The sequence below is a fragment of the Stappia sp. BW2 genome, from assembly GCF_008107695.1.
In the GTDB taxonomy this organism is placed as follows: Bacteria; Pseudomonadota; Alphaproteobacteria; order Rhizobiales; family Stappiaceae; genus Roseibium.
Genome location: NZ_VIRG01000066.1, coordinates 1 through 114252, shown reverse-complemented (window position 1 = coordinate 114252; position 114252 = coordinate 1). Strand labels below are relative to the sequence as shown.

Here is a 114252-nt window from a genome sequence, read left to right as displayed (position 1 = left end):
GTAGCGTTGCCTGGTCCTATGCAGGCATCGAGGAAACCGCTGGCCTGCTGTCTGCAGCCAATCCGGCCATTTCCGGCAACCGTGTCATTGTGCCGTTCTCCTCCGGTGAGATCATGGCCATCGACATCAAGTCGGGCGAACCGGCCTGGATCGACGGCGTGTCGCGCGGCTTCAGGACGCTTGCATTGTCCGGTCTTGCGGATGTGTCGGCGAGCCCGGTTGTCGCCGGCAACACGGTTTACGCCACCGGCGTTGCCGGTCGTACGGTTGCGGTGGATGCCCGCACGGGCCAGCGCCGCTGGGAACAGAATCTCGGCAGCGTGCATACGCCGGTTGTCTCCGGCAGCACGTTGTTCATGGTTGATCTTGACGACCGCATGGTCGCCCTCAATCTGAAAAACGGGGAAACCCTCTGGGCAACGGCCTTGCCGCGCCCGGAAAAGAAGAAGAAGCGCCGCAACTGGGCTGGCCCGATCCTGGCGAACGGGGCACTGGTTGCCTTTTCCAGCGACGGCCAGATCGCAATCGTGGATGCCGCTTCCGGTAAAACCATGTTGACGCAGCGGACCAATACGGATGTCTATGTGACACCGATCGTCGCCGGGGGCAGGATTATCGTGCTGACTGGCAATGACGGCGTCGCTGCCTTCAACTAGCATTTGAGGCTGGGCCAGAAGAGGCCCGCCTATCAGGAGAAATTGCTGTGGGCGCTACTGTCGCCATTATCGGACGGCCGAATGTCGGCAAGTCCACCCTGTTCAATCGCCTTGTGGGCAAGCGCCTGGCGCTGGTTGACGACACACCTGGTGTGACGCGTGACCGGCGGCCGGGCGATGCCCGTTTGGGCGACTTGCGCTTCACGATCATCGACACCGCCGGTCTCGAAGATGCGGACAAGGAGTCCCTTGAAGGCCGCATGCGCCGGCAGACAGAGGAAGCGGTGGAAACCGCCGATGCCGTTCTGTTCGTGATCGATGCCCGTGCCGGCGTCACGCCGCTCGATGCCCATTTCGCCGAAGTTGCGCGCAAGACCACCCGTCCGGTGATCCTGCTGGCCAACAAGGCCGAAGGCCGGGCCGGGCAGAGCGGGCTTTACGAATCCTATTCGCTTGGCCTGGGCGATCCGATTGCAATCTCCGCCGAACATGGCGAAGGACTTGCCGATCTCTATGACGCGCTGAAACCTCATGTCGACCGGGTAACGGAAGAAGAAGACGCCAAGCGCGAAGAGGCGATCACCAATGTCGATGTCGACGAAGACGGTGAGTTCGTCGAGGAAGAAGATCCGGTCGGGACCGCTGAACGGCCCCTGCGTGTTGCCATCGTTGGCCGTCCAAATGCGGGCAAGTCCACGCTGATCAACCGCATGCTGGGCGAAGACCGTATGCTCACGGGACCGGAAGCGGGCATCACGCGCGATTCCATTTCCGTAGACTGGGTCTGGCGGGATCGGCATATCAAGCTTTTCGATACGGCCGGGATCCGCAGAAAGGCGCGTGTGCAGGAAAAGCTGGAGAAGCTTTCCGTTGCTGATGCCCTGCGCGCGATCAAGTTCGCCGAAGTGGTCGTCGTCACACTGGACGCCACCATGTCCTTTGAGAAACAGGACTTGCAGATCATCGATCTGGTTGCACGCGAAGGCCGTGCGCTGGTGATCGCGATCAACAAATGGGATCTGATCGAAGACCGGGAAGAAGCCTGGAAAAAGATCAAGGACGCCAACGAGCGGTATTTCAACCAGATCCGCGGTGTTCAGATCGCCACGTTGTCCGGCCAGCAGGGGCAGGGGATTGATCGCCTCATTGAAAGCGTCTTTACCGCCTACGAAGCCTGGAATTCGCGTGTCTCGACCTCGAAGCTGAACCGGTGGCTGGACAAGGTCACGGCGAACCATCCGCCTCCCGCCGTTGCCGGGCGCCGGGTGCGCCTGCGCTACATGACCCAGCCCAAGACGCGGCCACCGCATTTTGTCGTGTTTTGTTCGCGTCCGGAGCAATTGCCGGAAAGCTACACCCGTTATCTGGTCAATGCACTGCGCCAGACCTTCAATATTAACGGGACCCCCATTCGCCTGTCCTACCGCAAAGGCGAGAACCCTTACGCTCCGAAGCGAAAACGGGGCTGAGTGGGGAAGGTGCGGCCGGCTTTTGCCGGCTGCCAGCCAGAATATCTCTTTCCTGGCGGAAACGCTGCTTGCCGCCGCTATCGACACTTAAAGGGAGTTTGAACCATGTCCATCGACCGGCTGGAATTCGCCGTCGCGCTTGCCGAAAAGGCTGGTGAGCTCGGTCTCGATTATTTCCGCAAGCTGGACACGCTCACGGTTACGCAGAAGGGCCATCAGGACCTTGTGTCGGAAGCCGACCGCAACGTGGAAACGCTCATCCGGCAGGAGCTTGCAAAAAGCTATCCGGACGACGGCATTCTGGGCGAAGAGCATGGCATGGAAGAGGGCTCCTCAGGCTATACCTGGGTCACCGACCCGATCGATGGCACGGCAAACTTCGTTGCCGGTATTCCGCAGTGGTGCGTCATCATCTCCTGCGTTCATCAGGGACAGGTGATTGTCGGTGTGATCCACGATCCGGTGTCCAGGGAAACCTTTAAGGCAGCCGCCGGTCACGGTGCGTTCCTCAATGGCAAACCGATCCGGGCGTCCGACAGCGAAAGCCTCTCGCATGGTTCGGTCGGCGTTGGCTTCAACGGCCGAACCGCTGTCACCGACGCGGTCAACGTTGTCGGTGCCCTGGTCTCCAAGGGTGGAGTGTTCTTCCGCAATGCCTCGGGTGGTCTGATGCTCGCCTATGCGGCCTCCGGACGTCTCATCGGCTATGTGGAGTCCCACATGAACGCCTGGGATTGCCTTGCAGGCATGCTGATCACCAAGGAAGCCGGCGGTGAAGTTCTGGAACAGGACGTACACCAGTCCCTCTATCACGGCGCGCGTGTCGTTGTTGGGGCTCCGGGCGTCTTTGCCGATCTGAAGGAAATCGCCGAAAGTTCCTTTGCCCCCTTCGAAGCTGCCTAAACAGCCTCAGACATGCTGGTCGACAAGAACCGGGTTTCCGTCCGGGTCGACCAGCATGAAGCTGGCCCGGCCACTGCCTGCCTCGTTGGCCTCGGATACGAAAGTGTATCCCTTCGCTTTCAGCGCTTTTTGTATGTCCCGCACATCCTGAAAATCTTCAAGCGTCCTGGCATCCTGGTCCCAGCCGGGATTGAAGGTGAGGATGTTCTTGTCGAACATGCCCTGAAACAGCCCGATAATGGTGTCTCCGTTCTTCAGGACGGTCCAGTTGTCCGCGTCTGAAACGCCGACATCCACGAAGCCGAGGCCTTCGTAAAACGCCTTTGATTTTTCAAGATCCTTGACGGCCAGACTGACCGAGAACGCACCGAGTTTCATTTTCCTGGCTCCTATGCGCCGACATCTGCTGCGCGCCCTGCATGCTGTCAGAGGCCAAGAAAAGAGACAAGCTCCGCCCGGGTGTCGTCGGTGAAATGAAATCCTTTCCAGCCGAGCGCTTTCGCCGTGCGCACGTTTGTCGCGCTGTCGTCAATCAACAGGATCTCCGACGGGGCAACCATGAGAGCGTTGCTGACATGGGCAAAGAAAGAAGGTTCCGGCTTGGCTGACTTGATGCGGCCGGAGGAGAAAACCTGGCTGACGAGTGCCCCGAAGCCGGCCTGGTGTTCAATGTAGTTTGCCCGCCGTTCTTCATTGTTGGTCGCAATGACCTGAACCAAGCCTTGCGCCGTCAGGCGTCGAAGCAAGCCGCATGTGAACGGGTCCTTCAGGTCATCCTTGGCGAACCAGTAGTCAAGTACGGCACCTGCATCCAAGGCATGATAACCGGACCGGTCAAGCCAGTCCTGCAGGTGGCATTTTATGTCCTGTTTGCCGGAGATGACGTCAGCGAAGGAAGCATCGAAGACTCCGCGCTCGAATGCATCTAGTGCGATACCGAGATCGTCTTCCAGCTTATCTGCCCAGACAAAGCGCCCGCCGACAATGTTGCGGTTGAGAACACCGTCGAAATCCCAGGCGATAACGCTGATATCGGAGCGCATGGCGAGTTTCCCTTCCGATCATCGATCCGGAAGGGCGTAGAGACAAACCAGAGGGATTGCAACCGGTACCGGAAGCCTGCGGGGTGGCAGGCCTCAGTCGGTGGGAGCCCATTCTCCGCTGACGCGGTCGTAAAGGCTGCCGGTTTCCAGAACGTCGGGCATCAAGAGAGGCAGAAGATCCGCCGCGACTTCCTCGGGCGTGGCGAGGTTGGTGGCGAGCTCTCCCGGCATTGCCTTGGCCCGCAGGCCTGTCCGGGTCGGGCCGGGGTCGGCAATGTTGATCTTCATCTTCGTCTGCAGGCTTTCCTTCGCCCAGGTCCTCGCCATGGCTTCAACGGAAGCCTTGCTGATGGACTGAAGACCCCAGAAAGGTGTGCAGGTGCTTGCGTGGACGGAAGACAGGAACAGCGCACGGCCAGCGTCAGACTGGCGCAGAAGCGGGTCCAGAGACCGGATCAGCCGCCAGTTGGCGACGACATTCACCGCCGTCACTTTCTCGAAGTCCTTGGGGCTGATATGGCCGATGGGCGACAGCACCCCCAGCATGCCCGCATTGGCGACAAAGATATCGAGCTTCTTCCAACGCTCGTAGATCGCGGCACCGAGCCGGTCGAGCGCGTCGAAATCGGTCAGGTCCAGCGGAACGAGTGTGGTTTCCCCGCCCGCAGAGCGAATCTCGTCATCAAGCTCTTCCAGACCGCCGACGGTCCGGGCAAGCGCAATAACATGCGCTCCACGTTCGCCGAGCTGCTTTGCAATCTGATAGCCAATTCCGCGGGAGGCGCCGGTCACGAGTGCGAGCCGGCCTTCAAAGTCTTTGATCATGCGTGATCTCTTAGATCAATTTGCCTTCCGGCGGTACCGCCGGAAGGCATTAATTCATGAGGTCCAAAGGGTTTTGAGTGCTTTAGCCGACCTCGACCAGACGCGGTGCGCTGACGAAGTCCTGATCTTCGGAAAGATCGGTCAGCGGCGTCGGATAATCGCCGGTGAAGCAATGGTCCGTGAACTGCGGATTGGCAGCGTCACGGCCTTCGTATCCCATGGCCTTGTAGATGCCGTCCACGGACAGGAACGCCAGGCTATCGGCTCCGATATAGGCGCGCATTTCCTCAAGGCCGTATTTCGCGGCCAGAAGCTTCTCGCGGACCGGCGTATCGATACCGTAATAGTCGGAGTACTTGATCGGCGGGCTGGCGAGGCGGAAGTGAACTTCCTTGGCACCTGCATCGCGGATCATCTGCACGATTTTGACTGACGTGGTGCCGCGCACCAGGCTGTCATCCACCAGCACCACACGCTTGCCCTCGATCTGGGCCCGGTTGGCGGAGTGTTTCATCTTCACGCCGAGCGCCCGGATCTGCTGGGTCGGTTCGATGAACGTGCGGCCGACATAATGGTTGCGGATGATACCGAGTTCGAACGGCACACCGCTTTCCTGGCTGAAGCCGATAGCGGCCGGGACGCCGCTGTCTGGAACCGGAACGATCACGTCCGCTTCGACATTGGATTCGCGCGCAAGCTGGCGGCCCATTTCACGGCGAACATCATAGACGCTGCGACCGCCGACGACGCTGTCGGGACGGGAGAAGTAGATATATTCGAAGATGCAGGGCCGGGCAGGACGCTTGCCGAACGGGAAGAAGGATTCAATGCCTGTCGTGGTGCAGACTATGACTTCGCCGTTTTCCACTTCGCGGATGAACTTCGCACCGATGATGTCGAGCGCGCAGGTCTCGGACGCCAGGATCGGCGCGCCGTTCAGGTCGCCCAGAACCAGCGGGCGAATGCCGAGCGGGTCGCGTGCACCGATCAGTTTCTTCGAGGTCAGCGCAACCAGCGAGTAGGCGCCTTCCATCTGGGTGATCGCATCGATGAAACGATCGACGATCTTGCCCTTGCGCGAGCGGGCAACGAGCTGCAGGACCACTTCGGAATCGGAGGTCGACTGACAGATCGCGCCATCACGGATCAACTGGCGGCGGAGCGTGAGAGCATTGGTGAAGTTGCCGTTGTGGCACACGGCGATACCGCCACCGTCCAGCTCGGCGAACAGCGGCTGCACGTTTCTCAGGATGGTCTCGCCGGTCGTTGAGTACCGAACGTGGCCAACGGCGGCCATGCCGCTCAGTCGTTCGATCGTATCGGCATCTGAGAAATGATCGCCCACGAGGCCAAGATGACGTTCCGCGCGGAACTGCTCGTTGTCGACGGTCACGATCCCCGCTGCTTCCTGTCCGCGATGCTGGAGCGCATGAAGCCCGAGCGCGGTTAGCGTGCTGGCATCCTCATGACCCAGAATGCCAAAAACTCCGCATTCTTCGCGCAAGGTATCTGCGTTGATGTCGAATGGTTCCTGCACGTCGGTTCCGCCAGCCATGGCGAACACTCCTTCGTTCTGGCCGGTGGGAGGACCGGCCTGGTCTTGCGGTCAACGGTCTGTCACCGTCACGACGATGGACGAATTATCGACCGCTTTGCAAATGGTACATCGTCCCGCACATATCAGGGCGCGGGATGCCTCATTCAACGTCACACCGTCAGTCGGTGCACGATACTGCCCAGTCTCGGTTATTATCCCGGGATTGTAACCAAGTTCTGTTAGTTGCTGTCCGTCGTCAGTTGTTCAAGTCCCTGACGTTCTGAATCGCTGTACGCCGGCTCCTCTGCCGGGGTTGCTCCCCCTCCGGCCTGATTGTTCTGCCGGATCTTGTCCAGGATCGCCTTCTCCGGGTCTTCCGGCAGTATGGCCACCAACCGTTCGCCGATGGACAGCAGGATCGGACGCGACTTGGCGGTCTTGACCCAATTCGGCTGCTGATCCGGCTGGACGAACCAGTTGAAGAACATCATCGCCACGACGACCAGCAGCAATCCACGCACCGCTCCGAAAACGAACCCGAGGGTCCGGTCGAGCGCGCCGATCCGGCTGTCGAGCACGAAATCGGAAATCCGCATGGTGATATAGCTGACAACAAGCAGCGTGACCAGAAAGACCGCCGCGGCAGATACGCCCATGGCAACCAGATCGTGGTCAATATACTGCTTGGTGTAAGGAAGAACCCGCTCATAGAGCAGGAATGCCGCAGCTGCCGCTGCCACCCAGGAAACGATGGAAAGAACTTCTCTGACAAATCCGCGGATCATCGCAAGGACCGCCGAAATGAACATGATGACCAAGAGCAGTCCGTCCAGCAGCGTTATCGGCATGTTCCTGAAAAATCCTCTGTATGGCGCTCTTTCGAGAGCTTAAACCTTTCGCCCAAACCCGTCACCATCTTGTGTCAGGTCTGCCCCTTAGCACTAGCCTCCGCCGAAAGTTTGGCAACAAAGTCCCCAAGTTCCGGCACTCCTGTCGTCCTGAACGAAGACACGGTGCCATCCTTTAGATTGCCTTCCGGGCAATAGGCCTGGTCGAAGCCGAGTTTCTCTGCTTCTTTCAGCCTGGAAGGGGCCTGGGCGACCGGCCGGATGGCCCCTGACAGGCTGACTTCGCCGAAATAGACGCAATTGGCCGGAAGGGCAAGTCCGCTAAGTGAGGAGATTAAGGCTGCAGCAACGGCAAGATCGGCTCCGGGCTCGTTGATCTTGAGCCCACCGGCGACATTCAGATAGACATCGTGTTGCGAAAAACGGACGCCGCAGCGTGCTTCGAGCACCGCCAGGATCATGGAAAGGCGGGCACTGTCCCAGCCGATCACGGCCCTGCGGGGTGTTCCGAGCGAAGACTGCGCCACCAGCGCCTGGATCTCGATCAGAAGCGGGCGGGAACCTTCCAGCCCGGCAAAGACCGCCGCCCCGGGAGCGGTGGTATTTCTGTCTCCCAGGAACAGGGCGGAAGGATTTGGCACTTCCTGGAGGCCCTTGCCGGTCATCTCGAAGACGCCGATTTCATCGGTTGCGCCGAAGCGGTTCTTGACTGAACGCAGGATACGGTACTGATGCGCGCCATCGCCCTCGAAATAGAGCACCGCGTCGACCATATGTTCGACCACACGAGGACCGGCAATCTGGCCGTCCTTGGTCACATGCCCGACAAGAACAAGGGTGGTGCCATTCTTCTTGGCATAACGCACCATGGCCTGGGCCGATGCCCGCACCTGCGTAACGGTGCCGGGAGGGGATTCCACTTGATCTGTCCACAGGGTCTGGACTGAATCGAGGATCAGGAGGGCGGGTGCCGTGTCGGATTCCAGCGTCGCCAGAATGTCCTCTACGCTGGTTTCCGCCGCCAGCGAGACCGGGGCCTGGGCAAGTCCCAGCCGTTCGGCGCGAAGCCGCACCTGGCCAATGGCTTCTTCGCCGGAGATATAAACGGTCTTGTGCCCGAGGTTGGCCAGTTGGGCCGCCGCCTGAATAAGCAGCGTGGATTTGCCGATACCCGGGTCACCACCGACGAGCAATGCGGACCCGCGAACGAAACCGCCACCGGTCACCCGGTCGAGTTCCGGCACCTTGGTCTCAATGCGTGGGGCTTCCTTCGCTTCGCCGGACAGGCCCACAAGCGGTATGACGCGGCCCTTGGAGCGCGAAGCCCGGCCTGGGCCGCCCCCGACGCCGCCACCGGTCTGCTCCTCAACGATGGTGTTCCATTCACCACAGCTTTCGCAGCGGCCAACCCATTTGGCGGTCACGGCGCCGCAGGACTGGCAGACGAAGGAAGTGGAGCGCCGTGCCATAAAAAATTCGCCTTTCGCTCTCGGCTCAGCTCAGGGGCGCGTAGATGCGCTCAAACCGTCGGCCGAGGCTTGTCAGATATTCGTAATCGATGGTTTCGGCATAAGCGGCAAGATCGGAAGCTGCAACACCCGGCCCCAGCATTTCCACAAACGCTCCGCGCTGAAGCAGATGGTCCGGCACGTCCGTAACGTCAAGGGTGATCATGTCCATGGAGATCCGGCCAAGAATCGGCGCCTTGTACCCGCCGATCAACCCGAAGCCACCTGGCCGGTCATCCGTGGAGCCCGCCCGCCGGATCATGCCATCTGCGTATCCGGCCGCGACGACGGCGTTGCGCAAGGGACGTGTCGCGGTTTGCTTGGCGCCATAGCCAATGGTGTCGCCCTGCGGTACGTCGCGTACCATCATGATCCGGGCCTCCACCTTGGCCACCGGCTTCATGGGGTTGGGCTCTGTTTCAATGGCCAGTCCGCCGTAAAGCCCAATCCCGGGACGAACAACCTCAAAGTGGTACTCCGGTCCGAGCAGCACCCCGGCGGAATTTGCCAGTGAGCGTGGAATCTGGGGGAAGGGAGCGGTGGTTTCCGTGAACAGCTTGAGCTGGCGCCGGTTCATCTCGTGCTCAGGGTTCGAGCCACAGGCAAGATGGCTCATCACCAGCGACGGCTGGAACGGTCCCAGCACGGCCTTGTCTCCCAGAGCCTGGATAAACTCATCCGGCGACAGGCCAAGCCGGTGGATGCCTGTGTTGACATGCACTGCGGCGGGAAAACTCTTGCCCGCTGCCTTGCAGATCTCCGACCATTCCACAAGTTCTTCAAGGCTGCCGAGGACGGGGCGGATATCGTGCTTCAGGAAATGCTCAGCCGTGCCTGGTAACAGCCCATCCAGCACATAGATGACAGCGCCGGGAAGGCTCGCGCGCAGCGTGAGGGCTTCGGTCGGCACCGCGACGAAGAATGTTCTGCATCCCGCCTCATAAAGCGCGGCACCGGTTTTCCCCTGACCTGTTCCATAGGCATCAGCTTTCAGAACGGCGGCGCAGTCAGTGCTGTCGCCCACCTTGTCCTTCAGCAAAGACCAGTTCGAAACGATTGCATCAAGGTCGATCGTCAGGCGGCCGCCATAAAGGGCGGGCGGAAAGGTTTGGTCACAAGTCGCAGGCACGGTCCGGATATCTCTCCAGTCAGAATCAATGTCTGAAATTCGAGCGGGAGCTTACCGCATTGCGAGATAATTGCACCAACGGGCAAACCGTTGAATGCGTGACCAAATGAAGCGCTGTTCAGTGTTTTTCGCAATTGTGCCGGTGTGCCAGCCGGACGCTGGGCTCAATCCATATACAGAAATTCGATGCCCGCTTCGCCGGACCGGACCCAGCGTACTTCGCCATAGAAGCGCAGCTTGCGGCTTTCGATTTCAATGGTGATGCGTTGATGCGGCTCCAGCCCCTTGGTGTTGGTGGCAATGCGGCAACCGCCAACGCTGATGTCTTCCACCACACAGGGGCGATGAAACGCATCCTGCTTCAGGAGACCAGGCCACTTGCATCTTTTCCGAGGAAAGATGCGAGCTTCCTCTAGGAGCTTTTGTGCCAACGAAATCAAGATGCGGTCACCTGAAAGGCATTTTGAGCGAAATTCTTTCTACCTAAAGTAAGTGAGGAGTTTTAACAGTGGCTTAATAAAAAGCAAACGCGCCGGGTTGCGAACGTCCGCAAGCGGAAGATGTCGCTGGTGCTCTGGCCACCTGCCAAGGCGTGGGTCGCCTTGCGCAGACGGCCCTGTAGCGGACGCTTGCCGCCAAACTATTCGTAGCGCTCGGGCAGGTGGTCTTCTTCCGCGAGATCGGAAAAGCGGGTGTACTGGCCTTCGAAGTGAAGGTTGGCAGTGCCGGTCGGGCCGTGACGCTGCTTGGCGATGATGACTTCCGCCTTACCTTTAAGCCGCTCCATGTCCCGTTGCCAGTTTTCATGCTCTACCGATCCGAACTCCGGTTCGGTTTTGGACAGATAATATTCTTCGCGGAACACGAACAGGATCACGTCGGCGTCCTGCTCGATGGAGCCCGATTCACGCAGGTCCGACATCATCGGCCGTTTGTCGTCGCGCGATTCCACCTGACGGGAAAGCTGTGACAGGGCGATGATCGGAACATGCAGTTCCTTGGCGAGTGCTTTCAGGCCCGTGGTGATTTCGGTGATTTCCTGAACACGGTTGCCGGAGTTCTTGTTCGAGCCAGACAGGAGCTGGATATAGTCGACCACGAGCAGGTCGAGACCGCGCTGACGTTTGAGGCGGCGCGCCTTGGCCACCAGCGAGGCGATGGAAATACCACCGGTCTGGTCCACATGCAGCGGGACGGCCTGCATGGTCTGCGCGCAGGCGGCCAGTTTCTCGAATTCGGCCTCTGTAATATCGCCGCGCCGGATTTTGGACGACGAGATTTCCGCCTGTTCGGAAATGATACGGGTGGCTAGCTGCTCGGCGGACATTTCCAGCGAGAAAAAGCCGACGACGCCGCCGTTGACCGTCTTGATCGAGCCGTCGGGCTGTTCCTCGGCCTTGTAAGACTGGGCAATGTTGTAGGCAATGTTGGTCGCCAGCGAGGTCTTGCCCATGGCGGGACGACCAGCAAGCACGATCAGATCCGAATGCTGCAGACCACCCATCAGCCGGTCGAGCTCCCGAAGTCCTGTGGAAATGCCGGACAGCGCGCCTTCACGGTTGTAGGCGGCATGCGCCATTTCGATGGTTTCGGTCAGCGCGTCGCCGAAAGCGACAAACCCGCCTTCGCTGCGACCGGTCTCAGCCAGCTCAAACAGGCGCCGTTCGGCATCGTCGATCTGCTGGGTCGGCGGCACGTCGATCGGGGCATCGAATGCGATGTTGACCATGTCCTCGCCGATGCGGATCAGGTTGCGCCGGATGGCCAGGTCATAAATGGTCCGGCCATAATCTTCGGCGTTGATGATCGATGCGGCATCGCCTGCCAGGCGCAGAAGAAACTGGGTCGCGGACAGGTCCGCAATCTTCGCGTTGGCCGGATAGAAGGTCTTGAGTGTGATGGGCGACGCGGTTTTACCGGCGCGGATCAGATGGCTGATCTTCTCGTAGATGTCCTGGTGGGCCGGAACGAAAAAATGATGCGGTTCCAGAAAATCGGAGACTCGGTAGAACGTCTCGTTGTTGACGAGAATCGCCCCCAGAAGCTGACGCTCCGCCTCGGCATTGTGTGGTGCCAAGCGCTGGATGTCTTCTTCCGTTTCGACCTTCTGCAGCGTGCCCTTCATATCGTCCCCCGTTGACCCAGTTGCATTGGGAATACTCTTTGACGGGGGAGGGCTCAAGGAACAAAAAAAGGTGTTTTCGATTCTCTCCGGCTTGGGCAAATCAGCGGGGAAAGAATCGAATCCAGCTTGACTCTGAACTCGATTGCAGACTCAAGGCACTAGGTCTTAGTTGTTGAATTTTATGATATTTTTACAGGGGTTAATAAGCGGTTAATGAATTTTCGAGAAGTTTCAAGGCCTTGGGCTAGAATCTGAAAAGCCAGCATGAGGCGCTGTTCGCGGTCTTCAAATAAAGTTGCCGGCAAACAAAAAAACGGCGCCGAAATCGGCGCCGTTTTTCAAGGTCAACAGGGGAAGGAAAGCGCTTAGGCTTCTTCTTCCACCTCTTCTTCAGAAGCTTCTGCACCTTCTTCGGCGTCTTCTGCTTCTTCATCTTCTTCGAATTCGAAGACGTCCAGTTCCGGCGTGGAGAGATCCTCACCAGCTGCCTGACGGGCGGCTTCGTCTTCAGAACGGGCGACGTTCACGCTGACGGTGACTTCGACTTCCGGGTGCAGCTGAATCAGAACGCTGTGCAGGCCGATCGTCTTGATCGGGTTGCGCAGTTCAACCTGGCTGCGGGAAACGGAGAAGCCTGCCTTGGTGAGGCCTTCAGCGATATCGCGTGTGGAAACGGAACCGTAAAGCTGACCGGTTTCGCCAGCGGAACGGATCATCACCAGGGATTCGCCGTCGAGCTTGGAGGCAACGCCTTCAGCTTCGTTCTTGCGCTCAAGGTTACGAGCTTCGAGCTGAACGCGCTCGCGTTCGAAACGCTCGAGGTTGGACTTGTTGGCGCGCAGCGCCTTGCCCTGCGGCAGAAGGAAGTTACGAGCATAACCGTCGCGAACGCGAACGGTGTCGCCCATCTGGCCGAGCTTGGCAATGCGCTCAAGAAGGATAATTTGCATGTCATTTCTCCTACTGTCCCACCCGGTGCGGGTGGTTAGAGGCCGTTTGCCCGCGGCCCCAATTCGGGTCTTCCGGGCTGACCCGGAAGAGACGTCTCAAGCTACTTGAGAAACGCTTAGCTGATCACGAACGGCAGCAGGCCGAGCAGGCGGGCGCGCTTGATCGCACGGGCCAGTTCACGCTGCTTTTTCGCGGAAACCGCGGTGATGCGGCTCGGGACAATCTTGCCACGCTCGGAAATGTAGCGCTGCAGCAGACGGATGTCCTTGTAATCGATCTTCGGTGCGTTGGAACCGGAGAACGGGCAGGTCTTCCGACGGCGGAAGAACGGACGGCGGCTCGGGAGCTGTGCAATATCAACCATCAATCTTACTCCCCTTCTGCGCGGCGCGGAGCGCGCTCGCCACGGTCACCACCGCGTCCACCGCGGTCGCCACCACCAAAGCGGCCACCACGATCGCCACCACGGCGGTCGTCACGGTCACGCTTCTGCATCATTGCAGACGGTTCTTCGTCCAGTTCATCGACCTTGAAGGTCATGAAACGCAGAACGTCTTCGCTCAGGCCCATCTGACGCTCCATCTCGGCAACCGCGGCGTGCGGAGCGTTGATGTTCATGAGGGTGTAGTGAGCCTTGCGGTTCTTCTTGATACGGTATGCGAGGGAACGCAGACCCCAGTTTTCCACCTTGCCGATAGTACCACCAGCGCCTTCGATCAGGCCCTTGTACTGTTCGACGAGTTGCTCGACCTGCTGGGCCGAAACGTCCTGGCGAGCCAGGAATACGTGCTCGTAAAGAGGCATGGAAATAGCCTTTCTTCGTGTTGACAACGCGGGGTCGGCGCAGAGCCTCCTCGTAGCCCCGGAAAGGCACGAGAATTCTAACGAGAGCGGGAACACGGGAAGTCGGATCCGATCAAAGATCCTGGCATCATGCCCTTCCGTTCAGCCCCCGGCCAAACCCCGGATGAAGCGCGCTCTATAACGTGTTTTATGGAAAATGCAAGCAGCATCCGGCAGAACGTACCGAAAAGCGAACAGCAGCACGAGGGCTTTCAATTTGGAAGATCGCCCGGCTGTCTATATATAGCATGTTTGTGAAGCGGGTAATGGGAGGATCGGCTTCGCAAGCACACCAAGGCCCAACGGGTTGCCGGGCATTTCCAGGATAATGAGGACAGAGGAAAACCGGCAAAACCGCCTGAAAACGGGAAATGATAGGCCTTCGGGCCTTGACAGCTCGGGCAAGACCGTATCATAGCCTCGCGCCAAGTTTGATTTCAGCCTGCATGGGCTGTCTTCCCCGCTTTCTATTAAGCCGTCGACCTGTCGCTATAAAAAGAACAAGGTCCGCTCACGAGTCACGGAGGCGTTTCCAGATGACCATTGCATTCACATTTCCCGGCCAGGGCAGTCAGGGCGTTGGAATGGGCAAAGCCCTTGCGGACGCTTTTCCCGAAGCGAAGGCTGTGTTCGATGAAGTCGATGAGGCGCTTGGTCAGAAGCTGTCCGATGTCATGTGGACCGGCCCGGAAGAAACGCTGACGCTGACTGCGAATGCACAGCCGGCTTTGATGGCCGTCAGTCTTGCGGCCATGCGCGTTCTGGAGGCCCGTGGTCTCGATCTCGCCGGTAGTGTTTCCTTTGTTGCGGGGCATTCGCTGGGTGAATATTCGGCGCTGGCCGCCGCCGGTAGTCTGGACATTGCCACTGCAGCGAAGCTGCTGCGGGTGCGCGGCGAGGCCATGCAGAATGCAGTGCCGGTCGGGCAGGGGGCAATGGCAGCACTCCTTGGTCTGGATTTCGATGTTGCGGTCGAAGTGGCGGAAGCTGCCGCGCAGGGAGAAGTCTGCCAGGCTGCAAACGACAACGCACCGGGACAAGTCGTTGTTTCCGGTCATCTGGCCGCCGTCGAGCGCGCTGTCGAGATCGCCAAGGCCAAGGGCGCGCGCCGTGCGGTGATGCTGCCGGTCAGCGCACCGTTCCATTGCGCCTTGATGGGCCCGGCTGCCGAGAAAATGGCCGAGGCACTGGCGAATGCGGAAATCCGGTCTCCGGCGGTTCCGCTGGTCGCGAACGTGCTGGCACGTCCGATCACCGACGCGAACGAAATTCGCGACCGCCTTGTCCAGCAGGTGACAGGGACTGTGCGCTGGCGTGAAAGCATCACCTGGCTTGCCGAAAACGGCGTCGATACCTTTGTCGAGATCGGGACCGGCAAGGTTCTGACCGGCATGGTCAAGCGTATTGCCAGGGAAGCAACCGGCATGGCGGTCAACTCTCCGGAAGATATCGACGCTCTTCTGGAAAAGATCTCCGGATAAGAGGTATATCGGCGGGGACGTCGATCTGGTCCTCGTGGGCCTAACAGAAACAATGGAAGGATTCCAAATGTTCAGCTTGGAAGGGAAAAACGCGCTTGTCACCGGTGCAACCGGCGGGATCGGCGAAGCAATCGCCCGATCACTCCACGCACAGGGCGCGACCGTCTCCTTGTCCGGCACACGGGCTGAAAAGCTGGAAGCGCTTGCTGCCGATCTGGGGGAACGCGCCTTTGTAACCCCGGCAAATCTGTCTGACCGCGCGGCGGTCGATGCCCTGTTGCCGGCAGCCGAAGAGAAAATGGGCTCCGTCGACATTCTCGTGAACAACGCCGGGATCACGCGCGACAACATTTTTATGCGCATGAAAGACGAAGAGTGGGATCAGGTTCTGGAAGTGAACCTGTCGTCCGGCTTCCGTCTGTGCCGTGCCGCGATCAAGGGCATGATGAAGCGCCGTTCCGGCCGCATCGTCGGTATCACGTCCGTGGTCGGCGTGACGGGAAATCCGGGGCAGGTGAACTACGCGGCAGCCAAGGCCGGCATGATCGGCATGTACAAGTCGCTGGCGCGGGAAGTGGCCAGCCGGAACATCACGGTCAATACGATTGCCCCCGGTTTCATCGAAACGGCAATGACCGATGCGCTGAACGACAAGCAAAAAGAATCGATTTTGACGAGCGTGCCTGCAGGGCGTTTGGGCACTTCCGCCGAGATTGCTGCTGCCGCCGTCTATCTGGCCAGTGAAGAAGCCGCTTACGTGACCGGGCAAACCCTGCACGTCAATGGCGGCATGGCTATGATTTAAAAGGAATTTTTGCCGAGCAGGCAAAAAGAATCCGGGTCGCTGTGAAGCGGTCTGGATCGGCTGGTAAAGGTCAACAAAGTGTGTTACCAACCCGCCGATTGTTTCGAATTGCATATTTGGGTCAAATGAACCGTCCTGAATATGCGGTGACGTCTTATATACCGCGAGTTCACGCCACCGCTTGTTTGCAAACCGGATGGGGGCAGTTTCGCGAGTGACGAATAGATGAAAACTAAGGAAGTGAAAGATGAGCGATATCGCGGATCGGGTAAAGAAAATCGTCGTTGAGCACCTCGGCGTTGATGCGGACAAAGTTGTTGAAGGCGCGAGCTTCATCGACGACCTGGGCGCAGACAGCCTTGACACCGTCGAGCTGGTCATGGCCTTCGAAGAAGAATTCGGCGTTGAAATTCCGGATACCGCAGCAGAAACCATCCTGACCGTTGGCGACGCTGTCAAATTCCTGGAAGCCAACAAGTAAGGGCAACGCCCTTCTTGTGAATGTTTGAAGATCGGGCCGGCGGGGACTAGCCCCGCCAGGCCCTTCCAACGTAAGTGCGGGTGTATGAGGCGAGTTGTCGTAACTGGGTTGGGCATGGTGACGCCGCTTGGCTGTGGTGTCGATGTCACTTGGAAAAAGATCCTCGAAGGAAAGAGCGGGGCCAACAAGGTCACGAATTTCAAAGTTGACGATCTGGCCTGCCAGATCGCATGTCAGATCCCGCGTGACTCCTCCGAAGAAGGCGCGTTCAATCCGGATGACTGGATGGACGTCAAGGAACAGCGCAAGGTCGACGATTTCATCGTCTACGCGATGGCCGCTGCCGATCAGGCAATGGCAGATTCCGGCTACAAGGCCGAGACTTACGAACAACAGGCCCGCTCGGGCGTCCTGATCGGCTCCGGTATTGGTGGTCTTCAGGGCATTGAGCAGGGGGCTCATCTGCTGGCTGAAAAAGGCCCGCGTCGCATTTCTCCGTTTTTCATTCCTGGCCGCCTGATCAATCTTGCCGGCGGGTATGTCTCTATCCGCCACAGCCTGAAGGGCCCGAACCACGCGGTTGTGACTGCGTGTTCCACCGGTGCGCACGCCATTGGCGACGCTTCCCGGCTGATTGCCTTTGGTGATGCGGATGTCATGGTTGCCGGCGGAACGGAATCCCCGCTTTGCCGTCTTGCGCTTGCGGGCTTTGCAGCCTGCCGCGCTTTGTCCACGGGTTTCAACGACAGCCCGGAAAAAGGATCTCGTCCATACGACGTCGCACGCGACGGTTTTGTGATGGGTGAGGGCGCCGGTGTTGTCGTGCTCGAAGAATACGAACACGCGGTCCGCCGTGGGGCGAAAATCTACGGTGAGATCATCGGATACGGTCTGTCCGGCGACGCCTATCACATTACCGCTCCGTCCTCCGACGGTGATGGCGCCTACCGTTGCATGGCAGCTGCGTTGAAGCGCGCTGACGTTACGCCGGCCGACATCGATTATGTGAATGCGCACGGAACATCGACGCCCCTTGGTGACGAAATCGAGCTCGGCGCTGTAACCCGTCTTGCCGGGGAGCATGCTGCGGGCCTGACGATGTCGTCGACCAAGTCTTCCATCGGTCACCTTCTGGGGGCTGCGGGCGCGGTTGAGGCCATTTTCTCCGTCCTGGCCATTCGTGACAGCATGGCTCCACCTACGATCAATCTCGATAACCCGTCGGTCGAGACGGTCATCGACTTGGTGCCGCACAAGCCGAAGAAGCTGGAAATCAATGTCGCCCTTTCGAACTCGTTCGGCTTCGGTGGCACAAATGCCTCGCTTGTCTTCCGCAAAGTTGCCGCATAACCCATTCAAATTATTCAGGCCGGTCCGATTCTCGCGGACCGCCCTGAAACTTTGATTGTGACAACTGGTCCGTTTGAGCCTAGGTCAGGGATTCGGGGGCTCAATCTTGGAGGTGCGACCCAATATGCGCATTAAGCCCAAAAGCCCGCGTGAAGCTTTGCAGCCCGAACCGGCGCCTGCGCCTCCGCAACGCTCTCGGCACGTACGCAACCCCTTTGTCATTCTGATCAACATGGTCATCACCTTGACCGTGTTCGGCCTTGCCGCATTCGGGGGCGCGCTTTATTTCGGTCAACAGACGTTCGAGGCAAAGGGCCCGCTGCAGAAGGAGGCCACTGTCGTGATTTCCTCGGGCGCAGGTCTTTCCGGCATCACCGACAGGCTTTCAGGGCAGGGGGTCATCAATGACAGCCTCCTGGACGAGTGGATCTTCAATCTGGGCATCCGCTTCTACAAGAACGCCACCAAACTGAAAGCCGGGGAATACGCCTTTAAGCCAGGTGTTTCCATGCAAGAGGTCATGACCGATCTGGTGGAAGGCAATGCGGTCACCCATTCGGTAACGATCCCGGAAGGCTGGACAACTGCCCAGATCATCGATCGTGTGCGCGAGCATCCCGTGCTTGTTGGCGAGATCACCGAAGTGCCGGCTGAAGGGGCCTTGCTTCCCGAAACCTATACGTTCGCGCGTGGCGCCTCCCGCCAGGATGTTCTGAACCAGATGAAGGCAGCACAGTCCAAGCTGCTGGCCGAAGTCTGGGATCGCCGCACCGAAGGACTACCGGTGAAAACGCCGGAAGAGCTGGTCATCCTGGCCTCCATTGTGGAAAAGGAAACGGCCCTTGCAGATGAGCGCCCACGTGTGGCCGGTGTCTTCGTCAATCGCCTCAACAAGAACATGCGCCTGCAATCGGACCCGACGATCCTCTACGGTCTTTATGGCGGGGAGGCATGGCTCAAGGATCGCTCGGCGATCAAGCAATCCGAGTTGAAGTCGGAAAACAAGTACAACACCTATCAGATCGACGGCCTGCCACCGGGACCAATCGGTAACCCCGGTCGGGCGGCCATGGAAGCGGTTGCCAATCCGTCGCGCACCAAGGATCTCTACTTCGTGGCGGACGGAACTGGCGGACACGTCTTTTCCGAGACATACGAACAGCATCAGGCAAACGTCCGCAAGTGGCGTAAGGTGGAACGAGAACGCCGTGAGGCGGAGCAGAATCAGGAAACGCAGCCGGCCACATCCAATTGACCGGAGGCCCGCCAATGCGGTGGGCAGGAAGGCGGCACTTTCGCAAAGGGGCATACATGGCACTTGCCAGCATGACGGGCTTTGCACGGGCTTTGGGTGAATCCGGAGCCGTGCGCTGGACCTGGGAACTGAGGTCTGTCAACGGCAAGTCGCTTGACCTTCGCATCCGGATCCCGACAGGGCTGGAGGCGCTTGAGCCGAAGATACGCGAGCGCTGCGGCAAGCTGTTGCGGCGCGGCAATGTCTCCATCGGTCTCTCCATGCAGCGGGACCAGTCCGAGCAGCAGCTTCAGGTCAATGAAAAAGCGCTGGAAGCCGTTCTGGCGACTATCGATCTTCTCAAAAATCGCGTGCCGGATCTTGCTCCGCCGACGCTTGACGCCATTCTCGCGCAGAAAGGCGTCTTCGAGCTTCAGGAACCCGAAGACGACGAAGACGTTCAGGCAGCGCTTCATAACACCTTGCTGACGACACTGGATGCGGCGCTGATCGACCTCGTCGACATGCGCCACAGCGAAGGGCAGGCCATCGGCAAGGTGGTGCGAGATCAGATCGACAGGATCGCGGAACTGACCCAGGCCGCCGAAGAGCTCCCGGCGCGCAAACCGGAGGCCATCAAGGCGCGGCTGAAGCGACAGCTTTCCGAGCTGATGGATGCCGCGGACGGACAACTGGATGCGCAGCGCCTGCATCAGGAAGCGGTTTTTCTGGCAACCAAGGCAGACATCCGTGAAGAGCTGGACCGGCTGCATGCTCATGTGGCGGCCGTGCGTGAGCTGATGGACACCGGCGGGGCAATTGGCCGGCGCCTGGACTTTCTGGCTCAGGAATTTAACCGTGAAGCCAATACTTTGTGTTCAAAGTCCAACGATGTGGATCTGACCGCCATTGGACTGGACTTGAAGTCCGTTATCGATCAAATGCGTGAGCAGATACAAAATCTGGAGTGAGCCACATGACCGACGCACCTGCCGGGACCTCATCGGGAACCATTGTCAGTGCGGAACAGGCCGAGCAACAGCGCCGAGGCCTGATGCTGGTGCTGTCGTCGCCGTCCGGGGCTGGAAAATCGACCATCGCGCGTCTCTTGCTTCAGAATGAAGACAATCTTGCCCTTTCCATTTCCGTGACGACGCGTCAGCGCCGGTCCAGCGAAGTCGATGGCGTTCACTATCGCTTTATCGATGCCGGCCGGTTCGAACAGATGCGTGAGCATGACGAACTGCTGGAGTGGGCCGAGGTCCATGGCAACTACTACGCCACGCCGCGTGGACCGGTTGAAAACGCCATCGAGAACGGCAAGGACATTCTGTTCGATATCGATATCCAGGGCACCTTCCAGCTCTATGAGAAGATGCGTGACGACGTAGTCTCCATTTTCATCCTGCCGCCGTCCATTGCGGAAATGAAGTCGCGTTTGAAGCGGCGTGCCGAAGATGAGGACAGTGTTATCCTCAAGCGCATGAAGACCGCCGTCGGAGAAATGCGGCACTGGTCAAAATACGACTATGTTGTCGTCAACGATGATCTGGAGCGCGCCTATGAGAATGTGCGCGCAATCCTGAGGGCAGAGAGACTGAAACAGTTTCGCTCGCCCAAGATTGGGCCGCTCATCCAGGGAATGGTCGACGATCTCGAAACGGAACTGGCTGAAAAGTCCTGACCGCTTGATACCTTCGTGAAGGGCAAGTTCGAGAATTAGGTGCGGGACGGAGACAGAGCCGGGGCCATTAGCCCGGGTGCGTCTCGATTTCGAAAGCGACCGAGTTGCCCAAAGCCTCCGCCGGTCATCTCTTTTCGTTCAGGTCACGACTTTCAGAAACACCGGTCGTTTGGACAGACTTTCGTGAGTGGTCGTTTAGGCTCTGCCATGTTTGGTCGTGGGGCTTGTTCGGACCAAACCCGCCTGGATTTGCCAATCTCTTCGAGTGTGATCCCTGTGGTTTGAATGCTCGAAGGGGAAACGCAAAGCAAACCGCAAGAGCCTTCAATCAGCGCTTTGTCAAACTGCCTGAGCAGCCCGGAACGTGTTTGCTAGGTCCACAAAGCCTGCAATGTCGATCTCTTCTGCGCGTGCTGTCGGTTTCAAGCCGGCTTTTGTAACAAGCTCTTCAGCGTCCACAGAAAGTGACTTCAGGCTTGCCCGCAGCATCTTGCGCCTTTGGCCGAATGCGGCAGCGGTGATCTTTTCGAGGGCTTTCAGGTCACAGGGCAGCGGCGAGGCGTTTGGTTCCAGATGCACCACTGCCGACGTCACCTTGGGGGGCGGTGTGAAGGCCTTGGGGCTGATATCGAACAGGATGCCTCCCTTGCAACGCCATCCTGCCAGCACGGCAAGCCTGCCATAAGCCTTGGACCCTGGTGGTGCACTGATCCGTTCGCCAACTTCCTTCTGGAACATCAGTGTCAGAGACGACCAGAACGGTGGCCAATCGGGTGTCGTGATCCAGTTGACGAGTAACTGGGTGCCGACGTTGTAAGGCAAGTTGGCCGCGATACGGACTTTGTCACCACCTGTCAGCGCCACGGGGTCGATTTCAAGCGCGTCACCCTCAATGACGTCCAATCGGCCCGGGTAATGCGCAGAGATCTCCGCGAGTGCCGGCAGGCAGCGGCTGTCCTTTTCGATCGCAATCACGCTTTTTGCTCCGGCCGCCAGCAAGGCGCGGGTCAGGCCGCCTGGGCCAGGTCCGACTTCCAGCACGGTGCAATCTTCCAGGCTGCCGGCGGACCGTGCAATGCGCGAAGTGAGATTGAGATCAAGCAGGAAGTTCTGTCCGAGCGATTTCTTGGCATTTAGGCCATGCTCGGCGATGACATCGCGCAACGGAGGCAGATCGTCTATCTGTGCCATTTTATCCGGCGCCGCCCTAGAAACGTTCGGGATTGGCAAGCACATCTGCCATTCGCAACGAAGCCGCGAAACTGTCAATCCGGGCTGTTCCGCTTCCCGCAAGATCATAGGCCGTGCCGTGATCAGGGGAGGTACGGACGAAAGGCAGGCCAAGGGTCACATTGACGCTATCGTCGAAGCCGATGGTCTTCGCCGGTATCAGCACCTGGTCATGATACATTCCAAGCACACAATCATACTGCTGCCGGGCAGGCGGGTGAAACAAGGTGTCAGCGGAATGCGGGCCGCTGGCTTCGATGCCGAGTTCCTTCAGGCGTGCAATGGCAGGCTCGATGACGTCGCGGTCTTCGGTTCCAATCGAGCCGTTCTCGCCAGCGTGAGGGTTCAGACCGCAGATCGCAAGCCGGGGAGAGGCATAACCAAATCGAGTTCTGAGATCGTTCGCGGTGGTTGCCGCGGTTTCAACGATCAGGTTTGTCGTGATCGCGGTGGGAACATCGCGAAGTGGGATATGGATGGTGACAGGAACGACCATCAGCTCCGGTCCGGCAATCATCATCACGGGTTTTGCCGGTTCTCCGGGCCAGTGCTTTTTGGCCAGAGCACCCAGATACTCCGTATGGCCTGGAAAAGCGAAGCCGGTTCGGTAGAGCGCTGCCTTGTTGATTGGATTGGTGACAACCGCACAGGCAAGGCCCGACTTGATGTCTTCGACACATCCTTCAATCGCGGCTACGACAGAAGCTGCCGTTTCCGGCGCTTCCACACCTGGCTGGTCAGAGAGAGCCGGCCCTGTCTGCACGACGGGAAGCGCTTTTGCGAAAGCTGTGGCAGCTTCGTCCTGAGCCACCATCTTGAGCCGTGCATTCAGACCTATTCTTTTGGCTCGGTCCTGCAGTAGGGATGCATCGCCGCGAATGTAGAACGGCGGCAATCCAAGTGCCTTGCGATTGGCCCAGGCGATCAGAGCCAGATCAGGACCAATCCCGGTAGGTTCTCCCATGCTGACAGCAATCGGCTTTTGGTTGGAGCGCATGCCGGATCAGCGATAGATGATGGTGGCGCGGCGACGAACTTCCATGAGATAGCGCCGGGACTGGCTTTCACCTTCCTTTTGCCGCAGCTCGTTTTCAAGTTCCGTGCGCACGGCAATGTCCGAAGCGATTTCACGCTTTCCGCAAACGGCGATCATCTCGTAGCCGACCGGCGTGGCGGTTGGTTTGGTCAACTTGCCGGGCGTCATCTTTTCGATTTCAGCCCGCATGTTTTCCGGCAGCTCCGTTTCCAGCCTGCGTCCAATCGGCTGGACGACCACTTCACTGTACTTTCCGAGAATGGCACCGGAATCATCGCATCCGTTGAAGGCTGCCCGGATCTTGTTGCTTTCGTTCTTGCGCTTCGACTTGAAACCGCCGGAGGAGTTCTTCGGCACGACGACGATGACCCTCTTCAGGTCATATTCGACGGATTTTTGACGGTCTTCTTCATCGGTCTTCTTCAAGGCTGCGATTACATCGGACTCATTGACTTCAATCTGGCCGCTGAAGCGTGACCGCAGAACCTGGTTCCAGGCAAGCTGCGCCTTCAGGCGATCCTTCAAGGTGTCCGGCTTGACGCCGCCGCTGCGGAGCGCCTTGGACAACTGTGCCGGCGACATTTTCACATTTCGGGCAATGTTGTTGAAGGCGTTGTCAACTTGCGACTTGCTGATGTCTACGCCGACACGTTCGGCTTCGGCAAGCTTGACCTGATCATCGACCAGTTCCTCTTCGGCCTGCTTCTTTGCTATCGAAGCTGACTTGCGCTGGGTCAGCGTTATCAGCCGGGCGCGCTGGCTAATATCGTAGTCCGTAATCGGCACATCGTTGACGATGATTTTTATCGCAGCATAGGAAGGGGTGGCCAGCGGTGCTGCCAGCATCAAAGCTAGTCCAAAGATAACCGGAACGATACGAAGTCGCATTTAATAACCATCCGTGCTGGCTTGAGGCCAAACCGAAGTTTGTTGTTTTGTGGCATGATGTTTCGCATATCATGCCCGAAATTTCAAAGGTTCCGCGCATCATGCGTTATTTCGTGGCGGCATGATGGCCTGTACCCGGCGATCAAGATTAGTTGAGCGCGCCGCTGGAAACCTGGGTCGTGCCGATGGTCCTCAAACCGATGCGGAAATAGAGCGTCCGGTTGACTTCATCGCCATCGTTGCGGCTCCGGTCCTCTGCATAAGTAACTGACAGGGAAAAGCCTTCGTCGTCATACCCGACACCAAGACCGTCCTGCACGATGTTGCTGTTTTGCAGATCGTACCGCATGGACCCGAAAATGCGCCAGTTTTCTTCCAGACGAAGACTTGCGGACCCAAGCAGTTCCTCGCGCGGATCATCAATACCGACATCCGGCTGTGCGTTCAGGAACGCATAGGCAAGCGAAGACACCACCGGACCGTAGATGCCGCTGGCCTGCGCCTGTAGCCGGTTTACGGAGAAATCTTCCTTGTCGAGCCGGGCCTGGGCACCGACCTTGATGCCGTATTGCGTGTCCAGATAAAGGCTGCCGACGTAATCGGACAAGGTGGTTTCCAGACCGGAGTCCTCTGTCGCACCGAGAATGTCCGGAATGGCATAGGAGTTGTCACCGGCAAGCTGATAGGACCGACCGAACAGGCCGCTCACATAGTAGCCGCTATCCAGCTGCAGCTTGTAGTTCAGGCCGACGTTCAGACGCGTGCCGCCTTCGGCGCGGTCGAAGCCGGAGAATTTGTCATAATCGAACAGGGTTGTCGTGTCGAAGACGATGCTCTGTGCGTCGTCGTTCGGCAGTTCGCCGATGCGCTGCTCGTTCGGGCGCGCGACAATCTGGGCCACGGGTTCGAGAATCTGATTGCCGCCGTCAAATGTCGCAATGAAAGGATAGCGGTATTCCAGACCGATCGCTGGCATCGCACGACCGACAAAGCTTTCGCCGGACAAGGCGGTCACGTCGGAATCGGGGGAGGCCAAAAAGAACAGATCGCCGCGCATGTAGGCAAATGGCGTGAAGGACTGGCCGAGCGGATCGATAAACGTCCGGCGCCAGTTGCCCTTCAGGGATACGCGCGAGAAGGTGCCGTCAACGCCACGGAATTTCGCTGTTGATCCACCATCGATGGAAAACGCGTCCGTTTCATCTCGTGTCAACGAAGTGAAGTTGGCCGTCAGCGAGAGTTCCCCGGCAAGGATCGGGTCTGCGAACACATAGTCATAATCGACGACTGGCAGAACGAGGGGCTGCTTGTCCTGCAAGGAACTGCCGACTGGAGAGAAGCCGTTGGCATTGAACTGGCTGTCCGTGTAGTCCTCCTGAGAGATCTGATAGGCGATGGCTTTTGCACTGAGTGCGTTGCGATTTGTCCTACCCTCTAAATAAACTGTCGAAGTATCACCGTTGCCGCCGAAACTAGTGAACGAGTAGTCCTCGAAGAACTGACGGTCGCTCTTGTACGTCAGGTTCCAGCCCAAGGTCCAGTCACGCGCGATACTGAAGCTGGCCGTAGAGTTGACTGCACCGCGCCAGCGATCATCCGCGCGATCAGTGGTGAAAAGGTCCGGTTGTGCCTGGTAAAGGCCCGCTGCGGACACGCTGACTTCGCCTGCCGCGAACCGGTGCCGGTATTCGACATCACCGAACAAGCCCTGTTTCGTCAGCGGTGTCAGGATCGTGGTGACGTCGTAATAAGGGCTGAGAGCCCAATAATAGGGAACGCTGACGCCGTAACCGAGTTTGTCGGAAATAATACCGCTCGGCATCAGGAAGCCAGACTTTCGCGTCACGGAAGGGTCCGGCATCGAAAGAAACGGCAGATACGCAATCGGCTTACCATAAACCTCGAAGGCTGCGTTTTCGAACCGGATGATCTTTTCCTGCTGATTGTGGATGATCTTTTCGGCTCGTACGCGCCAGAGAGGCGGTTTGTCCGGCGGATTGGTCGGTTTCGTGTAAACCGTGTAAACGCCGTTTTCGATGGTCGTTATATTGTTGCCTTCGCGCCGGGCCTGCTCGGCCAGGAAGCGCGTGCGCCGCGTTGTATCGATCTGCAAGGCGCGCGCAAAGCCTTCCGAGAAGTCCTCTGAAAGGACCATCTCTTCCGTACGCAGAACATTACCGTCCGCTTCAATGAAGATCACGTTGCCCGACGCTTTGAGCTGCTGGCTCTTTCGGTCGAACACGATCTGTTGGGCCTGGACGGTGCTGCCGTCGTAATAGACCTGCACATCGCCATTCGCGACAATGAGGTCGCGGTCAAAATCGTAGGTGATCTCGCTGGATTCGAGCAGCAATTCCGCATCGGGATCAAGGTTCCCGGCTAGGTTGCTTGTCGGGTCCTGCGCGGCTGCAGGTGTTGAGTACCCATGACAAAGGGTTGCTGCAATGGCACATACGCTTGCCGCAGCCAACAGTCTGCCCTTTTTGGCCCAAGTCTCTGTTCTCAGAAAAACAGGAAAAGTCATCGCTTTATCCGTCTTCCTGATTCAAGAGAATTGTCAAACCCATGAGTACTCCAAATATTCCCGGCGCCCATGCCGCCACCAAGGGAGGGACAATACCGGCGCCCCCGAAGTCCTTGGCAAGTTCGGTTAGAACGTAAAGCACGAACCCGGACAGGATTCCACCCAGAATCATACTTCCCAATCCGCCAAACCTCGAAACTTTAAGGGAAACCGCGGCTGCTATTAAAATCATAGCGACTAAAAGAAGCGGGCGTGCGAGCAGAGTCTGATACTGCAAATTGTACCTGTAAGCAGGTAACCCTGCGTTTCTGGCCAATTCGATGAAACGCGGCAAATTCCAGAACGAGATCGATTCGGGCGAGCCGATGCTCTCGCGAACTTCAGTTGCTGTCAGGAAAGTGCTGATCTGATACTGCCCGTAAGGCTGTGGATCCTGTTCGGTCGTATAGACGATGGCATTGTCCAGATACCAGATCTGGTCTCCAAGCCGTGCTTCATCAGCCTCGATACGCTCGCGGAAAGTGCCATCCTTGTCGAAGGTGAAAATGGTGACACCCTTCAGTAGCGTGCCCCCTTCCAGCAATCGCTTCGCAAGCAGCACCGATTCCCCGTCAAGGCCATCCTGGCGTACCCAGACGTCGTTTGAGGATTGCAGCAGGAAACTCTGTTCCGAACCAAACAGCCCGGCGGCTGCTTCGTCTGATTTCTGCTGAAACCAGACAGCGGCGGGGTTGTAGACCGTGATGGACAGGATGCCGAGGATGATCCCGACCAGGATCGCTGGAAGAGAAAACTGCCAGACCGAAATGCCAGAAGCACGTGCAACCACGAGCTCAAGCGCTCGGCTCAGCGTTACGAAGGCAGCGATGGCCCCGAAGAGGACGGTGAAGGGAATGACCTGCTCCAGAAGCAGCGGCACCCTGAGCGCGGAAATCATAGCGACGCGCAAGACCGAAAATCCTTCTCGGTCACCGCCGCGCCGCACCAGTTCCAGAACGTCGAACAGATAGATCAGAACCGCCGCAAACAGGAAGAGTCCGAGAATGGCTTTCAGAAATCGCCCGGAAAAATAGAGCGATAGTGTCCGTCCCAGGATCATGCGACACCCCCTGGTTTGCGTCCGTGGAAACGGTCGCTCAGAGCGTCGAGTTTATCCTGAACGGAATGCTGCATATCGGTGAGCCAACGTGGCTGCGAGCCACCTTGCTCCCGGAAAATCGAGATAAGCGCAAGCACGGCACCGGAAACCGGAACGATATACAGCAGGCTGAGAAGCGCAGTGGAACCGCCCGAAATTGCGGTAACGCCGAAGCCGGTCGTTCGCAATAGCACACAGGAGCAAATCGCACCAAGCACGGCAAACCCGCGGCCTTGGCGCGTGGTCCTGGCCTTGCCCAGAAACGCGAATACGATCAGGCCAAAGGCCAGGCAATAAAGCGGCTGACTGAAGCGTTCGTGCAGTTCCTGCACCAGTTTGTCCGGATTCTTCAGCGCGTATTCGTCGTGCCTGCCCGGCGACATCAAATTCAGGGTGCTTCGCTCACTTGCCTTGAAGACAGGCTCACCGGCTTCCGGGATGAGATTTGAAAGATCGAACGCATAGGACTGGAAACGAACGATAGAAATATCGCCCTGCTGTTTCGGACGTCTTTGGATCGTACCGTTCTGCATCACGAGCAGCGTGCGGTCCGAGGCCTCCACGATTTGGCCGGTGTCGGCCTGATAGGTAAAGGCCGTCTCCGGATCACGCGTGTCGTGCATCAAGAGACCGTCAAGGGTGCCTTGGCCGGAGCGGTTGCGGATATGGAAAGTCAGACCATCCTCGACTGTGATGAAGCGGCCAGGCTTGACAATATTGGCGACAAGATCCGCGCGCACGCGCGTGATTTCGGTGCGCAGCTGGGCCAAGCCTGCCGGAGCCACATAGAGCGACATACTGGCGGTCAGCAGCATGACCACGAAGGCGAAGAGCATGACCGGCTTCAGAACAAGAAACCTGGAGCCGCCGCTGGCGTCAATGACAATGAGCTCGCTGTCTCCGGACAGGGAGTTGAGAACGAGGATCAGGGCGATCATCAGGGCGAACGGGGCAACAATGACGATCAGGAAGGGCAGGGCAAGCATCGTAATGCCGATGAACTGGACGATGGTCTGACCCTTGGAGGTCACAAGGTCCAGTTGTCGCAGGGCCTGGGTTGCCCAGACCACACCCGTCATCGCTGCAATCGTGAGGGTGAAAGCATAAGCGGTCCGGCGAATGATGTAACGTTCAAGCGTTTTCATAACAGTGCCGGTACATGTCCCTGCAAAAATGACGATAATCGGCCTGGGACCGAATAACACGGAATGTGGTGAATGGCCCATGAATAAGAATGGTTAATATACATTAATTTTTGCTGCTCTTGCCGAAAAGCTGTGGAAACCCCATGCTTTGACAGGAAAATCACAATTCAGGGGATAGGGCGCTTTTTCTTTCCACCGCCCAACTGCTCCAACCAGAAAACCAACAGGACCGAAGCATGACCAAGCTTGCAAAACTGAATTTCTCCAAGGCTGAGGCGCCGCAAGGCGGAGTGGCCGTAATCCTGGCCGGGACCGACCTCAGCCTGGGCACGGTTGCAGGGGAGGTTGTTGCGGGCATCGAGGGCGGCTTGCAGCGTCCTGCCGGGATCGCAGGTTTTTCAGGAAAGAAAAAGACAAGTCTCGATCTGGTCGCGCCCGCCGGGTCGGGTCTCGACCGCCTGATTGTTTTTGGTGTCGGCGATGCTGCGGAGTTGACCGGCGATGACTGGCGGGCTTTCGGCGGCGTGGTCTTTGCCGAGCTGCAGAAAACAAAAGCCGAGGCAGCAACAGTGCTTCTGGACCTGCCGGATTCTGTGGACCCGTCCGGCGCAGCGGCAGCCGAATTTGCCATGGGCACAAAGCTCCGCGCCTACGCCTTCGACACCTACAAGACTGTCAAGAAAGACGATGACAAGCCCAGGAATATGAAGGTGACACTGTCCGTTGCCGATCCGAAGGTGTCGAAAAAAGCCTGGTCATCTGCAGAGGCTATTGCCGACGGTGTGATTCTGGCCCGTGAACTCGTGAATGAGCCTGCAAACGTGCTGGGGCCTGTAGAGTTTGCCGCCAAAGCCAAGGAGCTGGAGGCGTTAGGTGTCGAAGTCGAGGTGCTCGGCGAAAAGGAAATGAAGAAGTTGAAGATGGCGGCCTTGCTTGGGGTTGCCCAGGGCTCCACCCGCCCGCCCCAACTGGCCGTGATGCGCTGGAATGGCGGCAAGAAGGGGGACGCTCCTGTCGCTTTCGTTGGGAAGGGCGTGGTGTTCGACACCGGTGGCATTTCCATCAAGCCGGCCGCGGGCATGGAGGAGATGAAAGGCGATATGGGTGGCGCTGCTGCCGTCGTCGGCGCCATGCATGCGATTGCGGGCCGCAAGGCCAAGGCAAACGTGATCGGCATCATAGGTCTCGTCGAAAACATGCCGGACGGCAATGCGCAACGCCCCGGCGACATTGTCACCGCCATGTCCGGAACCACCATAGAGATCCTGAATACGGATGCTGAAGGCCGTTTGGTCCTGGCAGATGCGCTCTGGTACACTCAGCAGAAATACAATCCTGCGATCATGATCGATCTGGCGACGCTTACCGGTGCGGTTCTCGTTGCGCTCGGCAATCTCAATGCCGGGCTTTTCTCCAACGATGATGGACTTGCTGACAAGTTGCTGGCATCTGCCAAGGCAAGCGGTGAACCGCTTTGGCGCCTGCCACTGTCCAAGGAATATGACAAGATCATCGACACGCCCAACGCGGACGTCAAGAACACCGGTGGCCGCTGGGCCGGATCCATCACCGCTGCCCAGTTCCTGCAGCGTTTCACAAACGACGTGCCCTGGGCGCATCTGGACATTGCAGGAACCGCATTTGGGGCGCCGAAAGACGATATCTGCCAGAGCTGGGCGTCAGGCTACGGCGTTCGTCTACTGAACCAGCTTGTCGCAGACCACTACGAAGGCTGAGACCAACCTTGCGCCCTTCCTGTTGTCTTTGCAGGAAGGGCCGCATCGAGTTTCATCCCCGACGAAGGCAAAGAAAAACCCGCCGTAAAAGGCGGGTTTTTCGAAATAGACTGTCGACCCTGGATCAGCAGGTCTTGTAGGTCTGGCAAGCCGTTGCCGGTTCCACCAGAAGACCGATACCCAGTGTCGCGCCTGCAACGACAGCAACCAACGCAAAAAACACAACGACACGCGCAAGCATTCACCAAATCCCCTTTTGCGCTGACTCCCGAAACCCGGTCACCAGCCAAATTACTGATCCATGGCCAAATCAGCTGATCATTGGATCGTCCCCGGAGACAAACCTAGCCAATCGACATTTTCGAAGGGTTAATGATACGAGTCTTGTGGCCTGTCCATGTCATGTTGTTCCCTGGGGGAATTTGGACACACGGGTGTTGCAGGCCTGCACCACATTCCGGTAGGCCAGTGGATAACGGGAAGCGAAAGTGCAAATGAAGCGTCGAAACAGGGTCAAGCATGAGCGTTGAAGTTGTATTTTATCACCTTTTGCACAAGCCGCTGGAAATGGCGCTGCCGCAGCTTTTGCAAAAGTGCCTGGAACGGGACTGGAAGGTCGTTGTCCAGACAGGAACCGCAGAGCGATGCAGTGCTCTGGATGCCCATTTGTGGACCTTTGCGGACGACGGGTTTCTACCGCACGGTACCAAGGCAGACGGGTTTGCCGAACACCAGCCGATTTATCTCACGTCAGATCAGGATAATCCGAACGAAGCCGATGTGAGGTTTCTGGTCGACAGGGCCACGCCACCCGCGCTGAGCGGCTACAAACGCGCAATCTACATGTTTGACGGCAACGACACCGACGCCGTGCAGGAAGCGCGTAGCCGCTGGAAAGACGCCAAGGCGGAAGGCTTCGAAATCGCTTACTGGCAACAGACCGAAGCCGGCGGCTGGGAACGCAAGGCCTAGGCTGAAACGGCGCCGGCGGTGAATGAGCATTTTAGGATAAGATCGGCCGTGTTGCTGCGCGTTGCCGGCAGTGGAGGAAAGTCTCATGAAGAAACTGAAAATGTCCTCGGCGGATATGGTTGCCAACGCCAGAGCCCGGATTGAGGAAGTCGACACCGATGCTGCCATTGCGCTGGTGGAAGACCCCGATGTCGTCTTCATCGACCTGCGAGATGTGCGCGAGCGTCAGAAACTTGGTTTCATTCCCGGAAGTGTTCATTGCCCACGCGGCATGATCGAATTTTGGGTAGATCCGGAGAGCCCCTATCACAAGGAGGTCTTCTCACAGAACAAACGCTTCATCTTCCATTGCGCCGCAGGCTGGCGCTCTGCGCTCACGGTCGCGATGCTTCAGGATATGGGGTTTGAGGCCGCACACCTGAAAGACGGTTTTGCAGATTGGGTAGAGCAGGGCGGTCCTGTCGAACAGAAAGACTGAAAATGTCGCCCCACTTCATTGAACTAGTTGGAAGTCGAGATCAGGCGCAACTCATCCGGATCGGTGTCTGACCCGTCTGGTCCGTTCTGGTCGTCGCCGGCGTTGGCGGTTTCATCGGGATCAAGAGGGTCTTCGCCCTCGTCCGGGGCTTCGGTCGCCTCGCGGATTTCATCAATCTTTCCGACATAGTCGCCAACACCGAGAACTTGCTTGGCCCAATCGAGCATTTCCTCGTCGACGTAGTCGTCGCCATATTCGCGGACACGGTTCTCGTTTGCCATCGCAAGCAGAGCGTCTTCAAGCGCTGTGTCAGAGATATCTTCGGAAAGTGTGTCCTGGGTGGTCTTTCCCGTTTGATATTGGCTTTCAGCCGTTTTGAAATCCGAATAGGCGTCGCTTTGCAGTGCGTTTTCAAGCGTCCGTTTTTCGGTTTCGAGAGCGGTCAGCTCGCTTTCCGTCAAACCGGTCGGATCGAGGCTTTCAAGTTCCGCAAGCCGGTCTTCAAGCTGTTGAGACGTGAGATCTTCGTAGGCAAAGCCATCAAAGCTTTCCACATCCTGCAACTGTCCTTCGAAAAAGGTGCGAGCCGTCAGAAAGTTCTGTTCGAGACCCTGCAAATCTGCGGAGAGCTGCTCGTAGGCGAGGCTGTCGTTAATATAGGCCTGGATGGCGGACAGATGCGGGTCGTTGGAATTGAGATAGGCGTGGTAATTCCGGTTCAGGGAATTAAGCCGGCCGAGCTTGGCATTGAAGTTCTTCGGTTTACCGGCGGGGCTTGCCTGCGGGGTTACCGCAATACTCGCCAGCGTCGCCCGCTCGGCCTTGGGAAGCCGGTGGCTCGTCGTAGCGCTCTTGCCCCTTGAGACGGTGTGACGCTTGCCGGAATTTTTTGAATTCTGGGTGCCGAAAACGGAATTCAGAAAGCCCCCGAGGCCTTTTCCATTCCCGTTGCCATTGTTCGATTTGGCCTGCTTTGAACCGTTGCCGCGGTTGAATATCCCAAGTCCCTTGTTGCCGTTGGAAGCGGAGTTGCCACCCCGGTTGGCGTTGCCGCTGTTGCCCTTGTTGCCGGAATTGCCCTTGTTACCGCCGCCGTTGCCATTTCCGCCGGAGTTTCCATTGCCACCACCGCCGTTTCCATTCCCGCCACCATTGCCATTCTTGGCAAAGGCCTTGTCCACGTGGAAAGAAAGCTGAGGTACATCCGGGGAAAGGGAAGGGGCAACCACGAGTGCAGTTGCACCAAGGAAAAGCGTGACGGTTCTGGAGAGAGGCATTGCATATCCTGATTTGAAGCGTGCGAATAATCGAACCTTTCGGAAGCAATGGCGGCTATACCGTCAAGGTGCCGCCAGGTTCTGAATGTTCACTTACGACAACCCGTCAGAATTTAATTGGCTTCGCCTTCAGCCGAAATTTTCCGTCATGGCGCACCGCATTAGCTCAGGCGAGCAAGCAATTGCGGCAGCTTGCCGATATGGTCCAGCCGGTAGAATCTGTCGTGACCACGGGGCTCATCCGCTTCTTCCAGCGCCCAGGTAAGCTCATAGGGGACATGGGCACCAAAAGCACCTGCCTCCAGAGCCGGCAGAATGTCCGACTTCAGCGAGTTGCCAACCATCAGTGCCTCGCCAGGGCCGCTGCCGTGGCGGGAAAACAGGGAGCGGTATGTCTCGTCCGTTTTTTCCGAGACGATCTCGATAGCATCGAAATAGACGTCAAGGCCGGAGGCTGTCACCTTGCGCTCCTGGTCGAACAGATCGCCCTTGGTGATCAGCACCAGCTTGAACGCCGACTTCACCGTCTTCAGCGTCTCTTCAACGAAAGGAAGCGGTTCCACCGGGTGTGTCATCATTTCGCGCCCGGCTTCCAGGATCTCGGCGATGACATCCGCAGGCACCTGCCGGTCTGTCACTTCGATCGCCGTTTCGATCATCGAAAGGGTGTAGCCCTTCACACCGTAACCGTAATGCAGAACATTACGCCGTTCTGCGGCCAGCAAGCGATCTGCCAGATGAGCCTTGTCGGTATAGTCGCCCAGCAGGGCCGCGAAGCGTTCTTCCGTCAGCCTGAACACCCGTTCGTTGTGCCAGAGCGTGTCGTCGGCATCGAAACCGAGTGTCGTGATCGTGGCCATCAGGAAGCCTCCTCGAATTCGGCGGAAAGTTCGAGCCAGTCCTCTTCGGTCTTGATCAGCTTTTTCTCGCAGAAGGCCCGTTCCTTGGCGAACTTGGCGGCCCGCTCTGGGTCTTTGGTAAAGAACTCCGGATCAGCAAGCGCATCGTCCAGCTTGCCGATCTTGTCCTGCAGGCGCTTCATTTCCTTTTCGGCGGCATCGATCTTCTGTTTCAACGGTTTCAGAAGTCCGCGTTTGACGGCAGCATCGCGGCGTTTTTCCTGCGCATTTGCCTTGTCGGCTTCCGCAGCGGCCTTGTCACGGGCTTTCTGAACCGCTTCGGGCCCCTGCAGGATCAGCCGACGATAGTCTTCCATGTCGCCGTCATAAGGTTCCACCTTGCCGTCGGCCACCAGCCAAAGCCGGTCTGCGCAGGCTTCGACGAGATGCCTGTCGTGGCTGATCAGGACAACAGCTCCCTGAAAGTCATTCAGGGCCATCACCAGCGCCTCACGGCTGTCGATATCGAGGTGGTTTGTCGGTTCGTCGAGGATCAGCAGGTGCGGACCGTCAAAGGTTGCCAGTCCTAAAAGCAGACGCGCCTTTTCTCCGCCGGACAGGTCCTTCGCGGGCGTGTCCATCCGGTCGGTCGGAAGGCCCATGCGTGCAACGCGGGCCCGCACCTTTGCCTCCGGCGCATCTTGCATCAACGTGCGTACATGGGCGACGGCATTTTCCGCCGGTTTCAGCTCATCGAGCTGATGCTGGGCGAAAAAGGCGATCTTCAGTTTCGACGCCTTGGTGATCTCGCCATCCATGGCGCCCAGGCGACCGGAAATCAGCTTGGCGAATGTCGATTTGCCGTTGCCGTTGGCCCCCAGCAGAGCAATCCGATCATCGGTGTCGATGTTCAGCGTCAACCGAGACAGGATCTTGGTATCGCCATAGCCTGTCGACACGTCTTCCAGTTTCAGGATGGGCGGGGCAAGCTGATTTTCCGGATCGGGGAAATGGATCGGTTTGCTGCTCTCGTCGGTGAGGGCGGCTATGGGCTGCATCTTTTCCAGCATTTTCAGCCGGGACTGAGCCTGCCGGGCCTTGCTGGCCTTGTAGCGGAACCGGTCGACAAAGGCCTGCATGTGCTTGCGCTGGGCGTCCTGCTTTTCCTTGGCCTTTTCGGCCAGGATCATCGCTTCGCGCCGTTGCCGGTCGAAACTGTCATACCCGCCGGAATAGTAGGTCATCTTGCCCCGGTCCAGATGGACGATGCTGTCGACGGCCTTGTTCAGAAGGTCTCTGTCATGGGAGATCAGAAGCACCTGATGCGGGTAGCGGGCAACATAGTTCTCCAGCCACATCGTGCCTTCCAGATCGAGATAGTTGGTCGGCTCGTCGAGTAACAGAAGGTCAGGTTCGGAAAACAGGACAGCTGCCAGGGCGACACGCATGCGCCATCCGCCGGAAAAGGATGAACAGGGCCGCTGCTGTGCGGCAGCGTCAAATCCGAGACCGGACAAAATCGCGCCGGCCCTGGCCTCGGCCGTGTGCGCACCAATGTCGGCAAGCCGGGTGTGGATCTCGGCGATCCGTTCCGGATCAGTCTGCGTTTCTGCTTCCGCGAGCAATTGGCTGCGTTCCTTGTCCGCGGCCAGCACTACTTCCATCAGGGTTTCTTCCGTGCCGGGTGCTTCCTGCGCGACCTGACCGATGCGCGCACGCTTCGGGATCTGCACAAAGCCGGTCTCGGTGGAAAGATCTCCGGTGATGATCTTGAACAGCGTTGATTTGCCGGCGCCATTTCGGCCGACAAGACCTGTCTTGGCCTTGCCGGGAAGTGTAACGCTGGCTCTGTCGATCAGGAGGCGATCTCCGATCCGATATGTAAGGTCCGTAATCTGCAACATAAGGCGGATGTTTGGCGGAGCGCCCTTAAGGATGCAAGTGGAAACCGGAACGAAAACTCGTTCGGGCGGCGGGCTGTGGCATTGCTGCACTTTTGAGCCCGCCGCGCCCTGTCTTAAGGCTGCAGGAAGCCAAGAATTTCCATCAGGATACGTTGATGCTGCTCTTCGCGTTCCTTGCTGCCTTTGATGCAGACGATTTCGTCGCCCGGCTCATATTCTTCCAGGATGGCAAATCCTTCCGGCTTGCACACACCCATGAAATCGAAATGACCGGCATCAGCCATTTCCACATGACGGACCTTGTCGGCAGGCAGGGCAGCGGCCAGCGCACGCGACTCGACTTCCTGCTTCAGCATGTCGGCACGCTGCGACCCCAGTACAAGAACCGGAATGTTTATGGCGCTCAGGCTGTCGCGTGAAAGGACCGGCGTTCCACCAAGATCCAGGCTGATGACCTTGGTCAGCCGCGGGTCCTTTCGGGATTTTGCCATCTCGCTCCGGTCGGCCTCCGTTTTCGCGACGGACCAATCCGTCAGCACCTGGCAGGCCGTCGGCAGTGCCTCACCCGAACACACGCGCTCATACCGCTCAGGCTCGAATTCAGCACCAGCCAAAAGCAGGACTGTGAAGCCGCCAAGGGAATGGCCGGCCGCATAGATCCGTTCCGGGTCGATACTGTCCTTGTAGGGGCTGTCCTCGATCAGGAAGCTGATAAGGCGAGACAGGTCGACGGGCCTGTCCCAGAGCTTGCGGGCCTGGTCAGGATCGCGCAGGAACGAGCTGGTCCCCGGATGGTTGACCATGGCAACGAAATAGCCGCGACGGGCAAGTTCGGAACCAAGCCAGGCCTGGTTTAACGTGTTGCCGTACATGCCGTGCGATACGACGACGAGCGGAAAAACGTCTTCGGCGGCTTTACCGTCAGGATCGGCCAGTGCCATTTGCCAGACCTTGCTCGTGTCTGCCCGGGGCAGGATGTCTGGCGTTGCGGTTGGATACCAGAGGTCACCTTCAAGGGGCCGATCCTTGCGCGCGTCCTCGACGGTGATCTTGGTGACACCCGGCCCGTAGCGAAGTGTGTCCTCGGCAAGTGCGCCTGTCGCGAGACCGAGAGCACCGGCAAGTGACACGGCAAGCCTGAGCAGCCGGATGGGCCGAACGAGACGGTTGGATGACGGATACATGGAACCTCCAGGGGTGTTAGCAGGAAGTCCTTGAGATGCGCTTCGCCAGATCTGTTGACAATTGCCTCGGAGGCGATGTCCTGTCCTCAAACGTGATAAAGGACAGGAGCTACAAGGTGTTTTGTCACCACAGCCGAGCGCGTTGAACCAAAGATGATCAGCATTCCGGTGTCTTTCCTGCTTGCCGCATTGTTCGGAGGGCTCGCCTTGGCGACCCTGGCCTGGCGGTCTCTGCCTGGACGGGCACGGGGAATGTTTGCAGGCGTGTTTTGCCTGATGGCGATCGAGGCGTCCTTGGTCGGACTGCGCTTTGCCTATGGGCATTTCGAGTTTCTTGCGGTTCAACGGGTTCTGCCCGTGTGGATAGCGCCGCTCATTTATCTGGCCTTCGTTTCCCTGACGGTCCCTATCGAAAAGGCCCGGCGACTGATTGTATGGAATCTTGGGGCGGCGATCATTGTAACGACTGCCTTGTATGTGCCGGTGCCGGTGACGGGATATGTCGATGGAGTGATCGGGATGAGCTATGCGGTCTATGCGCTGGCTCTCGCACGGATCTGGATCAACGGGCAGGACGTCTTTGTTGAAGCGCCGACCAACATGGGTGGCCTGCTGCACAAGCTGCTTCTCTTCTCCATTTTGATCATTGTGGCCACGATCCTGATCGATGCACTCGTCGCCTATCTGTTCGCGCAAGAAAGACAGGGGGCAGCAGCTCTGGCAATTTCAGGGGCAAGCCTGTTTTTCCTGGTGCTTGCAGTTGGGGCCGGCATCGGATTTCTGGGCACTCGGCTTAGGCAATCCAGGGATACCGGGAAAGAGTTTGCTGCAAGCGATGCGCAGCAGGCAGAACTGGTTGAAGCTGCCAGAAGGGTTCTGATCGCTCAGGAGTTTTTCAGAGATCCTTCGCTGACACTCACGCGGTTGGCCCGCCGGGTCGGTGTTCCGGATCGTGATCTTTCCAGAGCTGTCAACGCGGTGGAAGGTGTCAACGTCAGCCAGTTCGTCAATCTGGTGCGCCTTGAGGAAGCCGCCCGGCTGCTAGCCTCGACCGATGACCCGGTGGGCCGGGTCCAGGAACGGGCCGGTTTTCTCACCCGGTCGAACTTTTACCGGGAATTCCAGAAGGCATATGGCGAAGCGCCAGGCGCTTACCGCAAGAAGGCTCAGTCCGCGTTCTGAGCGTTTTCGTCCACTTCAGGTACGCTTAGATAGAGCTCTGCCAGGCCGGCGAGCAACTCGTGGCAGAGGATCACTTCACGTGTATCTGGATCCCAAAAGGCATTTTCCTCGCCGCAGGCAGCCGAGCGGAAGGTGACGGGCCTGGGTAAATCGTAAAACGTGTCGAATTCTCGGGCGACCAGTTCCATCAGGCCACTTTCCTTCAGAAACAGGGCCATGGTCTCCATATCGCGGGACGCCGGATCATGGACAACCGTGATCTTGCCGCCGGGTGTATCGCTGTCCCTGAGGTGGGGATCCGTTACGGCCTCCCAGGAGCCAGACGCCTGGTCATAATCGAAGGCACAGCTTTCGATCCGCTCCTCAGGCAGCTCCAGGTCCCTGGCGAGATCCAGAAAGGCATCTTCGTCGACCCCCACCATCAGGCACAGCATCTTGTAGCCGCGTTGCAGGTCCAGATCGTGTTCGTCGTAGAAAACGAGATCGTCGTAATTCTCGTCTGCGATCAGGAACCAGCCGATCATCGCCTGGGTGAGATAAAGGTCCATGTCGCCGGTGTCCGCACCGAGCATGGAAATGGTGGCCAGATTATCGACCGCATCCTCTTCCTGCGCCAGCACGGGAAGTTCCAGCTCCGAAATCAGCATGTGTCCGCTCTCGTGGTAGAGCGTGAACAGCGTGTTGCCGGAAACGAAGACGAAGAGCTCTTCGAGCTGTTCGGGGGAAAGAGCTGCAAGCTTTTCTGATAGAGTGCGAGCGGTTTGCGGGGTGTCGCTTTCCGTTGTATTGGCTACTGCTGGCCCGTCAGCAAAGCTGAGCCACAGCGATGCGACTGCGGCGAAAAGGAGCGTCGGCAAGAGCGCGAAGCGTTCGACCATGGTGTCATTTCCTGAAAAGAGCGCCGCGAACCGATCGCGCAGCTTTGCCTTTGCGAGCGAACTTAGGCAGCCGTTGAAATGTTTGCCAGCACCGTATTCAGACACATACCGGTTACTGACATCAAAATGTCATGACCAGGCCCCCTTGCGGGCGTGGCAGTGCCCCGGTATTAAGGCCGCGAAATTCTAGAAATCCGGAACCGGCACTCCGCCGGTCCGCTGCTGAAACGAGAAAGATGAAACCATGGCGATTGAACGCACGTTTTCCATGATCAAGCCGGACGCCACCAAGCGTAACCTGACCGGTGCCATCACCGCCAAGCTCGAAGAAGCCGACCTGCGCGTCGTTGCGTCCAAGCGTGTTTGGATGTCCCTGCGCGAAGCAGAAGCATTCTATGCGGTTCACAAGGAACGTCCGTTCTTCGGCGAACTGACCGAATTCATGTCTTCCGGCCCGACCGTCGTTCAGGTTCTGGAAGGTGAAGACGCCATTGCCAAGAACCGTGAAGTCATGGGTGCAACCAACCCGGCTGACGCCGCAGAAGGCACGATCCGCAAGGAATACGCGCTGTCCATCGGCGAAAACTCCGTTCACGGCTCCGATGCGGCTGAAACCGCTGCCGAAGAAATCGCCTTCTGGTTCTCCGGTGTTGAGCTCGTCGGCTAAACTTCGGACAATCAATTGACTTCAAAGCCGGTCCTCAGGGGCCGGCTTTTTCTGTTTTTCGGCCTACCTCCCGTTACATCGCGTTACACTTTGATGCGATTGCTCGACAGCTTCTCGCTCTCTTAACCGCCATACTCTGCTCGTGGGCGAAGAGATCGGGAGAAAGCGATGCGCATATCCATAGCGCTTGCCGGAGTGTTGATTGCAGCACCGGCTGCCGCGCATGACAGCACGGCACGGCTGGCGGGTGAAGAAACCGTCGAGCATGCCCATGCCCTGGAGGAAGTCTGGAACTTGCTGGTGCCGAAGGCAGAAGCCTCGGCCGACATTTCCGTTGAGGGGAACTACCGCCATATCCACGGCAACGGCTATCCGTCGAAACCGCCTGGGCAATTTCCCAACCGTGGCAACCCGCACACAATTTCAAAGAAGAACTACAATCTGAAAGTCCCTTTGGTTCCACACAGGAACGCCAGCGCGACCAAGGCACAAGGTGCGGTCTTCGGCATCGCCGTGAACGGTGTTGTCATGGACCCAGGTACGGCTGAGTTCTGGCAGAACGACCGGCGGTCCGGGTGGAACTACGAGGCGCTGGGCGGTGGTTGCAAGCTGGGGCTCGACCAATACAACGCCCATGTCCAACCGGATGGAACCTACCACTATCACGGCATTCCGACCGGGGTCATGGCTTCGGAAGAAGGCAAGTCGGTTCCAGCGTTGCTTGGCTTTGCCGCCGACGGCTTTCCGATTTACGGCCCATATGGCTATTCCGATCCTCAGCGGAAATCGGGTCTGAAAAAGTTGAAGAGCAGCTACAGGCTGAAGTCAGGCAACCGGCCAGGTGGGCCGGGCGGGCGCTACAATGGCAAGTTCACGCAGGACTGGGCCTTTGTTGCCGGTGCCGGCGACCTCGACCAGTGCAACGGCCGCTTCGCGGTTACGCCGCAATACCCCAGGGGCACCTATCACTATGTGCTCACAGATACGTTTCCGTTCATTCCGCGTTGCTGGATGGGTACTCCCGACAGCAGTTTTCTGCGCCTGAAGCGTGGCGGTATGCGGGGAGAGCTTCAAGACGAAAGCGATCCTCCAACGATCGACTTTGCCGCGTTGTCGGACAATCGCGATGCTGCCGTAACGCTTGTCCAGGCCCAGGGCGGGAAACCGCCGAGGTTTCTGCCGGGAGGCCGCCCGCCGCCTCCGGGGCAAGGACCGGGATTGGGTCCGCGCAATGGCGGCCCGCCACCCGGCGGACGGCCGAATGCGGGACGAGGCGGACGGTCTCCCTGTAGCGGCAGTTGATCGGAAACAGAAAGTGCGTGGCCATCACGCACTTTTTTTGAAAGAATAACATTCAATAATTCGAACATAATGAAGAAAGGAAAGAACATGAAAACGATCACTCTCGGAGCAGCTCTTTTTCTGGCAATCTCCAGCGCTGGATGGGCCGCAGAAGGCCCGGGCGCTCACTTCGTGGAAAACTGGGACCTGGATGGCGACGGGGCCGTGACGGCTGAGGAAGCGCGTGAACGGCGCAGCGATGTCTTTGCCAGCTTTGACGCCAATGAAGATGGTTTTCTGGATGCGGAAGAATACGTCCTGTTCGATGAGGCAAGAGCGCAGGACCAGGCCGCGAATGAACCCCAGGGAATGGGGAGGGGCGCTGGCAACCCTGCAAACGGCATGGCGCTGGACGTCAATGATACCGATGGTGACGGCAAGGTCTCCGAAGCCGAATTCCTGAATAACGCACAGGCATGGATCGAATTGATCGACCGCAACGGCGATGGTGTCGTGACCACGGCGGATTTCGGTCAGCGCAGGTGATAATTCCCGCTCCGATAGCGGGTAAAAGCGGCCATCTGACTTGACAGGTGGCCGCGCTGGGGGAACCTTGCCGGGCTCACGTTCGAGAAAATTCAGTAAGGCATCATGAACCAGCAGCCGCCCAAGAGCACTTTTTCCGCCTGTCCGCACGATTGCCCGTCGACCTGTGCGCTCGAAGTGCATTTCTATCCGCATGGCGATGTGCGCCGGCTGAATGGTGCCAAGGACAATGCCTACACCGCAGGCGTGATCTGCGCGAAGGTCGCCCGCTATCCCGAACGGCTCTATCATCCGGACCGCCTGCTGAAGCCGCTGCGGCGCACCGGCAAAAAAGGAGAGGGCCGGTTTGAGGAAATTTCCTGGGATGCGGCGCTTGACCTGATCGCCGAAAAGTTTCTGGCAGCTGAAGCTGAATTCGGCGCCGAAAGCGTCTGGCCTTATCACTATGCCGGAACGATGGGCATGGTGCAGCGGGACAGTATTCATCGTCTGCGCCATTCCAAGGGCTATTCACGCCAGTTCGACAGTTTCTGCACCAACATGGCCTGGACGGGATACGTCGCCGGAACTGGCAAGCTGGCGGGTCCCGATCCACGTGAGATGGCGGTTTCCGACCAGATCGTCATCTGGGGCACAAATCCGGTTGCGACCCAGGTCAATGTCATGACCCACGCCATAGCCGCCCGTAAGAAGCGGGGAGCACGCATCATTGTCGTAGACGTCTATGAGACCGAGACGATGAAGCAGGCGGACGTGGGCATCATCCTGAAACCCGGCACGGACGCCGCACTTGCCTGTGCCGTCATGCATGTGCTCTTCCGCGATGGCTACGCTGATCGGGACTATCTGGAAACCTACACCGACTGCCCGGTCGAGCTGGAAGCGCATCTGAAGGCGAAGACACCGGAATGGGCGGCGAAGATTACAGGACTGGAAGCCTCCCGTATCGAGGAGCTGGCGCGCCTGATCGGGACAGTCAGGAAGACGTATTTCCGGCTCGGCTATGGCTTCACCCGGTCTCGCAATGGGGCCGTCGGCATGCATGCCGCCAGTTCCATTGCCGCTGTCACCGGTTGCTGGAAGGAAGAAGGCGGTGGCGCCTTTCACAACAACGGTGCCATTTATCAGCTCAACAAGGAGATGATTGAAGCCGGCTCACTGAAGGACCCGACGGTTCGTACCCTTGATCAGAGCCTCGTCGGACGCATTCTGACCGGCGACGAGGTGGCGCTGCTCGGCGGTCCGCCTGTAAAGGCGATGCTCATCCAGAACACCAACCCGGGTTCCGTGGCACCGGAACAGGAACTGGTAAAGCAGGGCTTCGCCCGCGAGGACCTCTTCACCGTCGTCCACGAGCACTTCCTGACAGAAACGGCACAAATGGCCGACATTGTGCTGCCGGCAACCCAGTTCCTGGAGCATGACGACCTTTATAAAGGCGGCGGTCACCAGTATCTGATGTTGGGTCCCAAAGCGGTGGAGCCGCCTGCGGGTCCAAGAGAAAACATATTTGTTATCAATGAGATTGCCAGGCGCGTTGACTCAAAATCTCACCCCGGATTCGATATGAGCGCGCGCGATCATATCGACTGGCTGTTGCGCAATTCGAACTATGGAACGCTTGCGGACCTTGAGGCTGGAAAGTGGGTCGACCTGCAGCCCGATTTCGAAACGGCGCACTACCTCAAAGGGTTCGGCCATGCCGACGGCAAGTTCCACTTCAAGGCCGACTGGGGGCGTTCTTACTCGCCCAACAAGCCGGAAGACGGCACTGCTTTCGGCCCATGGCAAACGATGCCGGAGCTGCCGGACCAGTGGGACAGCATCGAACTTGCCGACGAGCAACATCCGTTCCGTCTTGTGACATCACCGGCGCGCTCGTTCCTGAATTCCACATTCAACGAGACCGACAGCTCGAAAAAGAAGGAGGGCCGTCCGGAAGTCTGGCTGCGTCCAGAAGAGGCAGAGCGCTTCGGCATTGAAGATGGCGCCAAGGTGAAGATGGGCAACCGGCGGGGTGTCGTAACACTGCATGCGCGGCATGTCGCGACCGTCGCACCGGGCACCGTGATTTCAGAAGGCATCTGGCCGAACGACGCCTTCGAGGATGGGCGCGGCATCAACACGCTCACCGGCGCCGACCCGGTGGCCCCTTATGGCGGCGCCGCCTTCCATGACACTGCTGTGTGGCTGAGGGCGGTTTGACGTGGCCAGCCAGCCGGTTTGTACGGAGATCGCGCCCCATCCTTCGAGACGCGAGCAGGCTCGCTCCTCAGGATGAGGTGGAAGTGCGTTCAGACATAAGCAGAGCAACACATTCATCCTCATCCTGAGGAGGTGCGAAGCACCGTCTCGAAGGATGGGGCACTTGCTCCATAGCCTCTCGAATTCAGAAAGAAAAAGGCGGTGCATCGCTTTCCGATGTCACCGCCTGCCTCGAAAAATTCAGATCCTTGCCCGGCTTGGGGCGTCCAGACGTCAGACCTGGTTTTCCGGGGATTGAGAATCGGGTGTGACCAGCCGGCCTTCTTGCGCCTTGTAGAAAAACTGACTGGAGACCAGCCATCCCTTGAGTGGTCTCAGCATCGGGATGCAGGTCACGAGAATCAGTGGCAAGGTCGTTACCAGATGCACCCAGTAGGGCGCGGTGAAGGCGATTTCGAGCCAGATCGCAAAGGCGACTGCCGGAATGCAGCCAAAGCAGATGACGAAAAACGCTGGTCCGTCCGCAGGGTCGGCAAAGCTGTAATCAAGTCCGCAGTGTTCGCATTTCGGCTTCAGCTTCAGGAACCCGTCGAAGATGGAGCCTTCGCCGCAACGCGGGCAGCGACCTTTAATGCCGGTCTGGATCGGCGGAATTTTCGGCCAGCTTTGTTCAGTTGTCATGGAACACCTTTTCCTGCGAGAGGTCTTCCGGGAAGCGCCGGAGACGTTGATCCAGTCAATTGATAAATGATTGGAATTATTTGCAGTCAAAGATAGCGCAAATTGCCGCTATAGCAAGTCGCTCACCTGCGGCAGATTGGCCGGGGGGGGCTACGCAGTCTTTCTGTTTTCGCTCAGAAGTATGTGGAGGTCCTGTCCGGCGTTGAGGCCAGTGCCTGGGAGATGACCCTGAGCGCGCTGTCGATCTGCTTCCGGTCATGCGGCCCACCCAGGCAGAGCCGGACGGCTTCGTCTGCTGTGCCGTTGATCGTGAACGCATCGCTTTCGACAACACCGACCGGCTGGTTGCGCATCTGGCTGACAAAGGCCGCGCGAGACCAGCCATTCGGCAAAGTGAGCCACAGATGAAAGCCGTCCGGGTCGGCTTCGGTTTGCAGGTCTTTCAAATGGCTTGCAGCCAGGTCCTGCCGGGCTGTGCTTTCGTTGCGGATGTGCCGAAGTAACGCCTTGGCGGTGCCGTCCTCGAACCACTGAGTGGCGAGGGCCGTCGTGAGCGGCGAGACCATGACGCAGGATGTACGCTGCGAGCGGGCAAATTGCCAGGCCGCACTGCGGTCGGGAGCAAGGACGTGGGCCAGCCGGAGGCCAGCGCCGACGCTTTTCGAAAGAGAACCAATGTACCAGGTTATGTCCGGCGCGAGGGCGGCAATCGGTGGCATTTCCTTTCGGCTGAGCTGACCGTAGGGGTCGTCCTCCAGAATAGGCACGCCGTGGCGCTGTGCGACGGCCGCAAGGTCACGGCGCCGCTGCTCTGAAAGGGTTCGGGTGGTCGGGTTGTGAAGCGTCGGATTGACATAAAGCGCTTTCAAACGTCCATCCCGACAGGCGTTCCGAAAGGCGGCAGGGTCAATACCATCTTCATCGGTTGGCAGTCCTTGCAATTCCAGGCGGAGTTGACCGCAGATGGAGCGGATCCCCGGGTAGGTCACAGCTTCACAGGCGACCCTGTCGCCCGGCTCGCAGAGCGCTGCAAGGATATTGGCAAGGGCCGCCTGAGCGCCCGGGGCATACAGAATATCTTCCGGCGAAGGCTTCAGGCCGACGCCGGCAAGCCAGCGTGCAGCCGCCTGCCGGTCCGGGTCTTTTTCGGCAAAGGTCTGATACCGCAATAGCGGGATGAGGTCAGCTGACAGCGCAGCGACGCCTTCTCGCATGCGCGTGATCAGGTTCGGATCGCTGACTTCCGGCGGCAGGTTCATTGAAAAATCGGGCGGCGACTGACGTCTGATATCGCGTGCCGCAAGGCCGCTGCCCGGCAGTCCACGGCTCAGCAGACCGTCCGGATTAGTCACGAAAGTGCCGCTGCCGACCATGGAGGAAATCACACCGCGACGCCGCGCCTCGGTATAGCCGCGGGCAACGGTCGTGAAATCCAGCCCCAGCCGGGCCGCCAGCTGGCGTTGCGCGGGCAACCTGTCTCCCGGCGAAAGGCGTCCGGCGCGGATATCCGCTTCTATGGCGTCAGCGATCGCGGCGTAGCGCGGGGCGTTGCTGGCGGAAAGATCCGGGCACCATTCGGTCATGAAGGATTGTCTTTCAAATTGACTGGATAATGACTGTATACAGAGCAGGCATCAAATTGTCATCAGTCATTCGCACCAGCTGTGGCCCCTGTGGGAGCACACACAGCAACGACGGCCATCGAAGCACACGCCGCCGGAAAACTTCGGACGGTTCAGCGGGGAGGCAGGAGGTCCCCTTGCGGATGTGTGTTCTGCGGGCAACGGACCACCAAGGTCCGATATGTCAGCCCCGGTCCAGCACTTCGACGGCCAGAACGGTTGGCAGGTGGCGGGCGATTTCCTGCCAGCTTTCGCCTTCGTCGAGGCTTGCGAAAACAGAGCCCGAGTTTGTGCCGAAATAAAGCCCGGCGGGATCCCGCACGTCGCCGCCCATCGCCTGACGCAGAACCGTGAAGAAACAGGCCTCTTGGGGCAGGCCGTTGCGTTTGTCGCGCCAGGTTCGGCCGCCGTCTTCGGATTTCCAGACAGCGGCAGATGCGCCCGGCGGAAACCGACCCTCGGTGTCGCCATTCAGCGGCAATGTCCAGAGAGTGTCCGGATCACGTGGGTGCACACGGATCGGAAAACCGAAGGTGGAAGGCAGGCCGTCGGTGATATTATCCCAGTTGAGGCCACCGTCCGAGGAACGCCAGACCCCGTGGTGGTTCTGCTGATAAAGCAGATCGCCGCTGCCTGGGCCACGCATCATGTTGTGGACGCAATGGCCCGTTTCGCCGTCACGCGGGGCGGCAGGGTGGTCGTGTCCTTCACAGGCAGCGGCGTTTGACAGCCGATTGCGCCGCTCCCACGTGACGCCGCCATCCTCGCTCGCGAAAACGCCGGCAGCGGAAATGCCGATCCAGAGCTTGTTCGGATTGTCGGGGTCGGAAACGATTGTGTGCAGAACCAGGCCTGCCGCGCCCGGATTCCAGCTGTCTGCCGACGGGTGATTGGCGAGACCGTCCAGATGCGTGAAGCTTTTTCCCCCATCCCGGCTGGCGAGAAACCGCGCCGGCTTCGTGCCAGCGTAGAGCGTTCCATGAGCATAGCCAAGCGACCAGACTTGGGAGAAGTCGTCGCCGAAAGGCAGATCCTGCGGTGTCCAGTTGAGAAACCTGGCCGTTTCAGGATCATTGGCGGCCCACTCGTCAATCGTGCCCTTGGTCAGTCGCGTGACTTCCCAGGTCTTGCCGCCGTCGATCGAGCGCCAGACGCCCGCACCGGACCATTCACCGCCGCCGCCGGCCCAGATCGTGCCAGTGTCTGCATCGCCGACCATATGATTGATCGACCAGCCGTCGCAGAAAGGACCATTGACCTTCCAGCCAACCCGGTTGTTTCCGCCCTCCAGCAGAAACGCCCCCTTTGTGGTCCCGACAAGTACTGTCACACCCGAAGTCATGGTTCACCTCCACGAGAGAGAAATTGAGATTACCACGAGTTTGTTCGGGAGTGGATGGGGTGCTTTGCACCTTTTGCGGGTGTTTGGGGGCGGGGAACTGGTCCTCTTGTACTTGCAAAACTGGATCTCCCTGCGGCGCCTGTGACGCGCTAGACAGACGGAGCCTGCCGGTAGCACACTGTCGGCACCTGCAAGCCATGCCCTTTCCGGAGTTGACCATGCCTGAAGACCTGAGCCGCTGGACCGCGCGTCCCCGGCCGGAGCACAAGCCGATAGAAGGCCGTTACGTTTCCCTTGAGCCGCTTGATCCGGAGCGTCATACGTCTGGCTTATTCAAGGCCTCCGATGTGCCGGACGGCGATCAGAAATTCCGTTGGCTGCCTGAATATCCGCCCGATACGGAAGCCGGATTCCGTCCCTGGGTGGAAAAGGTTGCGGCCAGCAAGGACCCGCTATTCTTTGCCGTCATCGACAGGGAAACCGGCACAGTGGCGGGGCGGCAGACGCTCATGCGGATTGATGCGGCCAACGGCGTCATCGAAATCGGCAACATCTATTGGGGGCCACTGATGTCCCGCAGACGCGGGGCGACCGAAGCCCTGTATCTGTTCATGAAATACGTCTTCGACGATCTCGGCTATCGCCGTTTCGAATGGAAGTGCAACAACGAGAACCTGCCATCCAAACAGGCGGCCCTTCGGTTCGGCTTCAGTGAGGAGGGCGTCTTCCGTCAACACCTCGTGGTCAAGGGGTTCAATCGCGATACCGCATGGTTCTCGATTATCGACAAGGAATGGCCTGTACTGAAACAGGGCTACGAGGCTTGGCTGGCACCGGAAAATTTCGGGCCGTCAGGAGAGCAGAAACACAAGCTCGGCGAGTGTCTTGCGGAAGCGGTGGCAAGCCGGCAATCATGAGTGCACGGCGTTCACCGGATTCGCTTCACGAGACCCATCAATGATTTCCAGACATATCGGCATCTTGCAGCCCGGACACGCTCCAGACGAACTGGCAGAGAAGCTGGGCGACTATGACGCCTGCTTCCGGCAGTTGTTGGCAGATCGCGAATTTTCCTTCACGACTTATGATGTCGAGGCGGGTCAATTTCCGGAGGGGCCGAACGATGCGGACGCATGGCTCATTACCGGGTCCCGTCATGGGGCCTATGAAGACCATGGCTGGATTGCGCCGCTGGAAGATTTCATCCGTGCCATCCAGCAGAGTGAGCGTCCGCTGATCGGCGTGTGTTTCGGGCATCAGATCATCGCACATGCTCTTGGTGGCCGGGTGGAGCGGTCAGAGAGAGGCTTCACCGCTGGTCCGCAAACCTATCACGGGTTAGGCCACGAGAAGCTGGTGCTCAACGCATGGCATCAGGACCAGGTGACCGAGGTCCCGAACGGGTTGGAGGTTGTTGCAAGAAGTGCAGGCTGTCCGATAGCCGGACTTCATCTGCCCGGCCGAATTCTGACCTGCCAGCCGCATCCCGAAATCACTCCGCAGTATCTTGGGAAGATCGCCGAACTGCGCGGACACGTGCTGAACGAGGCACAGCGCGTCGATCTGCCGAAACGGATCGAGACCATGCCACTTGATACGGATAAGGCGGCCGATCTTTTCGCACGGTTTCTGAAGGGGGAGGATCTCGGCGCGCTGATGCCGACTGCCATTGAAGCGTGAACGCCGTTACGGAGCGCTGGAACCGGTTGTGATGCGGGAAATCGCATAAGTAGAATATACTTCAAATTAAAACAATAAATTGAAATCCCCTGGCTTGCCGGTGTTAAATGAAGGTGCGGATCAGCATTCGCACATCATTGCAAACACGGGCATTTTGAGGGGCATCATGCGCAAGACCATTTCCACTGTCGACCGGACCGCCATCAGCGGATATCCGACCTATTGTGACGGTTATGCTCGGCCAGGAAACCTCGGCAACGGCTATGTTTCGGTGGTCAAGGTGGCCACGGGAACTGTCGAGAAAACGGACGATTTTCTGCTGGACGGTATTGTTGCGTACGACAGGTCCGAGGCAAATGACGCCTATATCGGCCAGATCAACATGGAAACGGCGTCTTCCTTCTGTGGTATCGCCGGGAACGTCTGGGGTTATGACCTTGCCTACAACAGCCCGCTCGACACGCTGAAACCCATGTTTAGCGCCAAGCAATATGACGGATCGGAGTTGCCGGTCTATGACGCCGGGCCGCTCATCGATGCCGGTATAGCCCTGTTCGGAACGGAGCCGCACCGGCGCTTTCCGCCGGCCCCCGGTGCGCATGTCATCTGCGCCAACAAGAGCACCACAAACTTTCGCCCGCGGGACCGGGAGCCTGATCCTGACAAGGGGGAGGCCTATGGGGTGTGGTGCTACATCGCGCTGTCGATCACCCGCGACCGCTATAACTCTGCGGATCTGTTTATCGAGGATGCCGGAACCTGGACCAGGAACGACAACGAGACCGAGTTGAAGGCGTTTCTGGAGGAGCACCAGAAATCCGTGGCGTGGAGCATCGTTGCCTGCGGCAAGGACCAGTCCGTTCTCTATGACCGCACTTTCATGGCCTATGCCTATGTCATCATGCAGCCCGGCTTTGTCGGTACGGCGCTCACTGTCGCGCCCTATGTCACGCTGGCCCAGCGGGCAGTTCCTGCCCCGGGCTTCAACACGCTTTACGACCTGACCTTGAACGACTGGGAGCAGGCTGTCGGCCTGACGTGAGCCGGTCCTGTCCACCGGTCGGAAGCGCAAAGGTTTTGTCCGCGAATGAAAAAGGCAATCGGACGGACCCGTCCGATTGCCTTGCTTGTTTCGACTGAAATGGAAGTGCTGGTGCTGTCTCAGTGGCTCTTTGTGGCGGATTTGCCTCTGACGAGCCGCCAGAGCGGCACGATCACCTTGGTGGTGATCGGGATTAGCACCATGCCGAATGCCAGGCCGAAGATACCGTCCAGGGTCGCGGTGACCGCCCAGGTGACGAAGCCTTGAGCGACGTGGACCGCGTGCGCAACGTTGTGCGCGATATCATGGATGGTATCGTAGATCAGGCCGAAGCCCAGAACTTCCGTGCCATGAAGCACGATGGACCCGCCGACCCAAAGCATGGCAGCGGTGCCGACGATCATCAGCAGTTTCATGAAGCCGGGCATGGCTTTCACGATGCCGTGCCCAATGGCGCGGGTTACCGACAGGCGGCCATAGCGCGTCAGCATCAGGCCGAAATCGTCCGCCTTCACCAGCAACGCGACCGAGCCGTAGACGACGGCGGTGATGCCGATGGCGACAATGGCCAGGGCTGCCGCTTCCAGCCAGAGGGTGCTCTCCGGAATTTCCGACAGGGCGATCGTCATGATTTCGGCTGACAGAATGAAATCGGTCTTGATAGCCCCTGACACCCTTTGTTCTTCCAGATGCAGGGGGTCGGCGACAAAGTCTTCGGGTTGGTCGGCGTCGTGATGGTGCGGCTTGAAGAGGTGGTAGATCTTTTCGGCGCCCTCGAAACACAGATAGGCGCCCCCTAGCATCAACAGGGGCGTGATGGCACCGGGCAGAAACTCGTTGAGGGCAAGACCGGCAGGCAGCAGAAAAAGCAGCTTGTTCTTGATCGAGCCCTTTGCGATGCGCCAGACAATCGGAATTTCGCGCGCTGGCGAAAACCCGGCGACATATTTCGGGGTGACGGCTGCGTCGTCAATCACGGCCCCTGCCGCCTTCGCGCCTGCCTTGGCCGCCTGGCCGATCACGTCATCTGCGGACGCTGCTGCGATCTTCGCAATTGCGGCAACGTCATCGAGAAGGGCAAGCAATCCGCTCATGGCAGCTCCAAATCTGTGTCTCTCCGGAGGGGAACCTTACATGGTTTTGTAGTCGGCGCTGCCAGGTTTCAATTTATCCACAATGCTGATGTGGCAGGTGCGGCATGGGTGCGGGTGCGCGGACGTCATCGCCCCGGTACCGGGGTTGAGGTCAGGTGTCGGTGGAGGGGGGGGAGGCGGCTTCACTGGGCGCGGACAGCGCCAGGGGGGCTTATGAGAGGAAGCCAAACCAGCTCAGTCTCCGCACGCGGTGGAAGGCGCTGTGTCTTACGTCGACGCCTTCGTGGAGCAGTTGGTGCCGAGTTCCTATTGGAGCTTGCTATTCTGGTATGACAAATGGCGTGAAAAGCCCTTGCCTTGCAGTCGGAAGGAGTTGGCGGAAAAATATATTACTAATAATTGTTACATGTAAATATCAGAAAAGTATAGTGAAAATTTAGAAAATTAATGAAAATGACGCAGCGGCGTTGACACTGGTTAATTCTCTCAGTAGGTATTTCTTGGTCCAACAAATAAGCTGGACCGATTGGGCGCGACGCATTTTCAGGAACAGGTGATGGACGCGGAAACGGGTGAGGCCTTGGTGCGGACTGGGCAAGCGGGTGGCTCCGCAGTGGACGCCGTCGTGCAGCAAATCCGTGACCTTATCGCGCGTTCCGGGTTGACGGTGGGGGACAGCCTGCCGACCGAGCGCGAACTATGCGCCCAGTTCAACGCCAGCCGGAACACTGTGCGCGAGGCGATGCGTATCCTGAAGGCCTACGGGCTCGTGGATGTGCGGCCGAAAATCGGCGCCACCATCATCGACAACCGCATGTCGCGCGCCTTCGAGCTGTTTTCCTTCAACACCATGGAGCTGTCCCGAAAGTCCTTCAGCGATGTGCAGGCACTGCGCGGTCTGTTGGAGGTCGGCTCAGCCGAAATACTGGTCGACAAGGTCAACCGGAACGATCTGAACGAGCTCAACGACATCAACGCAGAGCTGGCCGCCAACCACGACCTGAACGAGGCTTCAGAGATCGACTACGCCTTTCACGTTCGTCTGGTCTCGATCCTCGACAACGCGGCCATTCTGGATGTCTACGCGGTCATGAAGCCGGTGATCCTGCGGATCATGCAAAAGGGCAAGACGCGCAGAACCTTCATGACCGAAACCTTCAGCGAGCATCAGGGCGTTATCGACGCTCTCGCGGCGCGCGACAGGCTGGCCTTTCAGTACCGGTTGCGCACGCATCTCATGTTCGGCGCCCGCCACTTCAGTCAGGAGACGGAAGCAACGGTCTGACAGGCTGGCAAGGAAGCAGGGAACAAAAAGCGGTGGCTGGACGCGTCGACCAGCCAAGAGGAGCCGCAGCTTGACGCAAGTACGGGAGGAAGTGCGATGATTAAGAAACTGAAAGTGACGACTGCGCTGACAATGGCACTGCCGGCGTTTGTTCTGTCCTCGGCCATGGCCCTTGCCGGGCCGGCTGAAGTGTCCGGACCCGGTGTGAACCCTGAGTGTTTCGCACCCTGGTCGGCAGACACCAAATTCCTGCAATGGGACGCGAAACCCGGGCCGTACAGGGTTGCCGTTGTCAACGGCTTCGTCGGCAACACCTGGCGCATTCAGATGATCAAGACCGCAAAGGCCTTTGCCGAAGATCCCTCGCTGAAGGAAAAAATCTCAGACTTCAAGGTCGTCTCGACAGGCACGGATGCGCCGGCCCAGCTGGGCGCTATCGAGGATTTCATCAACCAGGGTTACGATGCCATCGTCACCATTGCCGTATCACCCGATGGTTTTGACCGGGTCATCCGCCTGGCCGACAAAAGCAACGTCGTCATCGTTCCGTTCGACAACGTGCTCGACACCGACAAGGTGATGCAGGTCAACGAGGACCAGCTGAAGATGGGCCGCATGTGGGCGGAGTTCGCTGTCAACGAACTGAAGAAAAAGGGTGTCACTTCCGGCAAGATCCTTGAGGTGCGCGGGCTGCCGGGCAACTCTGTGGATCGTGACCGTTCCATTGGCATCAACGAGGTTCTGGATGCATCGGGCGGCGACTGGGAAGTCGTGCAGGTCGTCGGCAACTGGGATGATGGCACCACACAGAAAGTGGTTGCCGATGCGATTGCGGTTCACGGCGAGTTTGTCGCCGTTGTCGGACAGGGGGGCTCCAATGGCGTCGTTCAGGCGCTGAAGGATGCAAACCACCCATGGGTCCCGGTGGCCGGGGAATCGGAAAACGGCTTCCGCAAGGCGATTGCCGAATATTCCGACGACGGCCTGAAGGGCATTTCCATCGGTCAGTCACCGGGCCTCGTTGCCATAGCAATGAAGGCGGCGGTTTCCGCGCTGGAAGGCAATGTCATGCCGCAGCTCATTTCCGTACCGCTGCCGGTCGCAACATACGACCAGCTGGAAGACGGCAAGAACTACTGGTCTGACCTTCCGGACAATTTCTTCACGGTCAACGAGTTCCCGCCTTGCGGCGTCAACATTTCCGGTCCGGAAATCATGTCGCAAACCGAAGAAGACGTGAAGTAACCCTGAGCAGCCAACAGAAACGGTCCCGGGCACGCCCCGGGACCGTTTCGCAAACCATGGACCGGGCCTTAAAGCCCGGCGAACGCACGCGCATGACTGAAGCCATTGTTGAATATCAGGGCATTTCCAAATACTTCGCCGGCATCCGGGCGCTGGAAGGCGTCGATTTCAAATGCCGCTCCGGTTCCGTCCACGCGATCCTGGGCGAAAACGGCGCCGGCAAATCCACACTCATCAAGATCATGGCCGGCGTGCTGCAGCCCGATGCAGGTTCGGTTCTGATGGAGGGCAAAGAAGTTTCCTTTGCAGGGCCGCAGGCCGCGGTCGATGCAGGGATCGTCTGCATGTTCCAGGAACTGTCGCTTATTCCGGATCTTTCGGTCGCGGACAATATTTCCATTTCCAGCCCGCCGCGCCGCTTCGGCTTGATTGACCGGCGGGCGCAGGTCAGGCGCGCCGAAGAGTTGCTTGCCCGCGTTAGATGCGAGGATGTCGATCCGAATGCGCTGGTGCGCGAATTGTCTCTGTCCCGACGGCAGATGGTCGAGATTGCCAAGGCGCTCGGGCGGAACCCCAAGGTGCTTATTCTCGATGAAGCGACATCAGCGCTGACGGCACGCGATGTGCGCACCGTTTATGATCTTCTGGCCGAATTGAAGGACGCCGGGGTTGCGAGCCTGTTCATTTCCCACCGGATGCATGAAGTCGAGGCCCTGTGCGACACGCTATCAGTGTTTCGAAACGGCCAGCACATCGAGACCTTCCAGAAAGGCGCGAAGTCCGAACGGGAGATCGTGCGCCTGATGATCGGCCGCGATGTTGACGCCCAGTTTCCACCGAAACCGGACCGGGCAGGGGATGCAGCGATGGCGGAACCGATCCTGGAAGTGAAGAATCTGAAATGGGGGAACCGGCTCAACGGCATAGACCTTTCCCTGAGGCGCGGCGAAATCGTCGGGCTTGGCGGACTGGACGGGCAAGGTCAGAAGGAACTGTTGTTAGCTCTTTTCGGTGTGCTGAAGGATGTCGCGGGCGACGTGCGTGTCGGTGATCGAAAGGGACTGCCGACATCTCCAGCCACGGCGAAAAACGCTGCGACGCGCATGGCTCTGGTTCCCGAAGACCGCAAGACAGAGGGGCTTATGCTCGACATGTCGATAGCCGACAATCTGCTTGCCTCCAGCTTCAGGAGAATTTCCAGAGGGCCGTTCATCGATCCAGGCAGGGCAGCGGCCGAGATCGGCAAAGGCATCGCGAAACTGCAGATCAAGATCGGCTCTGCCGATGACCCGGTCATGACCCTGTCAGGCGGCAATCAGCAGAAAGTGGTGCTTGCCAAGTGGCTGATGATCGACCCCGACATCATTCTGCTGAATGACCCGACCCGGGGCATCGATGTCGGCACCAAGCAGGAGATCTACCGGCTCATGCGTGAGCTTGCGAATGAGGGCAAGGCCATTCTGTTTTATTCTTCCGACTATGCGGAGTTGATCGGCTGTTGCGACCGGGTCTCCGTCCTTTATGGCGGCCGGGTCGTCAGCGAGCAGTCAGGTGATGGGATAACCGAGGAAAGCCTTGTTGCGGCCTCTCTCAACATCGATGTCGAGGCAGCATGAAAAGGAGTTCGACACGGTCCTCTTCCCTGACACGCTGGTTGTCTCAGAACACCGGATTTGCGGCAGCCTTGCTGCTATTCACGGCCCTTTTCCTGACCTACAACGTAATGCATCCGCGAGGTTTCTCTTCGGCGGTGGCCATTCAGAACGCCAACGAGACAGTCGCGATCGCTTTTGTTGCCATGGCCCAGACCCTGCCGGTGCTCATTGGTGGTCTCGATCTGTCTGTCGGTGCTGTGATGACACTCGCCAATTGTGTGGCCTCGGAGCTGTTGACAGGCTCACCGCTGCAAATTGTGTTGGGGGCGGTCCTGACGCTGCTCACCGGGGCCCTGTTCGGTTTCATGAATGGCTGCATTGTTGTCTACGGCCGCATTCAGCCGATCATCGCGACCCTGGCGACCGGGGCAGTCGCCATCGGACTGGCTCTGCTCATCCGGCCGAAACCGGGCGGCAATGTCGATGATGATCTCAGCTGGGCGCTGACCAACTCCGTCTGGGATCTTGCCGATACCTATGGCTTTGCAGATGGGGGAGAAGCCTGGTGGCTGCGGCCCTTTGCCGATATCCCGGTACCTTTCCTTCTGGTCGTACTCATTGCGGTTATCGTGTGGGTGCCTTTCCGCCGCTCTGTCACGGGGCGGACCGTGTACGCCATCGGCTCGGCGGAAGGTGCTGCCTATATGTCCGGACTGCCCATTCAGCGGGCGAAGATTACCGCCTTCACCCTTGCAGGGTTTCTGGCGGCCTGCGGCGGCCTTTACCTTGCCATCCAGACCTCATCGGGCAATGCGGACGTGCAGCAGGCGGGCGCCTATACGCTTAACTCCATCGCAGCGGTGGTGCTTGGCGGCACATCTCTGCTTGGCGGAACGGGCGGGGCCATTGCCAGCCTGGTCGGCGCAATGATCCTCAGGGTCATTTCCTTCTACTTCCGCATTCTCGATATCGACCCGCTGCTCCAGCCGTTGATCGAGGGGCTCGTGTTGCTGACGGCCGTTTCCTTCGGGGCGTTTCGCACCTTGCGGGTCAAAAACCAGCTCGACTTGTTCAGGTAGCCAGGCATGCAGATTTCCCTTTCCAAAGAAAACCGGCCGATTGTCATTGCGTCCCTGTTCGTGGGCGTCATCCTGATTGCCGGCACTGCCTACACACTGTCGACGACAGGCACGGCGCCTCTGCTATCGGTCAACTATCTGTTGCAACAGCTGCAGACGGGCTCGTTTCTGGGGATTTGCGCGGCCGGAATGATGATGGTCATATTGCTGGGCCATATCGATCTCTCCATTCCCTGGACATTGACAGCAGCGGCCATGACGGCGACGGCAGTTGGCGGAGATCTCGCCATTCCAACCGCCCTTGGCGTCGGCGTTTGCGTCGGCCTTCTCAACGGCATCGGTGTCGCCTGGCTCCGCATTCCCTCGATGATCTTCACCCTTGGTGTCGACACCGTGCTACGCGGATTGATGGTCGCGCAGACGGGTGGCTTCGCACCGCAAGACAGGGCAACGCCGGTCATGCTGTTCCTTGCCAAGGAGAGGATCTTCGGCGTTCCGGCCGCCATTCTGGTCTGGGCAGCGGTCTCAATCGTGATCGCTACCCTGTTGACCCGGACAGGCTTCGGCAGGTCTCTCTATGCGACCGGGGCACGTGAGGGGGCGGCGTATCTTTCGGGCATCCGCACGCGTTGGGTCATCGTCGGAGCCTTTGTCACATCCGGCTTGTGCGCCGCCATCGCCGGGGTGCTTCTGACCGGATATTCCGCCAAGGCCTACCAGGGCATGGGCAACGCGTTCCTGCTGCCGGCGATTGCTGCGGTCGTTCTCGGCGGCACGCATATTCTCGGGGGCAAGGGCAGATATGTCGGTACGCTTGTCGGCGTGATCCTGATCGTGCTTCTCAATTCCGTTCTGTCGATCATGCAGATGCCGGAAGCCGGCCGGCAGATCATATATGGCGCGGTGATCATCGGCATGCTGCTCGTCTATGGGCGCAATCAACGCGTCACGTCCTGAAGACTGCCCGGTTGGCTGCCCGTACCAGTTTCGGCAGTAGAGGAATTGTTCTTCACGGCCAGACCGCCTCAGGCGAGGGCGGCCAGCGAAGGCACTTCTACTTGAAGCGAGGTGGAAAGCTGCGGAGGCGCGCTTCTCCTCTTCGGCACCGGGCTCGGCACGGCGGACAGGAGGCGGCGCGTATAGGGATGCTCCGGGCTCTTCAGAATTCGGTCCGTCGGCCCCGTTTCTACGATCTCGCCTTTATACATCACCGCGATGCGGTGGCTGACCCGTTCCACCACGCCGATATCATGCGATATGAACAGGAACGACAGGCCTTCCGTGCGTTGCAATTCCAGCATGAGATCGGTGATCTGCCGGGCGATGGACACATCCAACGCGGAAACCGCTTCGTCCGCGATGATGAGTTTCGGCTCCACAGACAGCGCACGGGCAATGCACAGGCGCTGGCGTTGACCGCCGGAGAACTGGTGCGCAAAGCGATTGATGGCGTCGCGCTCCAGCCCAACGCGTTCAACCAGATCCGCTGCGAGTTCCTTCTGGTCCTTGTGTGAAACGAGCCCGTGGATCCGGGCCGGTTCCGTGATCAGCTCATGAACCGGAAGCCGCGGATTGAGGCTTGCATAGGGGTCCTGAAACACCATCTGCATGTCTTTCCGCGTTTCGCGGAGCGCCTGTTTGGAGGAGCTGTTCAAGACCTTGCCGTCAAGACGGACAGATCCGCTTTCAGGCTCGATCAGATGCAGGATGGAGCGCGCCAGGGTCGACTTGCCGCAACCGGATTCGCCCACAAGGCCAAGTGTTTCGCCGCGGGCAACCTTGAGCGACACACGGTTCACGGCGAGAACGCCACTGGAGTTCCTTGAAAAGAGGCCGGATTTTCCGGCAAAGCGCGTCGACAGATGCTCAACCTCCAACACTGTTTCGGTCCCGGCCTGTCGCGTACTGCTGCCTGAGCCTGGTTTCGGCGTTGCTGCCATCAGCGCCTTGGTATAGGCGGCCTTCGGCCGTTCGAACAGATCGTGTACGCTCGCTTCTTCCATCATTTCGCCGTTGCGAAGGACGACCACCCGATCTGCGATTTCGGCAACAACGCCCATATCGTGCGTGATGAACAGAACACCCATGCCGATCTCGGCTTGCAGGTTCCGGATCAGTGTCAGGATCTCCGCCTGGGTGGTGACATCAAGAGCCGTTGTCGGTTCATCGCAGATCAAAAGTTTTGGCCGGCAGGCGAGGGCCATCGCGATCATCACCCGCTGACGCAGGCCGCCGGAAAGTTCGTGCGGATACTGGTGCAGCCGCCTTGCCGGGTCCGGAATGCGAACCTGGTCGAGCGCTTCTTCCGCAGCCTTCATGGCCTTGCGTCTGTCATATTTCCTGTGACGGATGAAAACCTCACCAACCTGGTCGCCAATTTTCAGCACCGGATTAAGAGAGGTCATCGGTTCCTGGAACACCATGGAAATGGCATTGCCGCGCAAAGCAGTCAGTTGCGCATCCGACAGGTTTCGCAGGTCGTGGGACCTGCCGCCGTCGGTCAACACGATCCGGCCACCGCCAATTGTCCCGCCTTCACGTTCGATCAAGCGCAGGATCGAGAGCGCCGTAGCCGATTTGCCGGAACCGGACTCTCCAACCAGTGCAAGCGTTTCCCGCGCATGAATGGCAAAGGAAATCCCTTTGACCGCTTCATGGGCGCCGAAAGAAATCTTGAGGTCCTGAACGTCCAGTACCGGCAGTGTCATTTGAGGTCTCCACGGCGTCTTGCGGCAAATTCCGGGTGCTGGGTGAAATCCGGAAGTGGCGGTGTCCAGCGGTCGGCATGCCGCTTGAAGGAATGGGCAATCGGGTCGAGACCCTGCACTTGCCAGGAAACGGTTTCGCCCAGTTCAATCAGTCCGAAGGCACCGGCAGGTTCGCCCTTGGTGGTGAAGCTTTCGGTGAGGGACTGCTGGGTCAGGTGGGTAATGCCGTCAACCGTGGTGATGGTGTTCCAGTGAACGTGGCCGGACAGGCAGACCACCGGATGGCGGGATTGAGCCAGTGCGGCGCGGGCGCGCTCGGCCATCGGGTAGGTCGATGCCGACGGATTGCGTTCGAAGTAGTAGTTGCCGATCTGGCCATGACCGGACACAGGCACGTGGCTGAGGACCAAAATTGGCCTGTCCGTGTTTTGGGCAACGCGCGACAGCCACAACAGATCGGCTTCATGCAGAATGAAACCGGTATGGTCTGGCGTACGATGGATCTTGCTGTCCGCGCGCCACAGGGCAATTCTCCAGTCACCCGCGTCGATGGTCGTATTGGCGAGGGACTGACCGAGAATTTCCTCGTTGTCCGAAACCTCCAGGTGATCGCGGTCGTGATTGCCGTTGATGTGGTGGATCGGAGCGTTGATTGCCTTGAAGGCGTCGGCGACCTCGCGCTCCAGCCGAAGGTCCGTGTCCCGCTCGACATCCGAAATACGGTCGCCCAGATCGATGACGAAATCAGGCGCAGCATCATTGGCGAAACGGGCAAACTCGGCCATCAGATCGAGGGCGGTGTCACCGCGCTTGGTTGCGGAAGGTTTGCCGTGGTGGATGTCGGCGACGACTGCGATACGTACGGACACGTTGAATTTCCTGAATTGATCGAAGGTTCGGGAGAGCGCCGCCGGCGAACCGGCGGCGCTTTGTTGCTTAGTTGAAGGAGATGGAACCGGCGCGGAAGTCGAGCACATAGGGAATGTGACCCGGCTTGGGTGCCCAGTTGACGTTGGTCTTCATCGCCCAGCTTTCGTAGGGACGATACAGCGGCAGCATCGGCGGATCCTGCTTGATGCGTTCCATCAGCTCGGCATAGGCTGCGCGGCGCAACTCGATATCGCCGGAATAGCGGAACTGCTCCCAGCTCTTGGCGTAGTCTTCATCGGTGTTGAACCGGCCCTCGGATTCAGACGGTCCGTTCGGAGCCCACATGACGCCGAAGCAGCCGAACGGATCGGCAAAATACATCGGGTTGGACCAGTTACGGGTCATCATGTCCGGCGAGTTGCCGCTCCATTTGTCCTGGACGTTGACCTTGCCGTTGATGCCGACTTCCGCCCACATCTCCATGATCGCCTGGGCAGCCAGAAGACCGTTGGTGTAGTAACCCGGTGCCGTGTCGTAGGTGATCTCGAAACCGTCGTAGCCTGCTTCCTTGAGCAGTTCCTTGGCTTTCTCCGGGTTGTATTCGAAGGTGGTCAGCTCCGGCTGATACAATTCGCCGAATTCCTTCAGCGTATGCGTGGAAGGAACCACGGCCTTGCCGCCCCACAGGGCTTCATTGAGCGTGTCGCGATCGATGGCAAGCGACAGGGCCTGGCGGATGCGGGCATCCTTCAGTTTCGGATGGTTCACATTCATGATCATGACGTGAAAGAGAGCCGTGGCGCTGCCGACAGCTTTCATGTCCGGATCGTTCTCGATGAGCTGGAGCTGGTCCGGTGCGATGTTGGTGACGATGTCGGCTTCACCGGTCTTCAACGCCGTGATGCGTGAAGCGGTTTCCGGTATATGCTTGACGGTAACCTTGTCGAGCGGCGCCTTTTCGCCCCAGAAATCGTCGAAACGTTCCCAGACAACGGTCTGGCCCGGAACGAATTCGGCAACCTTGTAGGGGCCTGTGCCGACAGGCTTCAGCGAAAACGCTTCAAAGTCGTCATGCTCAAGCTTGTCCGGGTCGCCTGCAAGGCTCTTGGTATAGTCTTCCGGAATGATCATGACCTGCTGCAGGTTCAGCAGCGTTTCCCAAAGCGGCTCCGGACGTTTTGCATGGATGCGGACGGTATGGTCATCGACCTTTTCCGCCTTTTCGAAGTTTTCCAGACGGTCGCGTGCACGCACCTGATAGGGCGGGAAATCGGCCTGGTACATCCGGTTCAGCGAGAAGACAACGTCGTCGGCGGTCATGTCAGCGCCATTGTGGAACTTCACGCCTTCCCGCAGCTTCAGTTCCATGATCGTCGGTTCGATCAGCTTCCATTCGGTCGCAAGGCCTGGCTGCCATTCGGTTTCGGTGGTGTCGTGGTTCTTGGCGATCAGCGTATCGAAGGCGTTGTAGTAGAACTGCGAACCGACATTCGAATGGTCGCGGCCCGGATCGAGATAGCTGGACACGTTGGCGGCGCCAACAGTGAGTTCGGTTGCAAAGGCGCTTGTTGCCATAAGCGATGCAAGAGCGGTGGTTGCCAGTAGTTTGGTCATATCGAGCCTCCAAGGCTGCTAGGGTGAACGTTGGCCGTTCCGGCTTCTGTGGGTGGGGTCGGTCAGCGGGACCTGAGACGGACATCCGCCTTGTCGCGCAGCCAGTCGCCAAGGATCTGGACTGCGAATGTGAGGAGCAGGATCACCATCGCTGGGGCGAGAACGATCCACGGGGCGGTCGGCAGGTAGTCCCGGCCGATGCCGACCATGGATCCGAGCGTTGCGGTTGGCGGTTGAACGCCGAGGCCGAGGAACGACAGGGTCGATTCCAGGATGACGATGTTGGAAAAGTTCAATGTGAACTGCACCACGATGGGCGAGACGACATTGGGCAGGATGTGCCGCATCGCGATCCGGACCGGTGTTGCGCCGGCTGCCCGTGCCGCTTCGACGAAGGGCATCTGGATCAGTTTCTTCACTTCGCCGCGCACGATCCGGGTGTACTGCTCCCAGCCGTAGACGCCGAGCACGAAGATCATCACGTCGATGGAAGATCCCATGATCGACAGGATGAGCAGCGCAATCAGGGTGAAGGGGATGGCGATCTGTGCATCGACCAGACCCATGACGATCTCTTCGAAAAGACCTCCGATGATGCCGGCCATAAGACCAAGCGTGCCACCGATCAGAAGCCCGATGACAGCTCCTGCGAGGGCAAGGGCGAAGGTCAGCCGCAGGCCGTAGATGCAACGGGAGAAGATGTCTCGGCCGAGTTCATCCGTGCCGAAGTAGAAACCGTCCTTGTAGCGGTCGAACCCAATCGGCGGCCGCAGCCGGGAAATAAGGCTCTGGGCATTCGGGTCGAAAGGGGCAAGCCAGGGGGCGGTGAGCGCGGTCACGATCAGGATCAGGCCGATCAGCAGTGCGATCCGGACGATCCAGTTCGCATCCGACCAGATCGGGATACGGAAGCTTCTCAATCCGGTATTACGCGGCGAAGACAGGTTATGCGTTGCGTCGGTCATACGCTTATCCCTTGGCAAGGCGGATGCGCGGATCCGCGAAGGCGTAGGCAATGTCGACCACTGCGTTGATGACAATGACCGCAACAGCGACGGACAGGACACCGAACTGGAGGACGGGGTAATCGCGCAGGATGGCGGAGCGGACGAGAAGGTCGCCGATGCCAGGCCATGCGAAGATCGCTTCCACGACAACGCTTCCCGACGCCGCAAGGGCGGCGATCTGCAGCCCGACCACCGAAAGCAGGGTGATCGAAGCATTGCGCAGGCCGTGTTTCAGAATGACGATCCACTCCGGCAGGCCTTTGGCCCGTGCGGTGCGCATGTAGTCCTGGCTGAGCACGTCCAGCATGGCGTTGCGGGTGAAGCGGGTGATCGCGGCGACCAGCATTCCGGAAATGGCCAGCGTCGGCATGATGAAATGCAGCGCCGTGCCATCCCCGATGACGGGCAGCCAGTTGAGCGTGTAGGCGAAGATCAGCACCAGCAGGATGCCGATAATGAAAGACGGAACGGCATAGCCGAGGAAGGCGACCACCATCACGACGCTGCCGATGATGCTGGTGCGGTAGATCGCAGCCAGAATACCCAGCGGTATGGACACAACGAGCGTGAAGCACACCGCGCTGAGCAGCAGTTTCAACGAAGGCCACGCCCGCTCGAGGACGATTTCCGAAACCGGCCGCCGCTCCAGGAAGGACAGTCCGAACTCGCCGGAAAACACGGAGCTGAGATAGCGCAAGTATTGGGTGCCGATGGAGGAATCCAGACCGTAATAGGCAATCAGAAGGTCCCGGTCTTCCTTGGTGATACCCTCGCCGAGAACGAAGTCGACCGGGTTTCCCGAAAGCCTGGTGGCGAAGAAGACCAGCGTCACGATCAGAAACAGGGTGATCGCCATCCGCAAAAGGGTTCGAAGGACATAGGTCAGCATACGTTCGCCTCCGCAGCGGCCGGTTGCACAGGTTCTGCCGTGTCCCTGAGGGCGTTCACGTTTGCCATCGGCATTGGCGGTGCGACGAGGTGAATGAAATCGAGGCCGGCGAGGGCGGCCGCAGCCCCGTCTGTGGTGGCGTTGTCCCCCACGAAGGCAGCATCGGCTGCCCGAACCCCCGCAGCCGAGAGGGCCGCATCGATGAGGAACGGTTGAGGTTTGCCGATGACCCGTGCCGTTATGCCGGGGCAGCACGCCTTAAAGGCTGCCAGCAGGGTTCCTGTCTCCGGCACGGGCAGACCATCCGGGTTCGGGTGGGAAAGATCCGGATTGGTCACCACCAGCTCGGCGCCTCGCTCCAGAAGCCGCAGCGCCTTTTCCAGTCCGTTGAGGGTGAAGCGGGTGTCGCGGGCCAGAAGGACGGTGTCAGCCCGCTCATCTGCCCGCTCAAGACCAAGGTCGGCGGCGAGTTGGTGAAGAGGTTGCTCGGCGATGACGTGAACGCGTGCACCCGGGTGCTCGGCGGCGATCATGCGCACAGTCAATTCACCGGCAAGAAAGATGCTTTCCTGCGGCAGAGGCAGGCCGATTGCCGTCAGCTTTCGGGAAAGGGTGACACTTGTATCGGCTGAGTTGTTCGAGACGATTGACAGTCTTTTGCCAGCGGCCCGGACAAATTCTTCCGCACCCGGCAGGGGGCTCCCGGCGGAAACCAGACAGCCGTCCAGGTCGCACAGGATTGCGGCGTAGTCGTCAATGTCTGCGGCGCCAAGCCATTGGATCGTCGTTGTTTTGTGAGCCCGCATTGCCAATTCCATATCTGTCCGATTGCCTGCCGGTCCGGCCGTCAGCCATTGAATGGCTGCCGAAACATCGGGCGGTTGTTTCCTTGATCAGGGAAGGCCGTGCTCCTTTGTCTCGGCCCGCTGAAACCGCCATCAAATTGTCTTCACTCTGTGACGCTGCCGTAACAGAGCCAACCTATGGTTTGAGGCGATCAAACCTTTGGCTTTGCTGTTTGGAGAAAACGAGGAATGTCCCTTTCCCTGTCGCGTATTCGGGCCATCAATGCGGTGGCGTCCGGTGGCTCCTACGCTGCTGCGGCAAGGGCCCTGAAGATTTCGCAGCCCGCCGTCGCGCGTCATGTGAAAGACCTGGAAGCGGAATTCGGCGTGCGCCTGTTCGACCGGAAAAACGGCGTCCTGGCGCCCACACCGCTGTGCAACGAACTTTGCGATGTCGCCGAACGCATGGCCGAGGCAGAACGCGCTGCGACCCGGCTCCTGTCACGTCACAACACGTTGCTAAATGGCAGATTGAAAATCGGGTTGGGAAATTCCATGCCGGGCATGGCGCTGATTGCGCAGTTCCTCAAGCGGCATCCGGGCATCGAGATCGCGGTCGAGACCGGTTCGCACGAACGGATCACGCGGGCGGTGCTGACGCGCGACGTCGATATCGGTGTTCTGCCGGATGTGCCAGCCGATGGCCGGTTCCGCCGGGCATTGCTGGCAAGGCAGAACGTCGTTGCCATTGTTCATCCGGACAGTCCGCTTTCCCGCGAGACTGCCGTAACCTGCGAACGGCTGATGGCCGAACCACTGATTTTCCGCACAAAAGGATCCTCCACCCAGCGGGTGGTCGACAGGGCCTTTCGTTCCGCCGGGTTCGAGCCGTCGCCCCTTCTGACGCTGGACACCCGCGACGCGGTCTACGAAGCGGTGGTCAACGGTCTCGGGGTAGGGTTCATGTGGCGGTTCGGCACAGGGCGCACGGACGTTGTGCACCGGGTTTCGGTCTCGGACATGCAGCGTCAGTATGAGGAAGTGGTGTTCGCGCTCGGTGACGAGCGCAGCATGCTGTTCGACGTTTTCTTTTCTGCTGTCGAGAGCTTTCGGACGGAAGCGGACGCACTTCTGGATCACTAGAAGGCGAGGTGGCTAACCTGCAATTGCCTCGGTGAGCCGCACCGCGGACGCCACACCATCGATGACAGGCACCTTGAACTGCGCTGTCAGGTCCACGGCCAGATCAGCCATGCCTGCGCAACCGAGCGCAATCGCGCCGACGCCGTCCAGCCGGAGGGCCGTTTCGATTTCCGTCTCGACCTTGTGACGGGCATCGCTTTCAGGGTTTTCCAGTTCGAGAACCGGCACGTCCGACGCGCGAACTCTGGCACAGCGGGACGCAAGGCCGGTGCGTTGCAGGTTTTCTTCCAGAACCGGCACGGAAACGGGCAGGGTGGTGACAACGGAAAACCTTTGGGCCGCAACGGCTGCGACGTGGTAGGCGGCCTCGCCGATGCCGATCACCGGAACGCCTGACGACGCTTTCAATTCCCAGACGCCGGTATCGTCGAAACAGGCGATGATCACGGCACGGATGCTCGGATCGATCTTGAGGGACCTCTCGAAGAGATCGAAAAGACCGGGCAGGGCAGCCTCGCCGTCGGCAGGTCCCTGAATGGCTGCCGGTCCCTCCAGCGGATTGATGGCCGTAATCCGGGTGAAGGGACCGGCTGCGGCGCGAGCAGCCGCCGCGATCTTCTGCGTCATCGAAGCCGTGGAATTCGGGTTGATGACGAGGATATGCATGTCGTCCATGTCTGGTCCTAGACCATGCCCTTGCCGGCGTCCGAGCCGTGCCTGGACCTGCGTTTGTTGAGGATCACCACAATGGCCAGGAACAGACCGATGATGCCGAAGGAAAAGGCTGTCGTTAGAGTGCCGAGGGCAAAGATCACCGGCGTCGTGACGTTTGTGGTCATGCCGTAGATTTCCAACGGCAATGTGTTGTAGCTGCCGGCCGTCAAAAGCGTGCGGGCAAACTCGTCGTAAGACAGGGTGAAGCCGAACAGAGCGACCCCGATCAACATCGGCGCGATAATCGGCAGCACGACATATCTGACGGTCTGCCAGGCGCTTGCGCCCTGATCGCGGGCGGCTTCCTCGTAGGACTTGTCGAAACGGTTGAACACCGCAAACATGATCAGCAGGCCGAAAGGCAACGTCCAGGTGAGTTGCGCGCCAAAGCCCGAGGTCGACCAATGCACCGCAAGACCGGATTGCGAGAAGATCAGCCCGACGCCGAGAGAAACCAGGATCGACGGGATCACCAGCGAGGTGATGATCAGATAGAAGATCGCCCCGGACCCCGGAAACCGCTTGCGGAAGGCAAGGCCGCCCATCACGGAAACGACGACCGTCGTCACCATCACCATCAGGCCAAGTGTGAGCGAGCGGGAGAAACTGCCCCAGATATCGCCGACGGCCTGTTGTTCGAAAAGGTCATGGAACCAGTGCAGCGAGACGCCGCGCATGGGAAAGGTCAATCCGCCTTGCGGGCCTTGAAAACTGAGGATCGCGATGGTGATCGTCGGACCGTAGAGGAACACCAGGAAGACAGCGAAGAACGCGGCGAGCACATAGAACGAGCGGGACCGTTTTTCCATGATCAAAGCTCCTTCCGGATGTCGACAAAGCGCAGCAGGATCGAGATCACCAGAAGCACCGTGATGAGCAGGATGACCGCCGTTGCCGCAGCTGAGGGATATTGCAGAAGCGCGATGTCGTTGGAGATCAGCCTGCCGACATTGGCTTTCTGGCTGCCGGACATGAAGCGCACGGTGATGAAGTCGCCCATCACCAGCGTGACGACAAAGATCGAGCCGATCATGATGCCGGGTTTCGTCAGCGGGATGATGACGTTGGTGAGTGTCTGCAGTCCGCTGGCGCCATTGTCATAAGCGGCCTCGATCAGCGAGCGGTCGATCCGCATCATGGTGTTGAAGATCGGAACCACCATGAACAGCGTGTAGAGGTGGACGAACGCCAGGATCACCGAAAAGTCGGAAAAGAGCAGCCATTCCAGCGGCTCGTCGATGACCCCCATTGAGATCAGGGTCGAATTGGCGATGCCATTACGGCCCAGGAACGGGATCCACGAAATCATTCGGATGATGTTGGACGTCCAGAAGGGGATTGTGCACAGCAGAAACAGGACGATCTGCCAGGTCAGCGTGCGCACGTGAAAGGCAAGGAAATAGGCGACGGTAAACCCGATCACCAGCGTGATCGCCCAGGTGATCAGGGCGTATTTCACGGTGTTGAGGAACACCTGATAGGTCACCGGAGACGTGAGCAGGAATTCGTAGTTGTCGAACTGGAAGGCCGGGTAGATCGAGAATTCCGTCGCCCCCCAGAAACTGACCACGACGATCATGGCAATCGGCAGAAGCAGAAAGAAAAACAGCACCAGCACGAGGGGGAGGGACAACAGCCAGCCGGTGACTGCATCGGGCAGGCGGCTGAGACTGAAGGGCGCTTTTGCCCGGGCTTTCGCAGCCGGGGCAGTGCTGGAGACAGGCTGTGTCTGATCCGTCATGAGAGTCGGGTCCGGTTGAAGGAAAAGGCGCATGTCATGGTCGCCGGAATGGTGGGGTGCCCCGGGAAGGTTCCCCGGGGCACCCGTTTGTCGGTTCAGCCTCAGGCGGCGATGAACTCGTTCCACTTGCGGACCATGTACTGGTTTTCGTCCATGACCGAGTTCCAGCAGGCCACCGCACCCATGCGGTCGTAGAAGGAGCCGCCATCGCGGGTATCGCCGGCTTTCGCCAGAACATCGCCGAACGGGCTGGTGATGTCGCCGGTGGCTTCCTTGCCCTCGAACCAGTAGCCCCACTCGTTCTCGTCCATGTAGTTCTTGGAGGTTTCCGGAACGGCCGAGTAATAGCCCTGGCGCATCAGGAACCCGCCGACCCAGCCATCGAGATACCAGTTGATGTATTCGTAGGCTGCTTCCAGCTCCAGGCCTGTCAGGCTCTTGGAAAGGCCGATGCCACCGCCCCAGGACCGGTAGCCTTCCTTCAGCGGCTGGTAGACGCACTCGATGCCGCGGGACTTCACGGCGGTGATTGCCGGCGACCACATGGACTGGATCACCACTTCACCGGACGCCATCAGGTTGACGCTTTCATCAAAGGTTTTCCAGAAGGCACGGAACTGGCCGTTCTTCTTGGCTTCGGTGAAGATCGCCATGGTCTTGTCGATCTCTTCGCGGGTCATGTTGCCCTTGTCGCCATACTGGATCTCGCCCATGGCTTCGCAGACCATCGCCGCATCCATGATGCCGATGGATGAAATGTCGAGGATCGACGCCTTGCCTTTGAATTCCGGGTTCAGAAGCTCGGTCCAGCTCTCGATCGGGCGGCCGATCAGGTCCGGGCGGATGCCGAGGGTATCGGCGTTGTAGATGGTCGGGATGAGCGTCATCCAGCCGGTTTCTTCCTTGGCAAACGCCTTGCCGTCCGGGCCGTCGACGAAACCGACCGTGTTCGGGGCGGTGCCCTGGGCAACCACGGAATCCGGTGTCAGCTTGCCGCTTTTGAAGATGCCGACGATCTTGTCGTAATTCTTGATCTTGGAGGTATCCATTGCCTGCAGGTTGCCGGTCGGCCAGACCTTCTTGCAGATCCAGTATTCGATGTCGGCAATGTCGAAGCTGTCCGGCTGGGTGGCGGCACGCTGGGTGACGGCGTCACTGTCGAGGGCGGTCATTTCCAGGTTGAAGCCCAGATCTTCCTTCACCTTCTGTGCCACTTCATTGAGGTTGGAAACGCCGGTGCCAAACTGGCGCAGGGTCACGTCCTTGATGTTCTGCGCCCATACGGTCGGGAAGCCGGTGATGGCCCCGGAGCCGAGGGCAGCACCGGCAACGGCAGCGCCGCCCTTCAGGATGCTACGGCGGCTGACGCCCGTCTTGGTCATCTGGTCAGTTGTTGCCACTTTATCTGTCATCTTCTTACTCCTGTTCCCCTCTGGAGTTTGTTTGGCCTCGGGAGAAGGCCTTGCATCGGCAACCGTCAGGCTGCCAGTTGATGTGCGTCCTCCGGCTTCCATGTCAGGAAGACGGTTGCACCAATTTCGATCGGGTCCTGAAAGAAGGCGTCGTCGGTAAGGGCGGCCGTCAGGTCGCCTGCACCGCCCGCATCGAGGGCCAGGTTGACGGTTGAGCCGAGGTATTCGACATCCTTGACGAAGGCCGTCAGCACGGCGCCGTCTTCACCGGCAGCTTTCCTGACTTTCAGCCGGTCCGCCCTCAGCGCGACCGACGATCCTTTCTGCTGCAGCACGTTGTGGCCACCAATGAAGCGGGCGACGAACTCCGTCGCTGGCGTGTTGAAGACATCGCGGGGGCTGCCGGCCTGCTCGATCTTGCCGCCATTCATGACGATGATGTCGTCGGCAAGTGCCAGGGCTTCGTCCTGGCTGTGCGTGACGTGAATGAAGGAAATGCCGAGCTCGCGCTGTAGTTTCTTCAGTTCAAGACGCATCTTGATGCGCAGGAACGGATCAAGCGCCGACAACGGCTCGTCAAGCAGAAGCACGGAAGGTTCGGTGATCAGGGCGCGGGCCAGGGCGACACGCTGCTGCTGACCGCCCGAGAGTTGCGAGGGCAGCCGATCAGCGTAGGTGGCCATGTCGACCAGCTCCAGCAACTGACGGGCCTTCTTCAGACGGACCGGCTTTTCGACACCCTTCATCTTCTGGGAAAAGGCGACGTTATCGATGACCGAAAGATGCGGAAACAGCGCGTAGTTCTGGAACATCATTGCCGTGCCGCGCCGCGCGGGTGGAAGATCGGTGATGTTGGTGCCTCCCAGCACGATATCGCCGGTCGAGACGCTTTCGTGGCCCGCGATCATTCGCAGGGTTGAGGACTTGCCGCAGCCGGATGGGCCGAGAAGGCAGGAATAGGTGCCGGCGGCGAACTTGTGATTGATCGCGTCGACCGCGATGGTCTCGCCGTAGATCTTGGTGGTGGCTGCCAGTTCAAGGTCCAGGGACTTCGCCATGGCTGGACGTCTCCTTCAGAAAACTGTTTTCGGGTCCAGAAAAAGCAAGTGCTGTGCCAACGCGAAAAATCGGCAGAATATCTTGGGTTTTCAGCAGATGATGCAAAAGTGGATGGAATCTCTTCGCCGAAAGTGCACAGTATTTCGGCAGATTAAATACGATGTGAGTAAAAATTGTATACGATCCAAGATTGCCGGTTTCTGCGGCCAGGAGTAAGATCGGAACATCGCTCAACCCCCAATTGGGCACTTCAAGAAAAAAATGACCAAACCTGTGACCTCTGCCGAACTCGATCAACGCAGCAAGCTGCATGAAGTCTTTGCCCTGCCGCAGGGCCGGGCACTTGATATCTGCTTCAAGCTTCAAACCGCCATTCTGGAACACAAGCTGACGCCAGGGTTGAAACTGTCGGAAGACGAGGTTGGCGAAATCTACGGCGCCAGCCGCACCGTTGTGCGTGCTTCGCTTCAGGCGCTTGCCCACTCCGGACTGGTTGCCATGGAAAAGAACCGTGGTGCCTTCGTTGCAAAACCGTCGATCCGCGAGGCACATGAGGTGTTTCAGGCGCGCGCATTGATAGAACCAGCGGTGGCGCGCCTGGCGGCAGACGTAATCACGGACCGGCAGTTGGCGCAGCTACACGCACATCTGGACGCTGAGCATGCCGCGCTTCATTCGGGCGATATGGGCAAGGCGCTATTTCTGTCCGGAAACTTCCATACGGAAATAGCCGACATCGCCGATCACCGGGTTTTTGCCGGCATGATCCGTTCCTTGATCTCCCGGTCCTCGCTGATCATCGCGCTCTACTGGAAACGGTCGGATACAGCCTGCGAAAGTCATTCGCATCATGCCCTGATGAACGCCTTCGAAAAGCACGATGGCGCAGCAGCGGAAAAGATCCAGAAAAGTCATATCGTCGATCTGCATTCAGGCCTGGACCTGAAAGAGAAGCCGGCGGGCGGCACGTCGTTGAACGAGGCGTTGCGGGGCTGACACCTTTGCCCTTCGGCTCAGGTGTCCTGCTTGCCCTGGTCACTTGTGCCGGACGCGATTACCGGCGTCTCGACGAGGGCGTCAATGAAGGACGACACGAAATGTCCCCTGTTGTGCGTCTGTGATTTTGCATAGATGCTTGCCTGCTGTGCTCTCACCGTGCTTGTGGCCGTTTTTCGGAGCCGCGCAATTTCCTCTACGTCGAAGCCCTTGATGGTCAGCAGCGCGACATCTCTTTCGGACGCTGACAGGGACCAGGTCTCGAAGCGCTCCGTGATCATTTCGCCAAATGCATTTGCCGCGATCTTGAGCGAATTCTCGGCCATCCTCGCCGAGCGTTGAATGCGCGCCATTTCAGCGACACCGAACAAGACACCGGAAACAAGCCCAAGGGTTGCAAGACCTTCGAACGAGGTATGGCTTACCAAGCCGGACAAGTGAATTTCCCAGAAGAAGTCGCCGATAAAAAAGATCGCGCTCGCAGCTTGCAGCAGGACGACTGCCAACAGCGTCGTCAACCTCAGCGATGAGAACGGGTGACCCGGTAAAGTCCGCATCTGAAGAATTGTCTGTCTCCAAAAATGAAAAACGTAGTGTTTTGCGCTCGATAAGCATCTGCTTATAGACAAATTTAGCAGAAAAAGGCTGTTGGGAGAACGTATTTGCAGATCACGGTTCGGTTGATTGCTGAAATTAAGAAGGGAGTTCAATGAAATTCTGCAAATATGTGAAAATACGTAAGTAAAAATATAGATAAGGGTCAACTTTTGCTTTCGTTCTGAGGGCGCAGGTCAGTTTGGCGGAAAAGCGTCGCTCCAGAATGCAGCGTGGTCGGCTCTCAAGCGTGATGTTGGGACCCCGTCCAAAGGACTGTCGGGGTCGCAGGGACATTGGGGTGGAAAAGTGCAAGGAGAATGGAAATGAAACGAGTGCATGTGGTGTTGGCAAGTGTGTTGCTGTTCTGCGGATCCTCAGCTGCCATGTCGGAGGACAATGGCTTTTTGCATAAGCTGATATCTGGCGACTTTTCTGGTTCCAGTGCCGGGAATACCCGGAATGACGACAGGAGAGGCGGGAACGGAGAAACCAGGTCTGCGTCCTACAATGATGACCGGGGGCATAGGGATGACGACCACGGCCGGCGGGGCGATGACGACAACGGGCGTAGCGGAAATGATGACCACGGCGGCGACCATGACAACGGTCGTGGCGACGACAATGGCCATAACAGTAACCACGACAATGGCCACAACGATGACCACGGCCGTGGAGACGATAACGGCAATGATGATGACAACGGCCGGGACGATGATTGACGTAGACCGAAAGTGACCGGCATCCACGTCAGTTGAGCCTGAGCGAGACGTGCCAACTGAAGCGTCTGTACTTGAGGCGGCTAGAGGTATGGTTGCTGTGATCATTGGCATCCCGCGATCAAATAATCGCGGGATGCATCTGTTTTTTGAGTGCCTGCCGCGCAGCGGCACCACCGATAGGGTGATTTTCCAGTCACCGGGATTGGCGCCGGGCCTGCGGTCTTCAGGAATTTCATGAAACCCGGAATGGCGAAGACGGTTCTGGCCCCGGGGACGCAGGTTGCGGTGATGTGGCGGTCTTTAGGTAGATGCCGGCGAAATGGTCGACTTTGACGATCAAGCAGACGGAGCCGTAAATCATCACCGAGGCATCGACGGGGTCACCGCCTGCGTCGTCTCTTCCATCCTGATAAGGCTAAAATCAGAAACCGGAATTCAAATTAGCGTCCGACAGAGACGCCGCCAACGTTTGCGCTGACACCGCCACCACCGACAGAAGCCCCTGCGTTTACTCCGCCTGCCGAGGCATTGGCACTTGCGCCGCCACTTCCTGCGGAAGCTCCGGCGTTGGCTCCCCCGGCCGAAGCGCCGGCGCTCGCTCCGCCAGACGAGGCACCTGCGCTTGCGCTACCTCCGTGGGAAGAGCCGCCAGAACCGGAATTGCCAGAAGAGTTACCAGAAGAATTGCCAGAAGAGTTGCCAGAACTCGAACCGTGGTTGCCGCCTGAGTTTCCGGCGGAATTTCCATGTGATTCATGATTGTCGGAGTGGCCGGAAGAACCGCCGTTGCCATTGTCATTCGACAGATTGTTAAGCCCGCCGAAGATGCTGCGCCGGGGGGTCTGCCCGGCAGGGGAAGGGCTTGTCTGGATTTTGCCGAAAGAAGGTTTGCCCGGTTTGCCTGGCTGGATAGCGGCGCGTGTCTTGCCGACGGATTTCAGGCCGGTGTACTTATCAGGGGCGCTGCGAACGCTTTGTCCGGATCGCAGGTCGCTTCGTTGTCCCGTTTCAAGGTCCTGGACACCCACAACCCCGCGACTGACCGTCACCTGACTTTCCTTGTTCCGAACCCTTACAGTGAACCGCGTTCCTTTTACGACGGCCGCAAGATAGGGCGTTTCAACCTTGAAAAACGGAATGCCGCGCTTCTCGACATCGACTTCGATCGTGCCTTTTCGCTGCAGGAGCGTGGTCTGAGTGTCGTTACTACGATATTGAGACAGTGCAAATTCCGTGTTGGGGCCAACGGTGATGGAATCGTGGCCTCGTTGCAGGACGACGCGTGCACCCTTTCGGGTCGCAATCGTATATCCCTTGTTCAGGGCCATGCCCTTGCGGGCCCGATGCGCCTGAATGCCAGGTGCGACGAGGTAGACTGTTCCGGAAAGACGTGTGATCAGCCATTCGGCGGCAGCCGCTTTAGACAGTCCGCCGGACAGGGGAACAAGCAGCAGCGTCAGGAGTAACGCTGAAACGAAAATGTTCAAGGAGTTGCGTCCGGCCAACCGGCTGTTGAAGGAGAACTTGAAAACAGCGCAGCCAGCATGCATGACGAATACTCGATTATTGTGACGTAATAAATCCTAATTGATGTCCGATTAACGCAGGGTGAAGAATAGATATCCTTTTTTACATTTGCAGGTGCGGGTTATTTAGAAGCTTATTTATACATCACAGGTTGAAATTATTGGTTGTTTTCTTTAACCCGTCGAGCAATCTCCATGCTTAAGGCGTGTCATTTCAGCGCGCAGATCGCGTAGCGGTGCTGAGTGGCTCTCTCCAATCCCTTGAAGAAGGGGAGGTGACGCCGTTGGGCCCTGTGAACGGCCTTGAGATCTGTGTCGACGACAATCTGTCTGAAGCCTGCGTCCCGCAGCAGGTCCACCACTGCTTCCGCTTTTGCTCCGTTTGAAAAATGAACGCGCGACAAGATGTTGCGATGGGTTTCCATCATGCTGGCCGGCTTTGCTTCCGCTTCAGGTTGGTTGCCGAAAAGCGCTCTAGTTTTCGACACGGTGGCGAGAAGTCTTGCGAACCAACCTGGATTGACAAAGTCTCCGTCGACAATGAGCAATCGCCCTTCCGGTTTCAGCACCCGGTGCCATTCGGCAAAAGCTGACGCCGGGTCAACCAGCGTCCAGACGAGATGCCTGCAGGTGATCGCGTCATAGCTGCCGGACGGTTCCATCGTGCGTTCGGCATCCCCTAGCAGAAAGCGGATCGCCCGTCCGCGTGTCTTCGCCTTCTCACGTGCCTTCGCAAGCATGGGCTCTGCCCAGTCCATGCCGGTGACATTGAAGTTCAGATCATCAAGCAGGTGCGAGATCACGCCGGTTCCAGAGGCAAGATCGAGAACACGTCGGGAATTGCCGGGGCCGAGATGCTTTTTGAACAGGTTTTTCCAGGCAGTGTGCTCTTGGGTGGAAAAAATTTCATGGCCGGGTTGGCTGTCGAACGTCTCCGCCCGCATGCCCCAATATTCCTTGATTTCCTCACGCAAATCGAAATTCGAAAGAGTGTCCGCGTCGCTCATATGGGCTGCCGCTCCGGTTGGTTGGAACCATTCCAAAAGATATTTCTTGACTCATATACTCAGGAAAAATACCAAAAACAAGAATTTAAAACTCAACTTATAACCTCTGGAAAATTCGAGGCGGATGTGAGCAAAATCAAAGGCTTGGCAGTCTCTTTGCTGGTGACGGCAACTCTTGTTCCCGTGGCGGCTCTCGCCGGTGACATGGTAACGGTGACGGATATTACCGGCCGCAAGGTCGAGGTCGAAGTGCCGGTGGAAAAGGTCATTCTGGGCGAAGGACGCCAGATCTATTTCACGGCGGCACTGGATAGTGAAGATCCCTTCAAACGTGTCGTCGGCTGGCGGGACGATTTCGAGAAGGCGGATAACGACGGCTACCACCAGTATCTCGAAAAATATCCGGAAATGACCGATCTGCCGACCTTCGGTGGCACGAAAACCGGCACCTTCGATGTGGAGCAGGCAGTTGCGCTTGAGCCGGACGTGATCATCCTGAACCTGGATGCCAAGGTGGCCACCGAAGAAGGCGGCTATATCGAGAAGCTCAACAAGGTCGGTATTCCGGTCGTTTACGTCGACTTCCGTGAAAAGCCGATGGAAAACACCGAGCCTTCCATGCGCCTGATCGGCAAGCTCTTCGGCAAGGAGGAAAAGGCTGAGGAATTCATCGAATTCCGGGCGGCGGAAATTGCCAAGGTGACCGACAAGCTGGCAGCGCAAAAGGATCTCGTGAAACCCGTCGTGTTCATGGAGCGCGCCGGTGGATATTCCGACGATTGCTGCATGTCTTTTGGCGATGGGAACTTCGGCAAGATGGTGGAAATGGCCGGTGGCGTAAACTTGGCGGCCGACATCATCCCGGGCACTTTCGGCACTGTTAATCCGGAGCAGATCATCGCTTCCGATCCGGACCATATCATCGTGACCGGTGCAAACTGGGAACTCTATATTCCTGGCGGTAACTGGGTTGGCGTCGGACCTGGTGCCGATCCGGAGGTCACCGGGGACAAGCTTGCAAAGCTGATGAAACGCCCTGGTTTTACCGGTGTAAAGGCCGTTCGCGAGAACAACGTGCACGCCATCTGGCACCAGTTCTACAACAACCCTTACCAGTTTGTGGCGATCCAGCAGATTGCCAAGTGGTTGCATCCAGATCTCTTTGCCGATCTTGATCCCGATGCCACCTTCAAGGAACTGCACGACCGTTTCCTGCCGATCGATTACCGGCCTGGCTACTTCGTGTCGTTGAATTCGAGTAAGTAACATGGCGGTTTCGGACCTTATTCCGGCTGAGGAGGGGCGCGGTCTTTACCGCGCCCTTGCGTTCAGGCGAATTCTTGTCATTTGCGGTCTGATCGTCGCATTGGCGTTCAGCTTTTCACTGGATCTTGCTCTTGGGCCGGCCCGCTATCCCTTGTCGGAAGTGCTCGCCGCCCTGATAGATCCCTCTGGCGCGGACCTGCAGACTCGTGTGGTCCTGTGGGACATCCGTATGCCGGTCGCACTGATGGCGATCAGCGTCGGCGCCTGTCTGTCATTGGCGGGCGCACAGATGCAGACGATCCTCGCCAATCCGCTGGCCAGTCCGTTTACGCTCGGCATTTCAGCTGCGGCCAGTTTCGGCGCGGCTCTCGGTCTTGTCGCCGGCGTTGCGATCTTTCCGGCTGCGGTACACTACATGGTTCCGCTCAACGCCTTCCTGATGGCCATGGCCGCTTCGCTGTTCATCTATCTGATGTCGACCGTCCGGGGCGTAACCGTTCAAACCATCGTGCTTCTCGGCATTGCGCTGGTGTTCACCTTCAATGCGCTGCTGTCACTTTTGGAATACCTTGCATCCGAACAGGCGCTCGCTGCCGTCGTGTTCTGGACCATGGGATCGCTCACCAAGGCAACATGGGGCAAGGTCATGGCGACATTCGCCATCCTTATCGTCTGCATTCCGTTTTTCGCGCGCCATTCCTGGGCCTTGACGGCACTGAGGCTCGGCGACGTAAAGGCAGCCAGTTTCGGCGTGAACATCAAGTCCCTCCGTCTTAAGACGCTGCTTGGCGTCAGTCTCCTGGCCGCCATACCGGTTTCCTTTGTCGGCACCATCGGCTTTGTCGGACTGGTCGGACCGCATATCGCCCGCATGCTGGTGGGTGAAGACCAGCGATTTTTCCTGCCTGCCGCCATCTTGTGCGGTGCGCTGATGCTCTCGGCGACATCCGTCGTTTCCAAGATCCTTCTGCCGGGGGCGATCCTGCCGATCGGCGTCATCACGGCGCTTGTGGGTGTGCCGTTCTTCTTCGTGCTCATCTTCGCGGATCGGAGGCAGTCATGGTAACCCTGCAATTAAAAGACTTGGGGGCTCGCTACGGCTCCACACTTACGGTGGAAGGGGTTTCGACCCCGGTTTTTTCGGGCGGTGAACTGACTGCCGTCATCGGACCAAACGCTGCGGGCAAGTCGACGTTGTTCAAGCGCATCGCAGGGCTGTTGAAAGGTCCGGGCGAGGTGGTCCTCGAAGGCAACAAGGCATCACCGCGCGACGCGATCCGCTACATGCCCCAGGACACGCACGCCAACGCCGTGCTGACGGTTTATGAATCCGTGCTGCTGGCAGCCAAGCAGGGCGAAGGCTGGCGTGTGAAAGATACCGAGCTGATCGAAATCGATCAGATCCTGAAAGCCCTGCAAATCGATGGACTGGCCTTCCGCAACCTCGGCGAACTGTCAGGCGGTCAACGGCAGCTTGTTTCAATTGCACAGGCTCTGGTGCGCCGCCCCGAAGTGCTGATGATGGATGAACCGACATCCGCGCTGGATCTGTACCGGCAGGTCGAAGTTCTGAACTTCATGCGTGACCTCGCACGCCGCCAGGGCACTCTGGTGCTGATCGCCTTGCACGACCTCAATCATGCACTGCGCTTCTGTCGGAACACCATGGTGATCTCCGGCGGACGCCTGATGGCAGCCGGCCCGTCACAGGATGTCATTACCGCCTCGATGCTGCGGGATATCTACCGTGTGGAAGCGCGTGTCGAAGCCTGTTCGCGCGGTGAAAATCACGTCATCATCGACCGGTCTGCCGCCTGACGGCAAAAGACAGCCCGCGTTGATCAATCCTGATCGACGTCAATGCGGGCTTCCTCGACGGTTGAGGCCAGATCCCGGTTCGCGTCCAGAAGCACATTCTGGTGCAACCGGATCCGCCAAAGATGATAGGCGACCCTGTGTAGCCAGCGCAGGGCATCCAGTTTCAGCCAGACGGTTTCCGCCGGCACCTTATCCGCGGCCGCCATCGCGATCAGCCGGTCCCGATTGAGCCGGCGCTGCCGCCGCATCAGCAGCCGAAGCCGGTCGAGTGTCTTTTCCTGTGTCTTGATGTCCTGCTGTCTGGCGGACGTGCCGGTAACACCAAGGATCAGACCCGCCAGACGCTTCAGCCTGTGATCCAGCGCCAGCTCATCGATCCTCTGTCTCTGCTCGCAGCGGTAAAGCAGGCGGGCCAGGTGATCGAGGATATGAAACTGCCCCTTTAGCGCTTCCTGGAACACCATGTCATTGGGCGGGACGATGATCCTGTCCAGATAGGTCCTTGTTTCTGCAATGGCCTTGACCAGGTCTTCCCTATCCAGCTCCTCATGCGAAGCAGGCTTAGCACCCAGCCGGTCACGCAACCTGTCGATGATGGCGGCGTCCAGCTCGGCTATCGTCTGCCCGGCCAGTGCAGCGGCGGCATGCGGGTCCCGCAGCACGAGCGGATCAAGACGGCTGGTCAGGTCGGAGCCTTTTTCGGGAACCAGTCTTTCCACCAGTCGGGCAAAAGGCCGCGCAAAAGGCAGGACCAGAAGCACGCCGAGCGCATTGAAAGAACTGTGAAATGCGACGAGGGCAATCTGCGCGTCACCGTTTCCGGTCAGCGTTCCTGCCACAAGCTGAAACGGGCCCAGAAGAAAAAACGCCATGACACCGGTCAGGACGTTGTAGATCACGTGTGCATAGCCCGTGCGCCGGGCCATGGTGCCGCCACCGATGGTCGCCAAGGCTGCGGTAAATGTGGTCCCGACATCCATGCCGATTACCAGGGCGGCTGCCTGCGGAAAGTTGATGGCACCGGCACCGAGAGCCGCCAGCGCTGTTGCGACACCTGCGCTGGAGGACTGGGTCACGACGGTTATCAGCATGCCGATAAACAAAAGCTGCAGACGACCGAAGAGTGTGTCCGGGGGGAAGTCGGTGGGCGTGACGACTCCACTAAAGGCGTCCAGACCGTCTTTCATGTGCTCGATGCCGATAAAGATAAGGCAGAAGCCGGCGAGTGCCTGGCCGATCAGCGCGATACGGCCGTGGAAGACCAGCCTGGCGATCGCACCGAAAAACACGAAAGGCAGGGCGATCTGACCGAGGTCCAGCTTGAAGCCGAGGACCGCAACCAGCCAGCCTGTCAGGGTGGTGCCGACATTTGCGCCGAATATGACACCAAGCGCCTGGGGAAAGGTGAGGAGGCCCGACGCCACGAAACCGACGGCCGCAACCGTGGTTGCGCTGGAAGACTGGATGACCGCTGTGGTGAGGGCGCCTGTCGCGGCACCGGACAAGGGCGTTGACGTGAACCTGGACAAGACATCCCGCATGCGCTGCGCAGCGAGGGCCTTCAGCCCGTCGGTCAGAAGCATCATCCCGATCAGAAACAGGCCAACGCCACCAAGCGCCGACAGGAAACTTGAAAACATGCGGTGACGTTATCCGACCGGATGAGCGTCCACAATCAGGCAAGATACTATCCGTAGCGCTGTCGCGTGAACTGTGAACGTAAAGCCTAACCTGACGTGCTTCTGAGAGCGGTTGCAACGTCTGGCGGAAAGTCCTTTGCTCACCGGGGCGACTGTGGGAGCCTGTACCGGGCAAGCGCGTCAAGCTTCTGCCGGAGGCCGCGTCACGAGGAAGAGCAGATGAAGAAGTATGAGGCTCCGGGAGTCTACATCATCGAGAAAAATGCCTTTCCTGAACAGGTTGTGCAAGTCGCGACAGATGTCCCGATCTTCATCGGCTACACGGAAAGGGCCGCGCAGCAGGGCGCGGATGTGACCGGCGTACCGGTCCGGGTCACTTCATTGAAGGAGTTTGAACTATGTTTCGGCAAAGCACCGGCAGCACGGTTTGACTTCAGCCTGCGGGCAGGGGAACCGGTTCTGGAACAGGAGGGCGCAAGCAACCTCATTCTGCACTCGGCCATACGCCTGTTCTTCGAAAATGGCGGCTGCAAGTGCTGGATTTTGTCGGTCGGTTGTTACGGCGAGGGAGAGCCCGCGATTGCAAAGTCCGCGGAGCATTTCAGTGAGGCTGTCTGGCAACAAGTCGCCCTGCAGGAAGAGCCGTCGATGGTCGTCATTCCGGAGGCGGTGCTCCTGCCGTCACCGGAGGACTACAAGACTGTCTGGGACAGGGGCCTTGCCCATTGTGCCGAGACCCAAAAACGTGTCGCCATTGTGGATGTGTTCAACGGTGACAGAAAGAGAACATACGACGAAGCCGACGTGATCTCGGGGAAGACCGGCCTACGTAATATGCTCACGGCAGAAGACTTGAGCTTCGCGGCCGCATATTATCCCTGGGTGAACACCACCCTGCATGTCGCCTCTGATTTGACCTTCGACAACATCTCTGCCGACACCCGAAAGGCTTTTTTCGATTATGTCCGGCAGGATCCGAGCGCACAGGGGAGCGACGCCCAAAAAGCCGCGCTGGAAAGAACGCTTGATCTGGTGGTGGATGACAAAACATCCGACGCTGATAAGGCAGGTTGTGAGCAAGGCTTGAGAGTTCTTTCGAAACGTTACAAGGACCTCATTGAGCATGCGGTCGCAGCGCTGAATGTCATGCCTCCGTCAAGTGCGCTGGCGGGTGCCTACGCGAGGACCGACAACCATACCGGCGTCTGGCAGGCGCCTGCAAACATTGGGCTATCTTCCGTCGTATCACCCTGCATAGTTATCTCCGATGCGGAGCAGGAAGATCTGAACGCCCCATTGGACGGCAAGGCCGTGAATGCGATCCGGTCGTTTCCGGCACGCGGTACATTTGTCTGGGGCGCGCGCACGCTGGCCGGTAACAGCTCTGAATGGCGCTATGTGAATGTCCGCCGAACGGCGATCATGCTGGAACAATCAATCGAGGCAGCGCTCGATGCATTCGTGTTTTCACCCAATACCGAACCAACCTGGGTAACGATCAAGCATTCGATTGAGTATTTTCTGAATTCTTATTGGAAAGCCGGAGCGTTCGTCGGAGCCACTCCTGATGAGGCTTACCGCGTAGACGTCGGACTTGGTACGACCATGACCGCTATGGATGTCGAGACCGGCACCATGAACATTGTCGTGCAGGTTTCCCTTCTTCGGCCAGCTGAATTTCTGGTGCTGCCGTTCCGGTTGCAGGTCCAGACAAAGCAGGATTGATCCGAAGGTCAGGAAAATTTGCCTGAGGAACCCGCGATCAGTTCACTGTCAGTGAAAAAGCGCCATGCCGTCTACGGCCAGATAAGCGTCTCTGTGTCTACGCTGTCGCTGCTGCCGGTCACACGTGTTCCGGACACCCTGGCCTTGCCACTGGCAACCATCGAGAGCGCCTTGGGATAGATCTGGTGTTCTACGTCCAGAACGCGGGCGGCCAGCGTGTCGGGCGTGTCGGCATCAAGAACGGGAACGGCGCCCTGTACGATGATCGGCCCATCATCCATTTCAGCCGATACATAATGCACGGTCGCACCGTGCAATTTGACGCCTTCCTGCAAGGCCCGCTCGTGTGTGGCAAGGCCCTTGAACGAAGGCAGCAGGGCCGGATGGATGTTGATCATCCTGCCTGCCCAGGCATTGACGAGATAAGGCGTGAGGATACGCATGAAACCGGCAAGAGCCACCAGCTCAATCTTGTGATCCTTCAACACGGCATCAACGGATCGTTCAAACGCTTCGCGATCGCCTGCGTAGTCCTTGTGGTCGACGACCGCCGTCGGGATGCCGATTTCCGCAGCCCGCTCCAGTCCCTTTGCATCCGGACGGTTGGAAAGAACCAAGGCGATTTCGGCCGGATAGTCGGGAGACATGGCGGCGGAAATCAGTGCGCCCATGTTGGAGCCGCGCCCGGAAATCAGGATGGCTGTCTTTTTCCGGCTCATGCGCCGAGGTCCAGACTGCCCTCAAAGAGCACCGGTGCTTTGCCCTCAGCCTCGATGGTGCCGATCTTGCTAACCGTTTCGCCTGCCTTGGTGAGGACATCGGCAACCGTAGCTGCTTCTTCCGCGGAAACGACAATCACCATTCCGGTGCCGCAGTTGAAGGTGCGCAGCATTTCCTTTTCGGCAACGCCGCCGTTTTTTGCAAGCCAGCCAAATACGGCCGGAACCTTGATCTGAGAAAGATCGATGTGCGCGGAACAATTCTTCGGCAGAACGCGCGGCAGGTTTTCCGGAAGACCACCGCCTGTGATATGGGCAAGCGCCTTGATGCCGGATGTTTCTTTCAGCGCGGCCAACAGAGGTTTGACGTAGATGCGCGTCGGCTCCATCAGAGCTTCGCCAAGTGTCTTGCCGGCAGCGAATGGGGCTGCATCCGACCAGGTCATGCCGGACAGTTCGATGATCTTGCGGACCATGGAATAGCCGTTGGAATGGACACCGGAAGAGGCCAGGCCAAGGAGTACATCTCCTGCGGCAACATCCGGACGCGGCAGGATTGCGCCACGCTCAACCGCACCAACGGAAAAACCGGCCAGATCGTAGTCGCCTTCCACATACATGCCCGGCATTTCAGCCGTTTCACCGCCGATCAGTGCAGCGCCTGCCATCTTGCAGCCGTCTGCAATGCCAGCCACCACATCCGTCGCGGTTGCCACGTCCAGCGCGCCGGTCGCGAAGTAGTCGAGGAAGAACAGCGGTTCCGCACCCTGAACCACGAGATCGTTGACACACATGGCGACAAGATCGATGCCGACTGTGCGGTGCTGGCCGGTTTCAATGGCAATCTTCAACTTGGTGCCAACGCCGTCATTGGCCGCCACAAGGATCGGATCCTGAAATCCTGCGCCCTTCAGATCGAACAGGCCGCCGAAGCCACCAATGTCGCTGTCGGCCCCGGGCCGGGATGTTGCCTTGACCAGCGGCTTGATGCGGTTCACCAGTTCGTTTCCGGCGTCGATGTCGACACCTGCATCGGCATAGGTCAGGCCGTTGGGACCAGAGGATTCGCTCATGGGGCACTCCGAGACTGCGTGCGGTTGGCTGTGCCAGTGCGGATTACAGTCTGCCGCCAAGGAACACAAGAGGCGAGCCGCTCTGTGCAGGGCTTAAGAACAGATGCTGAGGAAACTTCCGCATCTTTCTTTGTTGCGAGGTCCATTCACGGGCCCGAAAGTGCATTTTCGGCAAAGCCAGGGCCGGTACGCCGCATGAACCGGTTGGTGCCTTCGCGAGACGATGAAGACGTCTGTCGACCAGTCCGGTGCGGATCCGGCCGTTTTTAAGACGGGCTGATGCGGCCCTGAGCTGGACCAGGACCGCGCAAGGCTGACTTTTCTGGACTTGACCCGAGGCAGGGTTTAATCCCATGTCCGGAGGAAAGCCATTTTCACGCGCCGGAACAACCGAGGAGCGCCATTCATGACCCTTCGCCGTCAGGTACAGTTCTGGCTGATCTCCCTCTTCGTCTTCTGTCTTTTTCTATATGTCTTTTCCAGCGTGCTTCTGCCCTTCGTTGCGGGCATGGCCGTCGCCTATCTGCTGGACCCGGTGTGCGACCGGCTGGAAAAGCTGGGTATGGGGCGCATGTGGGCGACGCTTTGCATCCTGTTTGCCTTCGTGCTCATTCTGGTGATGTTCTTCATTCTGATCTTGCCGCTTCTGGGAAATCAGCTCTCGCTTTTCCTTGAGAAGTTTCCGGAGCTGATCCGCAAGCTACAGGGCCTTCTGTCGAAGAACTTTCCGGCCAATCTTGCGTCTGTCGCCGGCATAAGTGCGGAAGATCTCCAGTCCTCCATGTCCAATCTCATCGGGCAGGGGGCTTCCTTTATCGGCAAGCTGGCGCAGTCGCTGTGGAGTGGCGGCCAGGCGTTGCTGTCGATCCTGTCGCTGTTCGTCATTACGCCGGTGGTTGCCTTCTATCTGTTGCTGGACTGGGACCGCATGGTTGCGCGCATAGACAGTTGGCTGCCGCGCCCTCATTTGTCGAAAATTCGCGAACTTGCGCGGGAAATGGACCAGGCGGTCGCCGGTTTTGTGCGCGGGCAGGTGTCGGTTTGCCTGATCCTTGGTTCGTTTTACGCCGTCTCGCTGGCGCTGGTCGGACTGAACTTCGGCCTCCTGATAGGCATGGCTGCCGGCCTCGTCAGCTTCATTCCCTTCGTGGGGGCCGGATTGGGCCTTGTTGTGTCCCTCGGCGTGGCCGTTGTTCAGTTCTGGCCGGACTGGCCCTGGATTGTCGCCGTCGCAATAGTTTTTGCTGTCGGCCAGTTTCTGGAAGGCAATATCCTGCAGCCCAAACTTGTTGGTGACAGCACGGGACTTCATCCCGTGGCGCTGATGTTTGCCCTGTTTGCCTTTGGATATCTCTTTGGATTTGTGGGGATGCTGATCGCTGTTCCGGCAGCCGCGATGATCGGCGTGCTTGCGCGCTTCGCCCTGAACCAGTATCTGGCAAGCCCTGTCTATCAGGGAGCAGACCATCCCGCGTCGAAACAAGAAGAACAGGTTTCAGAGTAGAAATGGCGGAAACACCGCGCCAGTTGCCGTTGGAATTGCCGCATGAAGCGGCCCTGAGCCGTGATGACTATCTGGTTGGAGGCTCCAATCGGGCTGCGTTCGAATTGCTGGAACGCTGGCCGGACTGGCCGTCACCGGTCGTTGTGCTTGCGGGGCCGGTCGGGGCGGGAAAGACCCATCTTGTGCGGGCGTTTCAGGATGAAACCGGTGCGGTCGTTCTGCCCGCGGCTGAGCTTACTGCCAACTCTGTGCAAACGCTCGTCGCAGCGCCGTCCACGGTGATCGAGGACGCGCACCTGGGGTTCGACAACACGGCGCTGTTTCACCTTCTCAACGCAGCGCGCCAGGCCGGCAAAACAGTGCTCATCACCAGCCGCACCTGGCCTGCAAGCTGGAAGATTTCCCTGCCGGACCTTCAGTCCCGCCTGCGAGCGGCAACCCCTGTGGAAATTCTGGAGCCGGATGACGACCTCCTGCGGCGGGTGCTGGTGAAACTGTTCGCCGACCGTCAGATTGCGGTCGATCAAGGCGTTGTCGACTATCTTGTGGTGCGAATGGAGCGGTCGCTTGAGGTTGCCATGCGGGCTGTCGAAGCGATTGATCAGGAGGCTTTGGCCGGACGGGTGAAGATCACAAAACCACTGGCCGGGCGGGTTCTGGAAAATGTGCATAAAGGCCAATAATCGCCGATACTGCCACAGGACTGTCATTTGCCCGCTTGGAACTTCATGTTAGTCACGGCGGCATAAGCGCAGAATGGGCATGTCCGGTTTTGGCTGATAGAAGCGGGCGCTGCACGGAAAAAGGGAAGATGCCATGAACGAAGTCTCTGATCTTTCTGACATTCTACCGGCTTCCACAGTTCCTGCCGATGCCAAGGGAGCCACGCCGGATCTGGTGCCGGAAGGTGAGCTGGCTACATCTCCGGCCCGTTTCATGAACCGCGAACTGTCATGGTTGCAGTTCAATCTCCGGGTTCTGGAAGAAGCCATGAACCCGAACCACCCGCTGCTTGAGCGTGTACGGTTCCTGTCGATCTCTGCCAACAACCTCGACGAATTCTTCATGGTGCGCGTAGCCGGTCTGCGCGGCCAGCAACGGGCGGACGTCACCAATCTGTCCGACGACGGCCTGACACCGACCGAACAGCTTCAGAAAATCAGCGACGCCGTGCGCGACCTGCAGGCCTCGCAACAGAAGATCTGGGTGGAACTGCGCCGTGAGATTGCCGACAAGGGCATCGAGATTCCGCAAGGCGAGACGCTGGACCAGGCGGACAAGGTCTGGCTGCAAGACTATTTTCTTGCCTATGTCTTTCCGGTCCTGACGCCTCTGGCCATCGATCCGGCCCATCCGTTCCCGTTCATTCCGAACCTCGGCTTTTCCATCGTCTTCGAACTGGTGCCGACGTCCGGCGGGCGCGGCATGATCGCGCTGCTCAGAATTCCGAGCCAGGTCGACCGCTTCGTGCAACTGCCCAACGGTGAAGATGGCGCAGCCCGGTTCATCGCGATCGAGAAGGTTGTCAGCCTTTTCATCGGGCGCCTGTTTCCCGGCTACGAGATCCGCGGCAAGGGCGCCTTCCGTGTCATTCGCGACAGTGATCTGGAAATCGAAGAAGAAGCGGAAGACCTCGTCCGCCTGTTCGAGAGCGCCCTGCGCCGCCGCCGCCGTGGCTCTGTGATCCGCCTGGAGATTCAGGAGACCACACCGCCGGCGCTGCGTGAATTCGTGGCCGAGGCCCTGCGTGTCGGGCAAAGCGAGATCTTTCTGGCAAACGGGTTGCTTGCGCTCAACAACCTGTCCCAGATTGTCGATCTTGAGCGGCCGGATCTGAAGTTTCAGCCCTATACCGCGCGCTTTCCCGAACGCATTCGCGAACACGGCGGCGACTGCCTCGCGGCGATCCACCAGAAGGACATCATCGTTCACCATCCATATGAATCGTTCGATGTGGTGGTTCAGTATCTGCGGCAGGCTGCGCGTGATCCCGATGTGGTGGCGATCAAGCAGACGCTTTATCGCACGTCCAATGACAGCCCCATCGTGAAGGCGCTTGCAGAGGCTGCCGAAGCCGGTAAATCCGTTACGGCGCTGGTGGAACTGAAAGCCCGTTTCGACGAGGAAGCGAACATCAAATGGGCGCGCGACCTGGAGCGGGCAGGGGTGCAGGTCGTTTTCGGTTTCATCGAACTGAAGACCCACTCCAAGCTGTCCATGGTGATCAAGCGCGAACACGGCCAGCTCAAGACCTATTGCCACATCGGGACGGGGAACTACCATCCGATCACCGCGCGGATATATGAGGATCTTTCCTTCTTCACGGATGATCCCGGCATTGCCGAGGACGCCGCCCGCGTGTTCAACTTCATCACCGGCTACGCTCAGCCGGCGGAGCTGAACAATCTGATGGTCTCTCCTGTCAATCTGCGTCAGCGCATGCTGGAAATGACCGAGAACGAAATCGAGCACGCTCGGTCCGGACGTCCCGCGCAGATCTGGTGGAAGATGAACTCGCTTGTGGATCCGGCGATCATTGACGCGCTCTACCGTGCGAGCCAGGCCGGGGTACAGATCGATCTGATCATTCGTGGCATCAGCTGCCTGCGTCCCGGCATTCCGGGCCTGTCCGACAACATCCGGGTGAAATCCATCATTGGACGTTTTCTGGAGCATTCGCGCATCTATTGCTTCGGCAACGGACAAGGACTGCCGTCGCCGGAGGCCCATGTCTACATCGGGTCTGCGGATCTTATGCCGCGCAACATTGACCGGCGGGTCGAGGTTCTTGTGCCTCTTAAGACGCCGACCGTGCACGAACAGGTGCTCGACCAGATCATGGTGGCCAACCTGAAGGACAACCAGCAAAGCTGGCGCATCCTGTCCGACGGCAGCCATGAGCGCATCGTTCCGAATGCCAATGAAGAACCCTTCAATGCGCATCAATATTTCATGACGAACCCGTCACTGTCAGGGCGTGGCAAGTCGTTGAAGAGTGACCGTCCGAGGCCGTTCCTGGAACGGCAAAAACGAGGTTAGCATGGCTGCTGAGTTTCACCCGGCACGTGGCCGTCTCAACGGGTCCGGCCCCATCGCAGTCGTGGACATCGGTTCAAACTCCGTGCGCCTCGTGATCTACGAGCGCAAGGCCCGCACACCGACGATGCTGTTCAACGAGAAGCTGCTGGCCGGTCTTGGCAAGGGCATTGCCGCCACGGGGCGTCTCGCCGACGATTCCGTCAGTCTGGCGCTTGGTGAGCTGACCCGTTTCAAGACATTGATCAAACACACCGGCTGTCAGGACATTTACATCGTCGCGACTGCAGCTGCGCGCGATGCGAAAAATGGCCCTGAATTCGTGCGCGAGGTCGAGCGGTCTCTGGAGGCGCCTGTTCGCATTCTCGACGGCAATGAGGAGGCCTATTATTCCGCCCTTGGCGTGATTGCGGGCTTCTGGGTGCCGCGTGGCATTGTGGGCGATATGGGCGGCGGCAGCCTGGAACTGGTGGAAATCGCTGACAACAAGCCTGGTACAGGGGCAACGTTCCCCCTTGGCGGCTTGCGCCTGTCGGAGGAAGCCGACGGCAAGATCGCAAAGGCCCAGAAAATAACCGAAGCTGCGCTCAAGGACTTTCAGTGGCCTGATCTGGCACCCGGAGAACGAACCTTCTATGCCGTCGGTGGCACCTGGCGGTCGTTGGGTCGTCTGCATCTGAAGCAAAACAATTATCCGCTGCACGTCATGCACAATTACGAAATCAGTGCGGAAGAGGCGATTGCCTTCTGCAAGCGGATCGCCGTTCCCAATCTCGAAGGTGTGGAACTTGCCGAGATTGTCTCCAAACAGCGCCGCCCGCTGGTGCCGATCGGCGCGGTCGTGCTGGAGCAGGTGCTGCTGTCGATGAAGGCGGAGCGCCTGGTCTTTTCCGCAACCGGCGTTCGCGAGGGGCTGCTGCACGAAAAGCTGCCTTTGGAAATGCAGGCCCATGATCCGGTGATCGAAGCCGCGCGCGAACTGTGCATTCTGCGGGCGCGCTCTCCCGCCCACGCCGAGGAGTTGATTGTCTGGACGGACACGCTGTTCAGGGAACTCGGCATCGAAGAAACCGCCAATGAGACGCGGCTGCGTCATGCGGCGTGTCTGCTCTCCGATATCGGCTGGCGCGCTCATCCTGATTATCGCGGCGAACAGAGCCTCAATATCATTTCAAACGCGTCCTTCGTCGGTCTGGATCATGCCAGCCGCGCCTATCTGGCAGCGGCGGTTTTCTATCGCCACCAGGGCCTGCGCGAAGGCGATCTATCGCCCGTCATCCGGGAACTGTTCACCGACCGTTTGCGCATTCGCGCCAAGGTTCTCGGCGCAACCATGCGGGTCGCATCGCTCCTGAGCGCGTCGATTGCCGGTATGCTGCCAAAAGTGGGCATCACCAAAACGGACAAGGGATTGTCGCTCGACCTTGGCAAGGAACTGGCCAACCTTGACGGCGAGCGCCTGCGTAAACGGGCGAACCAGCTCAGCAAGGTCATCAAGGCCGATGTCGCGGTCAACGCCGGCTGAGGTCAATGCGCCGGCGAATGGTGGGGATCGTCAGTCAGGGGACTTGAGGAGGAAACAAAGCGGCAGAGGTTATTCCGCCGCTTCCTTTTCGACATCTTCCGGCTGTTGCGCTTGCTCAATCGCCACGATCTGCCGATTCCGAAAGGCGAGGGCGACTTCACCGCGCTTCAGCTTGAGCGCGGTTTCGCCGAAAAGTTCGCGCCGCCAGCCTTTCATGGCGGCCACATCGGCAGCGTCGTCGGCGGCAATCTTTTCAAGATCATCCACGGTGGCAATGACCTTGGCCGCAACGCCATGCGCTTCGCTGACCAGTTTCAGAAGAACCTTCAGGAGATCGACTGCTGCTGCTGACCCATCCGGAGCCTGGCGGCCCTTGGGCAATTTCGGCATTTCGCTTTTCGGGAGCGAAACCGCGCGTCTGACGGCTTTCAGGATTTCATCCGCGGACTTCGAGCGTTCAAACCCACGCGGAATGGTTCTCAGGCGCCCAAGCGCTTCAGCATCCTGAGGCTGCTGAGCTGCCAGTTCGTAAATGGCGTCGTCCTTGACAACCCGGCTGCGAGGAACGTCGCGCGACTGGGCTTCCCGCTCACGCCATGCGGCGACTTCCATCATGACAGCCAGTTCAACCGGCTTGCGCACGCGCAGCTTCAGACGTTTCCAGGCCTGTTCCGGATCGGTGCGGTACGTGTTGACGGATGTCAGAACCTGCATCTCGTCCTGAACCCAGTGGATGCGGTCTTGCTCGGCGAGGTTCGCTTTCAGGAACTGGTAGGCGTCGCGAAGATGCGTGACGTCCGCCAGGGCGTAGTCCAGTTGCTTCGCAGTCAGCGGCCTGCGGGCCCAGTCTGTAAAGCGGGAGGACTTGTCGATTCGGGCGCCAGTGACCTTGTAGACGAGCTGATCATAGGAAATGGAATCACCGAAGCCGCAGACCATGGCCGCCACCTGTGTGTCGAACAGTGGCGCCGGGATCAGTTCACCCAGGTGATAGATGATTTCGATGTCCTGGCGAGCAGCATGAAAAACCTTTGTCACACTGCGGTCGCGCATAAGCTCGAAAAAGGGCTCAAGGTCCAGCCCTTCGGACAGGGCGTCAACTATGAAGGCCATGTCAGGCCCTGCCATCTGGATGACGCAGAGCTTGGGCCAAAAGGTCGTTTCACGGAGAAATTCCGTGTCGACGGTCACATAGTCGTGAGCGGCAAGACGCTGACACGCAGCGGCGAGATCTTTTGTTTTTGTAATCACGTGCATGGTGACAAAAAGCTATACCCGAGTTCTGCCGCTTTGTCGCCACGAAATGGTAATTTTCGTGCCCGAAGCTCTTGAAAAGGCGCATTTTGTGCGCCTATGGTGAAGCTTAGGCGAGCGTCTGCGAGAGAACACACAGAGGAGTGGAAATGCGCAAGATACTGGTGGTGAATTCCAAGGGCGGTTGCGGCAAGACGACCCTCGCCACGAATCTTGCTGTCGCACTCGCCGCTCGGGGTGAGGATGTTGCGCTTGCCGATGCAGACTGGCAAAAGTCCAGCCTGTCCTGGATCAAACGCCGGCCCAAGAGCTTGTCGCGGATCGAAGGTCTCAACTGGACCAAGGAAGAGGCTATCGGCGACAAGGACAAGGATCTGGATGCCGTCGTCATCGACGGACCTGGCGGGCTTCGCTCGGAGTTGGCCAAGAATCTGATCGCAGAGGCGTCCGATATCGTTGTGCCTGTTCTTGCTTCGGCGTTCGACTGGGACGCCACCTTGAAGTTTCTCGACCGCATTTCCGATATCAAGCGTGTTCGCAAGGGCAAGGCCGACATTCACGTGGTCGCCAACCGCATTGACCGCCGGTCCAACCAGGTCGGCGATCTGGAGCAATTGCTTGCCAAGAAAGGCTATCCGCTGCTTGCGCGGATTTCCGAACGGGTGGTTTATGCCCGCCACGCCGCAGCGGGCTCAGGAGTGTTCGATTATTCCGATGCCGGTTCTCACGAGATCCGCGGACAGTGGCATCCCCTGTTGCAAGCCGTCGACGCCTGAGAGAAATTCCCGAACCGTTCCATGATCAGAAGGGGAGAGGCAGGCGGAGCGCAAGCCTTTTCCTTGACTTTCCTTCCGCAACATGGATTGTGCAGCCGGACTCGGCCTGCCTGCGGCGGGCCGTTACGATTTTCTATGCCAAGAAAAAATGTCGAGGAATGAGAATGCACCCCTACCGTAGTCACACATGCGGTGACCTCCGTCTGTCCGACGAAGGCCAGACTATCCGTCTTTCCGGCTGGGTCCACAGGGTCCGCGATCATGGCGGGGTGCTGTTCATCGATCTGCGCGATCATTACGGCGTCACCCAATGCGTGGTCGACCCGGATTCGGCCGCCTTCCAGCTGGCCGAAACCGTTCGCTCCGAATGGTGTATCCGTATCGACGGCAGCGTGAAGAAGCGCACGGACGAAACCATCAACTCCGAGCTGCCGACTGGTGACATTGAAGTCTTCATCCGTGAGATGGAAATCCTGGGTGCGGCCAAGGAACTGCCGCTGCCGGTCTTCGGCGATCTGGAGTATCCGGAAGAGGTTCGTCTCAAATACCGGTTCCTGGATCTGCGCCGCGAGAAACTGCACCAGAACATGATTCTGCGTTCCAATGTGGTGCGCGATCTGCGCGACCGCATGTGGAACATCGGTTTCAATGAATTCCAGACGCCGATCATCACGGCATCGTCTCCCGAAGGCGCGCGCGACTTCCTGGTGCCGTCGCGCCTGCATCCGGGCAAGTTCTATGCGCTGCCGCAGGCACCGCAGCAGTTCAAACAGCTGTTGATGGTCTCCGGCTTCGACAAGTATTTCCAGATTGCGCCGTGCTTCCGCGATGAAGATCCGCGTGCCGACCGGTCGCCGACGGATTTCTACCAGCTCGACGTGGAAATGTCCTTCGTCACCCAGCAGGATGTGTTCGACACCATCGAGCCGGTGATTGCCGGCTGTTTCGAGCGTTTCGGCAACGGTCGTCCGGTCAACCGCAACTGGCCGCAGATCTCCTACAAGGATTCCGCGCTCTGGTACGGCACGGACAAGCCGGATCTCAGAAACCCGATCAAGATGGAAATCGTTTCCGAGCATTTTGCCGGCTCCGGTTTTGCCATCTTCGCCAGGCTGCTGGAACAGCCGGGCACGGAAATCCGCGCCATTCCGGCACCGAAGGGCGGCAGCCGCAAGTTCTGTGACCGCATGAACAAGTTCGCCCAGGAGCAGGGCCTGCCTGGCATGGGCTACATCTTCTGGCGCAAGGCCGAAGACGGTTCCACGGAAGCTGCCGGCCCGCTGGCCAAGAACATCGGTCCGGAACGCACCGAAGCGATCCGTACGCAGCTCGGTCTCGACGTCGGCGATGCCGCGTTTTTCCTGGGTGGCAAGCCGAAGCAGTTCGAGCCGGTTGCGGCCAAGGCCCGTGTCATCATCGGCGAAGAACTCGGTCATAGCGACAAGGACCGGTTCGAATTCGCCTGGATCGTGGATTTCCCGATCTACGAGCGCGATGAGGAAACCGGCGAGATCGATTTCTCGCATAACCCGTTCTCCATGCCTCAGGGCGGAATGGACGCGCTGGAAGGCGATCCTCTGGACGTTCTGGGGTATCAGTACGATCTGGCCTGTAACGGTCACGAGCTGATTTCGGGGGCGATCCGGAACCACAAGCCGGAGATCATGTACAAGGCGTTCGAGATCGCTGGCTATCCGGCAGACGAAGTCGACAGGCGCTTTGGCGGCATGGTCAATGCATTCCAGTATGGCGCCCCTCCGCACGGTGGTTGTGCCGCTGGTATCGACCGTATGGTCATGCTGATGGCTGACGAGGCCAACATCCGCGAAGTCATGCTGTTCCCCATGAACCAGAAGGCGGAAGACCTGATGATGGGGGCCCCGAGCGAACCGGCATCGGCTCAGCTTCGCGAACTGCATTTGCGTCTGAACTTGCCGGACGCGTGAGAACATCCTACTTGCGGGTGACCGCAAAATAGGGATACCCCTCTGCGAAAGAGGCGAGAGGCCGGCCTTGCCGGCCTCAGTCGTGTTATGCTTTGCAAGTTATTGGAAAGGCGGCTTACAGTGCTCAACCCTGCAAAATGGGAGATCTGGCAAGACCCGGATGGCACGGTTCAAGTCATCAAGCGCCTGTTGAGCGAAAATCTCCGGGCCTATATCCCGCGCTACTTGGTGGCCTTTGTCTTCATGGGCATGGTTGCGGCAACGACTGCGGCAAGTGCCTGGATCATGAAGGATGTCATCAACGAGGTCTTCATCAACCGCGACAAGATGATGATCTATGTCATAGCCGGAGCGGTCATCTGCATATTCACCCTGAAGGGCGCTTCGACCTACGGTCAGATGGTTGTTCTTTCCAGGGTCGGCAACGCGATTGTTGCGGATCTGCAGAACCGCCTGTTCCATCGACTGACCAAACAGGACCAGGCTTATTTCGACCGGATGTCCCTGCCGGAACTCGGCATCCGCGTGAACACGGGCGCCGGCAGCGCGCGTTCGGTCATCGACATGATCGTGCTCAGCCTCGGCAGGGATGTTCTGACCCTGATCGGTCTTGTCGGGGTGATGATTGTCCAGGATCCTTTGATGAGCCTGCTGGCCCTGGTCATCATGCCACCAATCGTTGTCGGCGTGAGTTTCCTGGTGAAGCGGGTCAAGACCTATGCCAAGCGGCAGGTGGTCTCAAACGCCAAGATCGGCTCAACCCTGCAGGAAACCGTTCTGGGTATCCGCATCGTCAAGGCTTTCAGGATGGAGCCGACGATGCAGCAGAGAATGGCTACATCCGTTGCCGAAGTGGAGCGCCAGTCCAACAAGATCGCCTCCCTGACGGCCCGGACCTCGCCTTTGATGGAATCTCTCGGTGGCTTTGCAATTTCGCTGGTCATTTTCTACGGCGGATATTCGGTGGTGGAGCTGGGCAAGGACCCGGGTGCCTTCTTCGCATTCATCACGGCGTTGCTGCTTGCTTATGATCCCGCGCGCCGTCTGGCCCGGCTGAATGTCAATCTCAGCAAGTCGCTGGTCGGTGTCCGCCTGATGTACGAGCTGATCGACGAGCAACCGGATCTGGAGCAGGTTGAAGATGCATCGGATCTCAAGGTCGACAACGGGCAGGTCGAATTCAGGGACGTCAAGTTCTCCTACGGGGAAGGGGCCGCGCTCAACGGATTGAACCTGACGGCTGAAGGCGGCAAGACAACGGCGCTGGTCGGTGCGTCCGGGGCCGGCAAGTCCACCGTCTTTGCCCTGATCGAGCGCTTCTACGATCCGCAGGAAGGAACGATCACTGTCGACGGACAGTCGATCAGGTCGGTTACGATGAGCTCTCTGAGACGGAACATTGCCTACGTCAGCCAGGACTCCTACCTCTTCAACATCAGTATCCGCGATAATATCGCAATCGGCAGACCGGGTGCTTCACAGGAAGAGATCGAGGCAGCGGCACAGGCGGCGAACGCCCATGACTTCATCCTGGAAATGCCGGATGGCTACAACACCCTGGCCGGCGATGGCGGCGGCCGCTTGTCGGGCGGTCAGCGTCAGCGCATTGCCATTGCGCGATCGATGCTGCTGGATGCGCCGATCCTCCTGCTGGATGAGGCAACTTCCGCTCTTGATGCTGAGTCCGAAGCCAAGATCCAGGCCGCACTCGAAAAACTGATGGAAGGGCGCACCACGCTGGTGATCGCTCACCGTCTCAGCACGGTTCGTCACGCACACCGGATCCTCGTCATGGACAGGGGGCGTGTCCTGGAGAGCGGCACGCATGATGAATTGTTCGAGCATGACGGCATTTATCGGCGCCTGTGCGAGCTGCAGTTCCAGAACCGCACCGAGGCTGCCGAGTAAGGGAGCGCTTTTGCACGAAAACAAAAAAGCCCGGGACACTGCCCGGGCTTTTTACTGTCTGAAGCAGATTTACTGGTTGGCGGTAATGCCGACTGACAGGATCTGCGGGATCATCTGAGGTGCAAACATCGCCGTGCCCATGATCTGGGACAGCGGAACAGGTGCACCCGGAGCGGCTGTCAATTCCAGCGAGCCGGGCGTGTTCAGGAACTGGGTCACGGCCTTGGTCACCTGGCCTTCCAGCTCCTTGTTCTGCAGCATGCCAAGCATCATCGGCAGCGTACCGGTAAGGCCGGCAACATAGGTCGGCGTATCGACACCGGCCTTTTCCGATTCCAGATCCAGTACCCGACCTGTCAACGTGTCATCGTCCAGCCGGATCTTGGCGTTTTCGATGGTAACATTCTGCAGGAGCGCCATCGCTTCTTCAGGCTTCTCCGACTTTTCGTTGAGCTGGGTAATCACTTCGCGGGTAACGCCGCCCATGGAGAGAGAGACGGACAGGCTGGCCGCATCCTTGGCGTCGATCTTCAGTTCGGGAACCACGAGTGTGGCCGTTTCCGGGTCCCATTTGCCAGATCCGGAAATGTCGAGCGTCAGAGTTTCATAACCGAGGTCCGTAAGGGACTTCGTTTCCTTTGTTTCCAGTTCCTTGACGTCGATGGTGGCGCCGGTCACAGCAAACTGGGCTGCGGTCGGAAGGTCGCCGTCCATGGCGTCGATCGAGGAGGAGATTTTGACGATGTCGGCAATCTGGTTGTCTTCATCGCGGATCTGAATGCTGTTGGCTTCAAATGTCTTGTAGCCGGGGCCGACCGGTGGCGTGTCGGCAGAAGCTTCTTCCGGCGTCGGCAGGAGAAGGTCCGTGACCTTGAGGTCCGCCAGCGACATGCCGCCGTCCTCAGCCGTGAGCTCAAGATTGCTCATATCGAGGCTTGAGAGCTTGAGCCGTCCGTCGGACTGAATTTCTCCGCCCGTCAAAACGGTCGACGCGATGGTAACGCTGGCGTTTTCTTCGTCTTCCTTGCTGATGACGATGTCGCTGAGCGTTACGGCATCGGCTGCTTCGTCAACCGAACCATAGCTCTCGACAGTGCCTTTCTCGGCATCCAGCAGGCTCAGAAAAGCATCGGCGATCTCGTTCCCGGACGGATCGAAGGCAAGCGCCGGAGTGGCTTGAAGGGCGAGCAGACTGACGGCGGCCGTCAGACCGGCTGCGATCCGGGGCGAACGGGAAAACATCATTGAAAATCTCCACGAAATAGAGGCGGACTTCACTCTGAGGGAAGTTCCACGGTGTAGCAAGGCGAAAGCCGGAGCAAGCAATAGCCGGGCTTATTCGGTCAAAATATGTCCTGCGTCACATTTTACCCGGTTGAAATGCGAGGGTCGCATATACACCGGCTTTGCCAGCCCGTTCTTCGGCAAAAATTGCCTTTGTCAGGCGACGGCTTTTTCGGCGAAGGTGATGTTGGCGCGCTCGATGTCTTCCAGGGTCGGCAGGCTGGCCTCGTTGCCCAGGTGCTGGATGGCATGGGTCGAGGCTCCGCGGGCAAAGCGGAAATGCTGATCCCAGCTTCTCTCCGGCCAGCGCAAGTAGGAGGCAATGTAAGCGCCATGGAAGACATCGCCGGCACCGTTGGAATCGACCACCTTCGACAAGGGCACGTTGAGCGAGGGCATCACCTTGTCCGGACCACCGGCTTCGTACCAGACCATGCCTTCGCTGCCGAGCGTTACAGCGCCGACAGGACAGTTCTTGGTGCGCAGATACGAAAGCGTTTCACCGGTTGACATGCCCAACTGCTGGCAGAAACGCTCGGAAACGACCGCAATATCGATCTGATTGAGCAGTTCATCGGTGTTTTCGCGCACGGCGCCGCCGTCGAGTGACGTCAGGATGCCAAGGTTCTTGCAAGTGGTCGCATAGTGCAGCGCCGCGTCCGGCATATGCCCATCGAGGTGCAGGGCCTTCATGCCGGTGAGGGTGAGGGGAGGGAAAGGATGCAGGAACTCGTTGTCGCGGCAGCGCACAATGGCGCGCTTGCCGCCCTTTGGCATGATGAAGGAGAGGGAGCTTTCCCGCACCTTGCGCCCGTGAATGGAAACGCCGTAGGTCGCTGCCATGTCCAGGAACATGCGTGCCAGCCAGTCGTCCGCCTGCGAGCACAACAACTCCGGTTTGCCTCCCAGTTTGGCGCAGCAAAACGCCGCCGTGACCGCATTTCCGCCAAAACTGATTGCGTAATCCCGGGCGATCGTCTTTTCGTCGCCCGTCGGCAACTGGTCCGTCAAAAAAGTAACGTCGATATAGGCTTGCCCAATAAACAATGCCTGCATGTAACCCTCCCGAAGTCCGGCTTTTCTCGTCTGTTTTGCAGCTAACATGGCAAAGAGGCAGGTGGCTTTGATCTGAATGAAATGACTGAATCTTCAGTCCTTGTTTACCCAGATCAGCCATGTTCAGAAAGAGTTTATCATGAACAGGTTGTCGACTTGTCTTTCCGCTATGTTGGTTTCGTTAAAACGGTGCTGATCGCCCTTGCGCTGGCGACTGCTCCGCTGTTTGCGATCAACATCATTCTCAACCAGTATGCGGAACGCCGTGCCGTGGTTGAGATGGAGGCCATGGGAAATGTGGCCATCCACCGCGCCGAAGAGGCAATTTCCACTACCGTTTCCGTGCTTCAGAGGCTGGACCGGGACGATGTGCAAACCTGCAATGCCGAAGACCGGGTCATCTACGAGAAGCAGATTGTCGAACATGGGATGATCGACGCCATCGGGCTCGCCGATGCCGCCGGTCAGCGCATGTGCATCATTCCGGACGCGGATCTGGCCGGCAAGATTGTGCTGCCGCCGATGCGTGAGGACGGCCCGCTTGTCGGCATCGGCATGCTGGACCGGAGCTATCTGGGAGCCCGTGCGGCAGTGATCAGCTGGGATCTCAAGGACCAGACACGCCTTTTCGCGGAAGTGACACCTGCCGTGATTGCCATCGATCCCGGCCCGGAATATCTGCGCTCTTACCGCCGGACCGAATTACGCCTTGGCAACAACCTGCTCTGGTACACTGTCGGTGGCTATAATTCAGAGGCAACGGATCCTTCCGAAATTCTGTCTGTCGAAGTTTCATCGCAGCTTTATCCTCTCGTGGCGACGGTCACCGCACCGCTGTCTGCCGCCGACAAGGTCGTGCAGGACCTGAAGGTCGTTGCTGCCGCCGCCTGCGCGGGGATTGCGCTCCTGTTCGTTGCCATCGGTGTTTGGTTGTCCTGGCGGCCCGAGAGGGAAGCCGACGACGAATTCATCGCCGCGATCCGCAATGGCGAGTTCATTCCCTATTATCAGCCCGTGATGGATATCGAGAGCGGGCGGTTGCGCGGGTGTGAAATCCTGATGCGCTGGCGCCGTCCGAACGGCATGATCGTGTCACCGGGGCAGTTCATGGCCTATGCCGAAAACAACGGCCATATCTTCGACATGACCCGTCACATCATGCGCGTCTCTGCCGAGGAAATCGGCGAGCTTTACGGGGACAATCCGGACCTGAAGCTGTCGATCAACCTATTCGCGGGGCACTTCCTGGATCGGGAAGTCATTTCCGATATTCGTTCGATCTTTGAAAAAACGCGGATTTCCTTCCAGCAGATCGTTGTGGAAGTGACCGAGCGCCAACCGTTGGAGGACATGGAACTGGCGCGCAAGATCATCGCGGAACTGCAGGCACTGGGTGTGCGTGTTGCTCTGGATGATGTCGGCACGGGCCATGGCGGCATGGCCTATCTGCAAAAGCTGGGCGTCGACATCATCAAGATCGACAAGATGTTCATCGATACCATCGGATCGGACGACAACTCCACGACGATTGTCGATTCCATGGTCGAACTGGCCGACAACCTGGGCATGGGCATCATTGCCGAAGGTGTCGAGATGGAAGAGCAGATCGACCGGTTGCTCGAACTGGGTGTGACCGCCGCTCAGGGCTATTTCTTTGCTGCGCCCATGCCGGCTGACGAGTTTATCGCCTTTGCGGAACGCACCGAAGAAGAAGCCAACGAACGTTCGCGGCTTGCAGCCGAAGCGGCCGCGGCTGAGAAGGCGGCCAACGAAGCTGCAATGCGGAAGAACGCAGCAGCCTGACCCCTTTCTGGTGCGCTTCGCCTAGCCTCCCGCAAGAGTTACCCTCACTAAATCCAGTCAGTTAACTGGCGGAATTGCACACTTCTTGTGCCGCCAAAGCTCTGTCTTGCGCCATCTCGCACAATTAACGGGCGTGATGAAAATGCAGGTTGATTTTTCCATGTCAGATGTTCTTGTCTGTACCGGCTGGACGGTATAAAGAGAGCGAAACTGTACTGACTGGACGGTATACAATGGCAGCGCGTTCGACACGCACTTCGCATGAATCGAAATCGGAAATACTGAAAGCTGCAATCGAGGTCGTCCGGCGCTCGGGCGCGCAATGCCTGACCATGGATGCCGTTGCCGAGGAAAGCGGTTTTTCCAAAGGCGGGGTTCTCTATAATTTCCCCACCAAGGATGCGCTGATCACCGGCATGGTGGAGTTTCTGGCAAGCCAGTTCGAAGCTGAAGTGGCTGCCGAGAGGGAGCGCAACCTTTCTTCCGAGTGCCCGACCTTGAGCGCAATGATCGAGGTCTCCGAAGGTTGGTTGGGCGAGCGGCGTGACCTGGCGCAAGCCATGCTGGCCACGAAAGCGGACCGTCCCGACCTGAGTGAACCCTTCCGGGGTGTGAAATTACGTCTCAAGGAGGCCATCGAGGCCGAACTTCCCGACCGAGGCAAAGCCTGGTCTATCTGGGCCTGCCTGGAAGGCCTTCATTTCTCTGAGGCGCATTGCGTCACGATTTTTTCTGACGATGAGCGCGCGCTGGTGTTTCAGGACCTCCGCATGCGTCTGACCCAACTCAAAGACTAGAACGGAAGACCAAATGCTGGCACTTCACAAAGCCCCAATTCGCCGTTGGGTCGCCCTTCTTTTGGCTGCCGGGATGCTTGCATCCTGTCAGGACGATGCTTTTGATCCGGTTTCCGAGGCGGAGGCAAAACTCAATGCTGCGCCCAGACCCGCGAAAGTCTTCACGGTGACAGACCAGATCGGGCTTTTGGAACGGCGGTTCGCCGGCCGGGTGGAGGCGGTGAAAACCGTCGCCCTGTCTTTCCAGGTGCCGGGTAAACTTGTCGAACTGCCCGTGCTGGAAAGCCAGCGCGTGAAGGAAGGCGACCTGATCGCCAAACTGGATACGACGGACTACGACAGGGCATTACGAGAAGCGACCATCAATGCCGAACAGGCAAAAAGGGAGCTCGATCGGCTGGAAACCCTGCGCGAACGGTCGGTCATCTCACAGTCTGCCTATGACGAGCAGAAGAACAAGTACGACCTTGCGCTGGAAACACAAAAGGAAGCCACACAGAACCTTGAGTACACCACGTTGAAAGCGCCTTTCGACGGGATCGTCTCCGTGCGTCTGGTCGACAATTTCACCACGGTCAGTGTCGGAACGCCGGTTGTACAGCTTCATGACGTTTCGGAAGTTCAGGTGGACATCAACGTTGCCGAGGCCCTGTTCGGACGGGTTTCAGCATCCGAAGTGACGTCCATTGAGGCCCGATTTCCCGCCTACGGGGATAAGCAATTTCCGCTGACGTATCGCGAACATTCCAGCCAGGTCGATGAGGTAGCGCAGACCTATCGCGTTACCCTGGCAATGCCGCGCGAGGGGGCAGAGCAGCTCTCGCCCGGCATGACGGCATCGGTGACCGTGAAGTTTCTGCCTGAAGGGCTGCAACTGGGAGAACAATTCCTGGTGCCGTCGAGTGCCATTGCCCTCGATAGCGAGGGAAATTCCTACGTCTGGAAATACGATTCCGGCTCTGGGGCCGTGTCCAAGCACCCGGTCGAAATCGGCACGGTCATGGGGGATTTCATTCCTGTCAGTTCCGGGCTGGAAAAAGGCGACGAAATCATCTCCGCCGGCGTTGCTTATCTCAGCGACGGCCAGGTCGTGCGGCGTTTGAACTGATCCGGTTCCGGACAGGCTAGAGGATCAGATACCTTGGATATTGCACGCTACTCAATTCAAAAGCCGGTCAACACGTGGATGATCGTGATCATGTCGCTTCTGGGGGGGCTTTGGGGCCTATCCACCGTGGGGCGGCTGGAAGATCCTGCATTCACCATCAAGCAGGCCCAGGTGATCACCAGCTATCCGGGCGCGACCGCGGCTGAAGTCGAAAACGAAATTACCGAAAACCTTGAAACAGCCATCCAGCAGATGCCGCAACTGGATCTGATCAAGTCCGTGTCGGAGCCGGGCTTGTCGCGCATCAGCGTGGAGATCAAGCCGACCTACGACGGCGAAGAATTGCCGCAGGTCTGGGACGAGTTGCGGCGAAAGGTCAACGACGAGGTCCGGGACCTGCCGGCAGGGGCGGGGACGCCTCTGGTTTATGACGACTTCGGTGACGTTTACGGCCTGTTCTACGCCTTCACTGCCGACGGCTATACCAACCGGGACATTCGCGAGACGGTCAAGCGCATTCGCCGCGAAATTCTGACCGTACCGGGGGTCGGCAAGGTCGAAGTCGCCGGGGAACCCCAGGACGTCATCTACCTGAACGTCAATCAGGACAAGATGGCCGGGCTCGGCATCACTTTCAACGATGTGATCAGTGTTCTGGACGCCGAAAACCGCATCCAGACCAACGGGTCGGGCGTTTCAGGCGACAAACGCATTCGCCTGATGACAGCCTCCGCCTTCGATGATTTCCGAGGCATTCAGGATCTTGTCATCGGCCGTGCGGGATCGACCGCAATGATCCGCCTGTCCGATATCGCAACACTGGAACTGGGTGAACCGGAACGGCCGAACAGGCTGATCAGGCACAATGGCCACGCGGCCGTCACGATCGGGGTGTCCCAGGTCGATGGTACCAACATCGTCGAAGTCGGCGAACGCGTGATCGAAAAACTATCCCAGGTCGAAGCGCAACTGCCCGTCGGCATGCAGATCCATCCCATTTACGAACAGAATATTGTGGTCGATGAATCCGTGAATGGCTTCATCACGAACCTGGCCGCCTCCGTTGTCATCGTGATCGCGGTGCTTGCGCTGTTCATGGGGTGGCGTGCGGCCATCGTGGTGGGCACGGTGCTGCTTCTCACGGTGATGGCAACGGTCCTGTTCATGCGGATCTTCGCCATCGAGATGGAACGCATTTCGCTTGGAGCGCTGATCATCGCCATGGGTATGCTGGTGGACAACGCCATCGTGGTCGCAGAAGGCATGATGATCAACATGCAGCGCGGACAAAAGGCAATCGAGGCCGCCAGCCGTGTCGTCGCTCAAACCATGTGGCCGCTGCTGGGAGCAACCATCATCGGCATCATGGCGTTTTCCGGCATTGGTCTGTCACCCGACGCGACCGGTGAGTTCCTGTTTTCACTCTTTGCCGTTATCGGCATTTCATTGCTTCTGTCCTGGGTGTTTGCGATCACGGTCACGCCGCTTTTCGGCAAGTATTTCTTCAGAACGGCCTCCGGCAATCTGGACGATCACGATCCCTACAAAGGCATTCTCTACAGAGCCTATCGGGCGATCCTGGTCGGCACCTTGCGCGTGCGGTTGCTGACGGTCGTCGCTCTGGTCGGGATCACGGTTATGTGCGTCATGGCCTTCGGCAATGTGAAGCAGGCGTTCTTCCCGGACAGCAACACCCCGATCTTCTATCTCCATTACTGGGCTCCCCAGGGCACTGACATCCGGTCGACCGAAGCAGACCTGAAGGAAATGGAGAAGATCGTCCTTGCCGATGAGCGTGTGGAGAAAGTCACCAGCTTTGCCGGTGGTGGTGCAACGCGTTTCATGCTGACCTATGCACCGGAAGACGCGAACCCGGCCTATGGCCACATGATCATCAGAACCCATGGGCGCGACGAGATCGATATGCTGGCGCTGGATCTGAAAGAGCGCTTCGCAGAGCGTTTTCCCTCAGCGCAGATCATTACCAAGCGCCTGGTATTCGGTCCCGGTGGCGGCGCCAAGATCGAGGCACGCTTTTCGGGCCCGGATGCGAACGTGCTCAAGCGGCTTGGCAACGAGGCGAAGGCGATTTTCGACAAGGCGGAGAACAAGCTTGCCGACGTCAACACGGACTGGCGGCAGCGGGAACTCGTCGTGCGACCGATCTTCGATGAGGACCGTGCCCGGATTTCGGGTGTGACCCGGGAGGAATTGTCTGTTGCCCTGCAGTTTGCGACCGAAGGCGTCCGCGTCGGTTCCTTCCGCGATATCGACGAAAGCGTTCCGATCGTCGCCCGCAAGGCTGATCAGAACGGTATCTCCGTGAACGAAAGCGTATCGGACGCTCTGGTCCTGAGCAGCACCGAAGGCCGCTATGTGCCGATTGAGCAGGTCGTGCGGGAATTCGTCATGGAGCCTCAGGACACGCTCATCCATCGCCGCGACCGTGTTCGCACGCTTACGGTGAAGGCTGAAACCACCGGGGGCGAAACCGCATCCGCAGCCCTTGCAAGGGTCCGACCGCAAATCGAGGCGATAGAACTTCCGCCTGGATACGCGCTGGAGTGGGGCGGAGAATATGAAAGCACCAACGATGCACAGGCATCCCTGGGCGCGCAGCTGCCGCTTGGTTTCCTGGTCATGCTGATCATCTCCATCCTTCTGTTCGGTTCCGTGCGTCAGCCGCTGATCATCTGGCTCATGGTGCCCATGTCGATCAATGGTGTTGCCATCGCCCTTCTGACCACTGATACGGCCTTTGGCTTCATGTCCCTGCTGGGCATCCTGTCGCTGTCCGGCATGCTGATCAAAAACGCTATCGTCCTGTTGGAGGAGATCGATCTTCTGATTGGCGAGGGCAGGGAAAAATACGAAGCCATCGTCGAAGCCAGCGTCTCGCGTATGCGTCCGGTGATGCTGGCGGCAATCACCACCATCCTCGGCATGGCACCGCTTCTGTCGGACGCCTTCTTCCGCGGCATGGCGGTGACGATCATGGGCGGTCTGGCGTTTGCCACAGTGCTCACACTGATCGCCGCACCGGTTCTCTATTCTCTGTTCTTCCGGGTGCGCCCTCCGAAGAAAGGCAAGCCAGAGTCCGAGCCGTCAATCCCGGGCGATGCTGTTCCGGCCACATAGGACCCAACAAGGTCATCAACATGAAAAGGCGGCCTCTGGGCCGCCTTTTGACTATGAACCATCGCGCATCAGATGACCTCGGGCACGCTGCAAGTCGTCAGGATGTTGAGCTGAGGCTGCAGAGAGAGCGGAGTTTTCACTTCCCGGATACCGGACTGCGTCTCGTTTGTCCGGGACGAGGAGGGAGCTAGGTCGTCAAGATTTGTGATCTTGTTTAGTTCAGAAATCTCAATGCCTTGCCGAAGGTTCCAGACTCATTTTCTGAGTCGGCCGCCTAGTCGCGTCTGAGCTTCATGTGCCGGTTAACGTCCTTGTAGAGCAGGTAACGGAACTTGCCTGGCCCTCCGGCGTAACAGGCTTGCGGGCAGAAGGCGCGCAGCCACATGTAGTCGCCTGCCTCAACCTCCACCCAGTCCTGATTGAGCCGATAGACGGCCTTGCCCTCCAGCACATAGAGCCCGTGTTCCATGACATGGGTTTCGGCGAACGGGATCACGGCTCCCGGTTCAAAAGTCACGATGGTCACATGCATGTCGTGGCGCATGTCTTGCGGATCGACGAAGAGGGTGGTGGCCCATTTTCCGTCAGTCCCGGGCATATCGGTCGGTTTGACCAGTTTGTCGTTGGTGACAAAGGCGTCCGGCTTGGACAGCCCTTCGACCGCTTCATAGGCCTTGCGTATCCAGTGAAATCGCACCGCGTTGCCACCGGCGTTTTCGACCGTCCAGGCACAGCCTGCTGGAAGATAGGCATAGCCGCCGTCTTCCAGCACATGCACCTTGCCTTCTATGGTCAGTGTCAGCCTGCCATCGACAACGAAAAGCACGGCTTCTGCCGCTTCATCCGGCTCCGGCTTCCGGCTGCCGCCACCTGGCTGGACCTCCATGATGTACTGCGAGAATGTTTCTGCAAAACCGGAGAGAGGTCGCGACAATACCCAGAGCCGGGTCTTCTCCCAATACGGAAGATAGCTTGTGACGATGTCACACATCGTTCCCTTCGGAATGACGGCATAGGCATCTGTAAACACGGCCCGGTCTGTCAGAAGTTGGGTCTGGGGCGGGTGGCCGCCGGATAGCGCGAAATAAGGCGATGAATTCATGCGGATTTCCCCGGGGTCGTTGCCGATACACGTGATTTGGGGTGAATTAGAAAACGCGGCTTCCAGCAAGGCAACGAAAAAGAAACCCGCCCGCGAGGGTTGCGGGCGGGGTGTCCAGCTTGACGGCTTTCAACGCGCCGGATGGCGGGAATCCGGTGGGCAGGAACCCGTCGTTATCGTGGCCGGCGTTTTAACGCGCCGTGACCATCTCGCGCTGGACTTTGCTCCTTGCGGTTTTGACGTTATCGAGCACCTTGGGGCAGGTGGTGTCCGACGTCTGTTTTTCGCGCAAGAACGAGGCCATTCGGGCGTCAATATCCCTCAGACGTGATTCTCGGGAGGGCGCGCGGTGCAAGGCAGCAAGGGGGGCAAACATGGGCAGAAACGGGTTCATTAGAACCTCCCGATTAGCGTGGTGAATTTGTTCAGTAGGCCAGCTGCGGAGCTCTGAGCCTGGTTTCAATCCGCGAGATTTCGTCGCGCAAACGGAGTTTGAATTTCTTCAGGGACCGTATGTGCTGCGTATCCGGATAGGGGTGCAATTCCTCCCTGCGGATAAGGGCATCCAGGGTGTTGTGCTGGCTGCGCAGCGATTTCAGTCTTTGGTACATCGCTCTCCTCCTCTCTCGTGGGCAGTGTCTGTGACACCCTTGATATGGAGGCTGAACGAGAATAGATGAAATACATTGTTTCGATTGTTTTGATAGATATTGTCTATCACTCATGGAGGTGCAATGCGTTTTCGGCCATCGTCACGGCAACTGGACTATTTCGTTGCGCTCGCAGAAACCTTGCACTTCGGCAAGGCGGCTGCACGGTGTCACGTGTCGCAACCGACACTTTCAGCCCAGTTCAAGCTGCTTGAAGACCAGCTCGGCTGTACATTGCTGGAGCGTGGCAGCGGTGGCATCAACCTGACCGCCTCCGGCGAGCGTCTGCTGCCGCTTGCGCGGCGCGCGTTGGAAAATCTCGACGAAATCGTGACGCTGGCTCAGTCGGGGCAATCAAATCTGGGCGGTTTGATCCGGCTTGGCGTCTCGCCCACATTCGGGCCGTATTTCATGCCCTACCTGTTGCCGATTCTGAAGCGTGAGTTTCCACTCCTAGAACTCTATATCCGCGAAGACAGGCCTAATCTTCTGGAAGAAGGCCTGATGTCGGGGGCGCTTGACTGCATATTGACGCCGGATTTCGCCGCGTCGGACCAGTGGACAGCGCGGGAGCTTTGCCGGGAAAGCGTTTCTCTTGCCGTGCCGAAGTCGCACCCATTGGCCGGTGTTGATGTGATTCCCGTCGATATGTTGCGCGGTGAGAAGCTGCTCGCGCTGGGGCAGGGGTTCCGTCTCCACAACGACGTTCAGGCGCTGGCGCATGCTGCCGGAGCTGATTTCCGGCAGGACTATGAAGGCACCAGCCTCGACGCTTTGCGTCAAATGGCTTCGATCGGCATGGGGCTGGCACTCTTTCCTGCCGCCTATATTGCCTCAGAGTTTGGAAAGGAGCCTGATCTTCTGTTGAAGAAGGTCGAAGGCCTGCCGATGCGCCGGATGATGTATCTCGTCTGGCGATGCGGGTCATCCCGCACAACTCATTTTGAAAAGCTGTTGTCGCTTGCCCTGCAGGCAGTGGGAGACATGAACGTCGACGGGATCGAGCCTGCCTGAGTGTAGACCTGAAAACATCCGGAACTGCCGGGCAGGGACGTCAAATAAGCTCTCTATTGGTCCACGTAATCCTCCCCATATTGCCGGTCACTTAAAAACGTGCCAGCCTCGAAACAAACGGCGGAGGAGGAGAGCCATGCCCGAAATATCAAGCGACCGAGACTGCCAGACCGTCATTACCACCTTCGAGATGACGCCAGGCACCTGCTACGACCTTCTGGACGAGTTGAAGGATGCGTACGAGAGCTTCATTCGCCATCAGCCGGGCTTCATCGGGTCAGGACTGCATGTGAACGATGCGCAGACCCGGATCGCCAATTATTCGCAGTGGCGCCGGCGGGAGGATTTCCTGGCAATGTTGCGAACCCCGGAAATGCGTGAGCGCAATCGGCGCATCAGTTCGTTGTGCAAGAGTTTTGAACCCGTGATGTACGATGTCGCGGAGGCATTCGATTGACCTGACTTGCTTGCCGGGAAATGACGGTTGCGGTCTTTGCTGGCCAGCGCTCTCACTTGCCCGGCTTTTCCGGGGCGGGATTCAGTGCTAGCTTTCGCAAGTCTTTGAATTCCTCCGGAAATTTTCCATGTCCTATCAGATTGTCGATTGCCGCTCGTTCGATGCTGCGCAGCTCTGCGATGCCTTGAACCTGGCATTTTCGGATTACGTTACGCCGATGCATTTGAGCGTGGAGGACTTTCGGGAGTTCCAGCGCCAACGCGGCTTTTCTGCAGAACACTCCTTCGTGGCTCTTGCGCAGGACGAGATTGCCGCCTTCTGGTTTTCCGGTCAGCCACACCCGGAATATGGCAACAGAGCCTATACCTTGTCCGTCGGGACGAGCCCGGAACATCGGCGAAACGGCTTGTCTCGGCAGCTCCTGGAGGCGGTGATCGAAAAACAGCGGAAGGAAGGTTCGAAAGGCCTTCAGCTTGAGGTCATCACCACCAACGAAAGAGCGGTTTCCGCCTATGAAGCCTTCGGTTTTCACCGTGAGCGGACGCTTGGTGTGTTTCGTCTCGGAGGTACCGGTGTGCTTGCGGCGAAGGGGCGAGACTGGACTGCCGCCAAGATTGGCCTCGACGCGCTGCCACATGACACAAGCGCATTTTTCGACACGTTGCCAACACCCCAGAACAGTTTAGCCGCGCTCCGCGGTCTCAGTCCGGATATTCATCTCGTGGCCGTTTGCCGAGCCGATAATCTGCTGGGCTGGGGGGCAAGTTTTGCAGATGGGGCGGTTGCGCAGATTGCCGTTCACAAGGACCACCGCCGAAAGGGCATCGGCGCCGCCTTGCTAAAGGCGATAATGGAAGCTGCGGGGAAATCTGAACTGCGTTTTGTCAACGTCGACGCCGCGACGCAGAGCGCCAATGCATTCCTGCGGCAGGCAGGCGCGGAAGAACTGCTTCAGCAATACGAAATGCAGCTAGGTTTCTGAGCGGAGACGAGAGATCAGATCTCTTGATCGGTCTTGCGGAACGGCGCGTGTTCGGCAAGAGCCTCGTTCTCGCGCTCAACGGCAAGGCGCTCTTGTTCCAGATAGTCGGCGACAGCCTGATGCAGCCCTTCATGGGCGATCCAGTGGGCTGAATAGGTGGTGGTCGGCAGGTAGCCGCGCGCCAGTTTGTGCGCTCCCTGTGCACCAGCCTCTACACGCTTCAGTTTGTTGGCGATGGCAAAGTCGATTGCCTGATAGTAGCACAGCTCGAAATGGAGGAAGGGATGATGCTCGGTGCAGCCCCAGTGGCGCCCGAACAACGTCTGTGAGCCGATGAAGTTGAGCGCGCCGGCAATATATTGGCCGTGCCGTTTGGCAAGCACCAGCAGAGTGCGGTCCGCCAGCCTCTCGTTGATCAGTGAATAGAACTTGCGATTCAGATAGGGACGGCCCCACTTCCGTGAACCTGTATCCATGTAGAACGTGTAAAACGCGTCCCAGTGAGCTTCCGTCAGATCGGATCCGGTGACCCACTCCACCTCGATGCCCTCGGCGCTCAGGGCTTCGCGCCGCTCCTTCTTCACGGCCTTGCGCTTGCGGGACGCGAGATCTGCCAGAAAGCCGTCGAAACTGTCATAGTCGTGGTTTTCCCAGTGAAACTGCTGGTCGGTCCGTTGCAGATAGCCAAGGTCTCCCAGAGTGTCCCACTCGGGCTTGGTCAGAAATGTTGCATGAACCGAAGACGCGCCCGAGCGCTGACACACCTGCACCAGACCGGCTGCCAAAGCCTGGAGGCCCGCCTCGCGGTTGACGCCGGCACTCGTCAGAAACCGGCGTCCGGTTGCCGGGGTAAAGGGAACGCTGATCTGCAGCTTGGGATAATACTCACCGCCCGCGCGATAAAATGCATCCGCCCAGCCGTGGTCGAACACATACTCGCCCTGCGAATGGCTTTTGAGATAGGCCGGAACGGCGCCGAGGATCTGCCCGCTGCCGTCTTCCAGCAGCATATGCCTGGGCAGCCAGCCGGTCGCTTCGGTGGCGCATCCGGATGCCTCCAGGGCCTCCAGAAAGGCATGAGACAGGAAGGGGTTGAAATCGACTTCCTCGCTGGCTGGTTCGGAACCGCCACCGAGTGCTCCGGAAAGCTCGGCCAATGCCTCGTCTCTCGGGTCCTTCTGCAAGAGCCCCCGTCCGGAAAGCTGCCAGCCCGGGTTGGCCACCTGGTCCCAGTTGGAAGCAGAGACATCCTTCAAGGAAGACAGAATGCGCAAGGTGGCTGTCTGTCCGCCGTCATTTTTCGCCGGGGCGTCGCTGTCCGTGGACCGGGAGGAGGTCATGCGTCAGAAGAAACCAAAGTTTGAAACCATCCTCTTGATGTAGAGCTGGCATTTTGCAGTGCAAGAGGCTGAGGCCATGTGATGGCTAATTCTAAACGGAACGGGCCGCACTCTTGTCCGGGTCAAAGCCCTCGAAAACGATCTGATCGGCGTAACGCCTGGCTTTTTCCCGTTGTTCCGTGGTGCGTACGGTCCAGGACATCAGCGGGACTTTGAACACCGACCGCAGCAGGCTGGGGCCAGCCTTCGGCAGGTCCTTGATGCCATAGGAAACGAAGTGCGGCCGCGTGCGCGGTGCGTGCAGGATATGGCGCAGGATGAAACGGTCGACGCGGCTGTAGCGTACGTAGTCGCGACCAGGCTCGGCACCGTCCGCGACGACGCCGCGCAGCACCGAGGCATTGCGCGCCTTTGCAATCGACAACATGTCCGGATCGAACGACTTGATGCAGGCAGGGCCTTTGTAGTCCGCCACCTGATCGGTGACATGACGCACAAAGTCCATTTGTGCGTCGCGCCGCATGAGGGATTTGATCTCGATCACCAACGGCACGCGGCCGTCCACAAGGTCAAAAAGGTCCTTCAGAAGCCAGAGCTTGTCCGTCCCGGTCTTCATGTGGATTTTGGTGAGCTCGGACGCGGTTAGATCGATAACCTTGCCGCTTCCCTCTGCCAGCCGTTCCAGGGTGTAGTCATGGAACACCAGCGCTTCGCCGTCTGCCGTTTCCTGAACATCCACCTCAATCGCGAAATTCTTGTCGACCGCACGCTGGATCGCGGTCGGCGTGTTTTCGATGACGCCGTTATCGGCATCGTGATAGCCGCGGTGGGCAATCGGGCGGGCGAAGATGGCTTCGAGTTCCGGTGTCATGTCGGCGGGCTCGGTTGATAAGAAATGCCTCACCGGCCGGAATGGCATCGGGAGGGGCAGGGGGGCAAACACCCCCCGCTATCGGTCAGTCTTCGATTTCGAAAATTGCTTCGATCTCGACAGCTGCACCAAAAGGCAGGGACGCGGCACTGACGGCAGAGCGTGCATGGCGGCCTTTATCGCCCATAGCCTCGACCATGAAGTCGGACGCGCCGTTGATCACCTGTGGCTGGTCGGTAAATTCGCTTGTCGAGTTCACGAAGCCCACGATTTTCACAAGCCGGGAAACCTTGTCGAGATTTCCGGTCGCAGCTTTCGCCTGGGCAAGCAGATTGATGGCGCAAAGCTTTGCTGCGGCCTTGCCTTCGTCGATCCCAAGACCGTCACCCAGCTTGCCGGAAACCTGAAGCTTGCCGTCCGCCATCGGAAGTTGGCCGGAAACGAACAGCTGATTGCCCGATTTTACGAAAGGCACGTAATTGGCTGCCGGGGCCGCTGCTTCCGGAAGGGTGATGCCAAGCTCGCTCAGCCGGGCTTCGATCGCGCTGCTCATGGGGGGCTCCAAGTTTGAGAACTGTTTGCGTGTCTTGGCGTAATTCGTCTGAGGTGACAAGGTCAAAAAGGGCCAGTTCCAGTAAAAGGAAACTGTGGAGGAGCTTGGTTTCGTATGCCGTGAGCCCCACTTTAGGGCGACGATTTGTGAAATAACAGACCAACGGGGCTTGAGGCAGGGCCGTATATTCGCGGTGGCGGAATGTGCAGTTTGCCGCATAATGTGTGGAACCGGTCCAGGTGGCGTTTCCACCCGGAAGAAAATGAGGTTTTTTTGATGCAATGCGTTTCGAAGTCAGTGTCCTCGACCGTTGGTGCGATCGTTCTTGCCGTCGCGGCTTATGCGGTGCCTGGCACGGCCAGCGCAAATCCGAGCGGCACTGCCGGTTTCAAACTCGTGCCTCATCGTGCCGTCTACGACATGAACCTGGGGGACAGTGAGGAGCAAGCCGGGATTGCAGGCCTGAACGGACGCATGGTCTACGATTTCTCCGGAAGTGCCTGCGAAGGTTACAGCGTCAATTTCCGTTTTGTCACCGAGTTCCAGGACACTGACGGCGGATCCCAGATCACCGATCTGCAAACCACTTCGTTCGAAGAGCCGAGTGCCGAAAGCTACCAGTTCCTGTCCAAGACTTTTGTCGACCAGAAGCTGGTGGAGGCAACCCGCGGGACTGCGCGCAACGGGAAGAAGGTGCGTACCGTCGAACTGAAAGAGCCCAAGGAAAAGTCGCTGGAGATCGGCCGGGAAGTGCTGTTTCCGACGGAACATCTGCTGACGATCCTCAAAGCAGCCGAAGCCGGGGTCCATTTCGTTGCTGCTGATATCTATGACGGAGCTGAAACCGGAGAAAAGGTTTACGCCACGACGACGGTGATCGGCGCCAAGGCGGTCAACGACGCAAAGACCGACGCCGACCATGTGGACGCTCCGCTGTCAGGCAAAAGCTACTGGCCGGTTACCGTGGCCTATTTCGACCCCACTTCTGAGGACGCGACCGGAGAGTTGTTGCCGGTCTATCAGCTTTCGTTCTGGCTGTATGAGAACGGCGTCAGCGGCCACCTGAAGCTCGACTATGGTGATTTCACCATTCAAGGCAAGATGGCGTCTCTGGAACTTTTCGACGAAACCGAGTGCCCGCAGCAATAACAGCGACAGGCTATCCCGTTCAGAACAAAAACAGTGGCGAGCCGATCAGGTCTCGCCATTTTTTTTGGCTTCCCTGGCCGCTCGCGCCGCATGCGTGAGGCCAAGTTCAACCGCTGAATTGCCGAATTTGTCCCGCAGGCGATCCACGGCAAGTTCCGCATTCTTCCGCCGTTCGGCCGCCTGGTCGAGCAGGTCCCTGGGGTCTGCCCGATCCGCGTTTTCCAGATCGCTGACACCGATGCCGATAAGCCGAAAACGACGACCGTCAGCCTCGATCTGAAGAAGACTTTCGCCCGCTGCGTAGATCTTGTCGGCCAATTGGGTTGGGTCGGGAAAATGCCGCGCCCGGGTGATTGTCTTGAAGTCTGCTGTTTTGAGTTTCAGCGTAACGCCGCGTCCAGAAAGTTCGGCTTTCTTCAGCCGAGCCGACACCTTTTCCGCAAGGTTTCTGAGGATTGGACGCAGGGTGTCGACGTTTGAGATGTCCGTGAAGAACGTGGTTTCCGCGGAAACGCTTTTCGCGCCACGCTCGGGCGTGACCTCCCGGCTGTCGTCGCCGTGCGACAAGCGGGCAAGACGCAATCCGATGGAGCCATACCGACGGGCGAGATCCATCGCCTCCATTTCCTGAAGCTGACCGATGGTGCGGATGCCGTCTTTCTCCAGCTTCTTCTGGAACACCTTGCCGACACCCCATATGCGGCCCACTGGCATGGCCGCCAGAACCTCTTCCGCTTCCGCGGCACCAATTACGGAAAACCCGCGCGGCTTTTCCAGATCGGAAGCGAGTTTTGCCAGAAACTTGTTGGGGGCAAGACCGACGGATGCCGATATGCCGATGTCGGTTTCCAGGTCGCGTATGAAGCCAGCGAGGGTTTCGGCGGGAGACTTCTTGTGCAGGCGTTCGGTCCCCGTCATGTCTAGAAAGGCTTCATCAATCGACAATGGCTCCACCAAAGGTGTGAGCGCCCGCATGCGTTCCCGGATCTCCTTGCCAACGCTAGCGTATTTCGCCATGTCGGGCTTGATCACAATCGCCTGGGGGCAAGCCTCGAGCGCCTTGAACATGGGCATTGCGGACCGCACACCGTAGATGCGGGCAATGTAGCAGCATGTGGACACCACGCCGCGCTGGCCGCCTCCCACGATGACCGGTTGGTCCTGCAGCTCCGGATTATCGCGCTTTTCAATCGAAGCGTAAAAGGCATCGCAATCGATATGGGCAATGGACAGCATGTCGAGTTCCGGATGCCTGACCAGCCTCGGGCTGCCGCAACGGGGGCACCGCGTCGCCGAGGGGGCGGGGCGGTGCCCCCGTTGCGGC

The 114252-nt window shown here is 58.7% G+C and carries 102 protein-coding genes (1 of these 102 only partly in view); 48 read left to right on the top strand and 54 right to left on the bottom strand.

Going from position 1 to position 114252, the window contains the following annotated elements:
- The 3 genes from FMN63_RS12035 to FMN63_RS12025 all read left to right on the top strand — a co-directional run.
- On the top strand, window positions 1-656 hold the end of the coding sequence (locus FMN63_RS12035) for an outer membrane protein assembly factor BamB family protein (protein ID WP_148584219.1). Its footprint begins 697 nt before the window's first position; 656 of the gene's 1353 nt are visible here — the last part of the coding sequence; its start codon lies beyond the left edge, outside the window; its stop codon occupies window positions 654-656.
- A 47-nt stretch (window positions 657-703) separates the two neighbouring features.
- Window positions 704-2125 (top strand): ribosome biogenesis GTPase Der, encoded by a 1422-nt coding sequence (gene der, locus FMN63_RS12030; RefSeq protein ID WP_148584218.1) that lies wholly within the window; start codon window positions 704-706, stop codon window positions 2123-2125.
- A 105-nt stretch (window positions 2126-2230) separates the two neighbouring features.
- Window positions 2231-3028 (top strand): inositol monophosphatase family protein, encoded by a 798-nt coding sequence (locus FMN63_RS12025; protein WP_148584217.1) that lies wholly within the window; start codon window positions 2231-2233, stop codon window positions 3026-3028.
- A gap of 6 nt (window positions 3029-3034) precedes the next feature.
- Here the strand turns inward: FMN63_RS12025 and FMN63_RS12020 are convergent, their stop codons facing one another.
- The 12 genes from FMN63_RS12020 to rpsF all read right to left on the bottom strand — a co-directional run bounded on the left by FMN63_RS12020 (window position 3035) and on the right by rpsF (window position 13798).
- Window positions 3035-3406, bottom strand: coding sequence for a VOC family protein (locus FMN63_RS12020; RefSeq protein ID WP_148584216.1), 372 nt, complete (start codon window positions 3404-3406; stop codon window positions 3035-3037).
- Window positions 3407-3453: 47 nt separating this feature from the next.
- Window positions 3454-4071 carry an HAD family hydrolase gene (locus FMN63_RS12015; protein ID WP_148584215.1) on the bottom strand — a complete coding sequence of 206 codons (618 nt, stop codon included), beginning with the start codon at window positions 4069-4071 and terminating at the stop codon, window positions 3454-3456.
- A 93-nt stretch (window positions 4072-4164) separates the two neighbouring features.
- Window positions 4165-4896, bottom strand: a complete 732-nt coding sequence (locus tag FMN63_RS12010; protein WP_148584214.1) for an SDR family NAD(P)-dependent oxidoreductase — start codon at window positions 4894-4896, stop codon at window positions 4165-4167.
- 82 nt (window positions 4897-4978) lie between these two features.
- A complete protein-coding gene (purF, locus tag FMN63_RS12005) occupies window positions 4979-6451 on the bottom strand; it encodes an amidophosphoribosyltransferase (protein ID WP_148584213.1) in 1473 nt (490 codons plus the stop codon).
- 221 nt (window positions 6452-6672) lie between these two features.
- On the bottom strand, window positions 6673-7281 hold the full coding sequence (locus FMN63_RS12000) for a CvpA family protein (protein ID WP_148584212.1): 609 nt from the start codon (window positions 7279-7281) through the stop codon (window positions 6673-6675).
- A gap of 74 nt (window positions 7282-7355) precedes the next feature.
- On the bottom strand, window positions 7356-8750 hold the full coding sequence (gene radA / locus FMN63_RS11995; protein ID WP_148584211.1) for a DNA repair protein RadA: 1395 nt from the start codon (window positions 8748-8750) through the stop codon (window positions 7356-7358).
- Between the two features lie 25 nt (window positions 8751-8775).
- The gene (gene alr / locus FMN63_RS11990; protein WP_148584210.1) at window positions 8776-9918 is read right to left on the bottom strand and encodes an alanine racemase; all 1143 of its coding nucleotides are present in this window, start codon (window positions 9916-9918) and stop codon (window positions 8776-8778) included.
- A 164-nt stretch (window positions 9919-10082) separates the two neighbouring features.
- A complete protein-coding gene (locus FMN63_RS11985; RefSeq protein WP_286192682.1) occupies window positions 10083-10349 on the bottom strand; it encodes a PilZ domain-containing protein in 267 nt (88 codons plus the stop codon).
- Between the two features lie 209 nt (window positions 10350-10558).
- On the bottom strand, window positions 10559-12043 hold the full coding sequence (locus tag FMN63_RS11980) for a replicative DNA helicase (protein WP_148584208.1): 1485 nt from the start codon (window positions 12041-12043) through the stop codon (window positions 10559-10561).
- 365 nt (window positions 12044-12408) lie between these two features.
- On the bottom strand, window positions 12409-12993 hold the full coding sequence (rplI, locus tag FMN63_RS11975) for a 50S ribosomal protein L9 (protein WP_148584207.1): 585 nt from the start codon (window positions 12991-12993) through the stop codon (window positions 12409-12411).
- Window positions 12994-13109: 116 nt separating this feature from the next.
- On the bottom strand, window positions 13110-13358 hold the full coding sequence (rpsR, locus tag FMN63_RS11970; RefSeq protein WP_029066450.1) for a 30S ribosomal protein S18: 249 nt from the start codon (window positions 13356-13358) through the stop codon (window positions 13110-13112).
- 5 nt (window positions 13359-13363) lie between these two features.
- The gene (gene rpsF / locus FMN63_RS11965) at window positions 13364-13798 is read right to left on the bottom strand and encodes a 30S ribosomal protein S6 (RefSeq protein WP_148584206.1); all 435 of its coding nucleotides are present in this window, start codon (window positions 13796-13798) and stop codon (window positions 13364-13366) included.
- A gap of 575 nt (window positions 13799-14373) precedes the next feature.
- Between rpsF and fabD the strand changes: the two genes are divergently transcribed.
- From fabD to gmk, 7 genes are all read left to right on the top strand, one after another.
- Window positions 14374-15318, top strand: coding sequence for an ACP S-malonyltransferase (fabD, locus tag FMN63_RS11960; RefSeq protein WP_148584205.1), 945 nt, complete (start codon window positions 14374-14376; stop codon window positions 15316-15318).
- 67 nt (window positions 15319-15385) lie between these two features.
- Complete coding sequence (fabG, locus tag FMN63_RS11955) at window positions 15386-16123, top strand: 3-oxoacyl-[acyl-carrier-protein] reductase (protein ID WP_148584204.1); 738 nt, start codon at window positions 15386-15388, stop codon at window positions 16121-16123.
- Window positions 16124-16370: 247 nt separating this feature from the next.
- Window positions 16371-16604, top strand: coding sequence for an acyl carrier protein (locus tag FMN63_RS11950; protein ID WP_006931822.1), 234 nt, complete (start codon window positions 16371-16373; stop codon window positions 16602-16604).
- An 84-nt stretch (window positions 16605-16688) separates the two neighbouring features.
- Complete coding sequence (gene fabF / locus FMN63_RS11945; RefSeq protein WP_148584203.1) at window positions 16689-17954, top strand: beta-ketoacyl-ACP synthase II; 1266 nt, start codon at window positions 16689-16691, stop codon at window positions 17952-17954.
- Between the two features lie 124 nt (window positions 17955-18078).
- Complete coding sequence (gene mltG, locus FMN63_RS11940) at window positions 18079-19209, top strand: endolytic transglycosylase MltG (protein WP_148584202.1); 1131 nt, start codon at window positions 18079-18081, stop codon at window positions 19207-19209.
- A 56-nt stretch (window positions 19210-19265) separates the two neighbouring features.
- On the top strand, window positions 19266-20159 hold the full coding sequence (locus tag FMN63_RS11935; RefSeq protein WP_148584201.1) for a YicC/YloC family endoribonuclease: 894 nt from the start codon (window positions 19266-19268) through the stop codon (window positions 20157-20159).
- A 5-nt stretch (window positions 20160-20164) separates the two neighbouring features.
- The gene (gene gmk / locus FMN63_RS11930) at window positions 20165-20872 is read left to right on the top strand and encodes a guanylate kinase (RefSeq protein ID WP_148584200.1); all 708 of its coding nucleotides are present in this window, start codon (window positions 20165-20167) and stop codon (window positions 20870-20872) included.
- A gap of 339 nt (window positions 20873-21211) precedes the next feature.
- Here the strand turns inward: gmk and rsmA are convergent, their stop codons facing one another.
- The 6 genes from rsmA to lptF all read right to left on the bottom strand — a co-directional run bounded on the left by rsmA (window position 21212) and on the right by lptF (window position 28833).
- Window positions 21212-22063 (bottom strand): 16S rRNA (adenine(1518)-N(6)/adenine(1519)-N(6))-dimethyltransferase RsmA, encoded by an 852-nt coding sequence (gene rsmA / locus FMN63_RS11925; protein ID WP_148584199.1) that lies wholly within the window; start codon window positions 22061-22063, stop codon window positions 21212-21214.
- 16 nt (window positions 22064-22079) lie between these two features.
- Entirely contained in the window at window positions 22080-23099 is a 1020-nt protein-coding gene (gene pdxA / locus FMN63_RS11920; RefSeq protein WP_148584198.1) for a 4-hydroxythreonine-4-phosphate dehydrogenase PdxA, read from the bottom strand.
- A gap of 6 nt (window positions 23100-23105) precedes the next feature.
- Complete coding sequence (locus tag FMN63_RS11915) at window positions 23106-24026, bottom strand: peptidylprolyl isomerase (protein ID WP_148584197.1); 921 nt, start codon at window positions 24024-24026, stop codon at window positions 23106-23108.
- A gap of 148 nt (window positions 24027-24174) precedes the next feature.
- Entirely contained in the window at window positions 24175-26550 is a 2376-nt protein-coding gene (locus tag FMN63_RS11910; RefSeq protein ID WP_209001091.1) for an LPS-assembly protein LptD, read from the bottom strand.
- 4 nt (window positions 26551-26554) lie between these two features.
- A complete protein-coding gene (lptG, locus tag FMN63_RS11905; protein ID WP_148584196.1) occupies window positions 26555-27649 on the bottom strand; it encodes an LPS export ABC transporter permease LptG in 1095 nt (364 codons plus the stop codon).
- The gene (lptF, locus tag FMN63_RS11900) at window positions 27646-28833 is read right to left on the bottom strand and encodes an LPS export ABC transporter permease LptF (protein ID WP_148584195.1); all 1188 of its coding nucleotides are present in this window, start codon (window positions 28831-28833) and stop codon (window positions 27646-27648) included. The genes lptG and lptF overlap by 4 nt, the downstream gene beginning before the upstream one ends.
- Before the next feature lie 236 nt (window positions 28834-29069).
- Between lptF and FMN63_RS11895 the strand changes: the two genes are divergently transcribed.
- From FMN63_RS11895 to FMN63_RS11885, 3 genes are all read left to right on the top strand, one after another.
- Window positions 29070-30569, top strand: coding sequence for a leucyl aminopeptidase (locus FMN63_RS11895; protein ID WP_148584194.1), 1500 nt, complete (start codon window positions 29070-29072; stop codon window positions 30567-30569).
- Window positions 30570-31088: 519 nt separating this feature from the next.
- Window positions 31089-31541 carry a DNA polymerase III subunit chi gene (locus tag FMN63_RS11890; RefSeq protein WP_148584193.1) on the top strand — a complete coding sequence of 151 codons (453 nt, stop codon included), beginning with the start codon at window positions 31089-31091 and terminating at the stop codon, window positions 31539-31541.
- A gap of 85 nt (window positions 31542-31626) precedes the next feature.
- Window positions 31627-32019, top strand: coding sequence for a rhodanese-like domain-containing protein (locus tag FMN63_RS11885; RefSeq protein ID WP_148584192.1), 393 nt, complete (start codon window positions 31627-31629; stop codon window positions 32017-32019).
- Window positions 32020-32042: 23 nt separating this feature from the next.
- Here FMN63_RS11885 and FMN63_RS11880 read toward each other — a convergent pair whose 3' ends face one another.
- From FMN63_RS11880 to FMN63_RS11865, 4 genes are all read right to left on the bottom strand, one after another.
- Complete coding sequence (locus FMN63_RS11880) at window positions 32043-33296, bottom strand: hypothetical protein (protein WP_148584191.1); 1254 nt, start codon at window positions 33294-33296, stop codon at window positions 32043-32045.
- Window positions 33297-33457: 161 nt separating this feature from the next.
- On the bottom strand, window positions 33458-34156 hold the full coding sequence (locus tag FMN63_RS11875) for an HAD family hydrolase (protein ID WP_148584190.1): 699 nt from the start codon (window positions 34154-34156) through the stop codon (window positions 33458-33460).
- Entirely contained in the window at window positions 34156-36039 is a 1884-nt protein-coding gene (locus FMN63_RS11870) for an ABC-F family ATP-binding cassette domain-containing protein (protein WP_148584189.1), read from the bottom strand. The genes FMN63_RS11875 and FMN63_RS11870 overlap by 1 nt, the downstream gene beginning before the upstream one ends.
- A gap of 113 nt (window positions 36040-36152) precedes the next feature.
- Window positions 36153-37223: an alpha/beta hydrolase family protein gene (locus FMN63_RS11865; protein WP_148584188.1), complete on the bottom strand. Its 1071-nt coding sequence runs from the start codon at window positions 37221-37223 to the stop codon at window positions 36153-36155.
- 153 nt (window positions 37224-37376) lie between these two features.
- Between FMN63_RS11865 and FMN63_RS11860 the strand changes: the two genes are divergently transcribed.
- On the top strand, window positions 37377-38405 hold the full coding sequence (locus FMN63_RS11860; protein ID WP_148584187.1) for a helix-turn-helix transcriptional regulator: 1029 nt from the start codon (window positions 37377-37379) through the stop codon (window positions 38403-38405).
- On the opposite strand, the gene FMN63_RS11855 is transcribed toward FMN63_RS11860, so the two are convergent.
- Window positions 38390-39283 (bottom strand): DUF4344 domain-containing metallopeptidase, encoded by an 894-nt coding sequence (locus tag FMN63_RS11855; RefSeq protein WP_148584186.1) that lies wholly within the window; start codon window positions 39281-39283, stop codon window positions 38390-38392. The two genes, FMN63_RS11860 and FMN63_RS11855, sit on opposite strands and share 16 nt — an antisense overlap.
- Window positions 39284-39527: 244 nt before the next feature.
- Between FMN63_RS11855 and ndk the strand changes: the two genes are divergently transcribed.
- The 4 genes from ndk to FMN63_RS11835 all read left to right on the top strand — a co-directional run bounded on the left by ndk (window position 39528) and on the right by FMN63_RS11835 (window position 43982).
- Window positions 39528-39950, top strand: coding sequence for a nucleoside-diphosphate kinase (ndk, locus tag FMN63_RS11850; protein WP_148584185.1), 423 nt, complete (start codon window positions 39528-39530; stop codon window positions 39948-39950).
- A gap of 168 nt (window positions 39951-40118) precedes the next feature.
- On the top strand, window positions 40119-41252 hold the full coding sequence (locus FMN63_RS11845) for a YHYH protein (RefSeq protein ID WP_148584184.1): 1134 nt from the start codon (window positions 40119-40121) through the stop codon (window positions 41250-41252).
- An 87-nt stretch (window positions 41253-41339) separates the two neighbouring features.
- A complete protein-coding gene (locus FMN63_RS11840) occupies window positions 41340-41777 on the top strand; it encodes an EF-hand domain-containing protein (protein ID WP_148584183.1) in 438 nt (145 codons plus the stop codon).
- A 105-nt stretch (window positions 41778-41882) separates the two neighbouring features.
- A complete protein-coding gene (locus FMN63_RS11835; RefSeq protein WP_148584182.1) occupies window positions 41883-43982 on the top strand; it encodes a molybdopterin-containing oxidoreductase family protein in 2100 nt (699 codons plus the stop codon).
- A gap of 273 nt (window positions 43983-44255) precedes the next feature.
- On the opposite strand, the gene FMN63_RS11830 is transcribed toward FMN63_RS11835, so the two are convergent.
- The 3 genes from FMN63_RS11830 to FMN63_RS11820 form a co-directional block, all read right to left on the bottom strand.
- Window positions 44256-44663 (bottom strand): DUF983 domain-containing protein, encoded by a 408-nt coding sequence (locus FMN63_RS11830; protein WP_148584181.1) that lies wholly within the window; start codon window positions 44661-44663, stop codon window positions 44256-44258.
- A gap of 173 nt (window positions 44664-44836) precedes the next feature.
- Entirely contained in the window at window positions 44837-46246 is a 1410-nt protein-coding gene (locus FMN63_RS11825) for an aminotransferase-like domain-containing protein (RefSeq protein ID WP_148584180.1), read from the bottom strand.
- Between the two features lie 223 nt (window positions 46247-46469).
- Window positions 46470-47627, bottom strand: coding sequence for a WD40/YVTN/BNR-like repeat-containing protein (locus tag FMN63_RS11820; RefSeq protein WP_148584179.1), 1158 nt, complete (start codon window positions 47625-47627; stop codon window positions 46470-46472).
- 218 nt (window positions 47628-47845) lie between these two features.
- Here FMN63_RS11820 and FMN63_RS11815 point away from each other — a divergent pair, with 218 nt between their 5' ends.
- From FMN63_RS11815 to hdcA, 3 genes are all read left to right on the top strand, one after another.
- Window positions 47846-48544, top strand: coding sequence for a GNAT family N-acetyltransferase (locus FMN63_RS11815; protein WP_148584178.1), 699 nt, complete (start codon window positions 47846-47848; stop codon window positions 48542-48544).
- A gap of 40 nt (window positions 48545-48584) precedes the next feature.
- Window positions 48585-49307, top strand: coding sequence for a type 1 glutamine amidotransferase (locus FMN63_RS11810; protein ID WP_148584177.1), 723 nt, complete (start codon window positions 48585-48587; stop codon window positions 49305-49307).
- Between the two features lie 166 nt (window positions 49308-49473).
- Window positions 49474-50349, top strand: coding sequence for a histidine decarboxylase, pyruvoyl type (gene hdcA, locus FMN63_RS11805; protein ID WP_148584176.1), 876 nt, complete (start codon window positions 49474-49476; stop codon window positions 50347-50349).
- A gap of 119 nt (window positions 50350-50468) precedes the next feature.
- Here hdcA and FMN63_RS11800 read toward each other — a convergent pair whose 3' ends face one another.
- Window positions 50469-51443: a DUF808 domain-containing protein gene (locus FMN63_RS11800; RefSeq protein ID WP_148584175.1), complete on the bottom strand. Its 975-nt coding sequence runs from the start codon at window positions 51441-51443 to the stop codon at window positions 50469-50471.
- Between the two features lie 556 nt (window positions 51444-51999).
- Between FMN63_RS11800 and FMN63_RS11795 the strand changes: the two genes are divergently transcribed.
- The 5 genes from FMN63_RS11795 (at window position 52000) to FMN63_RS11775 (ending at window position 57604) form a co-directional block, all read left to right on the top strand.
- On the top strand, window positions 52000-52728 hold the full coding sequence (locus FMN63_RS11795) for a FadR/GntR family transcriptional regulator (protein ID WP_148584174.1): 729 nt from the start codon (window positions 52000-52002) through the stop codon (window positions 52726-52728).
- A gap of 96 nt (window positions 52729-52824) precedes the next feature.
- Window positions 52825-53973, top strand: coding sequence for a sugar ABC transporter substrate-binding protein (locus FMN63_RS11790; protein WP_148584173.1), 1149 nt, complete (start codon window positions 52825-52827; stop codon window positions 53971-53973).
- 92 nt (window positions 53974-54065) lie between these two features.
- Window positions 54066-55589 (top strand): sugar ABC transporter ATP-binding protein, encoded by a 1524-nt coding sequence (locus FMN63_RS11785; RefSeq protein WP_148584172.1) that lies wholly within the window; start codon window positions 54066-54068, stop codon window positions 55587-55589.
- On the top strand, window positions 55586-56647 hold the full coding sequence (locus tag FMN63_RS11780) for an ABC transporter permease (protein WP_148584171.1): 1062 nt from the start codon (window positions 55586-55588) through the stop codon (window positions 56645-56647). The genes FMN63_RS11785 and FMN63_RS11780 overlap by 4 nt, the downstream gene beginning before the upstream one ends.
- A gap of 6 nt (window positions 56648-56653) precedes the next feature.
- On the top strand, window positions 56654-57604 hold the full coding sequence (locus tag FMN63_RS11775) for an ABC transporter permease (protein ID WP_148584170.1): 951 nt from the start codon (window positions 56654-56656) through the stop codon (window positions 57602-57604).
- A gap of 68 nt (window positions 57605-57672) precedes the next feature.
- On the opposite strand, the gene FMN63_RS11770 is transcribed toward FMN63_RS11775, so the two are convergent.
- The 6 genes from FMN63_RS11770 to FMN63_RS11745 all read right to left on the bottom strand — a co-directional run bounded on the left by FMN63_RS11770 (window position 57673) and on the right by FMN63_RS11745 (window position 64541).
- The gene (locus FMN63_RS11770; protein ID WP_209001090.1) at window positions 57673-59355 is read right to left on the bottom strand and encodes an ABC transporter ATP-binding protein; all 1683 of its coding nucleotides are present in this window, start codon (window positions 59353-59355) and stop codon (window positions 57673-57675) included.
- Complete coding sequence (locus FMN63_RS11765) at window positions 59352-60224, bottom strand: metallophosphoesterase family protein (protein ID WP_148584169.1); 873 nt, start codon at window positions 60222-60224, stop codon at window positions 59352-59354. Before FMN63_RS11765 ends, FMN63_RS11770 begins: the two co-directional genes overlap by 4 nt.
- A gap of 67 nt (window positions 60225-60291) precedes the next feature.
- On the bottom strand, window positions 60292-61839 hold the full coding sequence (locus FMN63_RS11760) for an ABC transporter substrate-binding protein (RefSeq protein WP_148584168.1): 1548 nt from the start codon (window positions 61837-61839) through the stop codon (window positions 60292-60294).
- A 62-nt stretch (window positions 61840-61901) separates the two neighbouring features.
- Entirely contained in the window at window positions 61902-62804 is a 903-nt protein-coding gene (locus FMN63_RS11755; protein WP_148584167.1) for an ABC transporter permease, read from the bottom strand.
- A 4-nt stretch (window positions 62805-62808) separates the two neighbouring features.
- Window positions 62809-63735, bottom strand: a complete 927-nt coding sequence (locus tag FMN63_RS11750) for an ABC transporter permease (RefSeq protein WP_162855025.1) — start codon at window positions 63733-63735, stop codon at window positions 62809-62811.
- The gene (locus FMN63_RS11745) at window positions 63729-64541 is read right to left on the bottom strand and encodes an HAD-IIA family hydrolase (RefSeq protein ID WP_148584166.1); all 813 of its coding nucleotides are present in this window, start codon (window positions 64539-64541) and stop codon (window positions 63729-63731) included. Before FMN63_RS11745 ends, FMN63_RS11750 begins: the two co-directional genes overlap by 7 nt.
- A 228-nt stretch (window positions 64542-64769) precedes the next feature.
- On the opposite strand from FMN63_RS11745, the gene FMN63_RS11740 reads away from it, so the two are divergent.
- Window positions 64770-65663: a LysR family transcriptional regulator gene (locus FMN63_RS11740; RefSeq protein WP_148584165.1), complete on the top strand. Its 894-nt coding sequence runs from the start codon at window positions 64770-64772 to the stop codon at window positions 65661-65663.
- A gap of 12 nt (window positions 65664-65675) precedes the next feature.
- Here the strand turns inward: FMN63_RS11740 and FMN63_RS11735 are convergent, their stop codons facing one another.
- From FMN63_RS11735 to FMN63_RS11715, 5 genes are all read right to left on the bottom strand, one after another.
- A complete protein-coding gene (locus tag FMN63_RS11735) occupies window positions 65676-66338 on the bottom strand; it encodes an aspartate/glutamate racemase family protein (RefSeq protein ID WP_148584164.1) in 663 nt (220 codons plus the stop codon).
- Window positions 66339-66346: 8 nt separating this feature from the next.
- Window positions 66347-67186 carry an ABC transporter permease gene (locus FMN63_RS11730; protein ID WP_148584163.1) on the bottom strand — a complete coding sequence of 280 codons (840 nt, stop codon included), beginning with the start codon at window positions 67184-67186 and terminating at the stop codon, window positions 66347-66349.
- Between the two features lie 2 nt (window positions 67187-67188).
- On the bottom strand, window positions 67189-68118 hold the full coding sequence (locus FMN63_RS11725) for an ABC transporter permease (RefSeq protein ID WP_209001088.1): 930 nt from the start codon (window positions 68116-68118) through the stop codon (window positions 67189-67191).
- Between the two features lie 101 nt (window positions 68119-68219).
- Window positions 68220-69530 (bottom strand): ABC transporter substrate-binding protein, encoded by a 1311-nt coding sequence (locus FMN63_RS11720; protein ID WP_209001087.1) that lies wholly within the window; start codon window positions 69528-69530, stop codon window positions 68220-68222.
- 65 nt (window positions 69531-69595) lie between these two features.
- Complete coding sequence (locus tag FMN63_RS11715; RefSeq protein ID WP_148584162.1) at window positions 69596-70588, bottom strand: ABC transporter ATP-binding protein; 993 nt, start codon at window positions 70586-70588, stop codon at window positions 69596-69598.
- Between the two features lie 262 nt (window positions 70589-70850).
- Here FMN63_RS11715 and FMN63_RS11710 point away from each other — a divergent pair, with 262 nt between their 5' ends.
- Window positions 70851-71585, top strand: coding sequence for a GntR family transcriptional regulator (locus FMN63_RS11710; RefSeq protein WP_148584161.1), 735 nt, complete (start codon window positions 70851-70853; stop codon window positions 71583-71585).
- A gap of 17 nt (window positions 71586-71602) precedes the next feature.
- Here the strand turns inward: FMN63_RS11710 and FMN63_RS11705 are convergent, their stop codons facing one another.
- The 4 genes from FMN63_RS11705 to FMN63_RS11690 all read right to left on the bottom strand — a co-directional run bounded on the left by FMN63_RS11705 (window position 71603) and on the right by FMN63_RS11690 (window position 75434).
- Window positions 71603-72142, bottom strand: a complete 540-nt coding sequence (locus FMN63_RS11705) for a helix-turn-helix transcriptional regulator (protein WP_148584160.1) — start codon at window positions 72140-72142, stop codon at window positions 71603-71605.
- Between the two features lie 414 nt (window positions 72143-72556).
- Window positions 72557-72928: a hypothetical protein gene (locus FMN63_RS11700; RefSeq protein WP_148584159.1), complete on the bottom strand. Its 372-nt coding sequence runs from the start codon at window positions 72926-72928 to the stop codon at window positions 72557-72559.
- Between the two features lie 413 nt (window positions 72929-73341).
- Window positions 73342-74388, bottom strand: a complete 1047-nt coding sequence (locus tag FMN63_RS11695; protein ID WP_162530032.1) for a FecR family protein — start codon at window positions 74386-74388, stop codon at window positions 73342-73344.
- A gap of 248 nt (window positions 74389-74636) precedes the next feature.
- Complete coding sequence (locus FMN63_RS11690) at window positions 74637-75434, bottom strand: class I SAM-dependent methyltransferase (RefSeq protein ID WP_148584157.1); 798 nt, start codon at window positions 75432-75434, stop codon at window positions 74637-74639.
- Between the two features lie 144 nt (window positions 75435-75578).
- On the opposite strand from FMN63_RS11690, the gene FMN63_RS11685 reads away from it, so the two are divergent.
- The 3 genes from FMN63_RS11685 to FMN63_RS11675 are packed head-to-tail and all read left to right on the top strand — an operon-like array spanning window position 75579 to window position 78518.
- Entirely contained in the window at window positions 75579-76700 is a 1122-nt protein-coding gene (locus FMN63_RS11685) for an ABC transporter substrate-binding protein (protein WP_286192681.1), read from the top strand.
- Window position 76701: 1 nt separating this feature from the next.
- Window positions 76702-77766 carry a FecCD family ABC transporter permease gene (locus tag FMN63_RS11680; RefSeq protein ID WP_148584155.1) on the top strand — a complete coding sequence of 355 codons (1065 nt, stop codon included), beginning with the start codon at window positions 76702-76704 and terminating at the stop codon, window positions 77764-77766.
- Window positions 77760-78518: an ABC transporter ATP-binding protein gene (locus tag FMN63_RS11675; protein ID WP_148584154.1), complete on the top strand. Its 759-nt coding sequence runs from the start codon at window positions 77760-77762 to the stop codon at window positions 78516-78518. Before FMN63_RS11680 ends, FMN63_RS11675 begins: the two co-directional genes overlap by 7 nt.
- Before the next feature lie 23 nt (window positions 78519-78541).
- On the opposite strand, the gene FMN63_RS11670 is transcribed toward FMN63_RS11675, so the two are convergent.
- Window positions 78542-80158 (bottom strand): Na/Pi cotransporter family protein, encoded by a 1617-nt coding sequence (locus FMN63_RS11670; RefSeq protein WP_148584153.1) that lies wholly within the window; start codon window positions 80156-80158, stop codon window positions 78542-78544.
- A 219-nt stretch (window positions 80159-80377) separates the two neighbouring features.
- On the opposite strand from FMN63_RS11670, the gene FMN63_RS11665 reads away from it, so the two are divergent.
- A complete protein-coding gene (locus FMN63_RS11665) occupies window positions 80378-81883 on the top strand; it encodes a phage tail sheath family protein (RefSeq protein ID WP_148584152.1) in 1506 nt (501 codons plus the stop codon).
- Between the two features lie 71 nt (window positions 81884-81954).
- On the opposite strand, the gene purN is transcribed toward FMN63_RS11665, so the two are convergent.
- Both purN and purM read right to left on the bottom strand, forming a co-directional pair.
- Window positions 81955-82602 (bottom strand): phosphoribosylglycinamide formyltransferase, encoded by a 648-nt coding sequence (purN, locus tag FMN63_RS11660; RefSeq protein WP_148584151.1) that lies wholly within the window; start codon window positions 82600-82602, stop codon window positions 81955-81957.
- Entirely contained in the window at window positions 82599-83675 is a 1077-nt protein-coding gene (gene purM / locus FMN63_RS11655; RefSeq protein ID WP_148584150.1) for a phosphoribosylformylglycinamidine cyclo-ligase, read from the bottom strand. The genes purN and purM overlap by 4 nt, the downstream gene beginning before the upstream one ends.
- A gap of 406 nt (window positions 83676-84081) precedes the next feature.
- On the opposite strand from purM, the gene FMN63_RS11650 reads away from it, so the two are divergent.
- The 4 genes from FMN63_RS11650 to FMN63_RS11635 all read left to right on the top strand — a co-directional run bounded on the left by FMN63_RS11650 (window position 84082) and on the right by FMN63_RS11635 (window position 89740).
- Window positions 84082-85179, top strand: coding sequence for an AI-2E family transporter (locus FMN63_RS11650; protein ID WP_148584149.1), 1098 nt, complete (start codon window positions 84082-84084; stop codon window positions 85177-85179).
- 2 nt (window positions 85180-85181) lie between these two features.
- Window positions 85182-85862 carry a P-loop NTPase family protein gene (locus FMN63_RS11645; protein WP_148584148.1) on the top strand — a complete coding sequence of 227 codons (681 nt, stop codon included), beginning with the start codon at window positions 85182-85184 and terminating at the stop codon, window positions 85860-85862.
- A gap of 133 nt (window positions 85863-85995) precedes the next feature.
- Window positions 85996-88218 carry an RNA degradosome polyphosphate kinase gene (locus tag FMN63_RS11640; RefSeq protein WP_148584147.1) on the top strand — a complete coding sequence of 741 codons (2223 nt, stop codon included), beginning with the start codon at window positions 85996-85998 and terminating at the stop codon, window positions 88216-88218.
- Between the two features lies 1 nt (window position 88219).
- Window positions 88220-89740 (top strand): Ppx/GppA phosphatase family protein, encoded by a 1521-nt coding sequence (locus FMN63_RS11635; protein ID WP_148584146.1) that lies wholly within the window; start codon window positions 88220-88222, stop codon window positions 89738-89740.
- 69 nt (window positions 89741-89809) lie between these two features.
- Here the strand turns inward: FMN63_RS11635 and rnd are convergent, their stop codons facing one another.
- Window positions 89810-90997 (bottom strand): ribonuclease D, encoded by a 1188-nt coding sequence (gene rnd / locus FMN63_RS11630; protein WP_148584145.1) that lies wholly within the window; start codon window positions 90995-90997, stop codon window positions 89810-89812.
- Window positions 90998-91143: 146 nt separating this feature from the next.
- Here rnd and FMN63_RS11625 point away from each other — a divergent pair, with 146 nt between their 5' ends.
- From FMN63_RS11625 to FMN63_RS11615, 3 genes are all read left to right on the top strand, one after another.
- Window positions 91144-91770 carry a nucleotide-binding protein gene (locus tag FMN63_RS11625; protein ID WP_148584144.1) on the top strand — a complete coding sequence of 209 codons (627 nt, stop codon included), beginning with the start codon at window positions 91144-91146 and terminating at the stop codon, window positions 91768-91770.
- A gap of 164 nt (window positions 91771-91934) precedes the next feature.
- Complete coding sequence (aspS, locus tag FMN63_RS11620; RefSeq protein ID WP_148584143.1) at window positions 91935-93716, top strand: aspartate--tRNA ligase; 1782 nt, start codon at window positions 91935-91937, stop codon at window positions 93714-93716.
- 120 nt (window positions 93717-93836) lie between these two features.
- On the top strand, window positions 93837-95624 hold the full coding sequence (locus FMN63_RS11615) for an ABC transporter ATP-binding protein (protein ID WP_286192614.1): 1788 nt from the start codon (window positions 93837-93839) through the stop codon (window positions 95622-95624).
- A 69-nt stretch (window positions 95625-95693) separates the two neighbouring features.
- Here the strand turns inward: FMN63_RS11615 and FMN63_RS11610 are convergent, their stop codons facing one another.
- Complete coding sequence (locus tag FMN63_RS11610; protein WP_209001085.1) at window positions 95694-96869, bottom strand: aq_1923 C-terminal domain; 1176 nt, start codon at window positions 96867-96869, stop codon at window positions 95694-95696.
- Between the two features lie 195 nt (window positions 96870-97064).
- The gene (locus tag FMN63_RS11605; RefSeq protein WP_148584141.1) at window positions 97065-97964 is read right to left on the bottom strand and encodes a sugar kinase; all 900 of its coding nucleotides are present in this window, start codon (window positions 97962-97964) and stop codon (window positions 97065-97067) included.
- A gap of 156 nt (window positions 97965-98120) precedes the next feature.
- On the opposite strand from FMN63_RS11605, the gene FMN63_RS11600 reads away from it, so the two are divergent.
- The 4 genes from FMN63_RS11600 (at window position 98121) to FMN63_RS11585 (ending at window position 104810) form a co-directional block, all read left to right on the top strand.
- Window positions 98121-99767 carry an EAL domain-containing protein gene (locus FMN63_RS11600; protein WP_148584140.1) on the top strand — a complete coding sequence of 549 codons (1647 nt, stop codon included), beginning with the start codon at window positions 98121-98123 and terminating at the stop codon, window positions 99765-99767.
- A gap of 233 nt (window positions 99768-100000) precedes the next feature.
- On the top strand, window positions 100001-100564 hold the full coding sequence (locus FMN63_RS11595) for a TetR/AcrR family transcriptional regulator (RefSeq protein ID WP_148584139.1): 564 nt from the start codon (window positions 100001-100003) through the stop codon (window positions 100562-100564).
- A 13-nt stretch (window positions 100565-100577) separates the two neighbouring features.
- A complete protein-coding gene (locus FMN63_RS11590; protein WP_148584138.1) occupies window positions 100578-101672 on the top strand; it encodes an efflux RND transporter periplasmic adaptor subunit in 1095 nt (364 codons plus the stop codon).
- Window positions 101673-101705: 33 nt separating this feature from the next.
- Window positions 101706-104810 carry an efflux RND transporter permease subunit gene (locus FMN63_RS11585; RefSeq protein WP_148584137.1) on the top strand — a complete coding sequence of 1035 codons (3105 nt, stop codon included), beginning with the start codon at window positions 101706-101708 and terminating at the stop codon, window positions 104808-104810.
- Window positions 104811-105084: 274 nt separating this feature from the next.
- On the opposite strand, the gene FMN63_RS11580 is transcribed toward FMN63_RS11585, so the two are convergent.
- Window positions 105085-105912 carry a bifunctional allantoicase/(S)-ureidoglycine aminohydrolase gene (locus tag FMN63_RS11580; RefSeq protein ID WP_148584136.1) on the bottom strand — a complete coding sequence of 276 codons (828 nt, stop codon included), beginning with the start codon at window positions 105910-105912 and terminating at the stop codon, window positions 105085-105087.
- Between FMN63_RS11580 and FMN63_RS29495 the strand changes: the two genes are divergently transcribed.
- Window positions 105911-106243: a hypothetical protein gene (locus FMN63_RS29495; protein WP_162530031.1), complete on the top strand. Its 333-nt coding sequence runs from the start codon at window positions 105911-105913 to the stop codon at window positions 106241-106243. The two genes, FMN63_RS11580 and FMN63_RS29495, sit on opposite strands and share 2 nt — an antisense overlap.
- Before the next feature lie 94 nt (window positions 106244-106337).
- Here FMN63_RS29495 and FMN63_RS11570 read toward each other — a convergent pair whose 3' ends face one another.
- Complete coding sequence (locus FMN63_RS11570) at window positions 106338-106523, bottom strand: YdcH family protein (RefSeq protein ID WP_148584134.1); 186 nt, start codon at window positions 106521-106523, stop codon at window positions 106338-106340.
- A gap of 123 nt (window positions 106524-106646) precedes the next feature.
- Here FMN63_RS11570 and FMN63_RS11565 point away from each other — a divergent pair, with 123 nt between their 5' ends.
- The 3 genes from FMN63_RS11565 to FMN63_RS11555 all read left to right on the top strand — a co-directional run bounded on the left by FMN63_RS11565 (window position 106647) and on the right by FMN63_RS11555 (window position 109015).
- The gene (locus tag FMN63_RS11565; protein ID WP_148584133.1) at window positions 106647-107576 is read left to right on the top strand and encodes a LysR substrate-binding domain-containing protein; all 930 of its coding nucleotides are present in this window, start codon (window positions 106647-106649) and stop codon (window positions 107574-107576) included.
- A 136-nt stretch (window positions 107577-107712) separates the two neighbouring features.
- On the top strand, window positions 107713-108033 hold the full coding sequence (locus tag FMN63_RS11560) for an antibiotic biosynthesis monooxygenase family protein (RefSeq protein ID WP_148584132.1): 321 nt from the start codon (window positions 107713-107715) through the stop codon (window positions 108031-108033).
- 127 nt (window positions 108034-108160) lie between these two features.
- The gene (locus tag FMN63_RS11555; protein ID WP_148584131.1) at window positions 108161-109015 is read left to right on the top strand and encodes a GNAT family N-acetyltransferase; all 855 of its coding nucleotides are present in this window, start codon (window positions 108161-108163) and stop codon (window positions 109013-109015) included.
- 14 nt (window positions 109016-109029) lie between these two features.
- On the opposite strand, the gene FMN63_RS11550 is transcribed toward FMN63_RS11555, so the two are convergent.
- From FMN63_RS11550 to FMN63_RS11540, 3 genes are all read right to left on the bottom strand, one after another.
- Window positions 109030-110355 carry a GNAT family N-acetyltransferase gene (locus FMN63_RS11550; protein ID WP_205513992.1) on the bottom strand — a complete coding sequence of 442 codons (1326 nt, stop codon included), beginning with the start codon at window positions 110353-110355 and terminating at the stop codon, window positions 109030-109032.
- Window positions 110356-110446: 91 nt separating this feature from the next.
- Complete coding sequence (locus FMN63_RS11545) at window positions 110447-111226, bottom strand: glycerophosphodiester phosphodiesterase family protein (protein ID WP_148584130.1); 780 nt, start codon at window positions 111224-111226, stop codon at window positions 110447-110449.
- A gap of 85 nt (window positions 111227-111311) precedes the next feature.
- Window positions 111312-111779: a RidA family protein gene (locus FMN63_RS11540; protein ID WP_148584129.1), complete on the bottom strand. Its 468-nt coding sequence runs from the start codon at window positions 111777-111779 to the stop codon at window positions 111312-111314.
- A 276-nt stretch (window positions 111780-112055) separates the two neighbouring features.
- Here FMN63_RS11540 and FMN63_RS11535 point away from each other — a divergent pair, with 276 nt between their 5' ends.
- The gene (locus FMN63_RS11535) at window positions 112056-112928 is read left to right on the top strand and encodes a cell envelope integrity EipB family protein (protein WP_209001084.1); all 873 of its coding nucleotides are present in this window, start codon (window positions 112056-112058) and stop codon (window positions 112926-112928) included.
- Window positions 112929-112973: 45 nt separating this feature from the next.
- On the opposite strand, the gene FMN63_RS11530 is transcribed toward FMN63_RS11535, so the two are convergent.
- The coding region (locus FMN63_RS11530; protein WP_148584128.1) for a DNA polymerase IV at window positions 112974-114252 on the bottom strand (1279 nt) is incomplete at its 5' end.

What these genes read in the sequence shown, in the direction of transcription:
- FMN63_RS12025 (WP_148584217.1), top strand. Translation starts at nt 2,231, where the DNA reads ATGTCCATCGACCGGCTGGAATTCGCCGTCGCGCTTGCCGAAAAGGCT.
- FMN63_RS12020 (WP_148584216.1), bottom strand. Translation starts at nt 3,406, where the DNA reads ATGAAACTCGGTGCGTTCTCGGTCAGTCTGGCCGTCAAGGATCTTGAA.
- FMN63_RS12015 (WP_148584215.1), bottom strand. Translation starts at nt 4,071, where the DNA reads ATGCGCTCCGATATCAGCGTTATCGCCTGGGATTTCGACGGTGTTCTC.
- FMN63_RS12010 (WP_148584214.1), bottom strand. Translation starts at nt 4,896, where the DNA reads ATGATCAAAGACTTTGAAGGCCGGCTCGCACTCGTGACCGGCGCCTCC.
- purF (WP_148584213.1), bottom strand. Translation starts at nt 6,451, where the DNA reads ATGGCTGGCGGAACCGACGTGCAGGAACCATTCGACATCAACGCAGAT.
- FMN63_RS12000 (WP_148584212.1), bottom strand. Translation starts at nt 7,281, where the DNA reads ATGCCGATAACGCTGCTGGACGGACTGCTCTTGGTCATCATGTTCATT.
- radA (WP_148584211.1), bottom strand. Translation starts at nt 8,750, where the DNA reads ATGGCACGGCGCTCCACTTCCTTCGTCTGCCAGTCCTGCGGCGCCGTG.
- FMN63_RS11980 (WP_148584208.1), bottom strand. Translation starts at nt 12,043, where the DNA reads ATGAAGGGCACGCTGCAGAAGGTCGAAACGGAAGAAGACATCCAGCGC.
- rplI (WP_148584207.1), bottom strand. Translation starts at nt 12,993, where the DNA reads ATGCAAATTATCCTTCTTGAGCGCATTGCCAAGCTCGGCCAGATGGGC.
- rpsR (WP_029066450.1), bottom strand. Translation starts at nt 13,358, where the DNA reads ATGGTTGATATTGCACAGCTCCCGAGCCGCCGTCCGTTCTTCCGCCGT.
- rpsF (WP_148584206.1), bottom strand. Translation starts at nt 13,798, where the DNA reads ATGCCTCTTTACGAGCACGTATTCCTGGCTCGCCAGGACGTTTCGGCC.
- fabD (WP_148584205.1), top strand. Translation starts at nt 14,374, where the DNA reads ATGACCATTGCATTCACATTTCCCGGCCAGGGCAGTCAGGGCGTTGGA.
- fabG (WP_148584204.1), top strand. Translation starts at nt 15,386, where the DNA reads ATGTTCAGCTTGGAAGGGAAAAACGCGCTTGTCACCGGTGCAACCGGC.
- FMN63_RS11950 (WP_006931822.1), top strand. Translation starts at nt 16,371, where the DNA reads ATGAGCGATATCGCGGATCGGGTAAAGAAAATCGTCGTTGAGCACCTC.
- fabF (WP_148584203.1), top strand. Translation starts at nt 16,689, where the DNA reads ATGAGGCGAGTTGTCGTAACTGGGTTGGGCATGGTGACGCCGCTTGGC.
- mltG (WP_148584202.1), top strand. Translation starts at nt 18,079, where the DNA reads ATGCGCATTAAGCCCAAAAGCCCGCGTGAAGCTTTGCAGCCCGAACCG.
- FMN63_RS11935 (WP_148584201.1), top strand. Translation starts at nt 19,266, where the DNA reads ATGGCACTTGCCAGCATGACGGGCTTTGCACGGGCTTTGGGTGAATCC.
- gmk (WP_148584200.1), top strand. Translation starts at nt 20,165, where the DNA reads ATGACCGACGCACCTGCCGGGACCTCATCGGGAACCATTGTCAGTGCG.
- rsmA (WP_148584199.1), bottom strand. Translation starts at nt 22,063, where the DNA reads ATGGCACAGATAGACGATCTGCCTCCGTTGCGCGATGTCATCGCCGAG.
- pdxA (WP_148584198.1), bottom strand. Translation starts at nt 23,099, where the DNA reads ATGCGCTCCAACCAAAAGCCGATTGCTGTCAGCATGGGAGAACCTACC.
- FMN63_RS11915 (WP_148584197.1), bottom strand. Translation starts at nt 24,026, where the DNA reads ATGCGACTTCGTATCGTTCCGGTTATCTTTGGACTAGCTTTGATGCTG.
- FMN63_RS11910 (WP_209001091.1), bottom strand. Translation starts at nt 26,550, where the DNA reads ATGACTTTTCCTGTTTTTCTGAGAACAGAGACTTGGGCCAAAAAGGGC.
- lptG (WP_148584196.1), bottom strand. Translation starts at nt 27,649, where the DNA reads ATGATCCTGGGACGGACACTATCGCTCTATTTTTCCGGGCGATTTCTG.
- lptF (WP_148584195.1), bottom strand. Translation starts at nt 28,833, where the DNA reads ATGAAAACGCTTGAACGTTACATCATTCGCCGGACCGCTTATGCTTTC.
- FMN63_RS11895 (WP_148584194.1), top strand. Translation starts at nt 29,070, where the DNA reads ATGACCAAGCTTGCAAAACTGAATTTCTCCAAGGCTGAGGCGCCGCAA.
- FMN63_RS11890 (WP_148584193.1), top strand. Translation starts at nt 31,089, where the DNA reads ATGAGCGTTGAAGTTGTATTTTATCACCTTTTGCACAAGCCGCTGGAA.
- FMN63_RS11885 (WP_148584192.1), top strand. Translation starts at nt 31,627, where the DNA reads ATGAAGAAACTGAAAATGTCCTCGGCGGATATGGTTGCCAACGCCAGA.
- FMN63_RS11880 (WP_148584191.1), bottom strand. Translation starts at nt 33,296, where the DNA reads ATGCCTCTCTCCAGAACCGTCACGCTTTTCCTTGGTGCAACTGCACTC.
- FMN63_RS11875 (WP_148584190.1), bottom strand. Translation starts at nt 34,156, where the DNA reads ATGGCCACGATCACGACACTCGGTTTCGATGCCGACGACACGCTCTGG.
- FMN63_RS11870 (WP_148584189.1), bottom strand. Translation starts at nt 36,039, where the DNA reads ATGTTGCAGATTACGGACCTTACATATCGGATCGGAGATCGCCTCCTG.
- FMN63_RS11865 (WP_148584188.1), bottom strand. Translation starts at nt 37,223, where the DNA reads ATGTATCCGTCATCCAACCGTCTCGTTCGGCCCATCCGGCTGCTCAGG.
- FMN63_RS11860 (WP_148584187.1), top strand. Translation starts at nt 37,377, where the DNA reads ATGATCAGCATTCCGGTGTCTTTCCTGCTTGCCGCATTGTTCGGAGGG.
- FMN63_RS11855 (WP_148584186.1), bottom strand. Translation starts at nt 39,283, where the DNA reads ATGGTCGAACGCTTCGCGCTCTTGCCGACGCTCCTTTTCGCCGCAGTC.
- ndk (WP_148584185.1), top strand. Translation starts at nt 39,528, where the DNA reads ATGGCGATTGAACGCACGTTTTCCATGATCAAGCCGGACGCCACCAAG.
- FMN63_RS11845 (WP_148584184.1), top strand. Translation starts at nt 40,119, where the DNA reads ATGCGCATATCCATAGCGCTTGCCGGAGTGTTGATTGCAGCACCGGCT.
- FMN63_RS11840 (WP_148584183.1), top strand. Translation starts at nt 41,340, where the DNA reads ATGAAAACGATCACTCTCGGAGCAGCTCTTTTTCTGGCAATCTCCAGC.
- FMN63_RS11835 (WP_148584182.1), top strand. Translation starts at nt 41,883, where the DNA reads ATGAACCAGCAGCCGCCCAAGAGCACTTTTTCCGCCTGTCCGCACGAT.
- FMN63_RS11830 (WP_148584181.1), bottom strand. Translation starts at nt 44,663, where the DNA reads ATGACAACTGAACAAAGCTGGCCGAAAATTCCGCCGATCCAGACCGGC.
- FMN63_RS11825 (WP_148584180.1), bottom strand. Translation starts at nt 46,246, where the DNA reads ATGACCGAATGGTGCCCGGATCTTTCCGCCAGCAACGCCCCGCGCTAC.
- FMN63_RS11820 (WP_148584179.1), bottom strand. Translation starts at nt 47,627, where the DNA reads ATGACTTCGGGTGTGACAGTACTTGTCGGGACCACAAAGGGGGCGTTT.
- FMN63_RS11815 (WP_148584178.1), top strand. Translation starts at nt 47,846, where the DNA reads ATGCCTGAAGACCTGAGCCGCTGGACCGCGCGTCCCCGGCCGGAGCAC.
- FMN63_RS11810 (WP_148584177.1), top strand. Translation starts at nt 48,585, where the DNA reads ATGATTTCCAGACATATCGGCATCTTGCAGCCCGGACACGCTCCAGAC.
- hdcA (WP_148584176.1), top strand. Translation starts at nt 49,474, where the DNA reads ATGCGCAAGACCATTTCCACTGTCGACCGGACCGCCATCAGCGGATAT.
- FMN63_RS11800 (WP_148584175.1), bottom strand. Translation starts at nt 51,443, where the DNA reads ATGAGCGGATTGCTTGCCCTTCTCGATGACGTTGCCGCAATTGCGAAG.
- FMN63_RS11795 (WP_148584174.1), top strand. Translation starts at nt 52,000, where the DNA reads ATGGACGCGGAAACGGGTGAGGCCTTGGTGCGGACTGGGCAAGCGGGT.
- FMN63_RS11790 (WP_148584173.1), top strand. Translation starts at nt 52,825, where the DNA reads ATGATTAAGAAACTGAAAGTGACGACTGCGCTGACAATGGCACTGCCG.
- FMN63_RS11785 (WP_148584172.1), top strand. Translation starts at nt 54,066, where the DNA reads ATGACTGAAGCCATTGTTGAATATCAGGGCATTTCCAAATACTTCGCC.
- FMN63_RS11780 (WP_148584171.1), top strand. Translation starts at nt 55,586, where the DNA reads ATGAAAAGGAGTTCGACACGGTCCTCTTCCCTGACACGCTGGTTGTCT.
- FMN63_RS11775 (WP_148584170.1), top strand. Translation starts at nt 56,654, where the DNA reads ATGCAGATTTCCCTTTCCAAAGAAAACCGGCCGATTGTCATTGCGTCC.
- FMN63_RS11770 (WP_209001090.1), bottom strand. Translation starts at nt 59,355, where the DNA reads ATGACACTGCCGGTACTGGACGTTCAGGACCTCAAGATTTCTTTCGGC.
- FMN63_RS11760 (WP_148584168.1), bottom strand. Translation starts at nt 61,839, where the DNA reads ATGACCAAACTACTGGCAACCACCGCTCTTGCATCGCTTATGGCAACA.
- FMN63_RS11755 (WP_148584167.1), bottom strand. Translation starts at nt 62,804, where the DNA reads ATGACCGACGCAACGCATAACCTGTCTTCGCCGCGTAATACCGGATTG.
- FMN63_RS11750 (WP_162855025.1), bottom strand. Translation starts at nt 63,735, where the DNA reads ATGCTGACCTATGTCCTTCGAACCCTTTTGCGGATGGCGATCACCCTG.
- FMN63_RS11745 (WP_148584166.1), bottom strand. Translation starts at nt 64,541, where the DNA reads ATGCGGGCTCACAAAACAACGACGATCCAATGGCTTGGCGCCGCAGAC.
- FMN63_RS11740 (WP_148584165.1), top strand. Translation starts at nt 64,770, where the DNA reads ATGTCCCTTTCCCTGTCGCGTATTCGGGCCATCAATGCGGTGGCGTCC.
- FMN63_RS11735 (WP_148584164.1), bottom strand. Translation starts at nt 66,338, where the DNA reads ATGGACGACATGCATATCCTCGTCATCAACCCGAATTCCACGGCTTCG.
- FMN63_RS11730 (WP_148584163.1), bottom strand. Translation starts at nt 67,186, where the DNA reads ATGGAAAAACGGTCCCGCTCGTTCTATGTGCTCGCCGCGTTCTTCGCT.
- FMN63_RS11725 (WP_209001088.1), bottom strand. Translation starts at nt 68,118, where the DNA reads ATGACGGATCAGACACAGCCTGTCTCCAGCACTGCCCCGGCTGCGAAA.
- FMN63_RS11720 (WP_209001087.1), bottom strand. Translation starts at nt 69,530, where the DNA reads ATGACAGATAAAGTGGCAACAACTGACCAGATGACCAAGACGGGCGTC.
- FMN63_RS11715 (WP_148584162.1), bottom strand. Translation starts at nt 70,588, where the DNA reads ATGGCGAAGTCCCTGGACCTTGAACTGGCAGCCACCACCAAGATCTAC.
- FMN63_RS11710 (WP_148584161.1), top strand. Translation starts at nt 70,851, where the DNA reads ATGACCAAACCTGTGACCTCTGCCGAACTCGATCAACGCAGCAAGCTG.
- FMN63_RS11705 (WP_148584160.1), bottom strand. Translation starts at nt 72,142, where the DNA reads ATGCGGACTTTACCGGGTCACCCGTTCTCATCGCTGAGGTTGACGACG.
- FMN63_RS11690 (WP_148584157.1), bottom strand. Translation starts at nt 75,434, where the DNA reads ATGAGCGACGCGGACACTCTTTCGAATTTCGATTTGCGTGAGGAAATC.
- FMN63_RS11680 (WP_148584155.1), top strand. Translation starts at nt 76,702, where the DNA reads ATGGCGGTTTCGGACCTTATTCCGGCTGAGGAGGGGCGCGGTCTTTAC.
- FMN63_RS11675 (WP_148584154.1), top strand. Translation starts at nt 77,760, where the DNA reads ATGGTAACCCTGCAATTAAAAGACTTGGGGGCTCGCTACGGCTCCACA.
- FMN63_RS11670 (WP_148584153.1), bottom strand. Translation starts at nt 80,158, where the DNA reads ATGTTTTCAAGTTTCCTGTCGGCGCTTGGTGGCGTTGGCCTGTTTCTG.
- FMN63_RS11665 (WP_148584152.1), top strand. Translation starts at nt 80,378, where the DNA reads ATGAAGAAGTATGAGGCTCCGGGAGTCTACATCATCGAGAAAAATGCC.
- purN (WP_148584151.1), bottom strand. Translation starts at nt 82,602, where the DNA reads ATGAGCCGGAAAAAGACAGCCATCCTGATTTCCGGGCGCGGCTCCAAC.
- purM (WP_148584150.1), bottom strand. Translation starts at nt 83,675, where the DNA reads ATGAGCGAATCCTCTGGTCCCAACGGCCTGACCTATGCCGATGCAGGT.
- FMN63_RS11650 (WP_148584149.1), top strand. Translation starts at nt 84,082, where the DNA reads ATGACCCTTCGCCGTCAGGTACAGTTCTGGCTGATCTCCCTCTTCGTC.
- FMN63_RS11645 (WP_148584148.1), top strand. Translation starts at nt 85,182, where the DNA reads ATGGCGGAAACACCGCGCCAGTTGCCGTTGGAATTGCCGCATGAAGCG.
- FMN63_RS11640 (WP_148584147.1), top strand. Translation starts at nt 85,996, where the DNA reads ATGAACGAAGTCTCTGATCTTTCTGACATTCTACCGGCTTCCACAGTT.
- FMN63_RS11635 (WP_148584146.1), top strand. Translation starts at nt 88,220, where the DNA reads ATGGCTGCTGAGTTTCACCCGGCACGTGGCCGTCTCAACGGGTCCGGC.
- rnd (WP_148584145.1), bottom strand. Translation starts at nt 90,997, where the DNA reads ATGCACGTGATTACAAAAACAAAAGATCTCGCCGCTGCGTGTCAGCGT.
- FMN63_RS11625 (WP_148584144.1), top strand. Translation starts at nt 91,144, where the DNA reads ATGCGCAAGATACTGGTGGTGAATTCCAAGGGCGGTTGCGGCAAGACG.
- aspS (WP_148584143.1), top strand. Translation starts at nt 91,935, where the DNA reads ATGCACCCCTACCGTAGTCACACATGCGGTGACCTCCGTCTGTCCGAC.
- FMN63_RS11610 (WP_209001085.1), bottom strand. Translation starts at nt 96,869, where the DNA reads ATGATGTTTTCCCGTTCGCCCCGGATCGCAGCCGGTCTGACGGCCGCC.
- FMN63_RS11605 (WP_148584141.1), bottom strand. Translation starts at nt 97,964, where the DNA reads ATGCAGGCATTGTTTATTGGGCAAGCCTATATCGACGTTACTTTTTTG.
- FMN63_RS11595 (WP_148584139.1), top strand. Translation starts at nt 100,001, where the DNA reads ATGGCAGCGCGTTCGACACGCACTTCGCATGAATCGAAATCGGAAATA.
- FMN63_RS11590 (WP_148584138.1), top strand. Translation starts at nt 100,578, where the DNA reads ATGCTGGCACTTCACAAAGCCCCAATTCGCCGTTGGGTCGCCCTTCTT.
- FMN63_RS29495 (WP_162530031.1), top strand. Translation starts at nt 105,911, where the DNA reads ATGCGGATTTCCCCGGGGTCGTTGCCGATACACGTGATTTGGGGTGAA.
- FMN63_RS11580 (WP_148584136.1), bottom strand. Translation starts at nt 105,912, where the DNA reads ATGAATTCATCGCCTTATTTCGCGCTATCCGGCGGCCACCCGCCCCAG.
- FMN63_RS11570 (WP_148584134.1), bottom strand. Translation starts at nt 106,523, where the DNA reads ATGTACCAAAGACTGAAATCGCTGCGCAGCCAGCACAACACCCTGGAT.
- FMN63_RS11565 (WP_148584133.1), top strand. Translation starts at nt 106,647, where the DNA reads ATGCGTTTTCGGCCATCGTCACGGCAACTGGACTATTTCGTTGCGCTC.
- FMN63_RS11560 (WP_148584132.1), top strand. Translation starts at nt 107,713, where the DNA reads ATGCCCGAAATATCAAGCGACCGAGACTGCCAGACCGTCATTACCACC.
- FMN63_RS11555 (WP_148584131.1), top strand. Translation starts at nt 108,161, where the DNA reads ATGTCCTATCAGATTGTCGATTGCCGCTCGTTCGATGCTGCGCAGCTC.
- FMN63_RS11550 (WP_205513992.1), bottom strand. Translation starts at nt 110,355, where the DNA reads ATGACCTCCTCCCGGTCCACGGACAGCGACGCCCCGGCGAAAAATGAC.
- FMN63_RS11545 (WP_148584130.1), bottom strand. Translation starts at nt 111,226, where the DNA reads ATGACACCGGAACTCGAAGCCATCTTCGCCCGCCCGATTGCCCACCGC.
- FMN63_RS11540 (WP_148584129.1), bottom strand. Translation starts at nt 111,779, where the DNA reads ATGAGCAGCGCGATCGAAGCCCGGCTGAGCGAGCTTGGCATCACCCTT.
- FMN63_RS11535 (WP_209001084.1), top strand. Translation starts at nt 112,056, where the DNA reads ATGCAATGCGTTTCGAAGTCAGTGTCCTCGACCGTTGGTGCGATCGTT.